This window comes from Streptomyces coelicoflavus (assembly GCF_045041415.1).
Taxonomy (GTDB): Bacteria; Actinomycetota; Actinomycetes; order Streptomycetales; family Streptomycetaceae; genus Streptomyces; species Streptomyces coelicoflavus.
The window spans coordinates 340,696-451,853 of record NZ_CP108218.1 but is presented as its reverse complement, the minus strand read 5'-3'; the positions used below and the strand labels follow the sequence as shown (position 1 = coordinate 451,853).

Genomic DNA, 111,158 nt, shown 5'->3' with positions numbered 1-111,158 from the left:
TCAGCCGGGCCACGTCGGCCGCGAAGTCCTGGATGCGGCCCGCGACACCGTTCAGCCGGGTCAGCGGGGCGGTGAAGCGGACCACCAGCGCCTGGAAGGCGACCAGCAGCCCGACCGAGATGTGCCCCTCGACCGCGCGCATGCCGCCGATCCACAGGATCAGCCCGCTGTTCAGCGTCGCCAGCGTCGGCGCGACCACCCCGAGCCAGGCACTGGGCACCCCGAGCCGCTGCTGCTCCTCCAGCGTGGTGGCGTGCTGGCCGGCCCACTTGCGGAAGTAGCCGTCCTCGCCGCCGGTCGCCTTCATCGTCTCGATCAGCTGGAGGCCGGTGTACGCGGTGTTGGTCAGCCGCGCGGTGTCCGCCCGCAGCTTCGCCGTACGGGTCGCGCGCAGCCGGATGACGACCCGCATCGCGAGGATGTTGAGCAGCGCCACCCCGACGCCGACGAAGGTGAGCTGCGGGTCGTACGTGTACAGCAGCACGGCGTACAGGACGACCACGATCGCGTCCACGCCCGCCGCGGCGAGGTCGCGGGCCAGCGTCTCGGCGACCGCGTCGTTCGACTGGAGGCGCTGCACCAGGTCGGCGGGGCTGCGCTGGGAGAAGAAGGTCACCGGCAGGCGCAGCAGGTGCCGCAGGAAACGGGCGCTGGAGAGGGTGGAGGAGATGATGCGGCCGTGCAGCAGGTTGGCCTGCTGGAGCCAGGTCAGCACCACCGTGAGCAGGACACAGGCCCCCATCGACGCGAACAGCACGCCGAGCAGCGACGTCTGCCCCCCGATGAGAAACATGTCGATGTAGGTGCGGCTGAGCGCGGGCACCGCCGCGCCGACCGCCACCAGAAGCAGGCTCGCCAGCACCGCGGCGGGCAGCGTGCCCGCGGTCCCGCGCAGCCGGGCGGGCATCGCGCCGAGCACACCGGGCTTGCGGCCGCCGCGGGTGAAGCCGTCACCGGGCTCCATGGTCAGCACCACACCGGTGAAGGAGCCGTCGAAGTCCTCCAGGGACACGAAACGGCGGCCCTTGCCCGGGTCGTTGATGAACACCCCGCGCCGCCCGAACCGGCGGCCCATGCCGTCGTAGACGACGTAGTGGTTGAACTCCCAGAAGAGGATGGCCGGTGCCGTCACCTCGGCGAGCGCGGCCAGGTCCATCTGCATGCCCTTGGCGGTGAACCCGTAACTCCGCGCGGCCTTCAGCAGGTTGCTCGCCCGGGAGCCGTCGCGGGAGACGCCGCAGGCGATCCGCAGCTCCTCCAGCGGGACGTGGCGGCCGTAGTGCCCCAGCACCATGGCGAGGGAGGCGGCACCGCACTCCACGGCCTCCATCTGAAGCACCGTGGGCGTGCGGACGGTCTTCGCGCGGCTCTTGGGCACGCTGCGCCTCGGCGGGGCGGCGCGGCGCCTGCCCCGGGTCTCCTGTGCGGTGCTCACGGCAGCAGCCAATCGACGGGACGCTGGTCGGCCAGCCGGATCGAGCCCGAGGCCAGGGTCATGGAGGTCAGTTCGAACGGCGGTCCGTCGGCCGAGGACCACTCGTAGCCGCTCTTCGTGGCCGTGGAGGTCTCCAGCCGCACCGTCACGGCCACCGGCCTGCCGTCCTCGGTGAACTGCTCGCCGAGCGCGCTGTCCCCGAGGAAGGCACCGATCGTCTGTGCCGACTGGGCCGAGCGGTCCACGGACTTCACCTCGCCGTGCAGCACGCCGTACTGCTGCGTCGGCACCGACTGCACGGTCAGGTCGACGGAGGCGTGCGCGGGGATGGCGGCGGCGTTCTCGGCGGGGACGTAGACGGTGGCGTAGAGGGGGTCGTCGGCGTGGGCGACCTTCTCCACCGAGGCGACGTTCGCGCCGGTACCGATGATCTGCCCGACGGTCGCCGCGAGCGCGCTGACCCGGCCGGCGTCGACGGTGCGGACCACGGTCTCGCCCTTGGCGGTACGGACCTTCAGCACGGGGGCGTCGGCGCCCAGCCGCTGCCCCGGGCGGGCGAGGACCGCGGTGACCTGCCCGGAGACGGGGCTCTGGAGCAGGTAACTGCCCTGCCCGTGGGTGAGGACGGCGGGCGCGGAAACGGTGGAGGTCACCGAGCCGCCCACCGCCCACACGGACGCGGCGGCCATCGCGACGACGGTCACGGACAGCACCAGCCAGCCCTGGGGACGGGCGAAACGCACCGGGAGATCGAGCTCTTCCGGTGACTGGAGTTTGGAGAGGGCCTGTTGGCGGAACTGCACGGCTGACGTATCCAGGGCTTGATGAGAGCGGCCGCAGACGGGGAACGGCCGGAGATCGAGAACGGCCGAAAAGTCCCGGAGCCTGGACGGCTCCGGGACTCAGCGACGCAAGGACGCGATCAGAGACCGGCGACCAGGCCCGTGACCGGGGCGGTGTTCAGGCCGGTGGCGCCCTCGACCGTGCCGACGACCGTGTTGACCAGGCCGGAGACCGGGGCGATGCCGTCCACCAGGCCGGTGACGGTGCCGACGGCGTTCACGTTCAGGCCGCCGGAGACGTTGTCGAGGTCGGCGTCGGAGATCTCGACGGTCTCAACCTGGGGGGTGGAGTTCATGTGGGAACTTCCCTTCGTATAGCCATTTTCACAAGGGGGGAGCGGCCCCCTCTGGGGACAGATGACGGCCGCGACCGCGGGCACCGGGCGCCCGTTTCCAGAGCCCTCCGCGGCCCCCGCGGTGCGATGGATCAAAGCACGCGGCCGGTCCGGGCTTCCAATCAATCACCCCTCCCACCAGCGCACTTGCGACGCCCGGGCACCCAAGCGTGCAGGAGCGCGCACTCCTTCGCGGCGACTTCTTCACACGGTGGGCGAGATCGGCCCGCGCGATCCCTTGCCCGCGCGGAGGCGATTGGGACACTCCGGCCCCAAAGACGTAGGGGCCGCCGCGGGCTTGTGCAGATGCGCCGACGGGAGTGACCGGGTTGGGCATTCGGTGTGCAGATTCGCTGAAGCGGTCATTCCGCTCGGCGGCCGGGACACTGCGTCGCCGGGTGAACGCGGAGGGTGTCGAGGGGTGGCGTGAAACGGCCCGCGCCGGGGTGCGGCCGGGCGGCCCGTCTGAACACCCCGCCCGGCCCGTGCGTACCAACAGCCGTCCAGGCGCCCCCAACAGCTGCCGGACCGGCGGACACCCACCCCGGTCCCAGGAGGTCGAGTAGGTTGAGTCACAAGCGAATCCCGAAGCGCAGGGCCGCGATGGCGGCGGGCGGTGTGGTCGCGCTCGGCGCGGCCGCGATCCTGCTGCCGAACGCCAACGCCTCGCAGGACGGCGGCTCCTCGGACGAGGCCGCCGCGGCGCCCAGGACCCTCAAGTCGGCGGACGCGTCGGATCTCGCCACACGGCTCGCCGGCCTGTTCGGCGACACCTTCGCCGGCTCCTACTACGACTCCGGCGCGCAGCGGCTCGTCGTCAACGTCGTCCCCGGCCAGGACGACCAGGTCGTCGCGCGGGCGAAGCAGGCGGGCGCGGAGGTCCGCGAGGTCGACAACAGCATGGGGGAACTGCGCAGCGGCGCCCGGACCCTGAAGTCCGAGGCGAGCATCCCCGGCACCTCGTGGGCGATCGACCCGCGCACCAACAAGATCCTGGTGACCGCCGACAGCACCGTCACCGGCGACCGGTGGGACCGCCTGGAGTCCACCGTGGAGAGCCTCGGTTCCGGCATGGCGACGGTGCGGAAGTCCGCCGGCACCTTCAAGACCTTCGCCTCGGGCGGCGACGCGATCTTCGGCGGCGGAGCGCGCTGCTCGCTCGGCTTCAACGTCACCGCGGGCGACGGCTCGCCCGCCTTCCTGACGGCAGGTCACTGCGGGGTCGCGGCCGACCAGTGGTCCGACGCACAGGGCGGGCAGCCGGTCGCCACCGTCGACCAGGCCGTCTTCCCCGGCGAGGGGGACTTCGCACTCGTGAAGTACGACGACCCGGCGACCGAGGCCCCGAGCGAGGTGAACCTCGGCGACCAGACCCTGCCGATCAGCCGGGCCGCCGAGGCCGCGGTCGGCCAGGAGGTCTTCCGGATGGGCAGCACGACCGGACTGGCCGACGGTCAGGTCCTCGGCCTGGACGCCACCGTCAACTACCCCGAGGGCACCGTCACCGGCCTCATACAGACCGACGTCTGCGCCGAGCCGGGCGACAGCGGCGGGTCCCTGTTCACGCGGGACGGCCTCGCGGTCGGCCTGACCTCCGGCGGCAGCGGCGACTGCACGGTCGGCGGCGAGACCTTCTTCCAGCCGGTCACCACCGCCCTGGAGGCGGTCGGCGCCACCCTCGGGGACGCCGGTGCGGGTGGTGCCGGCGCCGGGGACGCGGGCGCCGGTGGCGGTGACGCGGGCGACGCCGGTGCTGGTGCAGGTGCAGGTGACGCGGGAGTCGGCGGCGACGACGGCTCGGGGCCGACGGGCTGACGGCACGTCCTGCGGACCGCCGCCCCGGCACCCGACGGGAGGGGTCGGCGGTCCGCACCGCGTATCGGCGACGCGCGACGCGTGTCCGCCCCGTGCCACCGGAAGGGATCCGCCCGCACCCGCCCGGCGGCGCGCAGCGTCCGTCCGTGAGCCCCCGATGTGCCCCCGATCGCCGGTAGCCGATCCGTAGGGGCTGCGCACATGTCCCATAAGCGCTGTAATGGCGACGTGGTCGAAGAGGGCACTGCGGAACGCGGACCGAGGGCGCTGCGTGCCGAGGGTGCCCTGAAGGCGATCGCGGCAGCGCCGGGGCCGGAGGAGCGGCTGCGCGGGATCCTCGAGCAGACGCTGGTCTTCGCGGGCGCCTCCCTGGCCGCGCTGTACACGCCCGGCGACGACCGCGACCTGCTCTGCCTGGTCGCGTCGGCCGGTGTGCCGCGCACCCTGTACGGCGTCCGCGACAGCTATCCCGCGGAGGGCGGCTCCCCGGTCGCCGACGCCCACCGCGGGGGCGAGACGGTGTGGATCGGACCGGAGGAGTTCGCCGGATCGGCGGAGTCCCGGCACGTGCCGTCCAGCGGCTTCTCGCTGGCCGTCCTGCCGGTGCGCGGGGACGGCGGCGGCTGCCTGCTCGTCCTGACCGAGCGCCCGGACGGATTCGACGCCGACGACCGAGAGTGCCTCGGACTGATCGCCGGGGCCATGACCTGCCCCGCCCCGGCCGAGGCCGTCGGCACCCCCGAGTCCGGTGCCCTCCAGCCGGACGCCTTCACCCTGGCCATGGACACCGGCCGCGCGGAGGTCGGCGACGACATCCTGCGCCTGTTCGGCCTCGCCCCCGGGGAATTCGACGGCAAGGTCGAGACGCTGCTCGGCCTCACCGTGCCGGAGGACCTGCCGTCGCTGATGTCGGTGACCGAGTCCGACCACATGACGATCGGCGAGCGCGAGCTGGAGTTCCGGGTGCTCCAGCCCACCGGCCCGCCGAAGTGGCTGCGGCTCAGCGGACGCCTGCTGCCCGGCGGCGACGGCCGGCCCGCCCGCCTGGTGGGGACCGTCGCCGACGCCTCCACCCTGCGCCCGGACGTGACCGACGTCGCCCGCGTCCAGCGGCTCGCCGCCGCGCTGGCCACCGCCGGGACCGTCCGCGACGTCAGCCAGGCCGTCGTCGCCGCCCTGCGCAGACCGCTCAGGGCCGACCGGATCGCGCTGGCCGAGCTGGAGAACGACCGGCTCGTCGTCACCGTCCTCGACCCGCCCGACCCCGAGTCCTGGCCCGAGCTGTGGCGCCTGGAATGGCGCACCGAGTGGCCGGACGCACCGGTACGGGCCATGCCCACCCTCGCCGCCGCGCTGCGCGAGGGACGCGCCAGGATCTGGCCCGCCGGCACCGGCGACCTGGAGCCGGCCCTCGCCGACGTCGGCCCCGGCGGCCTCGCCGTACTGCCGCTGCCCGCCGGCGGACGCGTGGCCGGTGCCTGCCTGATCGGCTGGGACGCTCCGCACGACTTCGGCCCCGACGAACGCGCCCTGCTCACCGCCTCCGCGGGCCTGGCCGGGCAGGCCCTGATGCGCGCCCACGCCTTCGACGCCGAGCACGAACTGGTCGGCATGCTCCAGCGCCAGCTGCTGCCGCGCCGGCTGCCCAAACTGCCCGGCGCGGTCGCCGTCGCCCGCTACCTGCCCAGCACGGCCGGACTCGAGCTCGGCGGCGACTGGTACGACGTGATCCCGCTGCCCGACCACCACGTCGCCCTCGTCATCGGCGACGTACAGGGGCACAGCGCCGGCGCGGCCACCCTCATGGGCCAGATGCGCACCGCCCTGCGCGCCTACGCCGTCGAGGGCCATCCGCCGGACGTGGTGGTCTCCCACGCCAACCGGCTGCTGACCGGCATGGAGACCGACCTCTTCGCCACCTGCGTCTACGTCGACCTCGACATGGAGGAGGGCTCCGCCTGGTGCGTGCGGGCGGGACACCTGCCGCCGGTGCTGCGCCACCCCGACGGCAGCACCGAGATCGCCGAGGTGGAGGGCGGCCCGCCGCTCGGCGTGGTGACGCAGGCCGACTTCCCGATGAGCCCGCTGCGGCTGCGCCCCGGCACGCTGATCGCCCTCACCACGGACGGCCTCGTGGAGACGCCGGAGTCCGACATCGACGAGGGGATGGACCGGTTCGCGCACGCGCTGGCCGTCTCCGCCCCGGGCCACCTCGGGCTCGTCGCCGACGCCCTGCTCGGCAACGCCCGCCGCAACGACGACGTGGCCCTGCTGCTGGTGCGCTACGACGGCATGGCCCTGCGCCCGCTGCGGGAGAGCTGGTCGGTGTGGCGGCTGCCCGAGGCCGTGCGGCACGCCCGCCGCTTCACCCGGCGCACCCTGCGCTCCTGGGGCGTGCCGGACGACACCGTCGACGGCGTCCTGCTGATCGTCTCCGAGCTGGTCACCAACGCCCTCGTGCACACCGACGGCAAGGTGCGGCTCGACCTCACCCTGATCAGCGGCAGGCTGCGCGTCGCGGTCGCCGACGCCTCGCCGCGTACGCCCGTCAAACCGACCAGCATCGGCTGGGAGGCCACCGGCGGACGCGGCATCCTCCTGGTCGAGGCGATGTCGGCGACCTGGGGGACGCTGCCGGTCAGCGGGGGCAAGCAGGTGTGGAGCGAGATCCCGGTGGGCGGCGCCTGAACATGTCCCGCGCCGCTCCGGCCGTCACCGCGGCCGCCGAGGTGCGGGCGGCGCGACGCCGGGTACCCGCGCGGTCGCACCACGACTGAGCGATCCGGGAGAACCGAGGAGTGCCCCATGAGCCAGTACGTCCGCGACATCATGACCGGCGACCCGACCGGGACCTCGCCGAGGGCGGTGACCCGGAGCAGACCACCGTGGCGGGGGCGTGCAGCGACGACATGGTGACCGTACGGCCGGACGAGGAGCAGGGCCACGCCGTCGAGCTGATGCGCGCGCACGCGGTGCGCCGGGTCCCGGTCGTCGACGACGGCCACCCGGTCGGCATCGTCTCCCTCGGCGACCTGGCCATGGAGCGCGATCCGGAGTCGGCGCTGGGCGACATCAGCGTGGCCCGGCCGAACCCGTAGGCGCCGCGGGACACGCGCGGGCCCGGGTTTCACGGCGCCCCGTCCGGGGACCCGGCAGGGCGAGCGCGTCAGGCGCGGAGCCAGAAGGACGAGCAGGACCAGAAGGAAGATGATGCCTCGTGACCACGGAGACCAGCGGCAAACCCGCTGTCCGTCGGCTGGAGACCGGGTGGTCGAAGGCCCGCCGGCTGCGGAGCAGGAGCGTGATGCGCACCTGCGTGCCGGCCGTAGAGGACGGCAGCGCCACCCGCGCACCGCAACCGGGCCAGGAGTCGAACATCGTCCGGGGCGAGGACTGAGCGAGCCCCGAGGGTGGTGACACCGCCCAGCGCGCCGGCCTTGGTGCCGGCGCGGTGCGCGTTCCGGGCCGGTGACGGGCGGCGAAGCACCGGCCGGTAGCGTCACAGGCACTCCGCCCCCGCCGCACTCCGCCCTTCGCACCGCTCCGCCCCCACCGCAGCAAGGCACTGAACCGCGCATGAACATCCTGGTCACCGGCGCCGCCGGATTCATCGGCTCCCGGTACGTCCGGACGCTCCTCGCCGCCGACGGGCCGCGGGCACCGCGGATCACCGTCCTGGACTCCCTGACCTACGCCGGGACCACCGCCAACCTCGAGATCGGCCACCCCCGGCTGGAGTTCGTGCACGGTGACATCCGCGACGCGGCGCTCGTCGACCGGCTGACGGCCGAGGCGGACCAGGTGGTGCACTTCGCCGCCGAGTCCCATGTGGACCGCTCGATCCACGCCGCGTCCGACTTCGTCCTGACGAACGTCGTCGGCACCCAGAACCTGCTGGACGCCGCACTGCGCCACGGTGTGGGGCCCTTCGTGCACGTCTCCACCGACGAGGTCTACGGCTCCCTGGAGTCCGGCTCGGCGACCGAGGAGCATCCGCTGCGGCCGAGTTCCCCGTACGCCGCGTCGAAGGCGTCGGGCGACCTGCTGGCCCTCTCCTGCCACCGCACCCACGGCCTCGACGTACGGGTGACCCGGTGCTCCAACAACTACGGCCCGCGCCAGTTCCCCGAGAAGCTCGTGCCGCTGTTCGTCACCCACCTCCTGGACGGCCGCCGGGTCCCGCTGTACGGGGACGGACGCAACGTCCGCGACTGGCTGCACGTCGACGACCACTGCCTGGGCATCGACCTCGTACGCACCCGGGGCCGGGCCGGTCGGGTCTACAACATCGGCGGCGGCACGGAGTTGAGCAACCGCGAGCTCACCGGCCTGCTCCTGGACGCCTGCGGCGCGGGCCCGGACCGCATCACGCACGTGGAGGACCGCAAGGGCCACGACCTGCGCTACGCGGTCGACTGGACCAGGGCCCGCGAGGAGCTGGGCTACCGCCCGCGGCGCGACTTCGCCGCCGGCCTGGCGGAGACCGTCGCCTGGTACCGGGACAACCGGTCCTGGTGGGAGCCGCTCAAGCGGCGCACCGACGTGGGCTGACGCGCGGCGGCCGGCCGGACAGCACCATCCGGGTCGCGCGGCGGCGGCGCAGCCGGACGTCGAGGCCGGTGCCGGACCGACACCGGCCGGCGGGACTGCACGGTTCTGCCTGCCGATTAAACTGGACCGGGTGCGTCTGCTGATCACGTCCGACACCCACCTGCCCAAGCGTGCGAAGGAACTGCCGGCGCCGCTGCTGGCGGAACTCCCGCGCGCCGACGTCGTCCTGCACGCGGGGGACTGGGTCGACACGGCCACCCTCGACCTGCTGGAGAGCCGCAGCCGCCGCCTCGTCGGGGTGTACGGCAACAACGACGGACCCGCACTGTGCGCCCGGCTGCCCGAAGTGGCGTATGCGGACCTGGGCGGCCTGCGCCTCGGCGTCGTGCACGAGACCGGCGCCGCCAGGGGACGCGAGGCGCGCTGCGCCGCCCGCTTCCCCGACCTGGACGTCCTCGTCTTCGGACACAGCCACATCCCCTGGGACACCACGGCCGCCACGGGTCTGCGGCTGCTCAACCCGGGCTCGCCCACGGACCGTCGCCGTCAGCCGTACCGCACCTACATGACCGGCACGGTCGCCGACGGCCGGCTCGGGAACGTCGAGCTGCACCGGCTGCCGCCGCGCTGAGGGCGGGCGGAAGAAGAGGCGGGCGGCGCCCCTGAGGACGCCGCCCGGTGCGGACCGGGCCGCTCCGTGTCGGAGGAAGCGGTCCGGGCGCTTCTTCTGGAGTGCGCTGTCACGGACCTCCTTCCGGGGGTGGTGCTGTCGAGGGCATGCATGCCTCGTCCGTTGCCGGGCGACTACCCCTGCCGGGCCCGTTCACACACGCGGGCGAGGACGACATGCCGGGCGCCGGCCGCACGGCCGCCTCAGCGGGCCGACGGACCCGACCAGTCCGCCGCCACCCGGCCGACGCGGACCCGCTGCGGGTGGTCGCCCACGGGGACGGACACCGACTTCTCCCCGGTGGCGAAGTCGATGGCGGTGATCCGGTCGGCGCCGCTCTCGGAGACCACGCAGTGCCTGCCGTCGCCGCTGACCGTGGCCCAGTACGGCTTGGCGACGGGCACCAGCGGCCCCTCCCGGAGCGTCCCGCGGTCGACGACCGTCGCGTAGTCGTCCATCGTGCCCGCGACGCAGATCTTGGCGCCGTCCGGGCTCATGGACAGGCCGTGGTGCCGTGAGTCGTTGACCCAGGTGGTGCGGTCCTCACTCGTGGCGGGGTTCTTCGGCAGGGTCTTGGTCCGGGTGATCCGGTCGGTGGCGACGTCGTACTCGAAGAAGCCGTTGAAGAACGAGACCTGGAAGTACAGCTTGGACTCGTCGGGCGAGAAGACCGCGGGCCGCACCGCGTCCGAGTGGTCGCCCAGGCCGATCGCGTCGAGCCGCTCGCGCATGTCGACGACCCTGACCCGCTCGTACGTCGTCGCGTCCACGACCGTGATGCGCCGGTCGCCCTTCGTCCAGTCGAGCCAGGGCGCGTCGAGCGCGGTGTTCACCTCGCCGATGGACATGTTCCAGATGTACTTGCCGTCGCCGGTGAAGATGTTCTCGTGCGGCTTGTCGCCGGTGGCGAACGAGCCGACCTGCTCACCGGTCTCGATGTCCAGGACGTGCACGGTGTTCGAGGTCGACGCCGACACCGCCACCCGGGTGCCGTCGGGGGAGACCGCCATGTGGTCGGAGCGGTATCCCGAGACCGGGAAGCGCCAGTTGATGTCGCCGGTGGCGAGGTCGACGGAGACCACGTCGGCGAAGCTCGGCCGGGAGACGACCACCGAGGCGCCGTCCGGAGTCGAGTACATGTCGTCGACGAGCTGGTCGTGGCCCTCGCCGACGCCGTTGCGGATGGCCTGGAAGTAGATCCACCTGATCGGATCGGCGTTGATCTCCGCCATCCGCTCCGCCCGGTCCGGGACGACGTCGATCCGGCCGATCCGTGCGAAGTCGCCGGTGGACCGGATGACGTCCGCGGTGCCGTCCCAGTTGTTGCCGACGAACATCACCTCGCGCAGGTCGGCGCGGGACCCGGGCGCGGCCGAGGCGGTGGCGGCCGGGGCGGCGAGGGTGAGGGCGAGGGCGGCGGCGACGGCGCCGAGGTGCCTGGTCGTGAACGCGGGCATGCTGCTCTCCTCCGGCAGGGGGCGTGGTGTGGGGGTGCTGGAGCGAAAGGGTGCTGGAGCACTGGAGCACTGGAGCGCGCAATCTGAACACAGCCGCTTTCAGAGTGAACTTACTGCAAAGTAAGGAAAGAGCGCCCTTCTCCACAAGGCCGCGGACACGACAAAATCGTCGGAACGGCGGGGAGTTGACGACGCGGAGGGAGGGGGAGCCGATGACGGGCAGGCTCAGGGCGCCGACGGGCCGCTACGGCGGCAAGTCGGCCGCGCAGCGCCAGGCCGAGCGCCGCCGGCGCTTCCTCGACGCGGCCCTCCAGCTGTTCGGCGACACCCCCGGCTACCGGGCCACCACGGTGGCCGCCCTCAGCGAGGCCGCCGGGCTGTCCACCCGGCAGTTCTACGAGGAGTTCCGCACCCTGGAGGACGTGCTCGCCGCGCTCCACCTCCAGGTCAACGACTGGGCCGAGGCAGCCGTCCGCACCGCCGCCGCCCGCACCCAGGACCTGCCGCTCCCCGACCGCGCCGCCGTGATCTTCCGCGCCTACGCCGGCAACGTCACCGCCGATCCGCGCCGCGTCCGCATCACCTTCGTGGAGATCATCGGCGTCAGTCCGCGCCTGGAGGAGCAGCGGCTGGCCCGCCGCGCACGCTGGGTCGACCTCATCCGCGCCGAGGCCCGCACGGCCGTCCTGCGCGGGGAAGCGGCACACCGCGACTACCGGCTCGCCGCCACGGCGTTCATCGGCGGGGTCAACGGCCTGCTGCACGACTACAGCGCCGGCTGGGTGGACGCGACCCTCGACGAGGTCGTCGACGAACTGGTCGCCCAGCTCCTGGCCGTCCTGCGCCCACCCGGCCCGCGCCCGGAGGGCTGACCGGACCCGCCCCGGGTCCGGGAGCCGTGCACCGCCGGACCCGGTCGTCCCCAAGGTCCCGGACTACTCGTCCCAGGCCTGGATCATGGTCTGCTCGACGATCTCACCGTCCCGCAGCGACAGCATCGACTCGGCGAGGACCCGCACCCCGTCCGGGTAGGTGCACTCCTCGGTGAACGCTGCCTGGTCGCCCTGGACGACGCAGCGCGCCATCCGGTGGGTCATGTCACGGCTGTAGACGTCGTCGAGCATCTCGGCGATCTGGTCCCGGCCGTGCAGGACCTTGGGGCGGCTCGGCTGGTCGTACCGGTCGACGACGCGGACCTCCGCGTCCCGCGCGTACAGCGACGACAGCGGTGCCGCCGTCTCTCCTTCGATGCCCCGGCGCAGTGCTTCGATGTCGAAGCCGGGGCCTGCCGTGGTGCTCATGACGACCTCCTTCGGATGCCGAAGGCCGCGGCCCGGAGCCGGAACGGGCCGTCTCGGCCCTCTCCCTTCGAGCTTCCTCCGTCCCGGCGCCCATGGCAACGACGACCGGGACACTGGTCCTCACGGGTGAGCGCGGGCGCCCGCCCGTGTCCGGGCCCGGACCGCCCGCGTTGCTCAGCACATGATCTCAACACGACGTATCGTCGCCGTTGTCGGGCTCGCCGCCGGCGTCACCGGTCTCGCCGCCCCGATGGCGAGCGCGGCAGGCGGGAGCCCGCTGGGCACGGAGAAGCTCAGCGTGACGAACACCCTCGACACACTCGCGGTCGGTGACATGCCCGCCGAGGACCGGGCGCGGATGCCGCTCCCGTCCCAGCAGCTGCACCGGCTGCAGGACCTCCAGCAGCTCCAGCAGGTCACCGGCCTGGTCTCGCCCGTCTTCGGAGTCGTCCCCGCCCTGGGCTGACGCCCCTCAGCCGCCGGTCGCCAGAAACTGGGTGGCCGCCAGCTCCGCGTACAGCGGATCGGCGGTCACCAGTTCCCGGTGTGTGCCGACCGCGCGGACCCGCCCCGCGTCCATCACCACGATCCGGTCGGCCGTCGTCACCGTCGACAGCCGGTGCGCGACGACCAGCACCGTGGTCGTCCGGGCCACCTCCGTCACCGTGTCGCGCAGCGCCGCCTCGTTGACCGCGTCCAGCTGCGAGGTGGCCTCGTCGAGCAGCAGCAGCCGGGGACGGCGCAGCAGCGCCCGGGCGATGGCGACCCGCTGGCGCTCGCCCCCCGACAGCTTGGTGCCGCGGTGGCCGACCAGCGTCTCCAGCCCGTTCGGCAGCCGTTCCACCAGACCGTCGAGACGCGTCGTCTTCAGCACGGTGGTGAGGGCGCCCTCGTCCGCCTCCGGGTGGCCCAGCAGCAGATTGTCCCGCAGCGAACCGGACAGCACCGGGGCATCCTGCTCCACGTAACCGATCGCGGCCCGCAGCGCGGCCAGTTCCCACTCCCCGAGGCTCCGGCCGTCCAGCGTGATCTCCCCGGCGACCGGGTCGTAGAACCGCTCGATCAGGGAGAAGACCGTGGTCTTGCCCGCGCCGGACGGGCCGACGAACGCCGTCATCCCCCGGGCCGGCACCTCGAAGCTCACCCCGTGATGGATGTACGGCGCATCGTCGGAATAGCGGAAGCGGACGTCGCGGAAGGCGACGGACGCCGGCCGCTCGCCGGGCGAGGGCAGCGGGACCGGCCGGGCCGGCGGCTCCGCGGGCAGGCGCAGCGCGTCCTGGATCCGGCCCAGCGCGGCACGGCCCGTCTGGTACTGCGTGATCGCGCCGACGACCTGCTGGATCGGGGACATCAGATAGAAGACGAACAGCAGGAACGCGACCAGCGTGCCCACGTCGATCGCCCCCGTCGCCACCCGGGCACCGCCCACCGCGAGCACCGTGATGAAGGCGCTCTGCATCGCCAGCCCCGCCGTGTTGCCCGCGGCCGCCGACCACTTGGCGGCGCGCACACTCTGCCGCCAGGACTCCTCCGCGGCCTCGTGCAGCGTCCGCTCCTCCCGGGGTTCCGCGCCCGACGCCTTCACCGTGCGCAGCGCCCCGAGGATGCGCTCCAGCGCGGCGCCCATCACACCCACCGCGTCCTGCGCCTGCCGGCTCGCGCGGTTGATCCGGGGCACGATCAGACCCAGCACCGTGCCCGCCCCCACGACCACCGCCAGCGTCACCCCGAGCAGCACCGGATCGACGACGCCCATCATCACCAGCGTCGCCACCAGCGTGAGCCCGCCGGTGCCGAGGCCGATGAGGGAGTCGGTGGTGACCTCGCGAAGCAGCGTCGTGTCGGAGGTGATCCGGGCCATCAGATCACCGGGCTCGGTGCGGTCCACGGCCGTGATGCGCAGCCGCAGCAGATACGACGACAGCGTCCGCCGCGCCCCGAGCACCACCGACTCCGCGGTGCGCCGCAGCACGTACGAACCCAGCGCTCCCAGCGCCGTGTTGGCGACCACCAGCCCCGACATGGCCAGCAGCGCCCCGGTGATGGCCCGGTCGTGCGACAGGTCGTCGATCAGCTCCCGTGCCACCAGCGGCAGCAACAGCCCCGTCGCGCCGGTGACCAGGGAGAGCAGGGCGCCCGCGAACAGGGCCGTGCGATGCGGCCGTACGTAGGACAGCAGCAGCCGCCAGGCTGGTGTACCGGTCTCCGGCTCTGCGGTGGTCACGTCGCTCCTTCGGCACGTGGACGGGGCACTCAGGCTACGTCGGCGCCCGGCCGCCCGGACCGCCGGTGTACGGGTGCCCGTGCCGCCCGGGCGCCCGCGCTCGGTCGCACCCCGGGAACCGCCCTGTCACCTGCCCCTTTCCGATCACTGGCGCGTAGGGTCTGGGGGAACGCTGAACGGCCGACGAAGGGGTCAGGAACATGGCGCAGGAAGTACGCGGTGTGATCGCGCCGGGCAAGGACGAGCCGGTACGGATCGAGACGATCGTCGTGCCGGACCCCGGCCCGGGCGAGGCCGTGGTCAAGATCCAGGCCTGCGGGGTGTGCCACACCGACCTGCACTACAAGCAGGGCGGCATCAACGACGAGTTCCCCTTCCTGCTCGGGCACGAGGCCGCGGGCGTGGTCGAGTCGGTCGGCGCCGGCGTCACCGACGTCGCCCCCGGCGACTTCGTGATCCTCAACTGGCGTGCCGTCTGCGGCAAGTGCCGGGCCTGTCTGCGCGGCCGGCCCTGGTACTGCTTCGACACCCACAACGCCGAGCAGAAGATGACCCTGGCCTCGACCGGCCAGGAGCTCTCCCCGGCCCTCGGCATCGGCGCCTTCGCCGAGAAGACCCTGGTCGCCGCCGGACAGTGCACCAAGGTCGACCCGGGCGTCTCCGCCGAGGTGGCCGGGCTCCTCGGCTGCGGCGTGATGGCCGGCATCGGCGCCGCCATCAACACCGGCAACGTCGGCCGCGGGGACTCCGTCGCCGTCATCGGCTGCGGCGGCGTCGGCGACGCGGCGATCGCCGGGGCCTTCCTGGCGGGCGCGTCGAAGGTCATCGCCGTGGACATCGACGACCGCAAGCTGGAGACCGCCCGCTCCATGGGCGCCACCCACACCGTCAACTCCCGCGAGACCGACCCCGTCGAGGCGATCCGCGAACTGACCGGCGGCTTCGGCGCCGACGTCGTCATCGAGGCCGTCGGCCGCCCGGAGACCTACCGACAGGCGTTCTACGCCCGCGACCTGGCCGGCACCGTCGTTCTCGTCGGCGTCCCGACCCCCGAGATGAAGCTGGAGCTGCCGCTCCTGGACGTGTTCGGCCGCGGCGGCTCGCTCAAGTCCTCCTGGTACGGCGACTGCCTGCCCTCCCGCGACTTCCCGATGCTCATCGACCTCCACCTCCAGGGCCGCCTGGACCTCGGCAAGTTCGTCACCGAGACCATCCGCCTCGATCAGGTGGAGCAGGCCTTCGACCGCATGCACGCCGGCGACGTGCTGCGCTCGGTGGTGGTGCTCTGATGGCCCCTCGCATCGAACACCTCGTCACCTCGGGACAGTTCAGCCTCGACGGCGGCACCTGGGACGTCGACAACAACGTCTGGCTCGTCGGCGACGACCACGAGGTCGTCGTCATCGACGCCGCCCACGACGCCGACGCCATCGCCGAAGCCGTCGGGGACCGGCGGCTCACCGCCATCGTGTGCACCCACGCCCACAACGACCACGTGGGAGCCGCCCCCGCGCTCGCCGAGCGCACCGGCGCCACCATCTGGCTGCACCGCGACGACCTGCCCCTGTGGCGGCAGACCCACCCCGACCGGGACCCGGACGCCTGGCTGACCGACGACCTCGTCATCGAGGCCGCAGGCGCCGACCTGACCGTCCTGCACACCCCGGGACACGCACCCGGCGCGGTCTGCCTCTACGACCCCGGTCTCGGCACCGTCTTCACCGGCGACACCCTCTTCCAGGGCGGACCCGGCGCGACCGGGCGCTCCTACTCCCACTTCCCGACGATCATCGACTCGATCCGGGACAAGCTGCTGGTCCTCCCGCCCGAGACGGAGGTCCGCACCGGCCACGGCGACTCCACGACCATCGGCGCCGAGGCCCCGCACCTGGAGGAGTGGATCAAGCGCGGACACTGACCCGCCCGGGGCGGTCCGCCCTCGCGACCGCCCCGGACACGCGCGGTAAAGGTGACAGAAGATGTCCGGCTTCCGAGGCACCCTCGAACACGACATCGCCCGCGCGGGACATGTACCCGTGCGGGACGTGAGGGAGAGGAACGGAAGCCGGACATGACAGGATCACCGAAGGGTCCGCTGGCGGGCAGGGTCGCACTGGTCGCCGGGGCGACCCGCGGCGCGGGACGGGGCATCGCCGTCGAACTGGGCGCGGCCGGCGCCACCGTCTACGTCACCGGACGCAGCACCCGCGCCCGGCGCTCGGAGTACGACCGCCCCGAGACCGTCGAGGACACCGCCGACCTGGTCACCGAGGCGGGCGGCCACGGCATCGCCGTACCCGTCGACCACCTCGACCCGGCACAGGTCGCCGGCCTCGTCGACCGCATCGCCAGCGAACAGGCCCGCCTCGACGTCCTGGTCAACGACATCTGGGGCGGCGAGCACCTCTTCGAGTGGGACAGCCCCGTCTGGGAGCACAACCTCGACAACGGCCTGAGGCTCCTGCGGCTCGCCGTCGAGACCCACGCCGTCACCAGCCACCACGCCCTGCCGCTGCTGCTGCGCCGCCCCGGCGGACTGGTCGTCGAGGTCACCGACGGCACCGACGCCTACAACCGCGACCACTACCGCAACTCGTTCTTCTACGACCTCGCCAAGACGTCCGTCCTGCGGATGGCCTTCTCCCTCGGGCACGAACTGGGACCCCGCGGCGCCACGGCGGTCGCGGTGACCCCCGGATGGCTGCGCTCGGAGATGATGCTCGACCATTTCGGCGTACGCGAGGAGAACTGGCGCGACGCCCTCGACCGCGTCCCCCACTTCGCCATCTCCGAGACGCCCCGCTACGTCGGCCGCGCGATCACCGCCCTCGCCGCCGACCCGGGCGTGGCACGCTTCAACGGCCAGTCCCTCTCCAGCGGCGGCCTCGCCCGGGAGTACGGCTTCACCGACCTCGACGGCAGCCGCCCGGACGCCTGGCGCTACCTCGTCGAGGTCCAGGACCCGGACAAGCCCGCCGACGTCACGGGGTATCGCTGAGCGCCGGCAGGGGCAGACGGGCGGAATGACCGGTGGGCAGACCCAGGTCGGCCCGTACGGCGGAGTAGTAGTCCGCCCGCGCGACGCGCTGCCGTTCGAGCAGGTCCCGCCACGCCGGACGATCGCGGGACCCGTCGCGTACGAGCCGCTCCATGTCCATGAGGACGACGACCCAGGCCCGGGCCTTGTCCACCACCTCGGGGCTGCCCAGCAGGAGCAGGGCCTCCCAGTAGGGGTCGCGGGCCGCCGTGGCCTCGGCCATCGAGACGTCGGCCTCCCGGGGCCGGAGCGGATGCGGGTGCGGATCCAGACCGAGTGCGGACGCCCCCCGGTAGGCCAGGGTCACGGACGTCTTCACCGCCCGCGCGTAGTCCGCGTACGCCGTGAACCGCCGCTCCTGCCAGTGGGCCTCCCGTTCCCGCCGGTGCCGTGCCCGGTCACCGCGGACCACGGCGAGGTAGGAACCGAGCGCGCCGATGACGACGCCTATCAGTGCGGGGAGTTGCTGGAGGAACGCGGACATGGCCGCACGGTATCTGCCCCCGTGATCGTCGCGGTACTACCGTCTGGCCCATGACGGACACCAGGCGTTTCACCGACCACACGGCACTCGTGACGGGCGCGGCCCGGGGCATCGGCGCGGCCACCGCGCGCCGGCTCGCCACGGAGGGGGCCCGGGTGCTGCTGACCGACGTGGACCTCGACGCGGCGCGGCGCACGGCGGCGCACCTGACGGAACAGGGCCTGACCGTCGAGGCGTTCGCCTGCGACGTGCAGGACCGGGCGTCCGTCGAGGCGTGCGTCGCCCACGCGGTGGACACCTTCGGCGGGCTGGACGTGCTGGTCAACAACGCCTACGCCTGCACGCCCGACGTTCCGCTCTTCGAGGACGAGCCGGACGAGGTCTGGGCCCGCGACCTCGACGTCACCCTCACCGGCGCCTACCGCTGCTGCCGGGCCGCGCTGCCCCACCTCGCCGCCTCCGGACGCGGCGCGATCGTCGGCATCGGCTCCGTCAACGGGGTCCAGGACTTCGGCAACCACGCCTACAGCGCTGCCAAGGCCGGGCTCGCCTCGCTGACCCGCACCCTCGCCGGGCACGCGGCGCCGCGCGGTGTCCGGGTCAACCTCGTGACGCCGGGCACGGTGCGCACCACGGCCTGGGAGGGGCGGGACGAGGAGCTCTCGGCGGTGCGGGGGCTCTACCCGCTGGGCCGGGTCGGCGAGCCCGAGGACATCGCGGCGGCCGTCGCCTTCCTCGCCTCGCACGACGCCTCCTGGATCACCGGCACCACCCTCGTCGTCGACGGCGGCCTGACCGCCGTCAACACGGGCTTCCGACGGGCCGTGCGGGAGCCGGACGGGACGGACTGACCGGACCCGTGGGCAAGGGCGGCCCGGTGGTCTTTGTCACTGTTTCGTCGCGGCGGCGGGCGGTGCGCAACCAAAGCCGCCGGACGGCGGTCTAGCAGGCCGGGATCGCACGAAGGCGACCCTCCACTCGGCGCACCGCCTCGACGCGAAAGGCACGACGGCCATGGGGGACGTACGCAGAAGGGGAGCCGTCGCTCTCGGGCTCACCGCACTGGTGGCACCGCTCACACTCGCGCTCACGGCGGCACCGGCCCAGGCCGCGAGCTGCACCGCGAAGGCGGGCCCGTACCAGAAGAAGGTGGAGAAGTTCCTCGGCCGCAAGGCCGACGGCAAGCAGTCGACCGCCGACTGCAAGGCCATCCGTGCCTTCCAGACGAAGCACGGCATCACGCCCAATGCCGGCTACGCGGGGCCGATCACGTGGGGGGTGATGGACCTCATGACGAAGCAGAAGGCCGTCGGGAAGAATCCGAACAGGTCCGGCAAGTGCCCCACCAACAAGGGCCGTATCGCCTGCGTCGACCTCAGCCTCCAGCTGAGCTGGATCCAGGACGGCAAGAAGCTGGTGTACGGGCCGGTCCCGGTGCGCACCGGGCGCGACGGCTACGAGACCCGCACCGGTCTGAAGAAGGTCTACTGGCGCAACATCGACCACGTCTCGACGATCTACCACGTGCCGATGCCCTACAGCCAGTTCTTCGACGGGGGCCAGGCCTTCCACTCCGTGGGCGTCGGCATGTGGAACCCGCCGGGCTCGCACGGCTGCGTCAACATGAGGAAGGCCGACGCCAAGAAGTACTGGTCGCTGCTGAAGAAGGGCGACGACGTCTACGTCTACGGCCGCAAGCCGGGCACCTGACGGACGGGGGCGCCCGGCTCGCGCCGCGGCGCCCCACCGTCCGGGGCGAGGCGGGCCGTGTGCGGCAGGACACATCCGGCGGGAACTAACTCGCCCGTGGGTCTTGACAGATGGGAAGATCGACGTGATCAGTAACACGGTCCGATATGTCCGCTTGGCTCGTGATTACTCACATCGTCTTCACGCCGGGCGCCGTATGCTTCACATCATGTCCACCACTGTTGAACCCTCCTCCGAGCGATCGGCTGCCGAGGTCAACGAGGAGATCCGGGCCCTGTGGCTCAGGTCGGGCGGGACACTGAGCGTCGAGCAGCGCGCGGAGTACCAGCGGCTCGTCATGGAGTGGGCCAACGCGGCCCCGGAGTCCGCCACCGCCGCCTGAGCCGCGCGCCGCGACCTCCCGCCCCGGCCTGTCGGCAGCATTCACGGGCCGGCCCTCGTACCGGCCCGGATCAGTTCCACGTCGCCGAGTACTGCCGCCGGTAGGCCTTGCGGTCCTGTTCCGTACGGATCCACCGCGTGGCCACCAGCGCCACCAGACTGCCCGCGACCACCAGCAGTCCCGGGCCGACGTTCCGGCGGTCCGTGAGCCGGGCGAGCAGGGGCGTGCCGCCGGCGCCGGTCACCGGGGCCGACGCTCCCGCACCCGACGCTCCCGCAGCCGAAGCTCCCGCCCCCGCGGCGCCCGTCGCCGGGGGCGCCGAGGTGCCCGCCGCGGCACCCTCCCGGCCGGAGACGACGAGCCGGACCCCCAGCGCCGCCATGGCCTCCGGCAGCGGCTGGAAGAACGTCGTCCCGCCCTTGGCGCAGTCACCGCTGCCGCCCGACGTCACGCCGAGCGCGACACCCTCGGAGAACATCGGCCCGCCGCTGTCCCCGGGTTCGGCGCACACATCCGTCTCGATGAGGCCGGTGACCGTCCCCTCCGGGTAGTTGACCGTCGCGTCCAGCGCCGTCACCCGGCCTTCCCGCAGCCCGCTGGTGCTCCCGCTGCGGAACACCCGCTGCCCGACCGCGGGCTCACCCGTCCCCGTGATCCGTACGCCCTTGCCGCCGCCGACCGCCACCACGTCGGCGGCGTCCCCCGCCCTGCCGCCCGCGTACTCGACCAGCGAGAAGTCGTCCCCGGGGAAGCTCCCGGCGACCGTCGTGCCGATCTGGCGGTCCCCCTTGCCGTCACCGAACCAGACGGAACCCGTCGGCCCGCAGTGGCCGGCGGTCAGGATGAAATCGCTCGTGCCGTCGGTCACGTTGAACCCCGCCGAGCAGCGTCCCGCCGTGGACAGGATCGGCTCCGCCCCGTTCAGGCGGGTGGTGAACACGCCCTCGGTGCGCTCCATGCGCACGAACCCGCCGATCCCCTCCGCGACACCCGTCAGCCGCGACCAGTCGGCCCCGGAGACCGTGCGGTCACCACGCACCACCACCTCGTTCGACCGGTAGTCCAGCGCCCACGCCGTACCGGGCACCCGGGGTGCCGAACGCAGCGTCGCGGCCGCCGACCTCAGCTCGGTCATACTGTGCCGCACCACCTTCGCCGTGGCACCGGCCCGCCGCACCGCCTCGGCCGTGGACCCGTCCGTCACCGCGACGACCGGCCGCCCGTCGGCATCGACCCAGTGCCCCGCCGTACGGTCGCCGCCCAGCCGGGCCACGAGACCGGCACCGGCGCCGGACGCGGCCCGCGCGAGGGTGCCCGGCGCGGCGGACGGGCCGGGGGGTTCGCTCGCCACCGCCCGGGTGACCATCGTCCCCCCGAGCAGCAGCCCGCCGACGGCCGCCAGCCGTGCCGCGCGCCGGACGATGCGTCGTCGTGCGTGCCTCATGCGTGTGCTCCCGAACCCGACCGCGCGGCGTCGCCGCCGCGGGGGCCTCCGGACGTCGAGCGCCCTCCTCCCTTACGGCGGCGGGTGCCACGGTGTTCACCGGCCCGGCGCCTTGTTCCCCCGTCCCGCCACGGCGTCCTATCTTGGGCCCATGACCAGCATCCCGCGGGACCCGTCCGGTGAGCCGAACCCCCTGCACGCGCTCGGCCTGGAGCAGCTCCGCCGCCGTACGAGCATGAAGTGGCGCACCTATCCCGAGGACGTACTGCCGCTGTGGGTGGCCGAGATGGACGTGCCGCTCGCCGGGGCCGTCGTGCGTGCCGTCACCGACGCCATGGAACTCGGCGACACCGGCTACCCCGTCGGCACCGCCTACGCCGAGGCCCTCGCCGCCTTCGCCGGGAAGCGGTGGGGCTGGGACGACCTGGCCGTGGAGCGCACGGCGATCGTGCCCGACGTGATGCTGGGCGTCGTCGAGATGCTCAAACTGGTCACGGAGCCGGGCGATCCGGTGATCGTCAACCCGCCGGTGTACCCGCCGTTCTACGAGTTCGTCACCCACCTGGACCGGCGCGTCGTCGAGGCTCCGCTCGGGCCGGACCTGCGGCTCGACCTCGGGGTGCTGGAGGAGACGTTCCGGCGGGCCGTCGCGGGCGGCGGCCGGGCGGCCTTCCTGCTGTGCAGCCCGCACAACCCCACCGGCACCGTGCACACTGCCGACGAACTGGCCGCCGTCGCCGCCCTCGCCGAGCGGTACGGCGTCCGGGTCGTCGCCGACGAGATCCACGCGCCGGTCGTCACCGCCCCCGGTGCGCGGTTCGTGCCCTATCTGAGCGTGCCCGGCGCCGAGCGCGGCCTCGCGCTGATGTCGGCGTCCAAGGGCTGGAACCTGGCCGGCCTCAAGGCGGCCCTGGCCCTCGCGGGACCCGGGGCCGCCGCGGACCTGGCGCGGATGCCCGAGGAGGTCGGACACGGGCCGAGCCACATCGGAGTCCTCGCCCACACCGCCGCCCTGCGGGACGGAACCGCCTGGCTGGACGCCGTGCTCGCCGGGCTCGAGGAGAACCGGCGGCTGCTCACCGGTCTGCTCGCGGAGCGGCTGCCCGGGGTCGTCCACCGCCCCGGGGAGGCGACCTACCTCGCCTGGCTCGACTGCCGCGCCCTGGCCCTGGGCGACGACCCGGCGGAGGTCTTCCTGGACCGGGGCCGGGTGGCCCTCAGCTCCGGCATCCCCTTCGGCAGCGGCGGGACGGGGCACGTACGGCTCAACCTGGCCACCTCGCCCGAGGTGCTCACGGAGGCGGTGCGGCGGATGGCGGCGGCCCTGGGCTGAGGCGCGACGCCGTGGGCCGGTACGCGTCCCGGGTGTGTACGCGTCCTGGGCGCGTACACACCCGGGTCCGCACGCGCCAGGGCCCTTACGCGTACGGGTCTAGACTTCCGGATCATGGACGACGACGCGTCACTGGACCGGCTCGGCTCCGGCAAGTACCTGCTGGTCACGACCTACCGCAAGAACGGCACTCCGGTCGCCACCCCCGTGTGGGTCGTGCGGGACGGCGACGCGCTCGGCGTCTGGACGGTGGCCGACTCCTGGAAGGTCAAGCGCGTCCGCAACCGCGCCGACGTCCTGGTGGGCCCCTGCGACGTGCGCGGCAGGCCGAAGGGCGACCAGGTCCCGGGGACGGCGGAGATCTGCGACCCCGCCACCACGGCCCGCTACCGCAAGCTCCTGGTCCGCAAGTACGGCGTCGTCGGCCTGCTCACCCTCCTCGGCAGCAGACTGCGCCGGGGTCTCGACGGCACCGTGGGGATCCGCGTCACGCTGACGCCAGGGCCGGCCGCCGGGAACTGACCCGCCCTCAGGTCCAGGCCCGGTACGGCTCGTCCACCAGCTGGAAGACCGGCTCGCCCCGCACCGGGTCCTTGGCCGTGGACAGCCGCACCCGGTCACCGCTGTGGATGCCGATGAGCGGCCCCATGACCCGGCCGCGCAGGACGAAACCCTCGGTCATTTCTATGAGCGAAACGTTGCGCGCGGCAGGGGTGTTGCGGTGCACCACGGTGGCGTGGCGCACCGTGCCGGTGCCTTCGCTCCGTTCCGTCCGCAGCTCGCTGCCGCGGCAGACCGGACACAGCACCCGGTGGTACATGGCGGTGCCGCACCAGGTGCAGCGCTGGTAGAAGACGGCCTCGGTGTCCGGGGCCCGGCCCTTGGCCTCCCGGTCGAGCAGGCCCGTCGCGGGGCCGGCCGCCTGCTGAGCGACGTTTCCTGAGTGGTACACGCTGGTCAACTCCCTGCACTCGGGCCGGAATCCCGCGTGCGCGGTCACCGGGCACGCGTGTGCTCGGCTCACCGTGCCACCGTGCACGCACTACAGCGTATGGCACTGAGTGTCACTCGTAAAGGCACTCGGTACCCTGGATTCAGAATGCGGACTCGATCTCCCGCAGCACCTGCCACAGGGGCGTCCCGCGACGCGCGGCCACGACCACCACGTCCTCGGGCGACTCGCCCCGCGGCGGCACCGGTACGTCGCCGAACGCGGACTGCGCGAACGCCAGCGCGTGGTCCACCGCGGCACCCACGTCGTCGCGCCCTTCGGAACGCAGCCAGGACCGCAGGGCGTTGTTGTGCGCCGCGACCACCGCGGCCGCGATCACGTCGGCGCGCAGGATCCCGTCCGGGCGCCCGCCCAGCCGCCCGCGCAGATACTCGGCGAGGGCGCGCTCGTAGCGCCACACCACCGACAACTCGTAGGCGCGCAGCCCGGGGACCTTCTTGGTGAGGTGGTACCGCTGCACGGAGAACGCCGGGTTCTCGGCGTACATGCGCAGCACGAGCCGCGCCGCGTCGCACACCTGCCGCACCGGGTCGGCGTCCTCGGGGGAGCGGGCCAGGAACGCCTTCATGTCGGCCAGGCACCGCTCGTGGTCGGGGAAGACCACGTCCTCCTTCGACGGGAAGTACCGGAAGAAGGACCGCCGTCCGACGCCGGCGAGGGCGACGATGTCGTCCACCGTGGTCTGTTCGTACCCGCGCTCCAGGAACAGCCGGAACGCCGCCGCGACCAGGGCGTCCCGCATCGGCGGCCGGACCTGTGCCGCGTCGGTCCCGTCCCCGCGGCGGGACGCCGCACTGCTGGTGCTCATGGAGGGGAACGTAGCAGCCCGCCGAGGTCCATGGCACTCAGTGCAGCGATCTGAGGGAACTGAGTGCACCCGGGGGTGCGTCGGGCCGGTCGCATACGATCACTTCCGGTCAGCCCCGGAGGAGTCCCGCATGCCGTTCACCCGCCCCCGCATCCTGTACGTCACCGACCTGGGCTACCAGGCGCGCGGGCGGCGCTACTGCGACGAGGACATCTTCCTCACCTCCCGCCTGCGCGAGGAGTTCGACCTGGCCCTGTGCCATCCCCGGGACGCCGCCGCGCTGCTGGACGCCTTCGACGCCGTCGTCGTCCGCAACAGCGGTCCCGTGCAGGAGTACAAGGCCGCCTACGACGCCTTCCGCGAGCGCGCGGCCGAGCGCGGGACGCGGGTCTACAACCAGCTCACCGGCCGGGCGGACATGCTCGGCAAGCAGTACCTGCTCGACCTGACCGCGGCGGGGTTCCCGGTCATCCCCACCGTCGACCGCGCCGAGGACCTGCACCTGCTGCCGGCCGCCGATGAGTACGTCGTCAAGCCCAGGCTCGGCGCGGACTCGGCGGGCCTGCGGATCGTCCCCGCGGGCCGGGTGCCGGAGGCGATGCGCGGCGCCCGGGACCTCCTCGTCCAGCCGCGCGTCGACTTCGCCTACGAGGTCTCCTTCTACTTCGTCGACCACGACTACCAGTACGCCCTCCACGCCCCGCACCCCGACCGCCGCTGGCAGCTGGAGCCGTACGACGCCACCGTGGCCGACCTCGGCTTCGCGCGGCGGTTCGTCGAGTGGAACCGCGTCGACCACGGCATCCAGCGCGTCGACGCCTGCCGGGCGCCCGACGGCGAGCTGCTGCTGGTCGAACTGGAGGACCTCAACCCCTACCTGTCCCTGGACGTCCTCGACGAGCCGGCCCGCGACGCCTTCGTCGCCGCCCTGCGCACGGCCCTGCGCCGACTGCTCGCCACCTGAGCCGCCTCCGGCGGCCTAGCATGGCCGCCATGGACGTGTTCCTGGACCGGCTCGACCCGGACATGTGCGTCGTCACGGCCGCCGCGGGCGGGGAGCGGGCCGGCTGCCTGGTCGGTTTCTCCTCGCAGTGCTCCATCCGGCCCGTGCGGTACGCCGTCTGGATCTCCGACGTCAACCGGACCTTCCGCGTCGCGCGGTCCGCCGACGTGCTGGCCGTGCATCTGCTCGCCCGCGACCAGCGGGAGACGGCGGAGCTGTTCGGCGGGCGCAGCGGCGACGACGTGGACAAGTTCCGGCGGGTCCGCCGGCGGGAGGCGTACGGCGGTGCCGTCGTACTGGAGGACGCCGAGGCGTGGTTCGTCGGCCGGGTCGTGGAGCGGATCCCGGGGGGCGACCACGTCGGTTTCGTCCTCGAGCCGGTCGAGTGGGGCGGGCGGGGGAGGGCCGCCGGCGGCCCGCCGCTGCGGCTCGCCGACGCCCGCACCATCCGGCCGGGGCATCCGGTGGACTGAGCCGCGCCGGCCGGTCAGCGTCCGGCAGCGCCCCGCTCGGCGAGCGCCTCGGTGACCGCCCGCACGCTGCGCGCGATGTGCTGCAACTGGAGGACCTCCGCCGCGTACAGCTTGATGGTGTGCTCGATGGCCGCCTCGTGCAGGCCCAGCCGCGGCAGGTCCGCGCGGGCGGTCTGCAACGCGGTGCGGGCCACCCGGATCTCGTGCTGGACCTGGATCTGCGCATGCCGGGCGAGCAGTACCGGGTGCCGGATCAGGGCCGGGTAGCCGGCGTAGCGCGCCGGCACCAGCTCGCGCAGCCATCTGGTGGCCGAGCGTTCCCAGTCGTAGCTGCCGGGGGCCTTGACCTGGCAGGGCCAGTCCGGGCTGAGGCGCGTGGTCGTCAGGGTCATGATCATCGCTTCCGGGAGTGCGGCGTCGACGGGGTGGGCGACGGGTGGGGGCGGTCCCGGTCCAGGGGACGACCGGGACCGCCGCGGGCGCTCGCGCAGGCGATGCCCGACCGGAACACCCGGTGCGCCCCAGCGGGTAGGAATGCGGCGGGCCGAGGTGTTCGCGGCAGGTGCGGACGCGTTCCGGGGCGGCCGGGTCGCGATCCGTGAGCAGTATTTATATATGCCATCTGCTTTGCAAGACGTATGAAAACATTCATGCCTGCTTTGACGCGGATGGCCCCCGTCTGCGCCGACCAATCGCCGCCCCGGCCGGCCCGGAAGGCGCCCGCTCGCCCGGCCGGCCCGGCCCGCCCGGTCAGTCGCGCAGGAAGAACTGGTGCTGGTCCGCGACCTGCTCGTACTCCTCGAGCCGGGCCTGGGTCCGCTCGGGGTCCGCGTCGGTCATGGCCTGGAGCAGCGCCGCGCACATCACGCCCGGTGCCGCGTAGGAGTCGAAGACGAGCCGGGACCCCGTGCCCGTGGCGAAGGCGACGTCGGCCTCGTCCACGACCGGACCGAGCGCCAGGTCGGTGATCAGCGCCACCTTCAGCCCGGCACCGCGTGCCACCCGCACGGCGCCCAGCGTCTCGTGGGCGTGCCGGGGCATGGAGAAGGCCAGCACCCAGGTGCCGCCCGCCTCCCGGGACTGGAGCAGCGCGTCGTAGGCGACGGTGCCGCCCCGGGTCACCAGCCGCACGTCGGGGTGGACGCGGCGGGCCGCGTAGGCGAAGTACTCGGCGAGCGAGACGGAGATGCGCAGGCCGAGGACGGTCAGCGGCGCGGACGCCGCCAGCTTGCGGCCGACGTCGATCACCCGGTCCGCGTCGGCGAAGTCGCGCCGAAGGTTCTCCAGGTTCTCGATCTCGGCGTCCACGGCCGCCTGGAGTTCGTTGCCCCGGTTCTCCTCGGCCGGGGAGCCGCCCCGGCCGCCCAGCGCGATCGCCTGGAGCTGCTCCCGCAGCGCGGGGTAGCCGCTGAAGCCGACCGCTGAGGCGAACCGCGTCACCGACGGCTGGCTCACGCCCACCCGGTCGGCCAGGTCGGTGATCGACAGGAACGCCGCCTCGGTGAGGTGCTCGATGAGGTACTGCGCGATGCGGCGCTGTCCCGGGGAGAGTCGGGGCCGGTCGAACAGCGTCCTGAGCCGGGACGTGGGGGAGAGCTCCGACTCCGGGGCCGCCCGTCCCGAGGTGATCGCCGACGCCTGGGCACGTGCCTGCTGCGGCGACGGCACGGGTGCGCCTCCTTTGTCTCCCATGTCTCCCACGGAGGTCAACATAGCTCACCCCCCGTGCCCGGCAGGGCGGACCACCGCGCCCGGAGCCCGGCCCGCGCCGCCCCGCCGGACAACCCCGCGCCCCGGACGTGGATAGCACCGCGTCCCCCGGGAACCCGCCGCCACGGAAGGACCCGCAGACACGGACGAGGAGCCGACGTCATGACCGTCCCGGAAGAGAACCGGCCGAAGACCGACACCACCGACGACGTTCTCGAGCAGCCCCCGGGCCGGCGCGAGGACGAGCCCCGCCCGCCCGGCGGCACCGGCCGGACCCTGCGCGAGGCCCTCGAGGAGGCACACGTCCGCCCCGACGACTTCGACGAGAAGTGACCGCCTCAGACCGGCGTTGAGGGCGCCGGTCTGAGGCGGTCACGGCGGCGGACCCGTCACCGCGTCCGCCGGCACCACCAGGTCGGCCCGGTGCCGGGTAGCGGCGACCAGCTCGGCGTTGCGCCGGTCCGGCCCGAGCGCCCACGCGGCCGCGTCGGCCGGGGACTTGCCGAAGCGCTCGTGCCGCGCCACCAGCCGCCGGACGCGCTCCTTCTCCTCCAGCGCGCAGAACCACACCTCGTCGAGCCGGGGCCGCACCCGCGCCCACGCCCCGCTGTCCAGCAACAGGTAGTTGCCCTCCGTCACGACCAGCCGTGCGGCGGGCGGCACCGGCAGGGCCCCGGCGACCGGCTGCTCCAGCACCCGCTCGAAACCGGGCGCGTACACGATGTCGCCGTCCGTCTCCGTACGCTCCTTGCGCAGCCGCTCCAGCAGCGCCGCGTACCCGGCGGCGTCGAAGGTGTCCGGCGCGCCCTTGCGGTCCCGGCGACCCAGCCGGTCCAGTTCGGCGTCGGCGAGGTGGAAGCCGTCCATCGGCACGTGCGCCACCCACGGCTCGCCCGTGCCGTTCAGCTCCCGCACCAGGTGCGCGGCGAGTGTGGACTTGCCCGACCCGGGAGAGCCGGCGATACCGAGGATCGCGCGCCGCCCGTCCCGGGGGAGGCGGCGGGCGCGGGTGAGCAGGTCGTCGAACGTCAGCGGCACATCCCACAGTGTGTCACCCGATCGGACCCGCCCCGGCGGGGAACTGTGGGGGTATGACGACGCAGCTCGGACTCCCCGACGACATCCAGGCCTGCCTCTTCGACCTCGACGGGGTCGTCACCAGGACGGCGGTGGTGCACGCCGCCGCCTGGAAGGCGACCTTCGACGCCTTCCTGAGCGAACGGGACGGCCCGGACTTCCGCCCCTTCACCGACTCGGACTACGACCAGTACGTCGACGGCCGCCCCCGCGCCGACGGCGTCCGCTCCTTCCTCGCCTCCCGCGGCATCGAACTGCCCGAGGGCACCCCCGAGGACCCCCCGGACGCGGGGACCGTCAACGGCGTCGGCAACCGCAAGAACGAACTGCTCCTGGAGAAGATCCGCACCGACGGCGTGGAACCCTACGACGGCACGCTGCGCTACATCGACGCCGTCCGCGCCGCCGGCCTCGCCACCGCGATCGTCTCCTCCAGCGCCAACACCCGGGACGTGCTGCGCTCCATCGACGCCGAGCGGCTGTTCGACGTACGGATCGACGGCGTGGTGGCCAGGGAACGGAAACTGCCCGGCAAACCACACCCCGACACCTTCCTCGCCGCCGCCCGGGACCTCGGCGTCGAGGCCGCCCGCGCCGCCGTCTTCGAGGACGCGCTGGCCGGCATGGACGCGGGCCGCTCGGGGCACTTCGGCTACGTCGTCGGCGTCGACCGCGTCGGCCAGACCGACGCCCTCTACGCCCACGGCGCCGACCGCGTCGTCAAGGACCTCGCCGAGCTGGGAGACCACGCGTGATCACCAACCGGACGTACACCGTGGAGCCCTGGCGGGTGCGCGAGACCGCCCTCAACCTCGACCTCCTCGCGCAGAGCGAGTCCGTCTTCGCCCTGTCCAACGGGCACGTCGGCTGGCGCGGCAACCTCGACGAGGGCGAACCGCACGGCCTGCCCGGCAGCTACCTCAACGGCGTCTACGAACTCCACCCGCTGCCCTACGCCGAGGCGGGCTACGGCTACCCGGAGTCGGGCCAGACCTCCATCAACGTCACCAACGGCAAGCTGCTGCGGCTGCTGGTCGACGACGAGCCCTTCGACCTGCGCTACGGGCGGCTCGGCAAGCACGAACGGACCCTGGACCTCCGGCGCGGCGTCCTCGAGCGGACCTGCGAGTGGACCTCCCCGGCCGGCACGACCGTCCGGGTGCGCTCCACCCGCCTCGTCTCCCTCACCCAGCGCGCCATCGCCGCGGTGGAGTACGAGGTCGAACCCGTCGACAGCCGCACCCGGGTGGTCATCCAGTCGGAGCTGGTCACCAACGAGAGCCTGCCCTCCGCCGACGGCGACCCGAGGACCGCCAAGGCGCTCCAGTCCCCGCTGGAGCCGGAGGAGGACCTGGCCGTGGGGTCGCGGCTGCGGCTGGTCCACCGCACCCGGCGCAGCGGCCTGCGGGTCGCCGTGGCCGCCGACCACGTCGTCGACGCCCCCGGCGAGATCACCACCAGCAGCGAGAGCAACGCCGACGTGTCCCGCCTCACCATCACCTCCGTCCTGGACCCGGGACAGCGGCTGCGGGTGCAGAAGACCGTCGCCCACGGCTGGTCCGGCGCCCGCTCCCGGCCCGCGATGAGCGACCAGGTGGAGGCGGCGCTGGCCGCCGCCGCACACGGCGGCTGGGACGGGCTCGTGGCCGAACAGCGGGACTACCTCGACGACTTCTGGGCCCGCGCGGACGTCGAGGTGCACGGCGACGAGGAGATCCAGCAGGCCGTCCGCTTCGCCCTGTTCCATGTGCTCCAGGCCGGGGCCCGCGCCGAGCAGCGCGCGATTCCGGCCAAGGGACTGACCGGTTCCGGATACGACGGCCACGCGTTCTGGGACACCGAGATGTTCGTGCTGCCCCTGCTCACCTACACCGCGCCGAAGGCCGTCGCCGAGGCGCTGCGCTGGCGGCAGGCCACCCTGCCCGCCGCCCGCGACCGCGCCGCCCAGCTCGGGCTGCGCGGCGCCGCGTTCCCCTGGCGGACCATCGACGGCTCGGAGGGCTCCGCGTACTGGCCGGCCGGCACGGCCGCCTTCCACGTGGCGGCCGACATCGCGCACGCCGCGGTGCGCTACACGGCGGCCACCGGCGACATCGACTTCGAACGCGAGACCGCCCTGGAACTCCTGGTGGAAACCGCCCGGTTGTGGCGCTCCCTGGGCCACCACGACCACCACGGCGTCTTCCACATCGACGGCATCACCGGACCGGACGAGTACAGCGCCGTCGTCGACGACAACACGTACACCAACCTGATGGCGCGCGCCAACCTCCTCGCCGCCGCCGACGTGTGCGAACGCCACCCGGAGGAGGCGACCCGGCTCGGCGTCGACGAGGAGGAGAGCGCCGCCTGGCGGGACGCCGCCGAGGCCGTGCACATCCCGTACAACGAGGAGATCGGCGTCCACGAGCAGCACGCCGGCTTCACCCGCCACCAGCGCTGGGACTTCGCACGCACGGCCGCCGACCAGTACCCGCTGATGCTGCACTTCCCCTACTTCGACATCTACCGCAAACAGGTGATCAAGCAGTCCGACCTGGTGCTGGCCATGTACACCTGCGGCAGTTGGTTCGACGCCCACTGCGACGACGACCAGATGGCCGCGAACTTCGCCTACTACGAGCCGCTGACCGTACGGGACTCCTCCCTGTCCGCCTGCTGCCAGGCCGTCGTCGCCGCCCAGACGGGACATCTGCGGCTGGCCTACGACTACGCCACCGAGGCCGCCCTGATGGACCTGGCGGACCTGGAGCACAACACCCGCGACGGACTCCACATCGCCTCGCTGGCCGGTACGTGGATGGCGCTGGTCGCCGGGTTCGGCGGCACCCGGCGGGACGGCGACAGCCTGCGCTTCACGCCCCGCCTGCCCGAGAAGTTCAGCCGCCTCGCCTTCCGGCTCCAGTTCCGGGGCCGGTGCCTCCAGGTGGAGATCGGCCCCGACCGGGCGTCGTACTCGCTGCTGGGTGGACCGCCCCTGACGATCCATCACCACGGCACCGAGGTGCACGTGAACGGAGACGGACCCGTTACGCTCGGCATCACCGCGCCGAAGTGGCGGCCCACGCCCGAACAGCCCCCGCACCGCCGGCCCGGCGTCGGCGACCGTTCGGTCCCCGGCGACGGATGAGACCCGGCGACTGGCCGAGTTCCGTCCTGTGCTTCGGGGGCACGCGGGTTAGTTTGATCATGTTTTCCGGGAATCCGGGCTCCCGCCACGGGCGGCAGGAGGTGAGGGACGAGCGGCCCCGCGACGCGCGGGGGTGAAAGGTGCACGATGACCGACGGCGCGAACGCCACTCTTGTCGACGGACGGAGGGGCACGGCGGCGAAGGCGTCCGGCACCCCGCGGCGATGGCGCGGCGTCAGACCCGTGGCCGCCGTGGCCGCCGCCTTCACCCTGGTCCAACTGGTCCTCGTGCACCCCTGGATGGGGCTCGGCTGGGACGAGATCGTGTACACCAGCCAGGTCACCACCCACCACCCCGCCGCCTTCTTCAGCGCGCCGCGCTCCCGCGGCGTCTCCCTGCTGGTGGCACCCGTCGCCTCCTGGTCGGCCTCCACCGAACTCCTGCGCGTCTACCTCGCCGTGCTCTCGGGCCTGGGCCTCTACCTCGCCCTGCGCGCATGGCAGGGCCTGTTCCCGGCCCGGGTCCTCGCCACCGGTGGGGCGTTCCTCGCCACGCTGTGGGTGACCCTCTTCTACGGTCCGCAGGCCATGCCCAACTACTGGGTCGGGATCGGCGCCCTCACCACCGTGGGCTGCACCCTGCGGGCGCTGGGTGCCAGGGAGCCCCGGGGGCGCTCCGCCCGGGGCGCGCTGTGGGGAGCGGCCGCCGGAGCCGTGCTGATGGCGCTGATGCGGCCCACCGACGCCGTCTGGGTGGCCGTGCCGCTGCTGGTCGTCGTCCTCGTACGCCGCCACTGGCCGCTGCTGCTCGCCCTCGCGGGCGGCCTGGCGGTCGGGGGAGGGGAGTGGGTGATCGAGGCGTACGCCTGGTACGGCGGGCTCGGGGAGCGGCTGGAGCGTGCCTCCGAGATCCAGGGCGGCCTCGGCTGGAACATCGCCGTCGACGACCAGATGCGCAGCCTCGGCGGACGGGGACTGTGCCGCCCGTGCACCGGATCCATGCCGCACCCGGTCGTCACCCTGTGGTGGCTGCTCCTCCCGGTGGTCGCCGCCGTCGGCGCGGTCGTCGCGCTCCGGGCCCGCCGCGCCACCGCGACACTGGTCCCCCTCGCCTGCGCCGTCACGGCCGCGGCGCCGTACCTGTTCATGATCGGCTACGCGGCGCCCCGCTTCCTCCAGCCCGCCTACGCCCTGCTCGCCCTCCCGGTCGCCGACGCGCTGTGGCACCTGGTCAAGGCCGGGCGGGACCGGTGGCGGCCGGTGGCCACGACGCTGGTCGCGCTCGCGGTGGCCGGGCATCTGACGGTCCAGTTCTCGGTCCTCGTGGGCACCGTGAACCGCAACGTCGACAGCCGCGAGGACTGGGCCCGCGTCGCCGACGAGCTGCACCGGCTCGGGGTCCGCCCGCCCTGTCTGCTCACCGGCCACGAGTCCATCCCGATCGGCTACTACACCGGCTGCTCCTCCGGCTCCACCAGCGGCAACAACGAGAACACCACCGTCGCCGAGATCCTGGACACCGCCCGGCGGATCCCGGTCGCCGCCCTCACCGGACCCGGCGGCACCCCGCCGGCCTACACCCGGGGCTGGGCGCCCCACCACATCACCGACCTGGAGATCCGCGTGGCGCCCCCGGGTTAGAGATCGCGTATCGGGAAACGCGAACCCGGACAGCGGGACCACCGAGCCGACGCGAGCGCGAGAGGGAGGCAGCGATGGGCACCGACCCGATGGCCGACGACACCTACCAGCCCACCGGCAGCAACGAGGAGCAGGAGGACGCCGCGCCCCTCGACCTCCAGGACGCCCTCGACGAGCGGACGTACGACGACACCCTCGACGAGGGCTACTCCCCGCCGGAGAAGCCCCTGGGGGTGACCAAGCACGGCACCACGGCCGCCGAACAGCACGAGGGCGAGACCCTCGACGAACGGCTGGCCGAGGAGGTGCCCGACGTGTCGGCGCCCGACGGGGACGGTGTGGGCGACGAACCCGGGGGCGAGGGCGAACCGGTCGACCCGGAGGCGGGCACCGACCGCTCGGGCCGCCTGGTCGCCCCCGACGAGGGCGTACGCGCGGACACGACCAAGGAGACGGTCGCGCAGGACGTCGGCGTCGACGGCGGGGCCGCGGGCGCCGAGGAGGCAGCGGTGCACGTGGTGGAGGACGAGACGGAGCTGCCCGAGTCCTAGCACCGGAACAGCACACGGGGAGCCCCCGGCCGGAGCGGTGCGTCCGGCCGGGGGCTCCCCGCGGTCAGGGCAGCAGCTTGTCGAGGGCCGAGGGGCCCTCCTCGGCCAGCTTGCGCCTGGCCCACTCCAGGTTCTGCGGGGTGACGTCCCGGCCGGCCGCCAGGACGATGTCCTCCGGGGACACCTCCGTGCCGGTGCGGGCGTGGAGCAGGTCGTCCGGGGTGGCGCGGTCGTCCCCCGGACCGGCCTCGGAGGGTCGGGAGGCGTCGGGCTGTGACGTCGACATGATCAGTGCTCCTCGCATCCGGATCGCTGCTTCGGTGCCGTGCTGTTGTCGGTCCCGAATATCCCGATAACACCATTCAATGCGGAACCGGCCCGCGCATCCGGAAGCGCCGACGGAGGGGCCCGGTCCGACGTGCCGCCCGGGACGCCCCGGCGTGTAATGGGAGCCATCGAGCGTTTCGCCCGGCAGAAGGACCACGGTCATGGCAGGAAGGCGCACCGGCGCCGGGGGACGGGGGACGGCGGGAACGGGGGGCCTGCGGCGGTGGGGAGAGTGGTGCGCCCGGCACGGGGTGATCGTGGTCGTCGCGTGGCTGGCCGCCCTGGTGGCGCTGACCCTGACGAACCGCTCCTTCGGCGGCGACTACTCGGACGACTTCACGCTCCCCTCGTCCCAGTCGCAGCAGGGCCTGGACGTCCTGCAACGGCACGATCCGGCGGCCGGCGGCTACAGCGGCCAGATCGTCGTGCACGACCACGACAAGGCGCTGACCTCGCTGGACTCGCAGATGGCCACCACCGTGGGCGATCTGCAGAAACTCCCGCATGTGCTGTCCGTCCAGAACCCGCTCACCGCCGCCCCGGCCTCCGGCTCCTCCGGAGGACACAACGAGGGCCCCCTGTCGACGGACGGCCGCACCGGCTACATCACCGTCCGCTTCGACATCCAGCCCTCCCAACTGGGCGACGGCTACCTGCACGGAGTCGACGACGCCGTCCAGCCACTGCGCTCGGCCGACGCAGAGGTCGAGTACGGCGGGCCGCTCGGCGAACTGGCCCGTCCCGACGCCGACGACCGGGTGAGCGAACTCATCGGCTTCGGCGTCGCCGTCGTCGTCCTGCTGATCGGCTTCGGCAGCGTCCTCGCCGCCGTCGCACCCCTGGTGACCGCCCTGATCGCGGTGGTCGGCGGACTGGCCGCCCTGGGCCTGCTCGCCGCCGCGTTCACCTTCGCCACCGTCTCTCCGACGCTGGCCACCATGATCGGACTGGGCGTCGGCATCGACTACGCCCTGTTCCTGATCACCCGGCACCGGCAGAACCTCATGAACGGCGCCGATCCGGTGCGGGCGGCCGGCCACGCCACCGGCACCAGCGGCCGGGCCGTCCTCGTCTCCGGCTGCACGGTCATCGTCGCGCTCCTCGGCCTCTACGCCTCCGGGGTCTCCTTCATCGGCAAGCTCGGCATCGCCGCGGCCGTGACGGTCGTCTCCGCCGTCCTGGGCGCGCTGACCCTGGTGCCCGCCCTGCTCGGGCTCGTCGGCCGGCACATCGACCGCCTCCGGGTACGCCGGCCCGTCGCCGAGACCGACGCCGAGCCGGGCGCCGAGCCGCACGGCACCTGGCACCGCTACGCGCGGCGCGTGGAGCGGCGGCCCTGGTACTTCCTGGCCGGCGGCGTGGCGGCCCTCGCCGTACTGGCCGTCCCCGTGTTCTCGATCCAGCTCGGCCACATCGGCGACGGCGCCGATCCCACGTCCTTCACCGACCGGCGGGCATACGACCTGATGTCCGACGCCTTCGGACCCGGCTCCAACGGTCCGCTGACCGTGGTGGTCGACCAGAGCGGCGTGCCCCAGTCGCAGCGCTCGAACCTCGCCTCGCAGGTCGGCAAGGCTCTCGACGGGATGTCCGGCACGGCCGCGGTGACACCGGTGACCGCGACCCAGGACGGCGACGTCCTGCTCGCCACCGTCTACCCGGCCCACTCCCCGCAGAGCGCCGCCACCACCGGGCTCACCAACCGCCTCGTCGACAGCACCCTGCCGCACGCCGTCGCCGGCACCGACGCCAGGGGCTACGTCACCGGTACCAGCGCCGCCCAGGTCGACTTCCGCGACATCGTCGCCGACCGGCTGCCGCTCATCATCGCGGTCGTCGTCGCCCTGGCCTTCCTGATCATCCTCGCCGTCTTCCGCGGTCTCCTGGTCGCCCTCAAGGCCGCCGTCCTCAACGTGCTGTCGATCGCCGCGTCCTACGGCGTCGTCGTGGCCGTCTTCCAGTGGGGCTGGGGAGGACCCGCACTCGGCGTGTCCGGCACCGTGCCCGTCGAGAGCTACGTCCCGATGATGATGTTCGCGATCATCTTCGGGCTGAGCATGGACTACGAGATCTTCCTGCTCTCCCGGGTGCACGAGGCATGGCTGCGCACCGGGGACGCCAAGGGTGCGGTCGCCCACGCCCTGGAGATCACCGCGCGGGTCATCACCTGCGCGGCCCTGATCATGGTCAGCGTCTTCGCCGCCTTCGTCATCAGCGACAACATCGTGGTCAAGATGCTCGGGCTCGGCCTGGCGGTGAGCGTGCTCGTCGACGCCACCGTCGTACGCCTGCTCCTGGTGCCGGCCGTGATGACCCTGCTGGGGCGGCACGCCTGGTGGACTCCGCGGTGGCTCGACCGGATCCTGCCGCACATCGACGCGGAGGGGGAGGGCGAGCGGGCGGTCACCCCCCGGCCGGCGGCGAGGGAGTGAGCACCAGCATCGTCACGTCGTCCTGCACGTCCGGGCAGAAGCGCACCAGATCCGCCCAGACCAGGTCCGGGAGCGCGGCCGGGTCCTCGCCCGCGAGGGCGCCCAGCCGCTCGGCCAGCGGATAGAACGCGCCGCTGTCGTCCCTCGCCTCGACCACCCCGTCGGAGGCGAGGAAGAGCCGGTCGCCCGGGCGCAGCGACACCGTGCACGCCTCGATCGCCCCGGCGTCCGCGAGGCCCAGCCCGAGCGGCGTCCACGGCGACACCTCGAGCTCCGTGGCGTCCGCACCCCGCAGCAGCAGGGGCGGCGGGTTGCCGCACACGACGACCCGCACCTCGAGACCGTCGGGGGAGAACTCCAGCAGCGCGGCCGTGGCGAACAGCTCGGCGTGCCGCGCGTCCGCCGAGTCCACCAGCAGCCTGCGGTCGAGCCGACCCGCCACCGACGCCAGGTCCGGCTGGTCGAGCACCGCCTCCCGGAACGCCCCCAGCAGCGAGGCGACCGTCGACACCGCCGACAGGCCGTGCCCCTGCACATCCCCCGTCACGGCCCGTACGCCGAAGGGACCGTCCCGCACGTCGAAGAAGTCGCCCCCGACCAGCGTCCCGCGCTGCGCCGCCCGGTACAGCCCCGTGCAGCGCACCGCCCCGACCCGCTCGGGCAGCGGGGGAGCGACGGCGCGCTGAGCGGCCTCGGCGACCGTGCGCTCCAGCCCCAGCTGGGCGTCCCGCCGGCTGCGCACGAAGGACACGAAGACGCTGAGCACGGCGACGAAGACGATGGTCAGCAGGTCGGCGTCGCCCGGCCGGTCGAGCTGGAGCGCCGGGATGTGCAGGAGCGCGATCACCACACCGCCCAGCAGGGCGGTCGCCAGCGGACCGTACGACAGGACCGCCAGCGGCGGGATGGCGCCCAGCAGGAAGCCGATCTCCAGCGGCTCGTGACTGAGCAGGGTGGCCGCGCAGATCGCCACGACGAGGGCCGGCGGGAGCACCCGGACCCAGCGGGGCGGCGGCGCCCCGCTCAGCCAGCTCCGCCGGTCCTCGCCCCGACGCGGTGACAGGGCGGGCACCTTTCGCACACCACCACGCTCCTACGCCGGCGCACCGCCCGCACGCGGAGAGCCGGGCGGGGCGGTGCGCCGGCGGGGCTCAGAGGGCGCCGAGCGTCAGCCGGAACCCGGTGGGGGCCGTGTCCTGGATGTACGAGGCGAAGTCGGCCACGTCGTCGAAGGCGAAGCCGTACGCCCTGCCGTCCTCGGTGGCCGCGTGCACCGCCCTGGAGTAGTGGTTGGTCAGCGCGGTCCCGTAGAACGTCGCGGGGTCGGTCGTGGGCTGGTCGGCCGAGGAGACCAGCGTGGAGCGGTTGAACCCGGCGCCGAGGACCGCGGCGACCGGACCGGTCGTGCCGTCGTTGGGGGCGGCGAGGCTGCCGTCGCAGAACAGCACGTCCCGGGTGGACGGCCTGGCGAAGGACACCTGGGCGGGCCCGTCGAAGGTCATCCGGTCCCCGCGCACCCGGCCGGTGAAGGTCCCGGCATTGGTGGTGATCCTCAGGTCCTTGCCGGTGTACGTGCTCCACACCTCGTCGATGTACGGGGCGAGGTAGTCCTTCGGGAACAGACCAGCGTCCAGCCCGTGTCCGGGTGCGATCACGCGGGTGTCGTCCACGACCAGCGGCGCGAACTCCTCCACCTTCCGCACCGCGTCGAAGGCGGCGGCCCGGCCGCCCGCACGTACGGTGCCGGTCGTCTGGTCCTTCGCGCCGGTCAGCCGGATGCCGAGCGGCACACTGAACATGTCGACCATGGTGGTGTTGCAGAACATCCCGGAGGAGTTGTACGTGAACTCCGCGCAGTCGTGCAGCACCCCGTAGTTGGGGTCGGACTCGACCCAGCCCGCCGGGTACTGGAGCGCGGCGTTGCCCGCGCCGTCCGCGACGGCCTTGAACTTCAGCTTCGCGCCGAGGGACACGTAGATCCGGCCGGAGAGGTGGGGCAGGTTCAGCTCGGTCTCGCCGCTGCCGGCGAGGTCGATCGCGTAGTCGGTGTAGCCGTCGGCGCCGTTGTCGGCGAGGGCCACGGGTGCCACGGTGCCGTCCGGGGTGACCCGCACCTGGCGGCCGTCCACGTTGCCGACGATGTACACGTGCACGTCGCCGTTGCCGAAGGAGCCGGTGCCGTTGACGATCGTCAGCGGCAGGCCGCCGGCCGCGCCGGCCTTCGGGGCCGCGTCGTCCGAGCCGACTTCCGCGAGGGCGTGCGGGGCGACGGCGGCGGCGACCGGAGCGGCCACGGCGATGCCGCCGAGGGCGACCAGGAGCTTGCGGCGGGCGAGCGGACGCTGGTGACGAGGGGTCATGTGGGGGGTCTCCAGAGTGATCGGGGCACGACCGTGCGGCGGTGAGGTTCTGAGAGCGCTCTCACGATGTGCGCCGATGGTACGCAGCACGGATGAGCCGGCCAACCGGCTCCGCGCTGCCCCAAAGACGTTGTCCCAGCTGGGACTTGGGGTGGTCGCTTCGTACGCGGGAACGCTTAACCGCCGATTAAGGTCCGTTTAATCCGCACCCGAAAAACAGTCGCCGGACCTGCCCGGCGTCGCATAGCCTGTGCCCGACGCCCTGAGACCGACGGAAGGAGGGCAGAGCCGTGCAGTTCACCTCACCTTCGCGCTCCCTCCCCGTTGTCCCGGCGTACCTCGACTGACCGGGAGCGCACCACACCTGCACTTCCCGGAGGAACCGTGACCGATCTGGTCATCCGCGCGCTCGACGCGAGCGACGCCCATCTCTTCGACACCCTGCCCGACCCGCTGGACGCCCGTGAGGGCCACCGGCGCACCCGACACCGCCCCGACTGGAAGCGGGTCGCCCTGCGCGACGGCACCGTCGTCGCCCGGGCCGCCTGGTGGGGCGGCCCCGACGACACCGAACCCGTCACCGTCAACTGGTTCGACATGGCCGAGGGCGAGGAGGAAGCCGGAGCCGAACTCCTGCGCACCGCGCCCTGGCAGGTCGAACTCGAACTGAACCCGCCCGGCACCTGGCGCGATGACCCCGCCGTGCGCACCGCCACCGAGGCACGCTTCACCGCCGCGCGGGCGGCCGGTTACGACCTCCTGGTCGAACGCTTCCTGTACCGGTGGACACCGGAGTGCGGGCTCCCCGAGCGGCCCGGCCGACTGGACTTCCGCCCGGAGCCCGACGACGCGGTGTTCTTCGACGCACTGCGCCGCATCCACTCCGTCACCCTGGACGCCCACGCGCTGATGGACATCGCGGAGGGCGGACTCGACCAGGCCGCACAGGCGGAGCTGGACTTCTTCCACTGGTGCCCGTCACCGCGGGAGTGGTGGCAGCTCGCGTACACCCCGCGGGGCGAACTCGCGGGCATCCACATCCCCGCGCACAACCCGTCCGGCCCGTGCGTCGGTTTCATCGGCGTGCTGCCGGAGCACCGCGGGCGCGGATACGCCTACGACCTGCTGGCCGAGTGCACCCACTTCCTGGTCGAGCGGGGCGCGGAGTTCGTCTCCGCGGCGACGGACCGGGGGAACCATCCCATGGCCGCGAACTTCGCCAAGGCCGGCTACCCGGTCGTGCGGGAACGGATCAACTTCCGTCCCGCGGCGGCCGTGCGCTGACCGGATCGGACCGGATCCGGATCGTGCCGGACCGGGCCGGAGCGACTCCGGCCCGGTCCGGGCGGCAGGTGGCATGCTGGCCCCGCACGGGTGATCATCAACGCGGGTCCGGCGGAGGCGACATGGGGTTCGAGGGCGAGACCTGGCACGTGCGCGGGGCGCCCGGCACCGGGGAGCGTGCCGGAGCCGGCGCGGAGATCGGGGAGATCCTGATCGAGGGCGCCGACTTCCCCTGGCTGTCGGGGCGGTTCCGGGCCGGCCCGGCCTACGGCGCCGTACGGGACCTGTTCGCCCGCGAACTCGCCCTCGCGGAACGGGACGACGCCGGGCACTGGGCGGAGTGGGAGACGGTCTACGCCGAGATCGAACGACGGGTGCGGCTGGTGTCGCCCGACGGTCCGGTCGCCGAGTTCCTGCTGCACATCGAGGGCGACCGGGCCTGGTTCCGGTGGAGCGACGAACCCTTCGAGCGGGAGCGGACCGACGGCTGAGCGCGGTCACTCCCGTCACCCCAGGTCGGCCAGCAGGGCCTCGGCCTCGGCGAGGATCTCGGTCACCCGCAGCCCGAACGCGGCGTCGCACGGATGCGGGCGCCCGCCGCCGGCGGCGGTGAGCAGCGCGTCCGCGGCCCGCCGCAGGGCGGGCACCGGACCCTCGGTGGTCTCCGGGAGCAGCGTCACGCCGGCCCGGCCGCGCAGCTCCACCGCGGCACCCGCCGCGGCGGGCGGCGCGGTCAGGCTGAGCGTGAGCGTGCTGGACGCCCCGCCCGCGTGGTCGAGCACCAGATGGACGGTGTCCCCGGGGCCCGGCGCGGCCGCCGCCACCCGCCGGGCGTCACCGAGGACCGGCAGCAGTACGGACAGGGCGTGCGGCCCCACGTCCCACAGGGCGCCCTTCTCGCGCCGCCACGGCGAGTCGGCGAACGGGCTGTCGCCGTCGCCGAACACGGCGCCGAGCCACTGCGCCCGCGCGGTGAACCAGCCGTCCCTCGCGCCCTGTTCGGTGATCCACGCCCCGGTCTCGGGCTGGAACCGGGTGGTGAAGAAGACCACCGAGGCCACGCCCGCCGTACGCACCGCCTCCGCGACCGCCCGCCCCTCGGCCACCGTCGGCGCGAGCGGCTTGTCGAGCAGCAGGTGGCGTCCGGCCCGCGCCGCGCGCACCGCCAGGCCGGCCTGCACGGCCGGGGGCAGCGCGACGGCGACGGCCTCCACGTCGGCCAGCAGGGCGTCGACGTCGTCGTAGGCGCGCGTGCCGTGCCGCTCCGCCAGTTCCTTGGCGGCATCCGGGCGGCGGCCCCACACCCCCGTGAACTCCAGCCCGTCGTGGGCCGCCAGCGCGGGGGCGTGTGCCATGTCCGCCCAGGGGCCGGTGCCGAGCAGTCCGATGCGCATGCCGTCGCCTCTCCACGGTGCGGGCCCCCGGTACGGGCCCCGCCGACGTTCCTCCATGAGGCCGGTGAGCCAGAGCCCGGCCGATGCCGAGCGTGCCACACCCGCAGGGGGTCGGGACAGGGCGGAGGGCACCGGGGCACGGCGGGACCTCGTGCACACCGGGCGGGGGAGGGCGTCCCCGCATGCCCCGGCCGAGTGCCCGAGCGCCCGGGCGCCGGGAGCGGGGCGGGCCCGTGCGCGGTCCTCGCCCGGTAGGCCGCCCCGGGCCCGTCGTCTGCGGCCGACCGCGCCCGACCTTCGAGGAGTACCCGGGGCAAAGTGCCCGCACGGTTCCCGACGCCCCTCACCCCCATTCCCCTCCGCCTCCGACACCTCACGGGCACCCTCCGGCGGCGGTCGGAGACTCCTCGTGTGCGCGGCCCGTTCGCTGTGCCGCCGCACCACGCCCGCCGTGGCGGGTTGGGCGCCGGCACAGTGCGCGGGCCGCGCACACGGCACAGCACCGCAGGTGACAGGCCCGAAGCCGTGGCGGAGCGGGGCGGACGGGTGCCTTCCGCCTCCGGTTACGCGTGCGTAGCCTCCCGGGAATGACCGGAGAGACGACCGTACGACCGGCCGTGCGGATCCACGGCCGCAGCGCGCAACGGAAGGCGCTGCGCGCGCTGCTGGACGGGCTGCCCACCCGGTGCGGCCGGCTCCTGCTGACCGGCGAACCCGGGCTGGGCCGGACCACGCTGCTCCAGTGGGCCGCCCGCTCCTTCCGGGCCGGTCCCGTACTCCACCTCGGCCCGGCCCCGGACCCGGACGACGCGACCGTCACGGCCGGGCAGTTGCTGGACACCCTTCGGGCGGCGGCCGGCGAGTCGCCCCTGCTCGTGTGCGTGGACGACGCGCACCTGTGGAACGACCCCGCCCGGACCGCGCTCGTCCTCGCGGCGGAGCACCTGAGCGGCGCCGGGCGGGTCGGTCTGCTCCTCTCCGCCGCCGCGGACCGCGCCGTCGCCCCGGACTTCGACCGCCTGCCCGTGGTCCGCCTGGACCCGCTGGCACCGCAGCGGGCAGCCGCCCTGCTCGACGACATGACCGAGGGCGCCGCCGCCCCGGCCGTTCGCGGGCAGCTCCTGGCCGAGGCGGAGGGCAACCCGGCGCTCCTCGCCGCCCTGGTACGCAGGCTGTCCCCGGCCGAGCTGCGCGGACACCGGCCCCTGCCCGTCCCGCTGGCGGACGCCCCGGCTCTCGCGGAGGCCGCGGGCGGGGTGCCGACCGGCCCGAACGCCCACGCGCGGGACCTGTTGCTGACGGTGGCGGCGGCCGTGCGGGCCTCGGACGGGCCGGACGTCGACGCGGGTCTGGTCCGTGCGGCGCTGCGGCGTCTGCGGCCGGCACCGGGGCCCGGCGCCCGTCCGGAACCGCTGCCCGCGCAGCTCGCCCTGGCCGGCGACCGGCTCCGCTTCCACAGCCCACTCGTCCGCCGCACGGTGTACGCCACCGCCGCGCCGGACCCGCGCCGCGCCGTGCACCGGGCGTTGGCCGACGCGCTGGAGAGCGGCGGCCACCAGCTCCCGGAACTGCTGCACCGGGCCTGGTCGTTGAGCGGCCCGGCGCCGGCCCCCGCGCAGGCGGAGCGGCTCGCGGCGGTGGCGGCCGACGGCACGGTGCCGGCCTCGCACCTGCTGCGCGCGACGGCGTACGCCCGCGCCGCCGAGCTGACGGCCGACGGCGCGGGGCGGGCGGAGCGGTACACCGCCGCGGCCGGGCAGGCACTGCTCGCGGGGCGCCCGGAACAGGCCCGCCCGCTCCTCGTCGCCGCCCGACGGCACAGCGCGCCCGCCGCCGTGCGAGGCCGTGCCGAGCTGGTGCGCGGACTCGTCGAACTGCGGGACGGCCCGGTCGGCGACGCCCACCAGTCCCTGCTGCTGGCCGCCTCCCTGCTCGCCGCGGACGCGCCCGCCGACGCCGCGACCGCCGCCATGGCCGCCGCCGACGCGGCCTGGGCGGCGGGCGACCTGCCCGCGTGTCTGGCCACCCTCGCCCCCGCATCACCGCCCGGCGCCACGGCCCTGGACCACGGGCCGCCGGGGCCGTACGAACGGGAGGAGTCCCATGAACGGCAGGGTCGCACCGCCCCGCACCCGGTGGCCGCCGTGTCCGACCACCGCACCGGTATGCGGGCCCTGCTCGAAGGACGGTTCGACCGGGCCGGCGCACCGCTCGGGCAGGTGGTGGCGCGGGGCAGGACGGAGCACCGGCCCGAGCCGCTGCTGCGCTCGGCGGCGGCCGCGCTGCTGCTCGGCGACGTCGACGCGGCCCGCGGCGCCGGAGCCCGGGCCCTGGCCGCCGCCCGGCAACTCGGGTCGGAGGTGCTGGAGCCGCGGGCACTGGAGTACCTCGCCTACGCCGAACTGCGCGCCGGCCGGCACCCGCAGGCCCGCGCCCACGCGGAGGAGGGGCTGCGAGCGGCACTGCGGTCCGGGCAGCGGAACACGGCGGCGCACCACCGGGCGGTACTGGCCCTCGCCGCTTCGATCGAGGAGGAACCGGACGTCGTCGCCGGGCACGTCGCGGCCGCGCTGGACACGGCCAGACGGCACGGGCTGGCCCAGGCCGTCACCCTCGCCCAGTGGGCGGCGGCCCGCGCCGACCTCGGCCGGGGACGTGCGTTCGACGCCGCGGACCGGCTCGGACTCCTCGTCCTGCCGGGTCCGGGGCGGGGCCACTTCGCGGTGTGGCGGCTGGCCGTGCCCTGCTTCGTGGAGGCCGCGGTCCTCGCCGGACGTGAGGAGGACGCCCGCGAGGCCCTCACGGACCTCGCCGGCTGGGCGGCGTTCGGCGCCGACCCGCAGGCCGCCGCCCAACTGGCCCGCTGCCGCGCGCTCCTCGCCCCGCCGGAGAGCGCCGACGAGCTCTACCGGCGCGCGCTCGCCCGGCACGACGAGGCGGGCGGCGACTTCGAACGGGCCCGCACCGCACTGCTGTACGGCAAGTGGCTGCGCCGGCGCCGCAGACCGCGCGAGGCCCGCGGCCGCCTCGGTACCGCGCTGGCCGGCTTCGAGCGGTGCGGCGCCGGCGTGTGGGCCGCCCAGGCACGCGACGAACTGCGCGCCCTCGGCGCCACCGCGCCCGTCGTCCGCGCCGGAACACCGACCCGCCTCTCCCGTCTGACCCCGCAGCAGCTGCGCATCGCACGGCACGTCGCCGAGGGCGCCACCAACCGCGAGGTCGCGCTGACCCTCGCGGTGAGCACCCGCACCGTCGACTACCACCTCCGCAAGGTGTTCGCCGCGCTCGGCGTCCGGTCCCGCCTCGAGCTGGCCCGCGTGGTCGGGCAGGCGGAACAGGCCGGGGAGGCCCGGCGGCCGGCCGGTCACCAGGAAAAGACCGGTGCACAACCCTAGGGACCGACCGGACGGTATGTCATCCTTCGGGGCAGGACGAGTCAGGGGGCGGACCCGTCGCGGCGGGACGGCCCGTCGCGGGCCGGCGCCCCCGCAAGCCCTGCCCTGGGGAGGACCGCGATGCAGCACGCCGTACGGTCACGAGCAGCGATCCGCACCGGGCTGACGCCCGTTCCACGCCCGCGGACACCCGGCGTCACGTCGTTGATCGACGCCGACGCACTGCGTGTCCTGCACCGGGCCGCCCGCACCCTGCTCGACGACCTGCCCGACCTGACCGACCGCCTGGTGGCCCTGCTGGAGGAGCAGGAGCCCGCCTATCGGGCCGCCGTAGCGAAGGACCCCACCGCCACCTGGCAGGAGGCCCACCGCTCCCTGCGGCACAGCGTGGCCTCGCTGCTCGACCCGCGCGGCGCCCGCGACGCGGCCCGCCGCTGCTCCTGGCGGATCGGCGCCGCCCGCGCCGAACAGGGACTCCCGCTGGACGCCCTGCTGCACGCGTTCCGCCTGGGCGGCTCACTGGTGTGGCAGCGGCTGGTCGAGGAGACGTCCAGGGCGGCCCCCGAGGACGTGCGGCTCCTCGTGCACGTGGCCGCCGACGTGTGGAACTTCGTCGACGAGCACTGCACCCTCGTCGCGGACGCCTACCGGCAGACCGAGTGGCAGATCGGCCGGCGCCGCGAGAACCGGGCCCGGCTGCTGGCCGCCGGCCTCCTCGACGGCACCGGCCGCATCGCCGACCTGCCCGAGGCCGCCCGGGCCCTCGACCTGCCCGAACAGGGCCGCTACGTCGTCGTCGCGCTCACCGGCGGACCCCCGGCCCGCGCCGACGCCGCCCGCGCCGCCGCCGTGCCGCCCGGAGCCCGGGTGCACTGGCACGCCGGGCCCGAGGTCGACTACGGCATCGTCCTGGTCGGTGCCCGCGAAGGGCTCACGGAGCCGGCGCAGCCCGGGACCGCGTCCCGGGCCCCCCTCCCGGGCCTGCGGATCGGCATCGGCAGCCCGGTCGACGGACTCGCCGCCGTCGGAGAGGCCCGCGGGCTCGCGGACACGGCCCTGGGCATCTGCCCCGCGGCAGGCGGCACGGTACGGCTGTCCGACCAGCTCCCCGCCGCACTGGTCGTCTCCAGTCCCGAGCTGGGCCGGGCCCTCGCCGAGAAGGTCCTCGGCCCCCTGCTCCGCCTGGAGCCCGCCGACCGCGAGGTGCTGCTGGACACCCTCACGACGTGGCTGGAGTGCGACGGTTCGGCCCAGCGCGCCGGCGAGCGCCTCTACTGCCACCGCAACACGGTCCTCAACCGCCTCCGCCGCTGCGAACAGCTCACCGGCCGCTCCCTGGCCCGCCCGGCCGACGTCGTCGAGTTCAGCCTGGCCCTCACCGCCCGCCGCGTCCTGCGCGACTGAGGCACCTGCCCCCTCGACGCCGGAAGCCGCCCCCGGGGCCGTAGGAGCCCCCACGGCCCCCGACACCCCACCCTCCCCGGAATTCCCGGGCGCCCCGGAGACTCAGGAGCCGGTCCCCGGGGTGCCCCGCGCCCTGCGTCGGTACGGGCAGGCACCGGACGTCGCCCCGCCTCGGCCGTCCGGGCATCCGCACGGGCTGGTTCGCCCCGCCGTCTGGGCATCCGCACAGACTCACCCGCCCCGGACTGGGACCCCGCAGCGACCCGGCCCGGCACCCCTGTACGGCCACCCGGCGCCGTGCTGTCGTGAGCTCCCCCCATTCACCCGTCACCGTGCCGTTCCGGCCCGGTCCCAAGGAGCCGCGATGCCCGCAGCACCACCGGACGGCGCGCCCGCGCTGCACGTCGAGAGCCTCGACGTGACGTACGGGCGCGCACTGTCCGCCCTCCGCTCCGTGTCCCTGACCGTCCCGCACGGCGCCGTCGTCGCCCTGCTCGGAGCCAACGGCGCCGGCAAGACGACGCTGCTGCGGGCCGTCTCGGGCACCCTGCGCCTGCACCGCGGCGCGATCACGGCCGGCCGCGTCCGCTACGGCGACACGGTCCTGGACGGCCGGGACCCGGTCGCCGCCGTACGCGCCGGAGTCGTCCAGGTGCCCGAGGGCAGGCGGGTCTTCGCCGGACTCACCGTCGACGAGAACCTCCGGGCCGGCGGACTCGGCCTGAACCGTCGGGCCCCGTCCCAGGTCCGCGAGGCCCGGGAGCGGGTCTTCACCCTGTTCCCCAGGCTCGCCGAGCGCACCCGCCAGGCCGCCGGTCTGCTGTCCGGCGGCGAGCAGCAGATGCTGGCCATCGGCCGCGCCCTGATGGCCGCCCCCCGCCTGCTCCTCCTGGACGAGCCCTCGCTCGGGCTCGCCCCGATGATGGTCGACCGCATCGCCGAGGTCGTCCGCGAGATCAACGCCCAGGGCACCGCAGTACTCCTCGTCGAACAGAACGCGGGGATGGCCCTGTCGCTCGCCGAACACGCGTACGTCCTGGAGGTCGGCGAGATCGGACTGTACGGCGACGCCGCCGAACTGGCGCGCACGGACGCCGTACGCCGCCTCTACCTGGGCGAGACCGGCACCGGCACCGAAGGCAAGGGGGCCGCGTGACCACCCCCGCCGCCCCTGTGGCCGCACCGCCCCCGCTCGACGTGCGCGGCGTCACCGTGCGTTTCGCCGGACTCCTCGCCCTCGACGACGTCTCCTTCACCGTCGCCCCCGGCACCGTGCACGCCGTCATCGGCCCCAACGGCGCCGGAAAGTCCACCTGCTTCAACGTCCTGTCCGGCCTGTACCGCCCCAGCGCCGGCACCGTACGGCTCGGCGCCGCCGAACTGACCCGGCTCGCCCCGCACCGCATCGCCGCCCTCGGCGTCGCCCGCACCTTCCAGAACATCGTCACCACCCAGGGCACCGTCGCCGACAACCTGATGCTCGGCCGGCACGCCCTGTCCCACGCCGGCTTCGCGGCCAGCGCCCTGCGCCTGCCGCGCGCCCTGCGCGAACAGCGCGCCCACCTCGCCAAGGCCCGAGAGATCGCCGAACTCACCGGCCTGGGTGCCCACTTCGACGCACCCGTCGCGCTGCTGTCGTACGGCGACCGCAAGCGCGTCGAACTCGCCCGCGCCCTGTGTCTGGAGCCCCGTGTCCTGCTGCTCGACGAACCCGTGGCCGGCATGAACGCCGCCGAACGCACCCGGATGACCGGGGTGATAAAGGAGATCCGCGCCGAACTCGGCCTGTCCGTCGTGCTGGTCGAGCACGACATGGGCCTGGTCATGCGGCTCGCCGACGAGGTCACCGTCCTCGACTTCGGCCGGGCCATCGCCCACGGCACCCCCGACGAGATCCGGCGCGACCCCGAGGTGCTCCGCGCCTACCTCGGCACCGCCGGCGCGGGGGAGGACGCGGCATGACCGGCTTCCTGGACAGCCTGCTGAACGGACTCGCCCTCGGCTCCGTCTACGCCCTGATCGCCCTCGGCTTCGTCACCATCTTCAAGGCCTCCGGCGTCCTGAGCTTCACCCACGGCTCCCTGCTCCTGCTCGGCGGGTACCTCGTCGCCGTCCTGCACGACGACATCGGCTTCGCCGGGGCACTCGCCGTCGCGGTGCTCGTGACGGCGGCCGTGGCCGGGGCACTGGACCGGCTGGTGCTGCAACGCGTCGGCGGGACCGACCCGCACGCCGCCCACGTCCAGACCATCGTCACCATCGGCGTCGACATCGTCCTGGTCACCGACCTCGCCCGGCGCATAGGCGGCGACCTGCTGCCGCTCGGCGACCCCTGGGGCTCCGCCGTGACCGACCTCGGCCCGGTGACCGTGGCCGACAGCCGCGTCGCCGCGATCCTGGTGTCCGCCGTCGCCATCGGCGGGGCCTTCGCCCTCTTCCGGTTCACGCCCTGGGGCCTGTCGCTGCGCGCGGCGGCGGAGGACCGCGAGGCCGCCGCCCTCATGGGCGTACGCCTCACCCGCGTACGCACCGCCGCCTGGTGCCTGGCCGGCGCCCTCGCCGCCCTCGCCGCCGTCTTCCTGGTCGCGTTCCCGGCACCCGGTCTCGAGCGCACCACCGGGCAGATCGCGCTGAAGGCCTTCCCGGCCGCCATCCTCGGCGGCATGACCTCCCCGGTCGGCGCCCTGGTCGGCAGCATGCTGATCGGCCTCACCGAGGCGTTCGTCGCCGGCTACCAGTCCGACCTGCACGTCCTCGGCGAGGGTTTCGGCGACGTCGCCCCGTACGCCGTGATGGTGCTCGTCCTGCTGGTGCGCCCCGCCGGACTCTTCGCGGCGAAGGGAGCGGCCCGTGTCTGACCCGCGCATCCTCCTGCTCAAGCGGGGCCCGCTCCTGCTGGTCGCCCTGCTCCTGTGCGCCCTGCCCTTCTACCTGGACGCCTTCTGGCTGCGCATCGGCCTGTTCTCCATGGCCGCGGCCATCGGCGCCGTCGGACTCGGCCTGCTCAGCGGCACCGCCGGGCAGCTCTCCCTCGGACACGCCTTCTTCCTCGCCGTCGGCGCCTACGGCTACGTCTGGCTGGCGGGCGAGCCGGGTCCCGGGCTGCCGCCCGCCGTGGCCCTCGTCCTCGCCGTACTCCTCGCCGGGGCGGCGGGCGGACTGTTCAGCCCCGTCGCCGGACGCGTGAAGGGCATCTACCTCGGGGTGGCCACCCTCGCCCTGGTCTTCCTCGGCCACCACGTCCTGCTCACCGCGGACTCCGTCACCGGCGGCTTCAACGGCCGCTCGGTGCCGCCGCTGGAGCTGGGCGGCTTCACCTTCGCCGAGACGGACCCCGAACTGACCGTCCTGGGCGTGCCGTTCGGCGCCGAGGAACGGCTCTGGTACCTGGGCCTCGCGCTGTTCGCCGTCACCTGGTTCACCGCGCGGGGACTGCTGCGCGGACGTCCCGGACGGGCCCTGGTGGCACTGCGCGACAGCGAGACCGCGGCGTCCGTGATGGGCGTGCACGTGGCCCGGTACCGCTCGGCCGCGTTCGTCGTCTCGTCCATGTACGCGGGCCTTGCCGGCGTCCTGCTCGCCCTCTCCTTCCGCCGCGTGGTGCCCGACTACTTCTCCCTCGCCCTCTCCGTCGACTACCTCGCCATGATCGTCATCGGCGGCCTCGGCTCGGTGGCCGGAGCCACCGCCGGAGCCGTCTTCGTCACCGCGCTGCCCCTGCTGATGACCCGCTACGCCGACCAGCTGCCCCTGGTGGCGACGCCCGGGTCCGGCGGCGGCTCGATCGGCCCGACCGAGGCGTCCCGCTACCTCTACGGCGCGGCGATCGTCCTGATCCTCCTCTTCGCCCCCGACGGCCTGCACGGACTGGCCCGCCGCACCCGGGCCCGCCTGCGCCGCCGCCCCTCCGTCACCGGCCCGCCCGGCTCCGGGCCCACGCCCGCACCCGAGCGGGACGGCACCGACGCCGCTTCCGACACCACCGCACGAGCCAAGGAGCACACCCCGTGAACGTCACGCACCCCAGGCCCCGCACCGCCCGGACCGCCGCCCTGGCCGCGGCCCTGGCCGCCGTGCTGCTCGCGGGCACCGCATGCAGCTCCAAGGCGGACGGCGGAAGCACCGACGACGCCGCCGACGGCGTCAAGGCCGGACCCGGAGTCAGCGAGAAGACCATCAGACTCGGCGCCCTGACCGACCTCACCGGCCCCTACGCCACCCTCGGCAAGAGCATCGTGCAGGCCCAGCAGATGTGGGCCGACGAGACCAACGCCGCGGGCGGCATCTGCGGACGCCAGGTCGAGATCGTCGTCAAGGACCACGGCTACGACGTGCAGAAGGCGGTCACCGCCTACGCCGACATCGCCCCCGACGTCGTCGCACTGCCCCAGGTCATCGGCTCCCCGGTGGTGGCCGCCCTGCTCGACGACATCGAGCGGGACCACATGCTGACCTTCCCGCAGGCCTGGGCGGCCAGCCTGCTCGGCCGGGACTCCGTCCAGGTCCTCGGCACCACCTACGACCTCGACATGATCGCCGCCGTCGACTTCCTCACCCGCACCAAGAAGCTCGCCAAGGGCGACACCATCGGCCACGTCTACTTCGAGGGCGACTACGGCGCCAACGCGCTGGAGGGCTCCGAGTGGGCCGCCGAACAGGCGGGAATGAAGGTCGCCGGGCAGAAGATCAAGGCCACGGACACCGACCTGACGGCACAGGTGGCCGCGCTGAGCAAGGCCGGGGCCAAGGCGATCCTGATCAGCGCGGGCCCCGCCCAGACCGCCTCCCTCGCCGGCGTGGCCGCCGCCCGCGGTCTGAAGGTGCCGATCGTCAGCAGCGCGCCCGGCTACGCGCCGCAGCTGCTGAAGACGCCCGCGGCGGCGGCGCTGGAGGCGATGGTCCACGTGGTCAGCGCCGCACCGGCGGTCAGCTCCGACCTGCCGGGCGTCAAGAAGATGGTCGCCTCCTACCAGAAGGCCTACCCGGGAGAGCCCGTCGACTCCGGTGTGCTCTCCGGATACAACGCCGCCCAACTGACCGGCGCCGACCTGAAGAAGGCCTGCGAGGGCGGCAGTCTCACCCGACAGGACGTGGTCAAGGCGCACCGCTCGCAGAAGAACGCCGACACCGGCCTCGGCACCCCGCAGAACTTCACCTACGTGACCGCGCCGGCCAGCCGGTCCACGTATGTGCTGAAGCCCGACGCGAAGGCCGTCGGCGGACTGGTCGGTGTGGAGGAGGCCCACAAGGCACCCGGGGTCGACGCCTACCTGGCCGGACGCGGCTGAACCGATCGAGTGGCCGTCAACTGGACTGCATGACAGGGTATTTGACGGCCACTTGATCCGGCCCCTGGTTTGGCTGACCACTAGGTCTTTAAGATGTACTGTCTGTCATGCCAGTCCAGTTGGCGCCCGTACGGAGCTGGGGGAACGATGCAAGCCGACAAGCAGCTGTCCACGGAGATCGACGCCAACGTGCCAACAGCGGCACGTATGTACGACTTCTATCTGGGCGGCAAGGACAACTACGCGGCCGACCGGACCGCCGTCGGCGAACTCGACAAGGTCGTCCCCAGCACGCGCCGGCTGGCGCTGAACAACCGGCGCTTCCTTCAGCGGGTCGTCCGCGTCCTCGTCGAGGACTACGGCATCCGCCAGTTCCTGGACCACGGCTCCGGCCTGCCCACCCAGGACAACGTGCACCAGGTCGCCCAGCGGGTCGCCCCCGAATCCCGCGTCGTCTACGTCGACAACGACCCGATGGTGCTGGTCCACGGCCGGGCGCTGCTCGACCAGAACGACCAGACCGCCGTCATCCACGCCGACATGCGTGCGACGGAGCAGATCTTCTCCCACCCGGACACCCAGCGCCTGATCGACTTCTCGCAGCCGGTCGCCGTCCTGTTCAACTCGGTGTTCCACTGCATCCCGGACAGCGAAACCGACGGCCCCCAGGCGGTCGTCCGCCGGGTGACCGAGCGGCTCGCGCCCGGCAGCTTCGCCGTGATGTGCCAGCTGGTCAGCGAGGACGCCGAGGTGCGGAAGTTCGTCACGGACTTCATGGGCACGGCGACGCAGGGCCACTGGGGCCGGGTGCGCGAACCCAAGGACGTCGAGGCGCTCTTCGACGGCATGGACGTCCTCGAGCCGGGGCTCGTGGAGGTCTCGACCTGGCGCCCGGACACCGAGGTGGCGCCGCGTCAGCTCACCGACGAGTGGATCGAGTTCGGCGGGCTGGGACGCCTGCGCTGAGTTCGGGCCGCGACGACGGACAGCACGAGGGGCCACGCGCGACGCGCGTGGCCCCTCGTCTTCGTCGTGCCTGCCCCGGTGCCGTGGCCGCTTCCCTACCGGTCGGCGGCGTAGCGCGTCGCCATCGTCTCGCGCAGCCGGTCCAGTGACTCGCGCGGCGTCAGCGCCTCGTCGGCCAGCCGGTCCAGCGCGACCCGGTACTGCTCGGTCTCGTCCCGGTCCTCGAGGAAGTTGGCGCTTCCGATGTGCTCCAGGTAGACCACGTCGGGCAGGTCGGCGCCGCCGAAACGCAGATAGGTGACGGGGATCGCGGGCGCCGACGCGTTCGTCACGTCCAGCGGCACGATCTGGAGCGTCACATGGGGCTCCTTCGCCATCCTGACGAGATGGTCCAGCTGCTCGCGCATGACCTCGCGACTGCCCAGCACGCGCAGCAGCACGGACTCGTCGATGACGGCCCACAGCTGAGGCGCGTCGTCGCGGCCGAGCAACTCCGCCCGGCGCTTGCGCAGTTCGACGCGGCGCCGGACCTCGCCCGCGGGCGCGTTCGGCAGCCCGCGCTCGACCACGGCCGCGGTGTAGGCCTCGGTCTGGAGCAGACCGGGGACATACTGGATCTCGAAGGTGCGGATGGTCGCCGCGGCCTCCTGAAGGCCGACCAGACGGTCGAACCACTCGGGCATCAGGCGCTTGTCGTACCGCTGCCACCACCCCGGTTCACCGGCCCGGCGCAACAGCTTGAGCAGCACCGAGGCCTCGTAGGCATCGGTGCCGTACCGCTCGAGGAGTGCACGGACGTCGTGCTCCGTCGGGGGCTTGCGGCCCTTGCCCGACTCGATGCGCGAGAGCTTCGCGCCGCTGAAGCCCACGGCGCGGGCGGCCTGGTCCTGGGAGAGGCCGGCGTCCTCGCGGAAGCCCGCCAGCTGCACGCCGACGAGCATCTTCAGCAGGGTAGGAGCCGGCTCGGCCCGGTCCAGATAGGGCTCGAGACGGGAGATGCGATGCGACGCGGCGGACATCCTGACTCCCAGCAGACCGGCAGACTTGAAGGAAAGACTATCTCATCCCCTCGGCGCCTGCCGCATCCGCCTGTAGAAATCGGGTAGTTGGGCTCCGCTTCCGGGCCGTCGCCGCGCCGCCGCGTCGTGGCCTCCGCGGTGGCCGTCGCGCCGCGCCACCCCAGGCCGCCCCGCCGCAAGCCGTCCTACAGCAAGTGGTCGAACTCGCCGTCCTTCGCTCCGGCCAGGAAGGCGGCCACCTCGGCGGGGGTGTAGACGAGCGCGGGGCCGTCCGGATAGCGGGAGTTGCGCATCGCGATGCCCCCGTCCACGAGGGCCACCTCCACGCAGTTGCCCTCGGCGTTGCTGTGCCGGCTCTTCTTCCAGGAGGCGTCCAACAAGCTGGCCTGCACTCCGTTGCACACTGGTGGCACCGCGGTCTCCTTGCTGTTCGGGGGGAGCGGACCGAGCCGTGCCGGTCCCCGAGCGCCCCCGTCCGACTTTTTTCGCGCAATTTCTCGTGCAATTGCACGCGAGCGCTCTAAGCGTGGATAATAGCTGTGGCGTCAACCCCCCGGTTGAGGTCTCGATCTGACGTCGCATCAGGGAGATGCTGTGCCGTCACCTGCGCATCCAACGCTCCGGTCGCCCGGCGAACTCGTGTCGGAGGAAGGCGCGGAGAGCCGCCCGGGAGACCTCCCGCGCCCAGCGCGAGAGGCCATGGGCCGGGCCGGTCTGCCGCTGTCGGCTCCGTACCCGGGACGTTCCGGCCTCGGCGGTGGACCGGCCTCCGCCGTGCTGCGCGTCTCCTGTAGCGGGGAGGGCTTCGCCCGGGCCCGGGTCTTCACGCGGGACACCCTGCGCGGGTGGTCGCTCGAGCACCGTGGTGACGACGCGGTCCTCGTGGTCACCGAACTCGTCTCCAACGCCGTGACGCACGCGGTGCCGTCGGCCGCGGCCGGCGCGCCGGAGGTCAGGCTCGGGCTCGCCCTGAGCCCGGCCCGGCTGACGCTGAGCGTCTCCGACCCGGGGGACGACGGACCCGTGTTCAACCCGTCCGACGGCTCCGCACTCCGGGAGCACGGACGCGGCCTGTGCATCGTCGACGCCCTCGCCGAGGAGTGGGGCTGGTCCCCGCGCCCCCCGGCGGGCAAGACGGTATGGGCCGCGTTGCCGACCCGCCCCCTCACCTGACCCGACTGCCGCGGAAGGGCCCCACACCATGCGCAGCGCTTCGACACCCGAGCCGAGCATCCAGCGGACCGACCGTCACGTGCCGCCGCCCGGCTCGCCCCGCACCACCGCCCTGCTGGCGGGCCTCGACGGTGTGCCCTGGAGCGACATCCAGGACTCCACCGGCTCCGCGGCGGCCATTCCCCGGCTGCTGCGCAAGGTCGCCCGGGGGGACGCCGAAACAGCCCGAGCCGCCCTCGGGGACCTGCGCAAGCGCATCTGCCAGTACGGCTTCGTCGTCGAGCAGGCGACCGCCGCGACCGTCCCCTTCCTGTGGGAGCTGGCGCAGCGGCCCCAGGTGAGCTGCCGGGCGCAGATCATCCAGCTGCTCAAGAGCATCGCCGACGCCCGGCAGTGGGAGACCACCGCCACCGCCTACCCCAAGCTGCTCAACCACCGGGAGAACCCGGTGGCCTGGGAGCGCGCGGCGAGGCAGGCCGTCCGCGCCCGGCGGGACGGCCTCGAGCGGCTGCTGGCCGAGGACGACACCGAGATCACGCGGGCCACCACCGAACTCGCCCGCACCCTCCGGGACTGAGACCCGCCCACCCGCCGGACCGGGACCCGCGCCCTCCACGGGGGAGAAGGCGCGGGTCCCTTCCAAGGCGCGGAACGATGTGGCGCACTCCCGGCCGACGGGGTAGGAAAGCGCGGGAAGCAAGCGCTTGCCCCACTCGGTCACCAGGAGGACCACGCCGATGGCGTCGCCGCCCGAAAAGCCGCTCGATCACCGCTACCGGGGCGAACACCCGATACGCACGCTCGTCTACCTGTTCCGCGCCGACCGCCGCCGACTGGCCGGCGCGGTCGCCGTCTTCACCGTCAAGCACAGCCCGGTCTGGCTGCTGCCCCTCGTCACCGCCGCCATCATCGACACCGTGGTCCAGCACGGTCCGATCACCGACCTGTGGACCAGCACCGGGCTCATCATGTTCATCCTGGTGGTCAACTACCCGCTGCACCTGCTCTACGTCCGCCTCCTGTACGGCAGCGTCCGCCGCATGGGCACCGCCCTGCGCTCCGCGCTGTGCACGCGCATGCAGCAACTCTCCATCGGCTACCACTCGCGGGTCAGCGCGGGCGTCCTCCAGGCCAAGGTCGTCCGGGACGTGGAGACGGTGGAACAGATGGTGCAGCAGACCGCCGAGACCGGGCTCGGCGCGTTCACCGTGCTCACCGGCGGCCTCGTCATCATCGCCGTGCGCACCCCGGAGTTCCTGCCCGTCTTCCTCGTCGTCGTCCCCGCCGCCTCCCTCCTCGTGGCCAGGCTCCGCGCCCGGCTGCGCACCCACAACGAGCACTTCCGCCACGAGGTCGAGACCCTGTCCTCCCGGGTCACCGAGATGACCCGCCTCATCCCGGTCACCCGCGCCCACGGCCTGGAGGGCAAGGCGCTGCGCCGCATGGACGGCACCCTGGACCGGCTGCTGACCTCCGGAATGCGCCTCGACCTGGTCAACGGCCGCTTCGGTTCGCTGTCCTGGGTGGTGCTCAACGTGGTCGGCGTCCTGGTGCTCGCGGGCGCCGCGCTCATCTCGTACCACGACGTCTGGGGACTCACCGCGGGCGACGTCGTCATGCTCAGCGCCTTCCTGACCACCCTCACCAACTCCACGACGACGCTGGCGGGCCTCGCCCCCGTCATCACCAAGGGGCTGGAGTCGGTCCGCTCGGTCGGCGAGGTGCTCCAGGCCCCCGAACTGGAGGACAACGAGGGCAAGAAGGAGCTGACCTCCCTTCGCGGCGCCGTCACCTTCGAGGGCGTCGGGCACCTCTACGAGAGCGACGGCCGGCCGGCGGTCGAGGATTTCACCCTCGCCGTCGAACCCGGCGAGACCATCGCCCTGGTCGGCGCGTCCGGTGCCGGCAAGTCCACCGTCCTCAACCTGGTGATCGGCTTCCTGCGCCCGACCTCGGGGCGGCTGTTGCTCGACGGCACCGACATGAACACCATCGACCTGCGCACGTACCGGCGTTTCGTCTCGGTGGTGCCGCAGGAGTCCATCCTGTTCGACGGCACCGTCCGGGAGAACGTCGCCTACGGCATGGACGAGGCCGACGAGGAGACGGTGCGCGGCGCCCTGCGCGACGCCAACGCCCTGGAGTTCGTCGACCGGCTGCCGCGGGGGCTGGACACCCTGGTCGGGGAACACGGGGCACGGCTGTCCGGCGGGCAGCGCCAGCGGCTGGCCATCGCCCGGGCGCTGATCCGGGATCCCCGGGTGCTCGTCCTCGACGAGGCCACCTCGGCGCTGGACACCCGCTCCGAGGCGCTGGTCCAGCAGGCGCTGGCCCGGCTGCTGCGCGGGCGCACCACGTTCGTCGTGGCGCACCGGCTGTCCACCGTGCGAGGTGCGGACCGGATCGTGGTGATGGGCGAGGGCCGGATCCTGGAGACCGGCACCCACGAGGAACTCCTCGCCGGGGGAGGGGCCTACACCGCGCTGCACAGCGGCCAGGCCGCCTGACGGTGTCGTCCTCCTCTCGTGGTGTCGGTCGGACAGGAAGAGACGGGATCTGGTCAATTGCGAGCATGAGTGCGCGTGATACGACTGTTTCGGCTGGGTTCGGGCATACGCAGCGAAAACCGAGAGAGGGGCGCTTCGTGCTCGAACCGGACCCGAAGGTCGTCAGGGAGTTGCTGACGCGGTACGCGTCACTGCGGATCGCTCAGGCGGAGAGGGAGCGGCCGGAGGCGGCGCGGGAACTGGCGGACGTCAGTTACACACTGTGCGTGATGATGGCGACGACCGCCGTCCACGACGCGGTGGCGAAGGCGGACGCGCTGCTGCTCGCCAAGGGGCGCGCACCGGAAGTCGGGTCGCTGACCACGGACGGGGACAGCGGCCTGTCGCTGGCCGTGTGAACACCGCCGCACCGCACGGCCCGTGCCGTGGGGGGAACCGGCCCGCCGGTCCCCACCACGGCACGGGCACCCGGGAGCCTTGAGGGAGGCACTGGCGAGAATCCGTTGGAAGCTGTCGTTTCCGCCACTGGGCGGCCGCTCGACGGCTTCCTACCGTGGGATTCGATCACCGCTTCGCCCGAACTGCCTCCCGGAGCCCGACCGATGACCAAGTTCCTGCTGTCCCTTCACGTCCTGGCGGCCATCCTCGCCGTCGGCCCCGTCACCGTGGCGGCCAGCATGTTCCCGGCGGCCGTCCGCCGGGTGCCGGTGGCCGTGACCGTCGGGGGAGGGGACGGCGCGGGTGCGTGGGACGTGGGCACCGTCCGGCTGCTGCACCGCATCTGCCGGGTCTACGCCGGTCTCGGCATCGCGGTGCCGGTCCTCGGATTCGCCACCGCCGCCTCGATGGGCGTTCTGGGCGACGCCTGGCTCGTCGCGTCCATCACCCTCACCGCGGTCGCCGCGGGACTCCTGGCCGCCTTCGTCCTGCCGCGACAGGAGGAACTCCTGGAACAGCTGACCGACCGGCAGCCCGTCGAACGGGCCCTGACGGCCCGGCTGGCCATGTTCACCGGGGTGTTCAACCTGCTGTGGGCCACGGTGACCGTCCTCATGATCGTGCGGCCCGGCTCCACCACCGGCGCCTGAAGGACCGTTCACATCCTGGCGGAATGCGCACCCCCGCGTGAACGGGCGCCTAGACTGCTCAGTCGCGCCTCCGTGCGGGGGCGGACGACACGAAAGGCACGTTGACGGGTGTTCCAGGATTCCCCCATCTACGACCGACTCGTCGCCGAACGCGGTGACGTCCCCGAACAGGTGCGGCGGGACGCCGAGCGTGTGAACAGGGAACTGGAGGTGGTGATGCGTCCGCTGCGCGCCCCCGGACACCTGCCCGGCGCCGAACGCCAGCCGTCCCCCGGCGCCGGCTGGCAGCGCACCGCCCTGCTGCCCGGTCCGCGCCCGCGCTGACGGACGGCCGCCTCGAGGGACGGCCCGCGACGGGCGGGCCCGGCCTCACCCGACCGCGGCCGTGTCCGGACCGCCGGCCGCCTCCGCCGGGTCCGCGGCGCCGGGCCGGGCCAGCCACTCGGCGATGGTGCGGGCGATCGGCTGGCCCGTGTCCACCTCGACGAAGCCGAACTGCCCCGACTGGTTGCACTCGAGGAACCACCAGGTGCCGTCGCCGTCCTCGGCGAAGTCCAGAGCGCCGTAGGCCAGTCCGGCCGCCCGCAGATAGGCCCGGACCCCCTCGGCGACGCGCGGCGGCACCTCGGCCGGCCGCCACGGCTCGCCCGACGCCGTGAAGCGGACGTCCACCTCGTCGGGGTCCAGTCGAGCGAGGACCGTCTTGCGGGCGGCCAGCAACTCCTCGCCGACGACCGTCAGCCGGATGTCGGCCCGCTTGGCGACCCGGCGTTGCAGCAGTGTCGGACCGTGCGCGACGGCGGAGAAGTCCGCCTCGGGCGGCACCCGGCTGGTCGGCACCGCCAGGGGCGGATCCTGTGGATGGGCGCCCGAGACGGGCTTGACCACCAGGTCCGGGTAGCGCTCCGCGAACTCGCGGGCCGCCCGGGGAAACGTCGTGATCAGCGTCGCCGGCACGGGCAGCCCGCACTGCTGGGCCAGACGCAGCTGCCAGGGCTTGTACCTGGCCCGGTGCGCGGCATCGGGCTGGTTCATCCAGCGCGCCCCCGAGCCGCGGAGCATGCCGTACAGCGCCTGTCCGGACTCCTCGGTCAGCCACGCGGACGGTTCGGCGGCCCGGGTGGCCGCGCCGCCCGGCCTGCGCACCCAGACGGACCGCAGCCCGCCGATGCTCACCAGGCGTCCCCCCGAGGACAGATGGCCCCGGAAGGAGCCGTGCACGAACTCGCCGGACAGCGCGACGGAATCGGTGAGGTCGGCGGGGTCCAGCCGGACCACCGGTACGCCCGACGCGTTCAGGTGCACCACCACCATGTCCGCGGTGACGTCCTCTTCACTGGTCAGGATCAACACGGTCATTCTCGGCGGCCCGTGTTCAGTCGTCGAAGTGAGTCTTCGACCCCGCAGTGGAGGTCGTGGTCCCCAACTCTCTCAGCAGCGCGTGGTCGCAGGCGGCCACCCGCCCGTCGAGGAGCACGTTCAACTGCAGCCCGGAGTCGTAGACGTACGGAGTGGTGGCTTCCAACTCCACTGCCGGCCGTGCGTAGTTGAGCGCGAACGGTTGCATCGTCTCTCCCTAGTCGGTGCTGCGCCGATCAGACGACGGCCCTTTGCGCCGCCGTCTGGTCCGCCGACTTCCTTCGGCTTCCAGAGACTTATACGAATCGAACGGGTGATTGGTTTCCTTACGCTGCGTAGTCACCGGGCGGGCCGGTGGTCCGCCGCCGGTCCGGGACCCCGCGCCGGCCGCCGGTCCGGCCGCGCGTGGAGCGCAGAGCGAGCAGCAGCACGCCGACGTCGTCGAGGTAGACGGGGTCGGGCAACAGGTCCGCCGGAAGCACCAGGTAGAGGACCGCGCCCCAGAAGACCCAGCGCGGCCCCGTGGGAAGGCCGGCCCGCCTGAGGTCCCGCCGGGTGCGGACCAGGCGCACCAGCACGGCGACCGCCGCCGCGAGGACGACCGCCGCGAGCAGCACCGCCGCGACGATCACTGTGGTCGTATCCACGTACCCCTCCTACGGCGCGCGGTACGCGCCTCCCTGTCCGGATGCCCGCTCGCGGTGGGGGCAAGACCGCGGGGCGGGGTCTCTCATCCCTGTGGCCCACCGGAGTGGCACGGCGCGGTGGACGTGCCTAGTAATGGCAGCACGCATCGCGAGTCGCATGTCGGGGACGCAGGGCGGCCGCACCCCCACCACACGGAGAGATCATGACCACCGGCTCTTCATCACCCCGCTCGCCCGAGTACGCCATATCCGCCTTGGACCTTCCCACCGGCGAGACGACCACGACCACCGGCACGGCGCGGCCGCCCGGCACGGATCCCGGTGCCGGGCCCCTGGCCGGGCGGCCCTCCGCCGAGCGGGACGACGACCTGTGGGACGTCGACTTCGACGACGCCGACCTCCCCGAACTCGAACCCGACCCCGACCTCCCCGCTTCCGGCCCCGAAGACCCCGAGGGACCCGGCTCCGGTCCCCGCGACTTCGACGCCGACGCACACTCCTACGCGGACGCCGACGCCCAGGACGGAGTGGTGCGGACGTACGGTGACCCCGTGGGCGACCTGGTGCGCGCCGCCGTGGCCGACCGGCCGCTGGAGGAGGTCGTCGACCTGATCACGACGATGGAGCAGTCGCCCCAGTACGCGCAGGCCACGATCGACGCCCTCCGCGCGGTCGGCGTGAACCGGTCCGTCGAGGACGTCACCCGGCTGGTCGGACTGCTGACCCGGCCGCCGCGCCACTCCGGCAGCGCGGACGAGGCCATCCGGGCCGCGGCGGAGTGCCGCTCCGTGGAGGACGTGACCCGTCTGATGGCGCTGCTGCACCGCACACCGCTGGAACCGCACTGCGGGCAGGAGGCCGTGCGGGCCGCCGCCACCGGCCGGCCCGTCGAGGAACTCGTCGAACTGATCGGCCGGCTCGCCGAGGACGGACACGTACGCCCGGAACGGCCGGACGCCCGGCGGTTGCGGGCCGCGCAGGAGACGGCCGGCGAGGACGACGGACGGGAGCCCGCCGGCGCGTTCACCGCGGCGGACCGCCGCGGCCGAGAACGCCGCAGGCCACGCCCGTTCCGCCGGGGACGCGACCGCGACGAGTCCCGCGCGGCGCGTGACCACGACGGAGCCCGCGCGGCGCGCCGGCGCGACCGGGCCCGCACGACGCGCGACCGCGACGAGGTCCGCGGCGCGCACGACCGGGACAGGGCTCGTAGCCCGCGCGACCCCGACAGGGCCCGTACCGCGCGCGACCGCGAAGAGGCCCGTGCGGCCCGGCGGGCGGCACGGGGCCCGGCCTGGCCCGCCTGGCTCACCGTCGCGGTCCTGGCCGGGTGCGGCGTGGCCTACTTCCCGCTGCACCGCGGTGACGCCTCCGCCCAGGCCTACGGGACGGCCCTCGGCCTGTCGGCGCTCTGCCTGGTGCTGGCCCTGCTGCTGACCGTGCGGCCGGCCGTACCACTGCTGGCCGCCGCGGTCGTGGCCCCGGCGGCACTGGCCGCGGCCAAGCTCTACGGCAGTGCCACCCCCTCGGCGCGGGTCTCGCCGGTCACGGATCTCACACTGGCCCCCTCGTGGGCCGCGGTCGCGGTGGCCGTGGTCGCGTCGCTCGTCGCGCTGACGGCGCTGTGCGTACGGGTGGCCGCGCCGGCCGCCGCACGGCGCAGGCCCGCTCGCCGGGTCGCCGTGGTGAGCCGCACCGTCGCGGACTGAGAGCCGGCCGGCCCCGTACGCGAACACGACGTGGTCCGCGCCGGAATGCCGTCCGGCGCGGACCACGCGCCCGTGCTCAGACCCCCAGCATGCCCGCGGGATGCTCGTGTTCGAGCAGCGCGGTGAGCACCCGGTCCGGGGTGAGGGGCAGTTCGCGCAATCGGATGCCGGTCGCGTGGTGGACGGCGTTGCCGACGGCCGCCGCCGAGCCCACGATCCCGATCTCGCCGATCCCCTTGCTGCCCATCGGGTTGAGGTGCGCGTCCTCCTCGTCGACCCAGTGGGCCTCCACGTTCGCCACGTCTGCGTGCGCGGGCACGTGGTACGACGCCAGGTCGCGCTCGACGAAGTCCCCGAACACCGGGTCCATCGTGCTGTCCTCGGTCAACGCCATGCCCAGGCCCATCGTCAGGCCCCCGATGAACTGCGAGCGTGCCGTACGGGCGTTGAGGATGCGCCCGGCGGCGAAGACGCCGAGGAGCCGCCTCACCCGCACCTCACCGGAGACGGTGTCCACGCTCACCTCGGCGAAGTGCGCGCCGAACGCGTGCCGGGCGTAGGGGCTCTCGGCATCCGCCGTACCGGAGGTGTCCGCCTCGGCGGTGATCCCGTCGTCGGGGAGGGGCCCCGCGTGTTCCGCCAGCCGGCCGGCCAGCCGGGCGCACGCCTCGTGCACGGCCGACCCCCAGGACGCGGTGCCCGAGGAGCCGCCGGCCATCGGGGCGAACCCGATGCCGCTGTCGGCGACCTCGATCCGCACCCGGTCCAGCGGGGCGCCCAGCGCGTCGGCCGCGACCTGCGCGAGCACCGTGCGGGCGCCCGTACCGATGTCGGTGGCGTTGACCCGCACCAGGAAGCCGCCGTCCGGCAGGGCCCGCGCCGAGGCGACGCACGGGGAGACCAGCACCGGGTAGGTGGCCGAGGCCACGCCGCTGCCGATCAGCAGGGGCCCGTCCGTCCGGGACCGGGGGCGCGGGTCGCGGTCCTCCCAGCCGAAGCGCCGGGCGCCCTCGCGCAGACACTCCACCAGGTGCCTGCTGCTGAACGGCTTTCCGCTGTCCGGCTCCGTCTCCGGTTCGTTGCGGATCCGCAGCTCCACCGGGTCGACGCCGAGCTCGGCGGCCAGTTCGTCCATCGCGGACTCGAGGGCGTACATGCCGGGACACTCGCCGGGGGCACGCATCCAGGAGGGCGTGGGCACGTCCAGCGCCGCCACGCGGTGGGCCGTGCGCAGCGCGGGGGTGCCGTACATGACGCGGGCCGGGACCGCCGCCTGCTCCACGAACTCCTTCACCCGCGAGGTGTGCGTCGTCACCTCGTGCACGAGGGAGGTGAGCCGGCCGTCGGCGTCCGCGCCCAGTCGCAGCCGGTGCAGGGTCGGCGCGCGGTGGCCGACGACGGCGGGGAGGTAGCGGCGCGGCAGCGCGACGGTCACCCGGCGTCCGGTCTCGCGCGCCGCCATGGCGGCCAGCACCACCTCGGGCCGCGGTGTGCCCTTCGAGCCGAAGCCGCCGCCCACGTGCTCGGCGCACACCGTGATCCGGTCCTCGGCCAGCCCGAACAGGCGCGCCAGTTCCTTCTGCACGGCCGTGGTGCCCTGGCTGGAGGAGTGCACGGTCAGCCGGTCGCCGTCCCAGTGCGCCGTGCTGGTGTGCGGCTCCATGGGGTGGTTGTGCAGCGGCGGCACCGAGTACGCGACGTCCACCCGGGTCGCCGAGGAGGCGAGCGCCCCGTCCGGGTCGCCGTGCTCCGTGACGGCCGCGAAGCCTCCGTTGGCGGACTCGGGGACGTACGCACCGGGGTGCGCGGCGGTGAGCGTCACGTCGTGGGGCTCGGTCTCGTAGGTGACCCGGACGGCCGCGGCGCCGGCGCGGGCCGCCTCCAGCGTCTCGGCCACCACCAGGCCCACGAACCAGCCCCGGTGCGGGACGTGCGGCCCCTGGAGCACCGCCAGGGTCGGGTCGTCGGGTTCGCCGAGGCGGGGCGCGTTCTCGTGCGTGAGCACCGCGAGTACGCCGGGCAGCGCGAGCGCCGCCGCGGTGTCGACGCCGGTCACCCGGCCCCGCGCGACCGTCGCGGGCACCGGCCACGCCTGGGCGCGGCCCGGCGCGTCGAACTCGGCGGCGTACCGGGCGGTGCCGGTGACCTTCTCCCGCCCCTCCCGGCGCTCGACCGGAGCGCCCAGGACGGCATCGGTGGCGGTCATGGAGTCCTCCTCGTGGACACCGGGGTCCGTCAGGTCGTGGCCGGCGGGGCGAGCCGGCCCAGTACGTCCAGGGCCAGCCGGCGGGCCAGCGGCACCTTGTAGGCGTTGTCCCGCAGCGGTTCGGCCGCGGCCAGCTCCAGGTCGACGGCGTGTTCGAACGCCGCCGTGGTGGGCGCCGCGCCCATCAGCGCGTCCTCGGCCCGCCGCGCTCGCCAGGGCCGGTGCGCCAGCGCCCCGAAGGCGATCCCGGCCCGCTCCACCACCCCGTCCGACAGGTGCAGCACGACGGCGACGGAGGCCAGCGCGAAGGCGTACGACGCCCGGTCGCGGGCCTTGCGGTACGCCGAGGGAAGCCCGGCGGTGGCCGCGGGCAGGAGCACCCCGGTGATCAGCTCGCCGGGGTGGATCTCCGTGTCCCGCTCCGGGTGCATGCCGGGCAGCCGGTGGAAGTCGGCGGCGGGCACGCTCCGGCTGCCCTCGGGGCCGTGCAGCTCCACCCGCGCGTCGAGCGCGGCGAGCGCGACCGCCATGTCCGAGGGGTGGGTGGCGATGCACTGGTCGGAGTGGCCCAGTACGGCATGGTCGCGGTGCACGCCGTCCAGCGCGCCGCAGCCGGTGCCGGGCTCCCGCTTGTTGCAGGGCTTGGACACGTCCTGGAAATAGGGGCAACGGGTGCGTTGCAGCAGGTTGCCGCCGGTGGTGGCGGCGTTGCGCAACTGCCCGGAGGCGCCGGCCAGCAGCGCCTGGGACAGCGCGGGGTAGCGGTCGCGGACGGCGGGGTGGGCCGCGAGGTCGCTGTTGCGGACCATGGCCCCGGCCCGCAGCGCGCCGTCGGGCAGCTCCTCCACGGTGTCCAGCGGCAGCCGGGACACGTCGACGAGCGCGGCCGGCGTCTCCACGCCCAGCTTCATCAGGTCGACGAGGTTGGTGCCGCCGCCGAGGTAGCGGGCGCCGGGGTGGGAGGCGTACGCGTCGGTGGCCTCCTCGACGCTGCCCGCGCGTACATAGGCGAAGGACCTCACGGGATCACGTCCTCGACCGCGTCGGCGATGTGCGGATAGGCACCGCACCGGCACAGGTTGCCGCTCAGCCGCTCCCGGATCTCCTCGCGGCTCAGCGCGACCGGTTCCCCGGAGGGCGTCGCCGGATCGGTGACGTGGGAGGGGTGCCCGGCCGCGGCCTCGGCGAGCGCCCCGACCGCGGAGCAGATCTGGCCCGGCGTGCAGTACCCGCACTGGAAGGCGTCACGGTCCAGGAAGGCCCGCTGCACCGGGTGCAGTTCCTCGCCGTCCCCGGCCAGGCCCTCGACGGTGGTGACCTCGCAGCCGTCCAGGGCGACCGCGAACAGCAGGCAGCTGTTGACCCGCCGCCCGTCGACCAGGACCGTGCAGGCGCCGCACTGCCCGTGGTCGCAGCCCTTCTTGGCTCCCGCGAGCCCGAGATCCTCCCGCAGGAGGTCCAGCAGGACGCGGCGGTGGTCGACGGTGAGGGTGTGCGGCTTGCCGTTGACGCGGAGCGTGGTCTCCGAGCGGGAGGACTCCGGTGGGCGGGAAGCGGGGGCGCTCTCGTGCTGGCTGTCCATGGCGTCGCTGACCTTCCGGGACGGGCCGTGCCTGTGCCGTCCGCGTATCCACCCCGCGCCGGATGACACGTGAGGGTGCCCTCAGCGGTCCCTCGGCGCGACCCTGGGGTTGACCCCATGACCACGCGACCCGGAGACCGCACGGGACCCGCGCGCGTCGTAGGCGACGCCTACGACGCGCTGGCGGCCGTCGTCCGCCCGCTCGGGGACGAGGAGTCGTGGCTGCCGACCGGCTGTACCGGGTGGGCGGTGCGCGACCTGATGTTCCACCTCCTCGCCGACGCCCGGCGGGCCCTGGTGGCCCTGCACACCCCCGCCGCCGGCCCGCCCGACCGGGACGCCGTCACCTACTGGACGGACTGGGCGCCGGACCCCGTCGGCGCCGCCCACGGGCGGCGCTACCACCGGGTCGCCGCGAGCATGTTCCTCGACTTCGGGCAGCTCAAGGAGGTGTGCCTGGAGACCCTTGCCGCCGCCGCACGGGCCGCGGCCGCGGCCGCGCCGGACCGCCCGGTGCGTACCCAGGGCCACGTCCTGACCGCCGGAGACCTGATGACCACACTGGCCGTCGAGGCGACCGTCCACCATCTCGACCTGACGGTCGGCCTGCCGGACGCGCCCGGCCCGTCAGCGACCGGGCTGGCCGCGGTCCGCGCCACCCTGGACGGCCTCCTGGGCCGCCCGGTGCCGTACGACTGGGGCGACGAGCACTACGCGCGCGCGGCCACCGGCCGCACCGCCCTGACCTCCGCGGAACGGCGGGCCCTGGGAGCGGACGCGGCCCGCTTCCCCCTGTTCAGCTGAGGCCGTGCCCGTCGGCCGAACGGCGGCCTCACCCCCGCCCCCGGTCCGTCCCGGTCCGACCCGGTCCGACCCGGCCCGGTGGGGTCAGTCGCCCGTACGGGGCGGTTCGGAGTCCGTCCGGCCGTCGGACCCGGCGGCCCGCGGTGCGCGTCCGGCGCCACGGAACCGTTCCAGGGTGCGGGTCAGTCCCCGCAGCGGGGACGCGGGTGGCTCGGCCGGTGCCGGCCGGGCCGGGGCGGCACCGGCGGACTCCCGGTACACGGCGAGGGCCTCGGCCGCCCGTTCCGCCGCCTCCCGGTACAGATCGCGGGACTGGGTCATCGCCTCGAGCGCCTCGGCGTACATCGCCACCAGCTTGCGCTCGCGTTCCAGTTCCTCCTGGAGCGTCAGCAGCCGCCAGTCCTCCCGCAGCGAGCCGAGCGCGGCCACCGCGTCGTCGGGCAGCGGCCTGTCGAGCGCGTCGAAGGACGTCACCGCGGCCATCAGCGCGGTGGGCTCGGAGCCGTCCAGGAAGACGGTGCGGACCGAGAAGTCACCGGCGGCGTACCCGGCCGGCGCGGGCGTCCCGGGCAGCACCGCGGCACCGCCGCGCGGCACCTGGACGCCGAAGGCCTCCAGCGCCCAGTTCACCACCCGCAGCTGCTGCGGCGCGGCGCGGTGCTCGACCACCCGGTGCCGCAGACCGGGCGGCAGCCACTGGACGAGGGGAACCCGGCCGCGGTGGTCCGGAGTCATCGCCTCGTGCACCACGACGTGGATGTTCCAGGGGCTGCGCCCGGCCTCCTTGAGCAGCCTGCGTACGGCCTTGTCGTCGTCCGGGAGGGTGTTGATGCCCCGCAGCCGCAGCCCCGTGGCGGCGTCCCGGTCCCACGTGACGTCCGGGTCGTCCGGCCAGAACACGGTGGCGGGCGAGGGCCAGGAAGGGTCCCAGGCCGCCTCGGCCTCCGCGAGCAGGGTCCATTCCTGTCCGCCCGCCGAGGCCGGCTCCAGGATCAGCCTGGCCCGCACGGTCACGGCCCCGGGCGTCTTCCAGCGCGCCTCGAAGATCCGCGGGCCGGGCGCCCCGGCGGCCCCGGACCCGGCCGCCGGCTCGTCGGGCGGCTCCAGGAAGTCGTCGACGACGTGGTCGTCCTTGAGTCGCTGAAGCGTCTGCCGGACGGTGTCCTCGGCCGCGGAGCCGACATGGCGGCCGCGAGCGGCCCACAGCGTGGGCGGAAACGTGGGGCGGGCGGTGGAAGAGGTCGGCATGGGTCCATCGGGCAGCAGGGGCACGGACGTAGGCAAGTATTGTCGCCGCAGGTCAGCCGAGAGCACCGGGGGTCCGCCGACCGGGCGTGCCGCGACGCGGCGCACGGTGCGGCCGGCCGGGGCACGGGTGCGTCGTGGGCGAGGGTGGGCAGGAGCAACCCGACCGTACGGCATGAGAAGGAGCGACCTGATGAACCTCGACCTCGGCGGACGCACCGCACTGGTGACGGGATCCTCGCAGGGCATCGGGGCGGCGATCGCCGCGGGGCTGGCCGGGGCCGGCGCCACCGTGGGGGTCAACGGACGCGACGCCGGCCGCCTGGAGGAGAGCGTCGGGAAACTGCGGGACGAGGTGCCGGACGGCGTGTTCGTGCCGGTCGCGGCCGACCTCGGCACCGAGGAGGGCGCCGGGCGGGCCCTGGAGGCACTGCCCGACGTGGACATCCTCGTGAACAACCTCGGCGTCTTCGGCGCCGCGCCCGCGCTGGAGATCAGCGACGACGAGTGGCGCCGCTACTTCGAGATCAACGTCCTCGCGGGCGTCAGGCTGACGCGCGCCCATCTCCCCCGGATGAGGGACCGCGGCTGGGGCCGGGTGCTGTACATCGCGAGTGACTCGGCGGTCGTGATCCCGGCCGAGATGATCCACTACGGCGTCTCCAAGACGGCCCTGCTCGGCGTCGGCCGCGGCTTCGCGAAGGAGGCCGCGGGCAGCGGGGTCACGGTGAACTGCGTCATCGCGGGCCCCACCCACACCGAGGGCGTCGAGGACTTCGTGTACCAGCTGGTCGACCGCGACCTGCCCTGGGACGAGGCACAGCGGGTCTTCATGCGCGAACACCGGCCGCAGTCGCTGCTCCAGCGGCTGATCGAACCGGAGGAGATCGCCAACCTGGTCGTGTACCTCAGCTCCCCCCTCGCGTCCGCCACCACCGGCGCGGCCGTCCGGGTGGACGGCGGATACGTCGACTCGATCCTGCCGTAGCGTTCCCGGCCTCACTCGTCCCCCACCGCGCGCCGCCGGTCCGCCTCGTTCCAGGCCCGCGTGTCGCGCGGTTCCACGTACGGCTCCTCCTCGGGCGGGTGGCCGCCGTCGATGACCCGCTGCCGGGCCAGCTCCGCGTCGAACTCCAGGCCGAGCAGGATCGCCAGGTTCGTGACCCACAGCCAGACGAGGAAGACGATCACACCGGCCAGGGTGCCGTACGTCTTGTTGTACGAGCCGAAGTTGGCCACGTAGAAGGCGAATCCGGCGGAGGCGAGCAGCCAGATCAGCAGCGCGACCAGGCTGCCGGGGGAGATCCACTTGAAGCCCTTCACCCGGGCGTTCGGCGCGGCCCAGTAGAGGATCGCGATCATGAAGGTGACCAGCAGGACCAGCACCGGCCACTTGGCGATCGACCACACCGTCAGCGCGGTGTCGCCGACGCCGAGCGCGGTGCCCGCCTGCCGGGCCAGGCTCCCCGTGAAGACCACGATGAGCGCGCTGACCACCGCGAGCACGAGCAGCACCACGGTCAGGGCCACCCGCAGCGGCAGCACCTTCCAGACCGGGCGCCCCTCGGGCATGTCGTACACCGCGTTGGCGGCCCGGATGAACGCGGCGACGTAGCCGGACGCCGACCAGACGGCACCCACCAGACCGACCACCGCCAGCGCGGAGCCCAGGCCCGCCTTGGCCTGCAACTGCTCCACCGCGTTCGTGATCACGTCCCGCGCGGAACCCGGCGCGAGCTTCTGGATGTTGTCCAGGACCTCCTGGGTCGCGGACGCCCCGGCGATGCCGAGCAGCGACACCAGCACCAGCAGGGCCGGGAACAGCGCCAGGATCCCGTAGTAGGTCAGGGCGGCGGCACGGTCGGTCAGCTCGTCGTCCTTGAACTCGGCGAGCACCCGCCGCAGCAGCGCGGACCACGAACGTCTGGGCAGCTCGGTGGGGGAGTCCGGAGCGGCGTTCTCGGTGGCGGCGTCCGGACCGTAGTCCTCGTCCGCCCGCGCGTCAGCCGGTTGTTCCGCCGGTGCGTCCTTCGTGTGCTTCCCGCGTCGGGGGAGATGCAGTCGGGCCATGCACCCCGGGTTGCCCGTCCGGGCCAGGGCACGCGCCGGTTCCCCGGACCGGCCCAAACGTCGCAGTATGCCGCAGCGCGGGCACGTTCCTCTGGAAAATGCCAAAGCGCTCACCGGATGCGTGCACATTCCGTAGTGTCGTCGTCACGTTCGCGGTACAGCCGTGCAGGGGGAGGGGATCCGGCGTGCCCGGAATCGACGAGAGTCTGCTGGAAGCCATGCGGCTGCCCGGTGCGCGCGGGGCGTCGCTGGTCGACTGGATCAGCGGGCTCGCTCTCGGCGCCGTCGGCGACGCTCCGGGCGGCGACTGGGAGGCGACGGCCGCGGAGACGGCGGAGCTCGGCCGGCACGTCGCGGAGAGCGGCTCCCTGGCGGCGGGCGGCACGGGGGCCGGCGGGGCGGAGCCCGGCAAGGAACCCCCGGTGGAGGACCTGATCGCCACCACCGGCGACGCCTACCACCTGCTCCGGTTCGTCAGCACCCCGTTCGACAGCACCGTCTTCCTGCACCTGTGGCTCGACCGCAACGACGGAAACCTCGCCCTGGCCCGCATCCGGCTGGCCGAGATGGCCGACCGGCTGGTACTCGGATGACCCGGGTGACGACCACCTGGACCGCGCACGAGAGGACGGCGGACGCCCTCGGCGCCCTCGCGCGCGAAGGAGCCACCGGCGCCCTGTCGGGGGAGCGGGGCATCGTCTACCTCAAGGCGGGCCGCGTCGTGCACGTGGAGTCGGCCTTCACGCCCGACCTCGGCGCGCTGCTCACCCGCAGCGGCGCGGTCCCGCCGGACGGCTGGTGGGAGGCGGTCGACCGGGGCGGCACACAGCACCGGGTCGGCCGCCGGCTCGTGGACGGCGGCAGCCTCGCCGCCGGCGCGCTGGAGGTCTGCCACCTGGGCGCGCTGTTCGACGCCGCGTACTTCGTCCTGGCCCACGACACCCGGGCCCAGCGCTTCCGGCCGGGCGCGGTGCACTGGCTCGGCGCGGTCCGTTCCGTGCCGGTGGACGTCGTCGTACGCGAGTCCGGGCGCCGGCGCGCCCTGCTGGACCGCATCTGGCCCGACCCCGCCATCGACACCCTCCCGCTGACCCGGGTGCCGGGCGCCGGGGCCGACGTCCTGCCCGTGCGGCGCGGCCGCACCCTGACGCAGGTCGACGGCGTCCGCACCGCCGCGGAGATCGCCTCGGCGCTCGCCTGCCGCACGTATCACACCCTGGTCGAACTGCGCCGCCTGGCCGCCGACGGCCTCGTCCGCGCGGCACCGGCCGCCGCCCCGCCCCCGCGGTCCGGAGCGGAACCGCCGGCGGTCGTGTGGGACGACCCCGACACGGCCCTGCTGCGACGGCTTCGAGACGCCTTGGAGGCCCTGTGATCCGCGCGCGCCGCAGGCGCGACGAAAGGAGACTGCTCATGGCCGTCGAGAGCGACGTCCTGGACGAACTGCACCGGCTGCGCAACCGCGTCCCCCAGCTGACGGGGTCGCTCGCGGCCACCGTGGACGGGCTCGTCCTGGCCCACGACGCGCCGGGCACCGAGCCCGAGGGGCTCGCCGCGCTCACCGCGGCCGCCCTCGGCGTCGCGCACCGCACGGCCGAGGCCACCGCGCGCGGCGGATTCCGCGAGCTGCTGCTGCGCGGGGCCGACGGCTACGTCGCCACCTACGCCGCCGGTCCGGCCGCCGTGCTCACCCTGCTCGCCGACGGCCGGGTCAATGTGGGCCGCCTCCATCTGGAGGGCCGGCGCAGCGGCGCGCGGATCGGGGAGCTGGTCGCCGCCGGTCTCGGACCGGAACGAGGCCGCGCCCAGAGCGCCGAACCCGTCACGGCGCCGCCCGCACAGACGGCCCGTCCCATCGGGACCCTCCCGGTGCGCACCCCGCAGCGCCCCGCCCACGAGCCCACCCGCCAGGCCGGCGGACACCACCGGCCGACCTGAACCACCCCTCGCGTACCGATCGCACACCGATCACGTCCGGAAAGGAACCACCATGGCCAACCTGGAGACCTCGCTCAAGGAATGCCTCAGCTCCATAGACGGAGCGACCGCCGTCGCGCTGGTCGACTACACCAGCGGCATGGCGCTCGGCACCCTGGGCGGCGGCAAGGACTTCAACCTGGAGGTCGCCGCCGCAGGCAACACCGACGTCGTGCGGTCCAAACTGCGCACGATGGAGCACCTCGGTCTCAAGGACGAGATCGAGGACATCCTGATCACGCTGAACACCCAGTACCACATGATCCGCCTGCTCAAGGGCCGCGGCGGCAACGGGCTGTTCCTCTACCTGGTGCTGGACGCGAACCGCGCCAACCTGGCGATGGCCCGCCACCAGCTGCGCCGGATCGAGGGCGACCTGGAGGTCTGAACCCGGCGGCGACACGTCCGGCACCGGCCGCCCCGCGAGGAGGCGGCCGGTGCCGGACACCGCGGCTCAGGCGCCGCTCTCCCGGAGCATGTCCTCGCGCTCGACGTACTTCACGCGCTCGCGCCCCTGCGGCTCGCCCTGCGCCTTCTCCGCGGCGTCGAGCCGGTACCAGCCGTCCCAGGTGGTGTAGCGGACGTTCCGCTCGGCGAGGAAGGCGTCCACCGCCTCCGGAGCGGGCGAGGCGGGCGTCTGGAGACGGCCGTTCGCGTAGTCGTCCAGCAGGTTCGACACCGTCTCGTTGGCGTCGCCCTTGGTGTGGCCGATCAGACCGACCGGGCCGCGCCGGATCCAGCCGGTGACGTACGTCGACCGAAGGGGCTCGCCGGACTCCTGGACGACCCGGCCGCCCACGTCCGGGACCGTGCCCGAGTCGATGTCCCAGGGCAGCTTGGGGAGCTGGTCGGAGAGGTAGCCGACGGCCCGGTAGACCGCCTGGACGTCCCAGTCCTTGAACTCGCCGGTGCCCTTGACGTTGCCCGTGCCGTCCAGTTCGGTGCGCTCGGTGCGCAGGCCGACCACCCTGCCGTCCTCGCCGAGGATCTCCGAGGGCGACTCGAAGAAGTGCAGGAACAGCTTGTGCGGCCGGTCCCCGACGTCGCGGATCGCCCAGTTCTCCAGGGTCTTGGCGACCATGTCGGCCTGCTTGTTGCCGCGCCGGGTCGCGATCGAGCCCTCGTCGTAGTCGATGTCCTCGGGGTCGACGATCACCTCGATGTTGGGGGAGTGGTCCAGCTCCCGCAGCTCCATCGGGCTGAACTTCGCCTGTGCCGGGCCGCGACGGCCGAAGACGTGGACCTCCAGCGCCTTGTTGGCCTTCAGGCCCTCGTACACGTTCGGCGGGATCTCGGTGGGCAGCAGCTCGTCGGCGGTCTTGGCGAGGACGCGCGCGATGTCCAGGGCGACGTTGCCGACTCCGAGGACGGCGACCTTCTCGGCCTCCAGCGGCCAGGTGCGCGGGAAGTCGGGGTGCCCGTCGTACCAGGCGACGAAGTCGGCCGCGCCGTACGAGCCGTCGAGGTCGATGCCGGGGACGGACATGTCCCGGTCCGCCGTGGCGCCGGTGGCGAAGATCACACCGTCGTAGAAGGCGCGCAGGTCGTCCAGGCTGACGTCGCTCGGGTAGTTCACGTTGCCGAAGAGGCGGATCTGCGGCTTGTCGAGCACCTGGTGCAGGGCCGTGATGATGCCCTTGATGCGCGGGTGGTCGGGCGCGACGCCGTACCGGATGAGTCCGAACGGGGCGGGCATGCGCTCGAAGATGTCGATGGAAACACCGGGGTCGGCGGCCACTTGGGACTTGAGCAGGGCGTCAGCGGCGTAGATCCCGGCCGGGCCGGATCCGACGATGGCCACCCGCAGTGGGCGTGGCATGTTCAGGTTCCCTTCGAGCGGTAACAGATCGACTCTCGGGGAAGCCTAAGCTAAGGCAAGCCTAAGTCGGTACGCGGGTCCGGTCTATGAGGTCATAAGTACACCTTATGGGATCTCATGGTTCTGGTTTGGGTCTCGGTTTGGGTCTCGCTCGGCGGCCCGGCCGGAGTCCGGACCCCGCCCGGTGTTTGAAGCCCCGGTCACGGGTGACGCAGGCGTGGGGCGGAGTGGCGCGTCCCGTGCAGCCTCACGAGGGGAGCCCGTGTGCGGCGTCCGGACGACGAACCCGATCCCAACCGGTGGCGGGCCCTGTGGGTCACCCTGGTCGCCGGTTTCATGACCCTGCTGGACGTGACGATCGTCGCCGTGGCCCTGCCCTCCATGCAGGAAGGGCTGCACACCTCGCCGGCGGCCGTGCAGTGGGTCGTTTCCGGTTACGCGCTGGCGTTCGCCCTGAGCCTGGTGACCGCGGGACGGATCGGCGACGCGTTCGGCAGACGCCGCGTCTTCCTCGTCGCCCTGGCCGCCTTCGTCCTGTTCAGCGCCGCCGCCGGGGCCGCGCCCGGCATCGGACTGCTGGTCGCCGCGCGGCTCGCCCAGGGCGTGGCCGCGGGCAGCCTGGCGCCGCAGAACTCGGCCCTCATCCAGCAGCTGTTCCGGGGCGCGGAACGCGGGCGCGCCTTCGGACTCTTCGGCGCCACCGTGGGAGTCTCCAGCGCCGTGGGACCGGTCGTCGGCGGTCTGATCCTCGCGCTGGCGGGGCCCGCGGGCTGGCGGTGGATCTTCTACGTGAACGTGCCGGTCGGCCTCGTCGCGCTGCTGCTCGGCTTCCGTCTGCTGCCCCGGGTGGCGCCCGGCGGCCGGGGACGGCTCGACCCCGTGGGCGTGGCGCTCCTCGGCACGGGGATCCTGGCGCTGATGCTGCCGCTGGTCCTCGCGGAGGGCGGCGGCCTGACCAAGGTGTGGTGGCTGTTCCCGGCGGGGGCACTGGTCCTGGCCGCCTTCGCACGGTGGGAGCGCCGCGTCGCCCGCCGGGGCGGCCAACCGCTGCTGGAACCTGGGCTGCTCACCGAGACCCGCGGCTACGCCACCGGCGCCGGGCTGGGAGCCCTGTACTTCGTCGGCTTCAGCGGGGTGTGGATCGTCTTCGCGCTCTTCTTCCAGAACGGCCTGGGCTACTCACCCCTCATGTCCGGCCTCGCGGTGACCCCGTTCGCCGTGGGCTCGGCCGTCGCGGCCGCCGTGGCGGGCCGGCTGGTGGAACGGCTGGGGCGGCTGCTGACTGTCTGGGGCCTGGTCGCCGTCATGGTGGGGCTCGGCACGACCGCGCTGCTGCTGTGGCTCGCGCCCTCCGGTCCGGCGGCCTGGCTCGCCGCGCCGGCCCTGCTGCTCGGCGGACTGGGCAGCGGCTGCGTGATCTCCCCGAACATCACCATGACGCTGCGCGACGTGCCGGTGCGGATGGCGGGCGCGGCCGGGGGCGCCCTGCAAACGGGCCAGCGGCTGGGCGGCGCCGTGGGCACGGCCGCACTGCCGGGGCTGTTCTACCTGACGCTGAACGCCACCCACGACGACTACCACGAGGCCGTGGCCCTCTCGGTGGGCACCGGTGTCGCCGCCATGCTCTGCGCGCTGACCGTCGCCGTCCGCGACTGGCACCGGGACCGCCCCGGGAAGGACCGGGGCTGCCCGCCGGAGACGTCCCACAGCCACACGCACGCCGGTCAGAACTGACCGCCCCGCCGCCCCCGGGCGCTCAGCGCCGCTTGCCGAACCTGCGCAGCATCTGCTGGGCCTGCGCGCGGCGGCGCGGGTCCGCGGCGGCCCGGCGCACCTGCTCGGTCGCCGGCGACCCTGCGGGCTGCGCGCGAACTGCTTGATCCGGTCCAGTACTCCGGCCATGACGTTCCTCCGAGTCGACGACGTACTGCCTTGCCGGTGCTCGTACCCGTTGCCCCGCCGGACACCCCTGCCGGGCGTTCGCACGTTTGGACCCGCCGTACCGGGCGACCCGCCGGGCAGGACATCGCAAGCCAACGCCGAGAGGTGAACCACTGTGGCCGGCAACCAGAAGTCCAGGGCCAGGATGGAACAGGCCAAGGGGAAGGCCAAGGAAGCGGCAGGCCGGGCCGTCGGCAACGAGAGGATGACGGCAGAAGGGCGCGCCGCGCAGTCCAAGGGCGACGCCCGCCAGGCCAAGGAGAAGGGCAAGGACGCCTTCCGGCACTGACACCGGAACGGACCGTGCGGCACACGGGCCGCGGAACCCGGCACACGGCCGGTTCCGCGGCCCGCGTCGTGCCCGGCGGCCCGAGGAAGGGACGACGGCCTCACCGGGGCCGCGGGGTCAGCCGATGTGGTAGGCGTCCCCGTACACGTGCCAGTCCAGCGGCGGCTCGAGGTCGAGGTTGCCCTCGTTCAGGAAGACGCGCTGGGCCGTGTCGACCCGGCTGGTGTCGCTGTGCGCCTCCTCCTGCCGCATGGCCCACACCCGCTCGTCGAGGAAGGCGTGCAGGTAGGCGACCTCGTCCCCGCCCTGGGCCGGCGGCCGGGCCCGGCCGAGGGCGCGCTCGCGGATGCTGCCGAAGCCGAGGCCGCCGCCCTCGCCGTGCATCACCATCGCGTCGTAGTACGCGAACTGCCCCAGCGTCCGCAGGCCGTCGTCCCTGCCGCGGCGAACGGCCGGGTCGAAGTAGACGCGGTCGCGCTCGTCGTCCTGCGCCCGGCGGAACTCCGGGTCCCCGTCGGCGGCCCGGCGCCAGTCGTCCGGGAAGCCGGGGTCGAGGCCGTCGTGCGAGTCGGAGCCGTCCACCCGGCGCAGTGCCGGCAGATAGGGCGCGAGGAGGTTGCCGGGGCTGCGCTCGGCGTACAGCTCCACCAGGTCGAGCATGTCGCCGGTGCCGGAGCAGAAGCCGATGATGCCCGCGGTGTAGCCGCGGCCGTCACCGATGTCCTCGATGTACCGGTACTGCGCCTTCCAGTCGAGCGAGGAGTTCTCCGCGCTCGACACCAGCTGCATGGCGATCTCCTTCTTCGCCGGGTCGTCGAGCCCCGTCGCGCGCGCGGACGCCGCCGCGGCCCGCGAGGGGGTGAGGAGGGGGACTGTCGCCAGGGACGCGCATGCCATGGCGATCACGGTACGGCGCGAGGGGCCTGCGGGGCGCGCCGGGTCGGGGAAGGGGTGCCTCACGGAATCTCCAGACGAGGTGGGGGTTGGGAGTGCCGGGCACTGATAGGAAAGTTTCCTACCAGATATTCCACGCGCTGGACACCCGTCCCGCACGACATTGGTACGGACCGAGGGTGACGGCGCCCCCGCGCCCCTTCCGGAAGGCGGCCGCTCCGGCGCCCGTCAGGGCACCGGCTGCTCCGCCCAGATGACCTTGCCGGCCGGCGTGTAGCGGGTGCCCCAGCGCTCGGCGAGCTGCGCGACCAGGAACAGGCCACGTCCGCCCTCGTCCGTCATGGCCGCGTAGCGCAGATGGGGCGAGGTGCTGCTGCTGTCGAACACCTCGCAGATCAGGCTGCGGTCGCGCAGCATCCGGACGTGGACGGTCTCGCCGCCGTACCGGATCGCGTTGGTGACCAGCTCGCTGAGGATCAGCTCGGTGGTGAACGCCAGCTCGTCCAGGCCCCACTCGCCCAGCCGCCGGGTGACCTGGGAGCGCACCTCGCCGACCGCCGCCGGATCGCTCGGGACCTCCCACTCCGCGACCTGGTCCGGGCCCAGCGTCCGGGTGCGGGCGACCAGCAGCGCGATGTCGTCGCCCGGCCGGTCCGGGAGCCGGGCGTCCAGGACGGTGCGGCAGGTCTCCTCGGGCGTCTCGCCGGCCGTCTCCAGGGCCCGGCGCAGCTGCTCCAGACCGACGTCGATGTCGTGCACCCGGTCCTCGACCAGCCCGTCGGTGTACAGCACGAGCCGGCTGCCCTCGGCCAGCCGCAGTTCCGTCGTCTCGAACGGGAGGCCGCCCAGGCCCAGCGGCGGTCCCGCGGGCACCTCCGGGAACTCCACGGTGCCGTCGGGCCCGATCAGGGCCGGCGGCGGGTGGCCCGCCCGGGCGATCACACAGGAGCCGGCCACCGGGTCGTAGATCGCGTAGAGACAGGTCGCGCCGGTCACCGGGGCGGTGCTGTCGTCGGTCGCCTCGTCCTGGTCGATCCGGCCGACCAGCTCGTCCAGGAGGCCGAGCAGCTCGTCGGGCGGCAGGTCGAGGGCGGTGAAGTTGTGCACCGCCGTCCGCAGCCGGCCCATGGTGGCCGCGGCGTGCAGCCCGTGCCCGACGACGTCGCCGACGACGAGCGCGACCCGGGCCCCGGACAGCGGCAGCACGTCGAACCAGTCCCCGCCGACCCCCGCCTGCGCGGGCAGGTAGCGGTAGGCGACGTCCAGGGCGTTCTGGTCGGGCAGCCTGCGGGGCAGCAGACTGCGCTGGAGGGTCACCGCCATGCTGTGCTCGCGGGTGTAGCGGCGCGCGTTGTCGATGGAGACCGCGGCCCGCGCGACCAGCTCCTCGCCGAGGGCCAGCTCGTCCTCGTCGAACGGCTCGGGCTTGGCCGCCCGCCAGAAACTCACCACCCCGAGCACCAGCGTGCCCGCGCGCAACGGAACGGTGATCAGCGAGTGGACGCCGTACTCCACCACCTGGGCGGAACGCTCGTAGTCCTGCGCCTGCCAACCCGGGGCCTCGCCGAGGCGCGGCTCCAGGACGGCCCGGCCGCTGACCAGCGTGCGGCCCTGCGGAGAGGAGTCCACGTAGCGGATCGGCCGGCCCACGGGATAGAGCGGGACCTTCTCGCTGACACCGCTGCGCGCGGTACGGCGCAGCGGCGTCGCGCTGTCCGGCTGACCGCCGGCCAGCACGGTGTCGAACAGGTCCACGGTGACGTAGTCCGCGAACCGGGGCACGGCCAGCTCGCCCAGTTCCTCCGCGGTGCGGGTGACGTCCAGGCTGGTGCCGATGCCCACCCCGGCCGCGTACAGGATGTCCAGGCGCTCCCGGGCGGTCTCCGCCCGGCCGGACAGGGCCCGCAGCTCGGTGGAGTCGCGCAGGGTCGCGACGCAGCCGGCCGGGCCGCCCCGTACGTCCGTGGGCCGCTGGTTGATGGCCAGCAGCCGGTTCTTGACCAGGTGCACCTCGTCGGTGGCGGCCTGGCCGGAGGCCAGCAGCTGGGCCAGGTCGGACGGCAGACCGAGGGCGCCGACGTGCCGGCCCTCCGCGTCGGGCGGCAGGGCCAGCAGCCGCCGTGCCTCGTCGTTGGCCAGGAGCAGCCGGCCCTCCCCGCCGACGATGAGCACGCCCTCGCGCACGCTGTGCAGGACCGCGTCGTGGTGTTCGTACATCCGGGTCATCTCGTGCGGTCCCAGGCCGTGCGTCTGCCGCAGCAGCCGTCGGCTCACCAGGGCCGTGCCCCCCGTCGCCAGGGCCAGTCCGGCGGCCGCGGCGACCAGTACGAGGGGCAGCTGGCGGTCGGCGACCCCGCCCACGTTCTCCGTGGTGATGCCGGCCGAGACCAGGCCCACCACCTTCCCGTCGGGGGCCTTCACGGGCACGACGGCCTGGACCAGCGGGCCGAGGGTGCCCTCGATCTCCTCGGTCACCGTCTTCCCGGCCAGCGCGGGGGCGATGTTCCCGACGAACTTCTTGCCGATGCGGTCCGGCTTGGGATGCGTGTAGCGGATGCCCTCGGGATTGGTGACGACCACGAAGTCCACGTCCGTGGCCTTGCGCACCGTCTCGGCGCGGGGCTGGAGCACCGCCGTGGGGTCGGGACTGCGCAGCGCCTCGAGGATGCCGGGGGAGTTGGCGAACGTCGCGGCCACGGCGACGGACCGGTTGCGGGCCTCCACCGTGCTGTCGTGCCGCACCTGGAGCACCAGCGCGACCGCCGCGGCCACCACGAGCAGCAGCACGATGACCACGTTCATCACGAAGACCTGGCCGGCCACGCTGCGTCCGGACAGCGCCGAGCGCAGCGCCGAGGCGGGCCGCCCCGCGTCCGCTCCCCGCCGTGACCGGTCCGCGTCCTGCCGGTGTCGGGCGTGCGGGCCGCCGGGACGACGGGGTGACCGTTCTCCCGATCGACCCATCAGTCGGACCATGTGCTCATGTCTACACTGCCGGGCCGCCGGAGGCGAGGGGCACCCCCCGTGACGCGGCGGACCGCCGGACGGGGTGCCCGGCCGTGGGCACGGGGGGTCTCCGGGCCGTCCGCCGCCGCTCTCACCCGGGGCTCGCGGGGTGAGGGCGCCGGGTGGCGAGCAGGAGCGCGATGTCGTCGGGACGGTCCGTGGTGTGGCGGGCGGTCACCACGATCCGGTCGGCGACGCCCGCGAGCGAACGGCTCCCCGGCCGCGGGGCGGGCGCTCCGGCCCGGGCCAGCGCGAGGCGCAGCGCGGTGATCCCGTCGTCGATGTCGGTGCCGGGCCGCTCCACGAGACCGTCCGTGTAGAGGGCGAGGACGGCACCGGGCTCGATACGGAACTCGCTCAGCGGATAGGGCGCGCACGGGTCCACGCCGAGCACCACCCCGCCGGGCAGGTCGAGGGTCTCGGTGCGTCCGTCCGGGTGGCGCAGCAGCGGGGGAGGGTGCCCCGCGCGTGCCGCGCAGGCCTCCCCGGTGGCCGGGTCGAGCCGGATGTAGCAGCAGCTCGCGAACAGGCCCGGGTCCAGATCGGCCAGCAGGTGGTTGACGCCGCTCATCACCTCGTCCGGCGGTCGGTCGCCGAGGGCGAAGGCGCGCACGGCACTGCGCAGTTGCCCCATGGTGGCCGCGGCCTGCACGCCGTGCCCCTGGACGTCCCCGATCACCAGGGCCATCCCGTCCCCGGAGGCCACCACGTCGTACCAGTCGCCGCCCACCTCCATGCCCTGGGTGCCGGGCAGATAGCGGCCCGCCGTCTCGAGGAGCGGGTGCGAGGGCAGCCGCCGGGGCAGCAGCACCTCCTGAAGCCCGCGGGCGAGCGCGGTCTCGGACTCGTAGCGCCTGGCCTTCTCCATGGCGTGGGCGATGAGCCCGGCGAGGGCGGTGAGCACCGTGCGTTCCTCGGCGCTGAAGCTCCGGGACCGGTCGAAGCCGAGGATGCAGGAGCCGACCGGGCGCCCGGAGGCGATCAGCGGCAGGAAGGCGCGGGCGCCCTCCGTGGCGTCCAGCGGGATGCCCGGGTATGCCGAGGCCAGTGCCTGCATCGTGTCGAAGAAGAGCGGCCGGCCGCTGGTCAGCGTCTCCACCCCGGGCAGCCGGGCGTCCAGCGGTACCCCTTCGAAGGGAGCGAGGAAGCCGAGCGGGAAGCCCGTCTCCCACGCCAGGTGCAGGTGGCGGTCCTGGAGCAGGTAGATGGCGAGCCGGCGGCCGCCGAACGCCGACAGCAGCTCCCGTACGACCACGGCGGACACCTGGCGGGCGGTGACCGCCTCGGTGAGGGCCACGGCCAGGACGATCGGGCGGTACTCCGGTGCCGTCGCGGCGACCGGAGGCGCCGGGTCGCCCGCCTCTGGCCCGGAGGACGCGTCCGCCTTCGGGGCCTCCCCGGGCTCTGGGGTTGTCCCCGCTACCTCGGCTTCCGGCCCGCCGTGCTCGGGGGTGAAGCCGGCGGAGGCGTCGGCCACCCGGTTGGCCGGGCGGAGCGTGGCCGTCAGGAAGTCCGGCCCGGGGTACACGCAGACGGCGAGCCAGTCACCCTCGTAGGGCTGCGGCGTGGCACGGCGTCCGGGGCCGGCCGGCCGCTGGACGTGGAAGCGGACCGGTTCGGGGGAGAGCAGGGCGCCGCGCAGATGGTCCTCGTAGGCGGCCTGGTCCAGCCAGGGCACGGCCTCCCACAGCGAGCGGCCGAGCAGCGTGGCCCGCGGCCCGCCCAGCAACCGGGCGGCGCGGGGGTTGGCGTAGACGACGGTGCCGAGGCGGTCCACGCACAGGACGCCCTCCGGCAGCAGGTCGGCCGCGGCGTCGGCCACGGTGCCGTCGAAGGGGTCGCGGACGGCGCCGCGCACCGGCCCGCCGACGGGTGGTGCGGACCGCGGCCGCCACAGCTCCACCATGCGCAGCGCACCGTCCGCGGTGCGCACGTACAGGGGAAGCCGGGGCGCACTGCCCGCGGCGGTCTCCCGCAGCGCCGCGGCGATCCGGTGCCCGTCGTCGGGGGTCAGGACGCCGGTGAGCGTCCCGAGTGCCGTCGGGGTTCCGGCGGCCTCGGCCGGGACGCCGAGCAGGGCGCACAGCGGCTTGTCCAGGGTGACGGTGCCGGTGTCCGGCTCCCAGCCGAAACTTCCGGCGTGCCCCGGACACCGCCCCGAAGCGGGCGGCCGCACACACAGCGGCTCCCCCTCCCAGGCGACCGGCGGCGCGTCCCGGCCGGCGTCCAGCCGCTCCAGGGCCGCGCCCAGATCGTGCGCCAGGCCGGCCACCCGGTCCACGCCCTCCAGCAGGTCGGCGGCGTGCGGGGCGGAGGGACGCAGGACGGTCAGCACACCGTACGTCCGGCTCGCGCCGGCGACGGGGACGTACAGCGACCCGAACGGGAAGGGCAGACCGGCCGCGAACTGCGGGTACCGGCGCATGGTCTCGGCCGCGTTGGGCAGTACCACGCGGACGCCCAGCCGGTAGGCGTCGGCGGCCGGGAACGGGCTGTCGGCGTGCAGGCGCCACCAGGGGCGGAACAGGGGGCCGGGCAGTCCGGCGAGGACGGCGAGCCGGAGCAGTCCGGGGGTGGGGGAGCGCAGGTACACGCCGCCCACACGGCCGTCGGCCGCGCCGAGCGCCCGCGTGGACGCGTCGATCAGCAGTGCCGTCAGCCGTCCGGGCGTCCGGTCGGTCTGCCCGGCGTCCTCGGCGCCTGTGTTCATCGGCCCCACCTCGTCCGTGCGCCGCCACGCGGGTGACACAGCAAGGATGCGCCCCCACCGACGGGGCGCGCACGCGGTCGGGGCGCACGGGTGAGCGTGACGTGGTGGTGACGGAGCGTTGACCTCGCGGGCGGGAGTCCGTAATCTCCTCCGCGACATTCGGAAATCAAGCCGAAACTTTCGACGCTCCAGGGCGAGATTCGGCGGCTTCCGCCCTTCCGAACGGCCTCCGCACACCGATTCAGAGGACGGGACGACATGAGCACGACTCTGAGACGCCTGTTGAGAGCGACCATCGCCGGTCTCGTGGCCGCCGCCGCGCTGACGGCCGCGGCCCACTCCGCCGAAGCCGCCGACGCGCTGGGGTCCGCGGCGGCGGGCCATCTCGGCGAGGCCGACTACGCCGCCACGCCGGACGAACGTCCAATCGGCTCCTCGACCGCGACGGTCACCCTGGCGGCCGGCGCGTCCACCAGCTTCGGGTTCACCGTGGCGAAGAACGGCAGCGACGCCGCGCCCGCGGTCGGCACCTGCACCGCCTCCTGACCCGTCGCTCCGGTCCACCGCTGCCCACACCGCCCCGACCCGCCCGCACGGGCCGGGGGCGGGACATGTCCGAAAAGCGGCGCGTCCAGTGGAAGTTGGGGCAAACGGATCGTCGGGAGCGCCCCGGTGCGTATCGTGAGAGCCGGGGACCTTCGCTCCCTCCACTCGGCCCCGGACCGGACGGTGAGGCTCGGCATGAATCCGGCGCACGGACCCGGCACCGCGGACGGCTCCGTCGTGTCCGCGGTGGTGGAGTTCAGGGGCGGATCCGCGATGATCCCCGCCTCTCGGGACGTCGTGAACGGCTTCGCCGCGCGCCTCGCCGAGCGTGGCGTGACCCTGGGGGACACCTTTGTGGACACCGCCCGTCTGGTCGCGAGCGAACTGGTGACGAACGCGCTGCGGCACGCACCCGGCCCCTGCCGGCTGGAGCTGACCCTGGTGGACGACCGCGTGGAGATCGCGGTGTCGGACACGGGGGACGCGTTTCCCACCTTCCTGCCCCGCGACCCCGTGCGGGTGGGCAGGCACGGGCTGGAGATCGTGACGCGGCTGTGCGACGAGGTCATCACCAAGCCGCACCCGACGGGGAAGACCGTGTACGCGAGCCTGCCGCTGACCTGAGCCGGTCAGGCGGCCAGAGCCTGCTCCACACTCGGGTAGCAGGGGATGAGCGCGTCCACGCCCACCAGTCGCAGCACGCGTTCGACGGCGTCGCGCGGTGCGGCGAGCCGGAACCAGACGCCGCGGGACTCGGCGGCCCGGTGCGCGCAGATCAGTACGTTGATGCCGCTGGAGTCCAGGAACCCCACCTCGCCGAAGTCCACCACCGTGCCCGGCGCCGACTCCACCGAGGCCAGCAGCACCTCGCGCAGCTGACCGCTGCCGTCCAGATCGACCTCTCCGGCGAGGATCACGAGGCTGACGCCGTCGCCCGTGGTGGTACGGGTGATCAGCAGCCGCTCCGGCAGCGCCGTTCCCTCGGTCTCCGCCACGCCGCCCCACCTCTCGTGTGTGCCGCATGCGCCCGGCAGCCGTCGGTGGCTTGATGGTAAGGCCCTTCGCCGCCCGCGTGGACCACTCGGGCGGAGCGGAACGCGTCGGCCGCAGCGGGCCGTGCCGGGTTCGACGCGCGCGACGGCGCCGCTCTGACTACGGTCGAAGTGTGGTGGCACACACATTCGAGGAGCTCGTGCACAAGCGCCGCGCGGCGGACCTGGCACAGCACCGGGTCGAGGAGCTGCGCGACTCGTACGGGCCACCCATGGAGCATCGGTGGACCCCGCGGCAGTCGCACACCTACGAGACGGCCGTACGGGCCTGGCGCGACCTGGACCGGGACGCGCGGACCGCGATGACGGAGTACGTCAAGGAGGGAGGCCAGTCCCGGCACAAGATCGAGGCGAAACTCCGCAGGGCCGTCCAGCAGGACGACCGCGACACCTGACCGGGCAGGCGCCCGCTTCCTGGGCCGCCTGCCGTGCCGGCCGGCACCGCTCGGCCGCCCCGCCCGGCTCGACGCCCCAGCCCGCGAGCCGGGCGGCTGCCGTGCGGGCGGGGACGCGCGGCCGGGTTCAGCGCCGGTCCGCCGTGACCTCGCCGATCCCGCCGACGCCCCCGGTCTCCGCGACCAGGTCGCGCACCGCGCTCAGGGCCGCCGCACGGTCCTCCGGGACCAGGCCGATGCGGGTGCGCCGGTCGAGCAGGTCGGCCTCGTCGAGGGCGCCCTCGTGCCGCAGGGCCCACACCAGTTCCGCGCCGGTGACGGGGTGGCCCGGCAGCACCCGCTCGGCGAGGCGGGGATCGCGGTCGGCGAGGGCCTGGACCGCCGGGGCCTCGGTGCCGTAGTGCCGTACCAGCCGACGCGGTGCCCGCACCCGGCCCAGGGCCTGCGGGGCGGCCGCTCCGACCAGGGGCAGCGCGGCCGTGGGGGACGCTCCGGCGGCGAGGCCCCTGGCGGCGACGGCGGCGTCCACGGCGTCCTCGGCCATGCGCCGGTACGTGGTGAGCTTGCCGCCGACCACGGTGATCACGCCTTCGGACGAGGTCAGTACGGCGTGCCGGCGCGAGACGTCCGCCGTGCGGGGCCCGGCGCCGGACCGGTCCGGGGCGGTGGTGTCGAGCAGGGGGCGCAGGCCCGCGAAGGCGCCGACCACGTCGTCGCGGTGGACCGGCACGTCCAGCACCGAGCCGAGCACGTCGAGCAGGAAGCCGATGTCGGTCTCGGGCACCTCCGGCACGTCCGGGACGTCCCCGTCCACGGGCTCGTCGGTGAGACCGACGTAGACCCGGCCGTCGCCCTGGGGCAGGACGAGGACGAAGCGGTTGGTCTCGCCGGGGATCGGCACGTGCAGGCCGGCCGGAAGCGGGCCGAGGTGCTCGGAGCGCAGGACGAGGTGGGTGCCGCGGGAGGGGCGGATCCGGATGCCGTCCACGAGGTCGCCGGCCCACACCCCGGAGGCGTTGACCACCGCGCGGGCCCGTATCACCCCCTCCTCGCCGGTCAGCTCGTCGCGCACGCGGGCGCCCGACCCGGTCAGCTCCAGGGCCCTGACCCGGGTCAGGATCCGCGCTCCGCGGGCCGCCGCGGTCCGGGCCAGCGCGGTCACCAGCCGGGCGTCGTCGGTGAGCCGGCCGTCCCAGGACAGCAGGCCGCCGCGCAGCCGGTCCGGGCGCAGCGCGGGCGCGAGGTGACGGGTCTCCACGGCGGACAGGCGCCGCGGCGCGGGCAGCGTGGCCCGCGCGGTGCGCGCCGCGAGCCGCAGGGTGTCGCCGGCCCGGAACCCGGCCCACGCCAGCGCCCCCTGGCCGCGGGAGACCAGGGGGGTGAGCGGCAGGACGAAGGGCTGGGCACGCACCAGGTGGGGCGCCGTGCGCTCCATCAGCACCCCGCGCTCCACCGCGCTCTCGTGGGCGACGTCCAGCTGGGCGGAGGCGAGGTAGCGCAGGCCGCCGTGGATGAGCTTGGAACTCCAGCGGGAGGTGCCGAAGGCCAGGTCGTGGGCGTCCACGGCGGCGACGCTCAGGCCCCGGGCGGCGGCGTCCAGCGCGGCACCGGCGCCGGTCGCGCCGAGGCCGACGACCAGGACGTCCACGACGGGGCCGCCGACGGTGCCGGCCAGCTCGCGGGAGCGCCGTGCGGCGGACAGGGAGGCCCCGGCGGTGGGGCGGTCGACGGGGCTCATGGCGTGAGGGTCCTCTCCAGGATGGTGCGCAGCTCCCCGAGGAGGGCCGCGGAGGTCAGCTCGGCGTCGTCCTCGTCGGCCATGGTCCGCAGCGACAGGGCGAAGGACTGGATGACCAGCAGCACCGACCGGGCCTGCCGCCCGGTGTGCGCCTCGCGCACCGAACCGTCGGCGTGGCCCTGTCCGAGCGCGTCGGCCAGCAACTCGAGAAGCGCCTCCTGGCTCGCCCCGCGCCGGTCGAGGACGTAGGGCAGGAGCAGCTCGGGGTCGACGTCGACGATCTTGCCGAAGAGCGGATGGGCGCGGAACGTCTCCACCCCGGCCACCAGGCCCTCGACCATCCGCGAGCGGACGTCGGTGTCCTCGCCCGGCTCGGGGATGGCGCCGGTGGCGACCGCGAGCCATTCGCGGGTCATCAGGTCGCCGACCAGGGACCGCACGTCGGGCCAGCGCCGGTACAGCGTCATCCGGGAGACGCCGGCGCGGCGGGCGACGTCGGTCATCGTCGTACGGCGCACCCCGACGGCCATCACGCAGTCGCGCACGGCGTCCAGCACCGTGTCGTTGTCCGAGGGGGTCTGCCTGCTCGAGTGGTTGTGACGGTTGGGCGTCATGTGTCACAGTGTAACGCCTAGCGGGGTGATGCGGACGGCGTCCCCCGAAGCGACCGTGAGGACGACAGGCGATGGACATGCTGTGGAACGGCTGGGGCGACCCGGCCAGGGCGACGGCACTGCCCGACACGGTGACCGGGCTGCTGCGCGAGCTGCTCGGCGTTGAACCGCGCGAAAGCGCCGCGCTCCCGCTGGCGGAGGTCGACGTACCGGAGTCACCGCTGGGCGAGGCCGCCCGTAGCGCCCTGGCTCTCGCCGTCGGGGGCCGCGGGGAGGACGTGCGCACGGACGCGGAGAGCCGCATCCGGCACACCCGCGGCAAGTCCACCCCCGACCTGCTGCGGATGCGGACCGGTGACACCGCCGACACCCCGGCCGCCGTCGTCCTCCCCGACAGCCACGACGAGGTCCTCGCCGTGCTGGCCGCCTGCGCGGAGCACCGCCTGGCCCTCGTCCCCTTCGGCGGCGGCACCTCCGTCGTCGGCGGCCTCGCCCCCGGCCGCGAGGGCGCGTTCGTCGCCCTCGACCTGCGCCGCATGAACCGCCTGCTCGACCTCGACGAGGTCTCCCGCACCGCCACCCTCCAGCCCGGCCTGCGCGCCCCCGAGGCCGAGGCGCTGCTCGCCGAGCACGGCTACACCCTCGGCCACTTCCCCCAGTCCTACGAGTGGGCCACCATCGGCGGCTTCGCCGCGACCCGCTCCAGCGGACAGGCCTCCGCCGGGTACGGCCGCTTCGACGAGATGGTCCTCGGCCTCACCCTCGCCACCCCCGAGGGCACCCTCGACACGGGCCGCGCCCCGCGCTCGGCCGCCGGACCCGACCTGCGCCAGCTCGTCCTCGGCTCGGAAGGCGCCTTCGGTGTCATCACCTCCGTCACCGTGCGCGTGCGGCCCGTGCCGGAGGTCCGCCGCTACGAGGGCTGGCGCTTCGCGTCCTTCGACGAGGGCGCCGCGGCCCTGCGCCGGCTCGCCCAGGACGGCCCCCGGCCCACGGTGCTGCGCCTGTCCGACGAGACCGAGACCCTGATCGGCCTCGCTCAGCCCGACGCCATCGGCGCCTCCCTGGAGCACCAGGACGCCGGCTGCCTCGCTGTCGTCGGCTTCGAGGGCACCGAGGAGGACACCGGCCACCGCCGCGAGGGCGCCGCCGCCGTCCTGCGCGAGTGCGGCGGCGCCTTCGCCGGAGACGAACCGGGGGAGCGCTGGGCCCACGGCCGCTACTCGGCGCCGTACCTGCGCGACTCGCTGCTCGACGCCGGCGCGCTCGCCGAGACCCTGGAGACCGCGGCCTACTGGTCCCGCCTGCCCGCCCTCTACTCGGCCGTCCGCGACGCGCTGACCGCCACGCTCACCGGGGCCGGCACCCCGCCCCTGGTCATGTGCCACATCTCGCACGTCTACGAGAACGGCGCCTCCCTCTACTTCACGGTCGTCTCCGCCCAGGGCGAGGACGCCGTGGCGCACTGGACCCCGGCCAAGCACGCCGCCAACGAGGCGATCCTCGCCGCCGGCGGCACCATCACCCACCACCACGCGGTCGGCACCGACCACCGCGACTGGTACGTCCGGGAGGCGGGCCCCCTCGGCGTGGGGGCACTGCGCGCCGTCAAGCGGAGCCTGGACCCCGCCGGACTGCTCAGCCCGGGCGTCCTGCTGCCCGCGGACTGACCCCGCCCGGCCGAGCACCCCCAGCCCGTGAGACAACAGTCCGGCACCACCCGTCAGCCCGGAGGCACATCGATGCGACAGTTCACCGCCGTCGTCAACCCCACCGCGGGCGGCGCCACCTCGGCCGCCGCCCTCCTCGGGGTGGCCCGGCTGCTGCGGGAGGCCGGGGCGGAGCTGGAGACCGAGTACAGCCACAGCCTCGCCCACGCCCGGGAGCTTGCCCGGCGGTCCGGAGCGTCGGGGCGGGTGGTGCTCGCCGTCGGCGGTGACGGCATGGCGGGCGGCATCGGCGGCGCCCTCAGCGGAACCGGCGCCGTGCTCGGCCTGGTCCCGGCCGGGCGCGGCAACGACTTCGCCCGCGCCCTGAGGCTGCCCACCGAGCCGGCCGCCCTGGCCGAGGTGCTGCTGCACGGCGACCCCCGACCCGTCGACACCATCGAGGTCACCTCGGCCGTCCACGAGCGCACCGTCGTCCTCGGCAGCGTGTACGCGGGTGTCGACGCGCTCGCCAACCGGCACGCCAACCACGCGCGGCTGCTGCGCGGCGCCGCCTCCTACTACGCGGGGGCGGTGCGGGCCGTGGCGGGCTGGCGTGCGGCGGGCTACCGGGTCACGGTCGACGGCGAGGAGCACGCCTTCAGCGGCTACACGGTGGTGGCGGCCAACTCCGGCTACTACGGCTTCAACCGCCTCGTCGCCCCCTCGGCCCGGGTGGACGACGGCCTGCTGGACGTGGTGATGATCCACGACGCCCCGCGGCGGTTGTTCTTCGCCCTGATGAACGAACTCTCCACGGGCGCCCACGTCCACCGGCCCCAGGTACGCGTCCTGCGCGGCCGGGAGGTCCGCATCGAGGCGGACCGGGCGATACCCTACGGCGCCGACGGCGAGGTCGAGGCCGTCGTACCCGTCACCGCGAAGGTGCTGCCCGGAGCGCTGCGCGTCCTGTGCTGAACGGGCCGTGGGGCCGGGCGCCGACCTGGACGCCCGGCCCCACGGCCCGGTGGATCAGCCCCGGGGCGTGGTGAAGCGTTCCCACACCCGGTGCGAGCCCATCAGCTCCGTGACCCGTTCCAGGGCCGCGGTGCCCGAGTCGGCGACGATCACCCCCGGCGCGTCCGCGGGCACCCCCGACGCCTCGAGCGCCGGAGTGCCGCCGGCCCAGACGCCGATCGCCTTGCCGTGCCGGAACGCCTCCGACAGCAGCAGGCTCACCCGCGGGTCGATCGTCCCCGGTCCCGCGGGCGCCGGGCCCGCCTTGTAGTCCCGCGGGGTGTAGGCGTCGCCGCCCATGTCCGGCGTCCCCGCGATCAGCACCGCGTCGAACTCCACCGACCGCGCGGTGACGTAGCTGCGCTGCACGGTCAGCGCGGCGTCGCCGGAGCCGAGGGTGCCGCCGGTCGGCGCCACCACCAGCGGCACCATCCCGGCGTCGAGCACCGCCTCCCGCACCGCGCCCACGCCCTCCAGGTCGGCCCCGCCGGTCACGATGCCGACGACCCGGCCGTCCAGCGGCCAGACGCCGCCCACCTGGGACAGCGCCGGGCTCGGCTCGACGTCGGCCAGTGGCACGGTCGGCTCCGGGGCGGGCAGACCGAGGCCCTCGGCGACCCCCGCGCACAGCTCGGGGTCGATGTTGGCCAGCACCTGGAGCGTCCGCTCCCGGATCGCCTGCTCGTAGCACTTGCCCAGCTCGAAGGTGTAGGCGCCGACGATGTGCTCGCGCTCCACCGGGCTCATGCTCAGCCAGAAGCGGCGCGGCTGGCTGAAGTGGTCCGCGAACGACTCCGGAGCCTCCCGCACCTTCTTCGACTCCGGCACCCGCACCGGCGCCTCGACGAACGCGCTCATGTCCGCCCCCGCGGTGAACGGGCAGCCGCCGTCGAGGGAGTTGGGCCGGTAAGGGGCCACGCCCCGGTGCACGGCGCTCTGGTGCATGCCGTCGCGCAGCATGTCGTTGACCGGCGCCTGCGGCCGGTTGATCGGCAGCTGCGGGAAGTTGGGGCCGCCCAGGCGGGTGATCTGCGTGTCCAGGTACGAGAACAGCCGCCCCGCGAGCAGCGGGTCGTCGGTGACGTCGATGCCCGGCACCAGGTGCCCGACGTGGAACGCGACCTGCTCGGTCTCGGCGAAGTAGTTGGACGGGTTGCGGTTCAGGGTCAGCAGCCCGACCGGCTGCACCGGCGCCAGCTCCTCGGGCACGAAGTTGGTCGGGTCCAGCAGGTCGATGCCCTCGAAGGTCTGCTCCGGGTTGTCCGGGAAGGTCTGGATGCCCAGCTCCCACTGCGGGTACGCGCCCGCCTCGATGGCGTCCGCGAGGTCCCGGCGGTGGAAGTCCGGGTCGACGCCGTTGATCAGTTGCGCCTCGTCCCACACCAGGGAGTGCACGCCCAGCTTGGGCTTCCAGTGGAACTTCACCAGCGTCGTGGCGCCCTCCGCGTTCACCAGCCGGAAGGTGTGGACGCCGAAGCCCTCCATCATCCGGAAGGAGCGCGGGATGCCCCGGTCGCCCATGAAGAAGATGGTGTGGTTCGTCGCCTCGGTGTGCAGCGAGACGAAGTCCCAGAAGGTGTCGTGGGCGCTCTGCGCCTGCGGGATCTCCCGGTCCGGGTGCGGCTTCGCCGCGTGCACCACGTCCGGGAACTTGATGGCGTCCTGGATGAAGAAGACCGGGATGTTGTTGCCGACCAGGTCGAAGACGCCCTCGCTGGTGTAGAACTTCGTCGCGAACCCGCGGGTGTCCCGCACGGTGTCCGACGACCCGCGCGAGCCGACCACCGTGGAGAACCGCGTGAACACCGGCGTCTCCACGTCGGCGGCCAGGAACCCGGCCTTGGTCACCGAGGCCGCCGTGCCGTAGCTCTGGAACACCCCGTGCGCACCCGCGCCCCGGGCGTGCACCACGCGCTCCGGGATGCGCTCGTGGTCGAAGTGCATGACCTTCTCGCGCAGGTGATGGTCCTGCAGCAGAACGGGACCGCGCGGACCGGCCTTCAGCGAGTGGTCGGTGTCGTACAGCCGGGTCCCCTGGGCGTCCGTCAGATAGCTGCCGGACTGCGCCACCCTGGCCTGGTCCGCTCCCGTGGGCTGTCCGGTCGGTGACACCGTGTCCGGGCCGGTCTGGTCCGGCTTCGGCGGCAGCGGCTCGCGCGGCTCGGTGGGTTCGGCGACGGGGGGCGACTCGGGACCCGGCCTGCCGGGGATCCCGTCCGGCGGCCCGCCGGCCTCGCCGTGCAGGCCCTCGGTCACCTTGCGGACTGCTCGCTTGAGGGGATTGGCCTCGCTCATCGGCCGTTCTCCGTTTCTGTGCGGGCCGCTGCACGCGCCCGGTCGTGTTCGGGTACCGACTGCCGTGGTGGGCCGTGACCGCGTACCCAGCGTCCGGGACTCAAGGCATGGGCGCGAGGAACGGAGGCGGTGGGCTCAGGTGACGGTCTGTCCGTCGTGGATGCCGCCCCGGCAGAGCGTCGTGAAGGAGCCGGTCCCGTCCCCGTCCGCCGAAATGATGATCACTCCGCCGCCCTGGATGCACTCGGTCGCCGTCACCTCGCCCGGCAGGTCCGGGACGCGGAGCACCGCGGCCTCCGCTCCGGCGGCGCTCAGGGCCCACACGGCCAGGGCCGCGATCACGGTGCACGACGACTTGCGCATGGAGACGGCTCCTTGTCACGGCTGCCGTTCCAGCCTCACCGGCCCGGGCACGCCACGCCACCGGGGGCGCGCGTGCGGGGGAGCACGCACGGCGGAGGGCCCCGACCGCGGCCACGGATCGGAGCCCTCGAACTGCCGCCGTACCGGACTAACCGTCCGTGTGCGTCACCTCCACCGGCCCGAACGAGACACGGGTGCGGGCGCCGTCGGCCGCCCAGACGACCTCCACGGCGTCCTCGCCGGGCACCACGCCGGTCACCGCCTCGGCCACCGGCACGCTCACCGGTTCCCCGGTCAGCACGGCCAGGCCGGCGTGCACGGAGGTGCCGCCCGCCGCGCCGGACAGCCGGGGCAGCTCGGCCCACGGCACGTACGCGGTGCCCTGCGGGGCGCGCACGGTCTCCGCCCCGGGCTCCCAGCCGCACAGGCCGTGCAGCACGGAAGTGAGGGGCTCCTCGGGGCCGGTGGCCCACCCGGTGTGCGTGACCCGTGCCCCGGGCGGCGCCCCGACGACCCGGTGCACCCGCAGCTCGTACGGACCCCGGGCCACCGTCACGCTCTCCACCCGCAGTCCCGGCACCATCGGCGGCCCGGCCACGAAGACGGGCCGGTGCCAGGAGGCCGCCCAGCCCCAGCCCTCACCCCCTCCCGCGCCCAGCGGACGGACCCGGCGCCGCACGCTGGACCGGCCGTTCACCTCGACCGACAGGTGGTTGTCCGCGATGTTCTCCCGCGCGGTGGGACCCGTCCGGGTCGAGTAGGCCTGCCGGCCGTAGTGCGGGTCGTCCTCGGCCGCCGACTCGCCCTCGTGCGGGCGGACATGGTCACTGCCGTGGTTGTGCAGCCGTACGATCCCGTCGGCGCGGGTCGCCTGCACCAGCAGCCCCGGCGCGGGCAGCGCCAGGACCCGGTCGGCCTCCTCCACCGGCGCGGGCTCCTCCGGTGCCGTCCACAGCGGGTGGTCGGCCGGGGCGAGCAGCGACACGAACGCCTTCGACGCCCAGTACGGGGAGGCCGGGCCCGAGTACGGTTGCAGGGTCGCCTCGTGCGGGCCGTACCAGCCGAGGCTCAGCACCCCCTCGTCGGTCAGCGCCCCCCGGTCCACGAAGTACCGCAGGCTGCCGCTGGCCAGCCGCCGCGAGGCACCCGGCGACAGCGGGGTGTGCCCGGTCAGCGCGCCCAGGCCGACGGCCGCCGACGCGGCGAAGCGGTAGGTGAGGGAGCGGCCGAAGTGCAGCGGTGCTCCGTCGGCACCGAACATCAGGGCGAAGCCGTCGAGGTGGGCGCGGAGCCGGTCCCCGTAGTGGGAGAGGGCGTCGGTGTCGCCGCCGAGGTGGGCGTCGAGCACCGGGTAGAGGTGCAGCGCCCAGCCGTTGTAGTGGTCGAAGGCGCGCCCGTCGCCGTCGGCGTACCAGCCCCCGCCCCGGTACCAGCCCTCCATCAGCTCCAGCGCCCGCTCCCGGGCCGCGGCCGTCTCGGCGTCGCCGCGGCCGACCGACTCCAGGAACCCGGCGACCGTGTACGGGAACAGGTACCAGTTGTTCGGCGCCGGCACGTGCCGCAGCGCCCCGCGCAGCCACTCCTCCACCCGGTCCTGCACCCCGGCGTCGAGGTTCTTCCACAGCCACGGCGCGGTCAGCCGCAGCCCCAGCGCCACCGACGCCGACTCCACCATGGGCTGGCCCTGCACGTCGTGGTCGAGGATCAGCGGCCAGGACTCGGCGTCGTCGCGGCCGGGGGAGCGGGTGCCCGAGGCGAGGCCCTCCGCGTAGCGGTCCAGCCAGCCGTGCGGGTCCGCGCCGTCGGCGCCCGCGACGCGGAAGCCCGCCGCGAGGAAGGTCCGCGCGAAGCCCTCCAGGCCGTCGGAGCGCACCCCCGAGCGCGAGGGCCGTCCCGGCAGGTCGAGCAGGGCGCGGCCCGGGGTGCTCCAGCGCCACGCGGCCCACAGCAGCCCGTCCGCGACGGCCTCCCAGTGGGCGCGGGTGTAACCGGTGTACGGGCTCGACGCACGGTCCTCGGTGGGCAGTTCGAACGGGATGCTCATGCCAGGAACGCCAGCCTTTCGCGTCGTACGGGGTGGAGGAAGCCGGTGCCGGACGCCCAGCGGGACGTCTCGGCGAGGGCGAGGTCGGCCAGCCGGCGCCACTCGTTGCCCTCGGAGCCGGCCAGGTGCGGGGTGATCAGGGCGTGCTCGCAGTCCCACAGCGGATGGTCCGGCGGCAGCGCCTCGGGGTCGGTGACGTCCAGGACGGCCCGGATGCGGCCCGCGAGGACGGCGTCGGTGAGCGCCTCCTGGTCGATCACCGCCCCGCGGGAGGTGTTGATCAGCACCGCGTCGGCGGGCATCGCGTCGATCAGCGGACGGCTCACCAGACCACGGGTCGTCGGCAGCAGCGGGGTGTGCACGCTGACCGTGTCGCAGCGCGCGAACAGTTCGGGCAGCGTCACGCTCTCCACACCGAGTTCGGCGGCCTCCGCGTCGCCGACGTACGGGTCGTGCAGCAGGACCCGTACATCGTGCGGCCGCAGCAGTTCGACGACCCGGCGGCCGATCAGCGAGGCCGACAGGATGCCGACCGTGCGGTGGTAGTTGCCGACGCCGCGCGGGGTGCGCAGCCAGTCGCCGCGCGTCCGGGCGGCCCGGAAGTCGCGGGCCCGCTCCAGCACCCGCTTGCCGCTGAGCAGGATCATGCCGAGGGTGTACTCGGCCACCGGCAGCGCGTTGGCGGCGGCGGCCGAGGAGACCTCGACGCCCCGCTCCCAGCACGCGTCGGTGACGTGCCCGCGGACACTGCCCGCCGTGTGCACCACGGCCCGCAGCCGGGGCGCCGCCCGCAGTACCTCCGCGTCCAGCGGCGGACAGCCCCACCCGGTGATCAGCAGCTCCACGTCCGCCAGTACGGATCTCGCCCGCGCCGTCGTCAGGTCGTCCAGCACCGGGAACGGCGCGAGGTCGCAGACCCGGCGGTAGGCGGCGAGGGACTGGGGGTCGAGGACGGCCGAGGCGGCGTCCGGGGACATGGCCACGGCGGCACGGGGCCGGTGGCCGGGTCCGGGGGCGTGCACGGTCACTTGACGGCTCCGGCGGTCAGGCCGCTGCGCCAGAATCGCTGGAGCAGCACGAAGGCGAGGATGAGCGGCAGTACGGCGAGCAGCGAGCCCATGATCACCACGGGGTAGTACTCGGGCGACACGGACGCCGAACTGTTCCACTGGTACAGGCCGAGACTGACGGGATACAGGTCCTGGTCGGACAGCATCACCATGGGCAGGAAGAAGTTGTTCCAGATGGCGGTGAGCTGGAAGAGGAAGACGGTGATCAGACCGGGTCCGAGCATCCTGAGCGCCACCCGCGCGTACGTGGTCAGCTCCCCGGCCCCGTCCACACGCGCCGCCTCCAGCACCTCGTCGGGCACGTAGCCCCGCGCGAAGATCCGCCCGAGGTAGACGCCGAACGGATTGAACAGCACCGGGATGAACACCGCCCAGAAGGTGTTGACCAGGCCGGCCTCCGAGGCCATCAGGTACAGCGGCAGCGCGAGCACCGTCTGCGGCACCATGACCGCCGCGAGCACCAGGCCGAACAGCTTCTCCTTGTGCCGGAAGCGGTACTTGTCGAAGGCGTAGCCGCAGGCCACGCTCACCAGCGCGCCCACCGCCGCCCCGATGACGGCGTACAGCAGGCTGTTGACGTACCAGCGGCCGTACAGCCCGCCGTCCATGGCGAACAGGTCCTGGATGTTCCGCAGGAACGAGAAGTCGCTCAGGGACAGCAGGTCGCTGCTGAACAGCGCGTCGCGGTTCTTGGCCGAGGCCAGCACCAGCCACAGCACGGGCAGCAGCGTGTAGAGGACGGAGACGGCGACGACCACGTTGACCGTCGCGCGGCCCAGCAGCTTCGGACGGAGCAGGGAACTGCCGGCGGCGCTCATCGAGCCTCCTCGGAGTCGGCGCGGCTGGTGAAGCGGGTGACGCCGTACGACAGGGCGATGGTGCACACCAGCAGGACCACCGAGGCGGCCGCCGCGAGGCTGTAGTTGTTGCGGGTGAAGGCCGCGTCGTAGATGTACATGCTGGGCGAGAACCGCGAGTTGATCATCGGGGAGGACTGGCTGAGCAGCATCGGCTCGGTGAACAGCTGGAGCGCCCAGATCAGGGTGAAGATCGCCACCATCACGATGGAGGCCCGCACCAGCGGAGTCTTGACCTGGAGCGCCGTGCGCACCGGCCCGGCGCCGTCGACGACGGACGCCTCGATCACCTCGCGCGGCACGGCCTGGAGGGCGGCGTAGAAGACCACCATGTTGTAGCCGAGGTTGCTCCACAGGGCGATGTTCACGATGGACGGGACCACCGTGTGCACGCCCAGGAAGTCGATCGTGATGTCGCCCTTCGCGAACAGCTCGATGACCGGGCTGATGCCGGGCGTGTACAGGTACAGCCAGATCAGCGCGGCGATGATGCCGGGCACCGCGTGCGGCAGGAACAGCCCGAGCTGGGCGAAGGCGCGCAGCCGCACCACACCGGAGTCGAGGAGCAGGGCGAGGGCGAGCGCGCCGACGACCATCAGCGGGATGTAGATGAGGCAGTACAGGGCGACGGTGCCGAGCCCGCCGAGGAAGGTGGGGTCGGTGAGGACGGCCGCGTAGGAGCGCAGTCCGACGAAGACGGTGCGTTCGGGGCCGAAGCCGAGACCGGGCTGGTCGTCGCTGAAGAAGCTGAGGTAGACGGCGGTGCCGACGGGGATCAGGAAGACGGTGACCAGCAGGGCGAAGAACGGCGTCATGAGGACGCCTGCGGCGGTCAGTTGACGGCGCTTGGCCGCTCTGCGGGCGCGCTGGCCCGAGTCGGAGGGTGCCGGGGAGGCGGCGCGGGCGGCGCCGGCCGGCACCCGTGCGGGGGTGGTCGTGGTCATGGGTGTGTCACCTGCCTTTCGTCGGCTCAGGTGCTGTGCTGGGTGGTGGACAGGCCCAGGGCCTTGAGGTCGGGCATGGTGCCCTCCTGCGCGCTGCGCAGCGACTCGACGAGACTGCCCTGGCCGCCGCCGACCCGGGCGAAGGAGTCCTGCATGACCTTCTGGGTGGCGCTCATACGCGGGCCCCAGAGCCACTGGTCGCCGATCTTCTCGGCCTCTTGCTCGAACAGGGTGTAGATGTCCTGGCCGCCGTAGTACGAGCGGTCGAAGGCCTCGCGGCCCACGGGGACCAGTCCCGGCGCGGCCGGGTACTGGCTGCTGGTGCCGCTGGAGAGCCGGGCGCGCAGGGAGTCGGGGTGGGAGACCTGCCACTCGATGAACTCCATCGCGGCCTCCGGGTGCCTGCTGTCCTCGGTGATCGCGAAGGTCGACCCGCCGTGCGTGCCGGTCGAGGGGCTGCCGGTGTCCCACTGCGGCATCGGCGCGATCCGCCACTGGCCCTTCTGCCCGGGCCGCGCGTTCATCTGCGCGCCGGCGTCCCAGGCGCCGCTGAGCCGGGTGAGGACCAGGCCGTTGCCGATCTGCGCGTCGGACTGCCTGCTTTCGACGGCGTTCATGAAGACGTCGTCCCGGTCGATCAGCCCCTGCCAGTACTCGGCCACCCGTCGTGAGGGAGCGTCGGCGAGCGAGACGTTCCAGGCGCCCTTCGAGGTGTCGAACCACTGGGCGCCCGCCTGCCAGGCGTAGCAGGCGAACTGCGTCATCCCGTCGGTGGGGAAGAGCGCCAGCCGGCGGTCGGGTGCCTCGCGGCGCACCGTCGCGGCCTGCTCGGCGAACTCGTCCCAGGTGCGGGCGGCTTCGAGCCCGTGGCGGTCGAACAGGTCGGCGCGGTAGTGCATCACCATGGGCTCGACGTCCAGCGGCACGGCGAACACCCGGCGTTCGAAGGTGGTCAGTCCGAGCGCCTGCGGCAGCAGCTTGCGGCGCAGGCCGTCGCTCATCAGATCGGTGATGTCGCGGGCGACGCCGTCGATGGCGAACCCCGGCACCTGCGGGTATTCGAGAGTGGCGACGTCGGGCGCGTTCCCGGCCCGCGCGGCGTTGCTGAGCTTGGCGTAGCCGCCCTGCCCGCCGGAGGGGATCTGCTGGAACTCCACCTGGACCGTGCGGTGGGTGCGGTTGAACGCGTCGACCACTTCCTGGCTCCCGCGCAGGGCGGACCAGAAGGTGATGCGGGTGGTGGTGCCCGTGCGGGCCGACGATGCGCCGTTCCCCCCGCTGCAGGCGCTCGCGGCTCCTGCAAGGGGTAGGGCGGTCATCGCGGCGAGCACGGAGCGACGGCTGGGTCGTCCGGGCATGGCGCCTCCGCGGCTCCTGCGGGTCCGCGCGGGTGCGGACACGACTCTTCGAGACACCCGGAATCCTGAACGCCCTGTCTCAAACGGTCAATAGATCGATCAGAAGAAAATGAAACGCTCAAACGCTCATTCGTCGAGCGGTTCGGTCAACGGGTCCGTCGAACCCCGCACCATCAGCCGCGGCAGCAGCTCGATCCGCCGGCCCGGCCGCCGGCTCCCGGGTGCCTCGGCCAGCCGCTGGAGCAGCAGCTCCGCCGCCGCGTGCCCGACCTCCGCCTTCGGCGGCGACACGGCCGTCAACGCGGGCGAGGCGAGACCGGCCACCACATCGTCGTACGCGACCACCGAGCAGTCCTCCGGCACCCGCACCCCCTCCTCCGCGAGCCGCTGCACCACCATCAGCGCGTCCACGTCGCCGTGCAGCACCATCGCGGTGGCACCCACCTTGCGCATCAGCGCCGACGGCTCGGCCGTCTCGTCCGCCGAGTAGGGCCCGTCGGCCCCGGCCTCCGGTGCGACCAGCGTCCACGCCCACCGCTCCACCAGGGGATGCGCCCCGGCGATCTCCGTGAAGGCGGCACGCAGCGAACGGGCGGTGGGGCTGTCGTGCCGGGTGGCGACCACGATCCGCCGGTGCCCGAGCCCCACCAGGTGCTCCACCGCGAGGTGCGCGCCGTACCAGTGGTCCGAGCAGACCGAGTCCAGGGCGTGCAGCGCGCTGCCGCGCCACGGACGGCGCTCCATCAGCACCGTCGGCACACCGACCCCGGCCAGCCACTCGTGATCGGCCTCCTCGTCGGCCCGGCCACGCCAGCGCGGGGCGATCAGCAGCCCGTCCGCGCCGTCCGACAGGGCCCGCTCCACCAGTGGCCGCTCGGCACCGGAGGCCTGCGGCGCGAGGTGCAGGGCCATGCGCACCCCGGCCCGCTCCAGGACCGTGCGCGCCCCGTGCAGCGTCTCGGTCAGGTAGGAGTGCCGTACCGGGACCACCACGGCCACCCGGTCCCCGCCTGCCGGGACCGGATCGTGGGCCGTCTCCTGGGCCGGCAGCGTCGACCGCACGACCCCGTGGCCGCGGCTCAGCCTGCCCTCGCGCGTCAGCTCCTCGACGTCGCGGCGCACGGTGACCACCGAGACCTGCAACTCGTCGGCGAGGTCGCGCACCCGCGCGGTGCCGCGCGCCTGGACCGCCGCCAGTATCCGCTGGCGCCTGAGATCGACCGGCTCCCGCATCAGGGCTCCCCACCCGAGAATGTTCGTTTGAGCGATTCCGCGTCATCATAACGATCGCTCGCGTCGGGTGCCGGGTGCCGGGTGCCGGGTGCCGGATTCCTGTGTCCTACGGTTCCGGGTCCGAGAGGAGGGGGCCCAGCGGGCCCAGGTCGAGATTGAGGTCGGAACGGCTCAGTCCGTGCTGGGCGCACAGGTCGTCCATGCGCTCGTCGAGCAGCATGAGCGCCGTGCCGAGCCGGTCCTCCTGCTCCGCGCTCAGCGTCCCCTCGTCGAAGCGGCGCACGGCCTGGCGCTCCATGAGCTGGCGCAGCAGCTCCACCACGGTCAGGACCAGCGCGGCCAGGTCGTTGGTGACCCGCTCGGGATCCAGGTCGAGGGCGTGGGCGGTCCGGGCGGCGCGGGCCCGGGGCGCCGTCACAGCGGCCCGCTGTCCGGCCAGGGGGCGGGCACCCGCTCGTTCACCGACGACAGCAGGGCGTGCAGGGAGATCCGCACCAACGGCACGTCCGCGACGGCCAGCACCAGGTCGCCGCTGACCACGACACCGGTCGCCAGCACCCGGTCCAGCAGGTCCACCAGGGGCACCCCGACCGGTGCGTACGGCTCCGGGCCGCCCCAGGGCACGGGCGCCGGGCCCGGCGTACGGGCGTCCGGGACGGTCATGCGGGGACCTCCTGATCCGGGGCGGCCTGCGGGTCCTCGTCCCAGCGGGCGAAGGAGTACGGGATCCACGGACCCGAGGCGTCCACCCGTACCGCCGGACGCCGGCCGTCGGCGGTGAGCCGCGCCAGGGCCTCGGCGAAGGCGGTACGCCGCGCGTCCTCCACCAGGTAGGCGACGTTGAGCAGTTGCGGCGCGCGTCGTCCGGTCAGCCGCTCGCTCTGCGGACGGTGCCGTGTCGCGGCCACCGCGTACCGCCGCAGCTCCGCGTCGACGGCCTCCGCCTCGGCCAGCGCCCTGTCGTGGGCGCCCTGGCGGTCACGCCGTCGTGCGCTGATCCGGGTGAGGTAGGCGCGGCCCCCGGCGCCGGAGCCGGTGCCGGTGCCGGCGCCCGCTCCGGTGTCCGTGGCGGGCTCGGGCGGGGACTCGGCGGCGTGCACCTTCACCGCCCACTCCGTACGGTCCCGGAGGCGGTCGAGCAGTGTGACCAGCACCGGCTGCCGGGCGGCCACCGCCCGCGCCGCGGTCAGGTCGCCGCGGTACAGGGTCGCCATCGGCAGCGGCACGACGGGTCCCCGCCCGGCCGCGGCCTCCACGCCCCGGTGATGGGCACGCGCGCAGCGTTCCAGGTCGTCGGGCCGGTTGAGGCGCTCCGTCAGCGCCTCCGCGTCGAACAGGGCCGCGGGGACGTCCTGAACGACCAGGCACAGGTCGCCCGCGCTCAGGACGCGCAGCGGACCGCCCTCCTCGTGCCCCCTCGCCGCGGCCAGGGCGGCCGGGTCCGGCGGGGTGCGGGTGACGGCGAAGGCACAGACGACGCCGGGGGCCGCCGGTCCGGCGGCGGTCGTGCTCATCGCACGGCTCCCGTCGTCTCCCCGGTGGCCCCCTCCAGGGCGTCGAGGCGCTCCCGCAGCCGCGCGTTCTCCTCGGCGAGCGCGTCCCGCGCCGCCCGGGACGACAGCGCGGGATCCGTCTCCCACCAGTCGATGCCGGCCTTCTTCGCGGTGTCCACCGAGGCGATGAACAACCGCAGACGGATCGTCAGCAGCTCGATGTCGAGCAGGTCGATCTTGATGTCGCCGGCGATGACGATGCCCTTGTCGAGGACGCGTTCCAGGAGGTCGGCCAGGCTGCCGGAGGGGGGCCCGTAGGGCTCGGTACCCGGACCCGCGCCCGGGTACGGGTGGTCGAGGTCGGTCACCGCGTACTCCTCGCGGCGGCGTCGTCAGCGACGCGGGCGGGCACGCCGGTCGTCCTCGTCGTCGTCCTCGTCCGCATACGGCTCCTCCTCGTCGTCGTCCTCGTACTCGTCCTCTGCGTCCTCGGGGTCCTCTTCGTCTTCGTCTTCGTCTTCGTCGTCTTCGTCGTTCTCGTACTCGGACTCGTCCGGTTCCTCGGCGTTCTCCTCCTCTTCCAGCGCCTCCTCGTGGCTCTTGACGACCTCGCCGTCGCGGATCTCGCCGCGCCAGCCCTCGACCTCCTCCTCGTCGGCCAGTGTCACGTGCCGCGCGAAGTGCTTGAGGTCCAGCCGCAGCCGGCGTCCCTGGGCGCGCCAGAGGTTGCCGGTCTTCTCGAAGAAGCCCGCCGGGTAGTACTCGACGACCACGACGACCCGGGTCAGCCGGGGCGCCAGCTCGTGGAAGCTGACCACTCCGTTGGTGCTGCCCTTGGCGCCCTCGGAGGTCCAGGTGATCCGCTGGTCGGGGACCTGCTCCTGGACGGTCGCCTTCCAGCTGCGCGTCGAGAAGGCGATCTTGGCCGTCCAGTCCGAGGTCACCTCGTCGTGGGGGCTGACGCTCTGGACACCCTTGGTGAAGCCGCTGAAGTCCTGGAGCTGCGTCCACTGGTCGTAGACGGTGCGCAGGGGGACGCCGATGTCGACGGTCTCCATGATGTGCGTCGCCTTGACGCTGCCGCCGCCGCTGCCCTTGGAACCGCCGCCGCCGCCCCCGGAACCGCCGCCGCCCTTCGAGCCGCCGCCGTTCTTGGAGTCACCCCCGCCGGCCGACTCGGTCAGGCGGTCGGTCAGGGAACCGACGCGTTCCCCCGCCCTGCCGACGAGTCCGTGACCCGCGGCGGAGAGGTAGCCGCCGAGCGCGTCCTTGAGATCACCGAGGGGAGAGGGCCCGTCGTCGCCCTGCCGGCCGGGGGTCATGCGCGCCCACCCCCGCGCCCGGCGTCCCGGACCACCGTCCGCTGCGCGGGTCCGGCCGTCTTCCTGGCGGCGGCCTTCTTGGCCGCCTTCTTCGCGGGCGGCGCGCCCTTGCGCGGCGGAGCCTTCTTGGCCGCCTTCTTCGCTGTCTTCCGGGGCGGCGCGGGCCGCCGGTCCTCCTCGCGGTCCTCCTCCTCGAAGTACGCGTCCTCGTCCCAGGTGTCGTCGCGGCCGTCGTCCGGCCGGCCCTCGTCGGTGAGCGCGTCCGTACGGTCGCGGAGGGTGTCCGCGAGGCTGGTGAGGCGGCGGTTCGCCGCGGCGGTGACGGCCGCGCGTCCGGCGGTCAGCAGCTCGCCCCTGAACTGGTCGGTCAGCTCCTGGAACTGCGGCGTCCGCTGGAGACCGCCGAGCCCCTGGCCGAGGACCTGGCCGGGGGAGAGGCCGACGCGTCTGCCCACGAGGTAGGAGCCGACCGCGAAGGCCAGCTTGGCCTTCCTGGTGCGCCCCAGGAGGTATCCGCCCGCCACGGCAGCCGCCATGGCCGTCCTGCTGTCGTTCATACGTGTCGTCTCCGCGCTGGATTCGTGGTGGTGGTACGGCCGGTGGGCCGGGTCGGGCGTTCGAGAAGGGTGAGCAGGCGCTCCTCCTCCCGTTCGAAGGCCGCCTCGTCGATGGCGCCCTCGTCCAGGGCCCGGTTGAGCGCGGCCAGCCGCGCTTGTACGGCGCGCGGGTCGTGCGCCTGGCGCCGGGCCTCCTGGAGCAGGTGGTCGGCGATCCACGCCGTGCCGCGCACCGGAGCGAGGGGCAGCAGGAGGAGACCGCTCACGATGCCCATGCGGTCACCGGCCGGCCGGCGGTGCGGGGCGCGGGTCGACGAAGCTGTAGCAGGGCAGCGGTCCGGTCACGCTGAGGGCCAGCCGGTCGCCGCAGGCCCGGGACCGTTCCGCCACCGCTTCCCTGAACCGCGTCTCGTCGGCCAAGCGCAGCAGGAACGACGCGCTGAGGACCTGCTCGTCGTCGGTCGCGCCCTGCACCGTCCGCACGGCGAGCGGCGCCAGTCGGTCGACGACCTCCCGGGCGGCGCGCCGTGCCTCGCGGCGCACACCGAGGGCGATCGCCTCGCCGAGCCGGACGTTGGCCTCGTAGTCCGGGCGTAGCCGGGTCCGCAGGGCCAGGGTCCGCAGTCTGTCGTCGCGGCGCACCAGGTCGGCGAAGTGGCCGGGGACCACCGTCCCCTTGACGTTGAGTTCCACGCATCCGCGTACGCCGTCGAGCTGCCGCGTCAAGTGCGCCGCGTCGGAGCGCAGTTGGGCGAGGAGGGCGTCGGTCCGGGGGCTGAGGACCGCGAATCGCATGGGCAGCACCGGCCCCTGCGCCGCCAGTTCGTCCAGGACGGCCTGGTGGGCCAGCAGGTCGCGGCGCCGGGGCCGGAGCCGCGGGGGCGCGTCCGACACCGCGGCGCACAGCCCGGACTCGGTCAGCAGCCCGACCGGCGAGCCGTCGACACCGGGGGAGCGGGGGACACGGACGCCGGCCGGGGTGATGCCGTAGACATACAGGGCCTTGAGGGCGGCCGCGGGCCCGGGGGCTGCGGCGGACTCGGGGGCGGTGGTGGCGGGCGCGGTCATCGGTCCTCCTCCTCGGTGCGCCGGCGGGGGCGGGGGCGGACTCGGGGGCGGTCGTCCTCGTCGCGGGGGCGCGCTGCGGACCTGCCGCGGGGCCGCTGCGCGCTCCGGGCGCGCTCCGTGCGTTCGCGGGGCCGGGCCTCCGTCTCCTCGGGCTCCTCCGCCTCCTCGTCGTGCGCGGGCTCGTGTTCCGGTGCGAGGACGTCGCGCACCTTGTCGGTCAGCGAGCGCGCCGTCCGCCGGGCGCCCGCCCTGCCCACGGTCTTGGCGACCGGACTGCCGAACATCTCGGGCACGGTCTTGGAGCGCACGTCGTGCTCCAGGTCCAGCCGGTTGCAGGCCTCGGCGAACCGCAGATAGGTGTCGACGCTCGCGACCACGATGCGCGCGTCCACCTTGAGGATCTCGATGCCGACCAGGGAGACGCGCACGAAGACGTCGATGACCATGCCGCGGTCGAGGATGAGTTCGAGGACGTCGTAGAGGGTTCCGGCGCGGGGCGCGCAGACGACCTCGTCGTCGTAGGTGATCATGCGGTGGTCCTTCCGGGTGCGGGCCTCACGGTCCGCTCACTGGTCCTGGGCACCGCGCCGGTAGCGCGCGACCCTGCGGTACTGGATCAGGTCGCCCGCCGGGTTCAGCTCGACCTCGTAGGTGGCGAGCAGGCTGGTGGTGTCGGGGATGCGCGCGACCTCGAGCACGTCCACGTTGACGATCCAGCCGCCGTCCTCGCTCCGGCACACCGCGGAGACCCCTTCGAGGTGGTGCCGGATCAGCTCGGACAGGGCGTCGGCGGCGTGCCGTGCGGCGTCGCGGGCGTCCCGCACACCCCGCTCGCGCGTGGCCGTGGAAGTGGTGCGGCGCCGTCGCTCGCCAGGTTCTGTCATGCTGCCCACTCTGACCGTGGGACCCCGGTTCGCGCGTGCGCAGTTACCCCATCCGGGGCTGCCCCGTGCGCCGGCAGTGCAGGAAGAGGTGCGGCTCCGGCCGGGCGTCCGGGTGGGCCGGGGTGAACATCGACGCCTCCTGCGCCAGCACCTCCAGGCCCGCGTCCTCGGCCAGGGCGATCAGCTCCTGCGCGGGGAAGCTGGTCACGCGCACCGGCTGGCCCATGAAGGTGGCGTCGACCCCGTCCACGTCCAGCGGCACGGTGGCCAGGACCAGGTAGCCCTCCGGCCTCAGCAACCGCGTCAGGCGCCGTACGAGATCCCGCTGCTCCCGGCGGTCCAGCTGGAGCAGTGAGAAGTACACGCAGACGGCGTCGAACGAGCCGTCCGCGAGCGGTACGTCACGGACGTCGGCGCACTGGAAGGTGGCGGCCGGCACCTGCTGCGCGGCGAGCTGCACCATGACGGGGGAGACGTCGATGCCCAGCACCGCGTGCCCGGCGTTCGCGAGGGTCTCCGCGGTGGGCCGGCCCGTGCCGCTGCCCACGTCCAGCACCCGGCTGCCCGGCGCCAGCCGCGCCAGCAGCCACTCCAGCGAGCGGCGGTGCGTCCTCGACCCGGCGAACGCCTTCTCGTACTCGGCGCCCAGCGCGTCGAACGCGGCGGCGGCCCGCGGGCGTTCCCGGTCGTCGGTCACGGCGTTCCCTTCGGTGCGGTGAGCCGGTGCCCGGGCATCGTTCCACCGGGAACGGGCCGCCGACAAGGGGCCCTTCGGGCGACGGTGCCACGGGATGCGCTAGCGGTCCGCATCCCGCGCGTCCTGGGTGTCCCGCGCGTCCCGCGCCGTCCCCGGTTCGGCCATCCGGCGGTGCACCGCGGCCTTGACACGGTCCGGCAGCACCTTGTCCGCCACTCCCTGGGCCTTGGTCTTCGCCGAGCCGGTGACCAGCTTCCCGCGGCCCTTCATGACCGCGTCGAACGCCTGCCGGGCGACCTGCGCCGGGTCGTCCTTCGGCATGGTGCCGACCTTGGTGTCCGTCATGCCGGCCCGCCGGAAGAAGTCCGTGTCGGTCGGCCCCGGCATGAAGGAGGTGACGGTGACACCGGTGTCCCCGACCTCTTCCTGCAACGCCTGCGCGAAGGACTGGACGAACGACTTCGACGCGTTGTAGACCGACTGGAAGGAGCCCGGCATCGTCGCCGCGACCGAGGACGTGAACATGAGCCGCCCCACCCCGCGGGCCACCATGTCCCGCAGGAGGGGTTTGGCGAGCCGCACGGTCGAGGTCACGTTGAGGTCGATGACGGACTGGTCGTCGGCGAGGTCGGTGTCGACGAAGGCGCCGCCCTGCCCCACCCCGGCGTTGAGGGCCGCCACGTCCACCGCGAGCCCGGTCAGGGCGGCGACCAGGTGGTCCACGCCGTCGGGGCTCCTGAGGTCCGCGCGCACGGCCCGTACCTCCACGCCGGTCTCCCGCAGCCGCTGGGCGGCGTGCTCCAGCCGTTCGTCCTCGGCGCTGACCACGAGGTCGTATCCGTGTTCCGCGAACAGCGCGGCGAGTTCGTACCCGATGCCGCTGGACGCCCCGGTGACCAGGGCGAGCGGCCTGCTGCCGTCCATGGTTCCTCCGTCCTCGGCGCACCCGCGCCCCTGACGACCGCCGGGTGCCCCGATCCGGGCCCTCCCATCATCACGGTCCGGCACCGGCCGGGCCGCTCACCCCGGACGGGCCCCGTCCGGGGCCGGGTCCACCCGCTCGTGGGCGGGCCCCGTCCAGGGCCAGGTCCACCAGCCCCCGTACGAGCACGTCGTCCAGCGGCGCCCCGCTGAGCAGCACCCGCACGAACAGCGGACCGCTGACCGCTTCGATCAGCAGTCCGGGATCGGTGTCCGCGGCCAGTTCGCCCCGCTCGGCGCCGCGCCGGACCATCACCACGGCGCGGTCGAGACGCTCGCTCCAGTAGGGTCCGCGGCGGTCCTCCAGGGAGTCGTCCTGCTCGACGCTCAGCCGCAGCAGCGCCCGGCCCTGCGGGGTGGCGAGGAGCCGGGCCAGGGCGGAGAAGAACGCCAGCAGGTCGTCCCGCACCCGCCCGGTGTCCGGGACCGGCAGCGCGGCGTCCAGCTCCGTGGTCAGCGCGTCCAGGATCAGGTTCTCGCGGGTGCCCCACCGCCGGTACACGGAGGTCTCGTGCACTCCGGCCGCCCGGGCCACGGCGCCGACCGTCGCGCCCGCCAGACCCTCGCTCGACAGCAGGTCCACGGCGGCGGCCAGCACCGCCCGCCGCATCCGCTCCCCGCGGCGGCGCAGGGGCGGGGCGACGGGTTCCGGTGAGCTCATCGGACCAGCGTAAAGCAAGTCGTCCTGCGTTGGGTGTACGGTTAACGCAAGTCGACCTGCGATGGACCCGCTGGAGGCCGTCCGGGTCGCCACCGCACCGAGGAGGTCCCGTCATGGCGCAGATGCTCGCCGCCCGCCTGCACGTCCCGAGCCGCACTTTGCGGCTCGAGGAGGTGCCCCGCCCGCAGCCCGGCCCGGGGGAGGTGCTGGTCAAGGTCGAGGCGGCCGGCGTCTGCCTCTCCGACGTGCACCTCATCGACGGCACCCTCACCCCGCTGCTCCTCCGGGGCGACACGGTCACCCTCGGCCACGAGGTCTCCGGCACCGTCGCCGAGACCGGCGCGGGCGTCACCGCCTGGTCGCCCGGGCAACGGGTCGTGCTGCACGCCGGCGAGGCGCGGGACGGCGTCACCTACACCCGCGGTGTCGACTACGACGGCGGCTGGGCCGAGTACGCCCTGTCCGCCGCCGACGCCATGACCCCGCTGCCCGACACCATCCCCTTCGAGCAGGGCGCGATCATCCCGGACGCCGTGTCCACCCCGTGGGGCGCGATCACCGAGACCGGCGCGGTCCGGCCCGCCGAGGCGGTCGGCGTGTGGGGCGTCGGCGGCCTCGGCGTCCACGCCGTGCAGCTGCTCCGGGCGATCGGCGCCTGCCCCGTCGTGGCCGTCGACCCGAACCCGGTCGCCCGCGAACGCGCCCTGGCCGCCGGAGCCGACCTCGCCCTGGACTCCGCCGACCCCGAGCTGCGGCAGACGGTCCGCGCGGCCACCGGTGGCGCGGGGCTGGCCGCCGCCTTCGACTTCGCGGGCGTGCCGCCCGTGCGCGAGCAGGCGGTCTCCGTCCTCGCGCCCAAGGGACGGCTGGTCCTGGTGGGCCTGACCGACAAGCCGCTCACCGTCACGGACGGCACCCGCTTCAGCTACCTCCAGCAGCGGGTCCTCGGCCACTACGGCTCCGACATGCCGGTGGCGCTGCCCCAGCTCCTGCGGCTGATCCAGGGCGGCCGCCTCGACTTCTCCGGGTCCGTCAGCGGGGTGCTGCCGCTCGCCGAGGCCGCCGAAGCGGTCGCCCGGCTCGAGAAGAAGCAGGGCGACCCGATCCGGCTGGTGCTGCGCCCGTGAGGTGAGGGAAACCTGAGAATCCCCGCGGTGGTTGAACACTCCGGCCCCCGGTTCCGTATGGAGCCGGGGGCATTTCATGTCCGAGTCCGTCACGACACAGGAGCACGCCTTGGGACACAACAGGCGCAGACGCCCGACCGGGGCGCGGCGCGCGACCTTCGGAGCGGTGGCGCTGATACTGGGAGGCAGCGGTCTGGTGGCCGTCAACGTCTTCGCCTCCGCGACCGAGTCCGGCAACGCCGCCGTTCCCCTGGGCAGTTCCGGTGTCGCGGCCACCGTCGACTGCCCCGACCCGGCCGAGCGGCTCACGGCCGTCCCGGAGCAGGCCAGGCCGGAGGTCGACAAGGAACTCGCCCACCTCGACGGGGAGATCGCCGCCGCGTACGCCGGGCTCCAGGAGGCCGCCCGCACCGCGGACGACGGCACCCTCGACGAGGCCGCGATCCTGGACCCGCTGAAGAAGGAGCGCGCGGCGACGCTCGAACGCATCGCCGCCGCCATCGACAAGGCCGGCGACCGCCCCGAGGGCCTGGACACCCTGGCCGAGTGCACCCTGCGCCGCACCGAGATCGCGTCGACGGACGCGGGGAGCGGCGGCCCGGACCAGCAGGGGGAGGGGAAGGAACAGGAACCGGGCCAGGACCAGGGCCAGGAGCAGGAGGACGGCAAGGGCGAGGCGCCCGGCGACGGGCAGCAGCAGTCCGGCAACGGCGGGCAGGCGGGCAACGGCCCCGTGGCGGCGGACTACGTGGACATCGAGTCCGTCCGGCCCAACGTCGTGCGGGCGCCCCGGCAGAAGAAGGCATCGACCGGTTCCTTCGCCACCAGCTGCGGCGTCAACGCCGAGGGCCTGTTCAACTCGGACAACCTGATCGCCGCCCCCGGCGTCGGCAACGGCGCCCACCACTTCCACGACTACGTCGGCAACCAGGCCAACGACGCCTTCGCCAGCGACGAGGACCTGGCCGCCGGCGACACGAGCTGCGCCGACCAGGGCGACAAGTCCTCGTACTACTGGCCCGTGCTGCGGCTCCAGAACGGCACCGCCGAACAGGACGCCCAGTCACCGGGCGGCGGCGTCGAGGGCAACGCCGGCGAGATCGTCACGCCGGCCGAGGTGACCCTGACGTTCGAGGGCAACGAGCGCGGCAAGGTCACCGGGATGCCGCGGCTGCTGCGCATCATCACCGGCGACGCCAAGGCGTTCGTCAACGGCGACACCAACGCGAACGCCTCCTGGAGCTGCACCGGCTTCGAGGACCGGCAGCTGAAGGACAAGTACCCGCTCTGCCCCTCGGGCAGCGACGTGGTGCGCACCTTCACCTTCCAGAGCTGCTGGGACGGCCGCAACATCGACAGCGCCAACCACCGCACCCACATGGCCTTCGCCGCCGCCGACGGCGGCTGCCCCGAAGGGTTCCGGGCCGTTCCGCGGCTGGTGCAACGGGTCGTCTACGACGTGGCCGCGCCCAGCCTGGAGGACGGGGGCAAGACCGTCCCGCTGTTCGCCGTTGACTCCTTCCCCGAGCAGCTGCACAAGCCGGTCACCGACCACAGCGACTTCATCAACGTCTTCGACGAGGACCTGATGCGCGAGATGGTGGAGTGCATCAACTCCGGCCGGGAGTGCGGTCCGGACACGCCCCCGGGCGCAGAGCCGGACGAGGGCGGGGAACAGCCGGGCGGCAACGACGACGGGCAGACCGCCGAGCCCCCGGCCGAGCAGACCGCCACGGCCTCGGCACCCGCGGACACCGGCCAGGACGGCCAGGACGGTCAGCGGGGTGGAGAGGACAACGGGAAGAACCCCGGTCAGAACGACGGCCAGAACGACGGCCGGCCCGGCGCCGACGAGAGCGCACCCCCGGCCGCC

At 73.8% G+C, this 111,158-nt stretch carries 110 protein-coding genes and 1 pseudogene (2 of these 111 only partly in view); 56 read left to right on the top strand and 55 right to left on the bottom strand.

Annotated features, from left to right (window positions below; all coding sequences use genetic code 11):
- The 3 genes from OHA99_RS02085 to OHA99_RS02075 all read right to left on the bottom strand — a co-directional run.
- On the bottom strand, positions 1-1,435 hold the 5' portion of the coding sequence (locus OHA99_RS02085) for an NHLP family bacteriocin export ABC transporter peptidase/permease/ATPase subunit (protein ID WP_164381122.1). 785 nt of this gene lie to the left of the window's left edge; only the first 1,435 of its 2,220 coding nucleotides appear in the window; its start codon is at positions 1,433-1,435; its stop codon lies beyond the left edge, outside the window.
- Entirely contained in the window at positions 1,432-2,238 is an 807-nt protein-coding gene (locus OHA99_RS02080; RefSeq protein ID WP_405693657.1) for an HlyD family efflux transporter periplasmic adaptor subunit, read from the bottom strand. Before OHA99_RS02080 ends, OHA99_RS02085 begins: the two co-directional genes overlap by 4 nt.
- Positions 2,239-2,357: 119 nt before the next feature.
- Positions 2,358-2,573 carry a hypothetical protein gene (locus OHA99_RS02075; protein ID WP_007389398.1) on the bottom strand — a complete coding sequence of 72 codons (216 nt, stop codon included), beginning with the start codon at positions 2,571-2,573 and terminating at the stop codon, positions 2,358-2,360.
- A gap of 606 nt (positions 2,574-3,179) precedes the next feature.
- Here OHA99_RS02075 and OHA99_RS02070 point away from each other — a divergent pair.
- From OHA99_RS02070 to OHA99_RS02045, 6 genes and pseudogenes are all read left to right on the top strand, one after another.
- Positions 3,180-4,427 carry a S1 family peptidase gene (locus tag OHA99_RS02070; RefSeq protein WP_405693655.1) on the top strand — a complete coding sequence of 416 codons (1,248 nt, stop codon included), beginning with the start codon at positions 3,180-3,182 and terminating at the stop codon, positions 4,425-4,427.
- Between the two features lie 201 nt (positions 4,428-4,628).
- The gene (locus OHA99_RS02065; RefSeq protein WP_153176445.1) at positions 4,629-7,115 is read left to right on the top strand and encodes a SpoIIE family protein phosphatase; all 2,487 of its coding nucleotides are present in this window, start codon (positions 4,629-4,631) and stop codon (positions 7,113-7,115) included.
- A gap of 158 nt (positions 7,116-7,273) precedes the next feature.
- Positions 7,274-7,525: pseudogene (locus OHA99_RS02060) on the top strand (CBS domain-containing protein); the annotation flags it as partial.
- Positions 7,526-7,644: 119 nt separating this feature from the next.
- Positions 7,645-7,824 (top strand): hypothetical protein, encoded by a 180-nt coding sequence (locus OHA99_RS02055; protein ID WP_153176444.1) that lies wholly within the window; start codon positions 7,645-7,647, stop codon positions 7,822-7,824.
- A gap of 179 nt (positions 7,825-8,003) precedes the next feature.
- Positions 8,004-8,978, top strand: coding sequence for a dTDP-glucose 4,6-dehydratase (gene rfbB / locus OHA99_RS02050; protein WP_153176443.1), 975 nt, complete (start codon positions 8,004-8,006; stop codon positions 8,976-8,978).
- Between the two features lie 130 nt (positions 8,979-9,108).
- A complete protein-coding gene (locus OHA99_RS02045; protein WP_405693652.1) occupies positions 9,109-9,609 on the top strand; it encodes a metallophosphoesterase family protein in 501 nt (166 codons plus the stop codon).
- 242 nt (positions 9,610-9,851) lie between these two features.
- Here OHA99_RS02045 and OHA99_RS02040 read toward each other — a convergent pair whose 3' ends face one another.
- Positions 9,852-11,105 (bottom strand): YncE family protein, encoded by a 1,254-nt coding sequence (locus tag OHA99_RS02040; RefSeq protein WP_405693650.1) that lies wholly within the window; start codon positions 11,103-11,105, stop codon positions 9,852-9,854.
- 212 nt (positions 11,106-11,317) lie between these two features.
- Here OHA99_RS02040 and OHA99_RS02035 point away from each other — a divergent pair, with 212 nt between their 5' ends.
- Positions 11,318-11,977, top strand: coding sequence for a TetR/AcrR family transcriptional regulator (locus tag OHA99_RS02035; RefSeq protein WP_153176440.1), 660 nt, complete (start codon positions 11,318-11,320; stop codon positions 11,975-11,977).
- A 63-nt stretch (positions 11,978-12,040) separates the two neighbouring features.
- Here the strand turns inward: OHA99_RS02035 and OHA99_RS02030 are convergent, their stop codons facing one another.
- A complete protein-coding gene (locus tag OHA99_RS02030; protein ID WP_405693648.1) occupies positions 12,041-12,406 on the bottom strand; it encodes a nuclear transport factor 2 family protein in 366 nt (121 codons plus the stop codon).
- A 181-nt stretch (positions 12,407-12,587) separates the two neighbouring features.
- Between OHA99_RS02030 and OHA99_RS02025 the strand changes: the two genes are divergently transcribed.
- A complete protein-coding gene (locus OHA99_RS02025; protein ID WP_153176438.1) occupies positions 12,588-12,872 on the top strand; it encodes a hypothetical protein in 285 nt (94 codons plus the stop codon).
- A 6-nt stretch (positions 12,873-12,878) separates the two neighbouring features.
- Here OHA99_RS02025 and OHA99_RS02020 read toward each other — a convergent pair whose 3' ends face one another.
- Positions 12,879-14,633 carry an ABC transporter ATP-binding protein gene (locus OHA99_RS02020; protein WP_405693647.1) on the bottom strand — a complete coding sequence of 585 codons (1,755 nt, stop codon included), beginning with the start codon at positions 14,631-14,633 and terminating at the stop codon, positions 12,879-12,881.
- Between the two features lie 200 nt (positions 14,634-14,833).
- On the opposite strand from OHA99_RS02020, the gene OHA99_RS02015 reads away from it, so the two are divergent.
- The 3 genes from OHA99_RS02015 (at position 14,834) to OHA99_RS02005 (ending at position 17,631) form a co-directional block, all read left to right on the top strand.
- Positions 14,834-15,922: an S-(hydroxymethyl)mycothiol dehydrogenase gene (locus OHA99_RS02015; RefSeq protein ID WP_153176436.1), complete on the top strand. Its 1,089-nt coding sequence runs from the start codon at positions 14,834-14,836 to the stop codon at positions 15,920-15,922.
- Entirely contained in the window at positions 15,922-16,551 is a 630-nt protein-coding gene (locus tag OHA99_RS02010; RefSeq protein WP_153176435.1) for an MBL fold metallo-hydrolase, read from the top strand. The genes OHA99_RS02015 and OHA99_RS02010 overlap by 1 nt, the downstream gene beginning before the upstream one ends.
- A 153-nt stretch (positions 16,552-16,704) precedes the next feature.
- Positions 16,705-17,631 (top strand): SDR family oxidoreductase, encoded by a 927-nt coding sequence (locus OHA99_RS02005; RefSeq protein WP_153176434.1) that lies wholly within the window; start codon positions 16,705-16,707, stop codon positions 17,629-17,631.
- On the opposite strand, the gene OHA99_RS02000 is transcribed toward OHA99_RS02005, so the two are convergent.
- A complete protein-coding gene (locus OHA99_RS02000) occupies positions 17,615-18,154 on the bottom strand; it encodes a hypothetical protein (protein WP_405693644.1) in 540 nt (179 codons plus the stop codon). The two genes, OHA99_RS02005 and OHA99_RS02000, sit on opposite strands and share 17 nt — an antisense overlap.
- 50 nt (positions 18,155-18,204) lie before the next feature.
- Here OHA99_RS02000 and OHA99_RS01995 point away from each other — a divergent pair, with 50 nt between their 5' ends.
- The 3 genes from OHA99_RS01995 (at position 18,205) to OHA99_RS01985 (ending at position 20,246) form a co-directional block, all read left to right on the top strand.
- A complete protein-coding gene (locus OHA99_RS01995) occupies positions 18,205-19,005 on the top strand; it encodes an SDR family NAD(P)-dependent oxidoreductase (protein ID WP_153176432.1) in 801 nt (266 codons plus the stop codon).
- 163 nt (positions 19,006-19,168) lie between these two features.
- A complete protein-coding gene (locus tag OHA99_RS01990; RefSeq protein ID WP_153176431.1) occupies positions 19,169-19,864 on the top strand; it encodes a L,D-transpeptidase family protein in 696 nt (231 codons plus the stop codon).
- 196 nt (positions 19,865-20,060) lie between these two features.
- Positions 20,061-20,246, top strand: a complete 186-nt coding sequence (locus OHA99_RS01985; protein ID WP_153176430.1) for a hypothetical protein — start codon at positions 20,061-20,063, stop codon at positions 20,244-20,246.
- A gap of 70 nt (positions 20,247-20,316) precedes the next feature.
- Here the strand turns inward: OHA99_RS01985 and OHA99_RS01980 are convergent, their stop codons facing one another.
- Entirely contained in the window at positions 20,317-21,690 is a 1,374-nt protein-coding gene (locus OHA99_RS01980; RefSeq protein WP_153176429.1) for a S1 family peptidase, read from the bottom strand.
- A 151-nt stretch (positions 21,691-21,841) separates the two neighbouring features.
- Between OHA99_RS01980 and OHA99_RS01975 the strand changes: the two genes are divergently transcribed.
- Positions 21,842-23,023: a MalY/PatB family protein gene (locus tag OHA99_RS01975; RefSeq protein ID WP_153176428.1), complete on the top strand. Its 1,182-nt coding sequence runs from the start codon at positions 21,842-21,844 to the stop codon at positions 23,021-23,023.
- A gap of 114 nt (positions 23,024-23,137) precedes the next feature.
- On the top strand, positions 23,138-23,545 hold the full coding sequence (locus OHA99_RS01970; protein WP_054101188.1) for a PPOX class F420-dependent oxidoreductase: 408 nt from the start codon (positions 23,138-23,140) through the stop codon (positions 23,543-23,545).
- Positions 23,546-23,552: 7 nt separating this feature from the next.
- Here the strand turns inward: OHA99_RS01970 and OHA99_RS01965 are convergent, their stop codons facing one another.
- Both OHA99_RS01965 and OHA99_RS01960 read right to left on the bottom strand, forming a co-directional pair.
- A complete protein-coding gene (locus OHA99_RS01965; protein ID WP_366471561.1) occupies positions 23,553-23,975 on the bottom strand; it encodes a zinc ribbon domain-containing protein in 423 nt (140 codons plus the stop codon).
- Positions 23,976-24,117: 142 nt separating this feature from the next.
- Positions 24,118-24,843, bottom strand: a complete 726-nt coding sequence (locus tag OHA99_RS01960) for a TetR family transcriptional regulator (RefSeq protein ID WP_405693640.1) — start codon at positions 24,841-24,843, stop codon at positions 24,118-24,120.
- 130 nt (positions 24,844-24,973) lie between these two features.
- On the opposite strand from OHA99_RS01960, the gene OHA99_RS01955 reads away from it, so the two are divergent.
- Both OHA99_RS01955 and OHA99_RS01950 read left to right on the top strand, forming a co-directional pair.
- Positions 24,974-25,807, top strand: a complete 834-nt coding sequence (locus OHA99_RS01955; protein ID WP_405693638.1) for a hypothetical protein — start codon at positions 24,974-24,976, stop codon at positions 25,805-25,807.
- Between the two features lie 20 nt (positions 25,808-25,827).
- Positions 25,828-26,319 (top strand): flavin reductase family protein, encoded by a 492-nt coding sequence (locus OHA99_RS01950; protein WP_153176424.1) that lies wholly within the window; start codon positions 25,828-25,830, stop codon positions 26,317-26,319.
- Between the two features lie 14 nt (positions 26,320-26,333).
- Here the strand turns inward: OHA99_RS01950 and OHA99_RS01945 are convergent, their stop codons facing one another.
- Both OHA99_RS01945 and OHA99_RS01940 read right to left on the bottom strand, forming a co-directional pair.
- Positions 26,334-26,717: a hypothetical protein gene (locus tag OHA99_RS01945; RefSeq protein ID WP_194279817.1), complete on the bottom strand. Its 384-nt coding sequence runs from the start codon at positions 26,715-26,717 to the stop codon at positions 26,334-26,336.
- A gap of 352 nt (positions 26,718-27,069) precedes the next feature.
- Positions 27,070-27,987 (bottom strand): MurR/RpiR family transcriptional regulator, encoded by a 918-nt coding sequence (locus tag OHA99_RS01940; protein ID WP_164386192.1) that lies wholly within the window; start codon positions 27,985-27,987, stop codon positions 27,070-27,072.
- 204 nt (positions 27,988-28,191) lie between these two features.
- Here OHA99_RS01940 and OHA99_RS01935 point away from each other — a divergent pair, with 204 nt between their 5' ends.
- Positions 28,192-28,362, top strand: a complete 171-nt coding sequence (locus OHA99_RS01935; RefSeq protein ID WP_164381081.1) for a hypothetical protein — start codon at positions 28,192-28,194, stop codon at positions 28,360-28,362.
- Positions 28,363-28,401: 39 nt separating this feature from the next.
- Here OHA99_RS01935 and OHA99_RS01930 read toward each other — a convergent pair whose 3' ends face one another.
- On the bottom strand, positions 28,402-29,067 hold the full coding sequence (locus OHA99_RS01930; protein WP_366471563.1) for a nucleoside/nucleotide kinase family protein: 666 nt from the start codon (positions 29,065-29,067) through the stop codon (positions 28,402-28,404).
- 53 nt (positions 29,068-29,120) lie between these two features.
- Between OHA99_RS01930 and OHA99_RS01925 the strand changes: the two genes are divergently transcribed.
- From OHA99_RS01925 to OHA99_RS01910, 4 genes are all read left to right on the top strand, one after another.
- The gene (locus OHA99_RS01925) at positions 29,121-29,861 is read left to right on the top strand and encodes a beta-phosphoglucomutase family hydrolase (protein ID WP_366471564.1); all 741 of its coding nucleotides are present in this window, start codon (positions 29,121-29,123) and stop codon (positions 29,859-29,861) included.
- Entirely contained in the window at positions 29,858-32,236 is a 2,379-nt protein-coding gene (locus OHA99_RS01920; protein WP_153176419.1) for a glycoside hydrolase family 65 protein, read from the top strand. Before OHA99_RS01925 ends, OHA99_RS01920 begins: the two co-directional genes overlap by 4 nt.
- 147 nt (positions 32,237-32,383) lie before the next feature.
- On the top strand, positions 32,384-33,877 hold the full coding sequence (locus OHA99_RS01915; protein WP_405693634.1) for a hypothetical protein: 1,494 nt from the start codon (positions 32,384-32,386) through the stop codon (positions 33,875-33,877).
- 74 nt (positions 33,878-33,951) lie between these two features.
- Entirely contained in the window at positions 33,952-34,428 is a 477-nt protein-coding gene (locus tag OHA99_RS01910; RefSeq protein WP_405693632.1) for a DUF5709 domain-containing protein, read from the top strand.
- Between the two features lie 64 nt (positions 34,429-34,492).
- Here OHA99_RS01910 and OHA99_RS01905 read toward each other — a convergent pair whose 3' ends face one another.
- A complete protein-coding gene (locus OHA99_RS01905; RefSeq protein WP_153176417.1) occupies positions 34,493-34,714 on the bottom strand; it encodes a hypothetical protein in 222 nt (73 codons plus the stop codon).
- Between the two features lie 202 nt (positions 34,715-34,916).
- Between OHA99_RS01905 and OHA99_RS01900 the strand changes: the two genes are divergently transcribed.
- Positions 34,917-37,187 carry an MMPL family transporter gene (locus OHA99_RS01900; protein ID WP_405693630.1) on the top strand — a complete coding sequence of 757 codons (2,271 nt, stop codon included), beginning with the start codon at positions 34,917-34,919 and terminating at the stop codon, positions 37,185-37,187.
- Here the strand turns inward: OHA99_RS01900 and OHA99_RS01895 are convergent.
- Together OHA99_RS01895 and OHA99_RS01890 are read right to left on the bottom strand one after the other, a co-directional pair.
- A complete protein-coding gene (locus OHA99_RS01895; RefSeq protein WP_153176415.1) occupies positions 37,159-38,268 on the bottom strand; it encodes a PP2C family protein-serine/threonine phosphatase in 1,110 nt (369 codons plus the stop codon). The two genes, OHA99_RS01900 and OHA99_RS01895, sit on opposite strands and share 29 nt — an antisense overlap.
- Positions 38,269-38,338: 70 nt before the next feature.
- Positions 38,339-39,547, bottom strand: coding sequence for a beta-1,3-glucanase family protein (locus tag OHA99_RS01890; RefSeq protein WP_366471567.1), 1,209 nt, complete (start codon positions 39,545-39,547; stop codon positions 38,339-38,341).
- 384 nt (positions 39,548-39,931) lie between these two features.
- Between OHA99_RS01890 and OHA99_RS01885 the strand changes: the two genes are divergently transcribed.
- Entirely contained in the window at positions 39,932-40,831 is a 900-nt protein-coding gene (locus OHA99_RS01885; RefSeq protein WP_381502870.1) for a GNAT family N-acetyltransferase, read from the top strand.
- Between the two features lie 122 nt (positions 40,832-40,953).
- Positions 40,954-41,322 carry a hypothetical protein gene (locus OHA99_RS01880; RefSeq protein WP_153176412.1) on the top strand — a complete coding sequence of 123 codons (369 nt, stop codon included), beginning with the start codon at positions 40,954-40,956 and terminating at the stop codon, positions 41,320-41,322.
- A 15-nt stretch (positions 41,323-41,337) separates the two neighbouring features.
- Here OHA99_RS01880 and OHA99_RS01875 read toward each other — a convergent pair whose 3' ends face one another.
- Complete coding sequence (locus OHA99_RS01875) at positions 41,338-42,225, bottom strand: Gfo/Idh/MocA family protein (RefSeq protein WP_381502867.1); 888 nt, start codon at positions 42,223-42,225, stop codon at positions 41,338-41,340.
- Positions 42,226-42,812: 587 nt separating this feature from the next.
- On the opposite strand from OHA99_RS01875, the gene OHA99_RS01870 reads away from it, so the two are divergent.
- From OHA99_RS01870 to OHA99_RS01835, 8 genes are all read left to right on the top strand, one after another.
- Positions 42,813-45,620, top strand: coding sequence for a LuxR C-terminal-related transcriptional regulator (locus OHA99_RS01870; RefSeq protein WP_405693626.1), 2,808 nt, complete (start codon positions 42,813-42,815; stop codon positions 45,618-45,620).
- 120 nt (positions 45,621-45,740) lie between these two features.
- Entirely contained in the window at positions 45,741-47,024 is a 1,284-nt protein-coding gene (locus OHA99_RS01865; RefSeq protein WP_153176409.1) for a CdaR family transcriptional regulator, read from the top strand.
- 364 nt (positions 47,025-47,388) lie between these two features.
- Entirely contained in the window at positions 47,389-48,180 is a 792-nt protein-coding gene (locus OHA99_RS01860; RefSeq protein WP_381502863.1) for an ABC transporter ATP-binding protein, read from the top strand.
- Positions 48,177-48,986: an ABC transporter ATP-binding protein gene (locus tag OHA99_RS01855; RefSeq protein WP_381502860.1), complete on the top strand. Its 810-nt coding sequence runs from the start codon at positions 48,177-48,179 to the stop codon at positions 48,984-48,986. Before OHA99_RS01860 ends, OHA99_RS01855 begins: the two co-directional genes overlap by 4 nt.
- Positions 48,983-49,882, top strand: coding sequence for a branched-chain amino acid ABC transporter permease (locus OHA99_RS01850; RefSeq protein WP_007389447.1), 900 nt, complete (start codon positions 48,983-48,985; stop codon positions 49,880-49,882). The genes OHA99_RS01855 and OHA99_RS01850 overlap by 4 nt, the downstream gene beginning before the upstream one ends.
- The gene (locus OHA99_RS01845) at positions 49,875-51,035 is read left to right on the top strand and encodes a branched-chain amino acid ABC transporter permease (protein ID WP_153176406.1); all 1,161 of its coding nucleotides are present in this window, start codon (positions 49,875-49,877) and stop codon (positions 51,033-51,035) included. Before OHA99_RS01850 ends, OHA99_RS01845 begins: the two co-directional genes overlap by 8 nt.
- A complete protein-coding gene (locus OHA99_RS01840) occupies positions 51,032-52,312 on the top strand; it encodes an ABC transporter substrate-binding protein (protein ID WP_153176405.1) in 1,281 nt (426 codons plus the stop codon). The genes OHA99_RS01845 and OHA99_RS01840 overlap by 4 nt, the downstream gene beginning before the upstream one ends.
- 147 nt (positions 52,313-52,459) lie before the next feature.
- Positions 52,460-53,278, top strand: coding sequence for an SAM-dependent methyltransferase (locus OHA99_RS01835; protein WP_153176404.1), 819 nt, complete (start codon positions 52,460-52,462; stop codon positions 53,276-53,278).
- A 95-nt stretch (positions 53,279-53,373) separates the two neighbouring features.
- On the opposite strand, the gene OHA99_RS01830 is transcribed toward OHA99_RS01835, so the two are convergent.
- Together OHA99_RS01830 and OHA99_RS01825 are read right to left on the bottom strand one after the other, a co-directional pair.
- Positions 53,374-54,297 carry a helix-turn-helix transcriptional regulator gene (locus tag OHA99_RS01830; RefSeq protein WP_153176403.1) on the bottom strand — a complete coding sequence of 308 codons (924 nt, stop codon included), beginning with the start codon at positions 54,295-54,297 and terminating at the stop codon, positions 53,374-53,376.
- A 185-nt stretch (positions 54,298-54,482) separates the two neighbouring features.
- Positions 54,483-54,710 (bottom strand): DUF397 domain-containing protein, encoded by a 228-nt coding sequence (locus tag OHA99_RS01825; RefSeq protein WP_007389444.1) that lies wholly within the window; start codon positions 54,708-54,710, stop codon positions 54,483-54,485.
- Positions 54,711-54,996: 286 nt separating this feature from the next.
- Here OHA99_RS01825 and OHA99_RS01820 point away from each other — a divergent pair, with 286 nt between their 5' ends.
- The 6 genes from OHA99_RS01820 (at position 54,997) to OHA99_RS01795 (ending at position 59,389) form a co-directional block, all read left to right on the top strand.
- Complete coding sequence (locus OHA99_RS01820) at positions 54,997-55,470, top strand: ATP-binding protein (protein ID WP_405693622.1); 474 nt, start codon at positions 54,997-54,999, stop codon at positions 55,468-55,470.
- 28 nt (positions 55,471-55,498) lie between these two features.
- Positions 55,499-56,047 (top strand): hypothetical protein, encoded by a 549-nt coding sequence (locus tag OHA99_RS01815; RefSeq protein WP_405693620.1) that lies wholly within the window; start codon positions 55,499-55,501, stop codon positions 56,045-56,047.
- Between the two features lie 160 nt (positions 56,048-56,207).
- Positions 56,208-57,977 (top strand): ABC transporter ATP-binding protein, encoded by a 1,770-nt coding sequence (locus OHA99_RS01810; protein WP_405693618.1) that lies wholly within the window; start codon positions 56,208-56,210, stop codon positions 57,975-57,977.
- A 137-nt stretch (positions 57,978-58,114) separates the two neighbouring features.
- Positions 58,115-58,375: a DUF5133 domain-containing protein gene (locus tag OHA99_RS01805; protein WP_164381044.1), complete on the top strand. Its 261-nt coding sequence runs from the start codon at positions 58,115-58,117 to the stop codon at positions 58,373-58,375.
- A gap of 204 nt (positions 58,376-58,579) precedes the next feature.
- The gene (locus OHA99_RS01800) at positions 58,580-59,065 is read left to right on the top strand and encodes a hypothetical protein (protein ID WP_381383648.1); all 486 of its coding nucleotides are present in this window, start codon (positions 58,580-58,582) and stop codon (positions 59,063-59,065) included.
- A 108-nt stretch (positions 59,066-59,173) separates the two neighbouring features.
- Positions 59,174-59,389: a hypothetical protein gene (locus OHA99_RS01795; protein ID WP_153176398.1), complete on the top strand. Its 216-nt coding sequence runs from the start codon at positions 59,174-59,176 to the stop codon at positions 59,387-59,389.
- Positions 59,390-59,434: 45 nt separating this feature from the next.
- Here the strand turns inward: OHA99_RS01795 and tgmB are convergent, their stop codons facing one another.
- The 3 genes from tgmB to OHA99_RS01780 form a co-directional block, all read right to left on the bottom strand.
- Positions 59,435-60,424, bottom strand: coding sequence for an ATP-grasp ribosomal peptide maturase (gene tgmB, locus OHA99_RS01790; protein ID WP_153176397.1), 990 nt, complete (start codon positions 60,422-60,424; stop codon positions 59,435-59,437).
- Positions 60,425-60,440: 16 nt separating this feature from the next.
- Entirely contained in the window at positions 60,441-60,632 is a 192-nt protein-coding gene (gene tgmA, locus OHA99_RS01785; protein ID WP_003978169.1) for a putative ATP-grasp-modified RiPP, read from the bottom strand.
- A gap of 118 nt (positions 60,633-60,750) precedes the next feature.
- Positions 60,751-61,071, bottom strand: a complete 321-nt coding sequence (locus OHA99_RS01780; RefSeq protein WP_153176396.1) for a DUF1232 domain-containing protein — start codon at positions 61,069-61,071, stop codon at positions 60,751-60,753.
- A gap of 203 nt (positions 61,072-61,274) precedes the next feature.
- Here OHA99_RS01780 and OHA99_RS01775 point away from each other — a divergent pair, with 203 nt between their 5' ends.
- Complete coding sequence (locus OHA99_RS01775; protein ID WP_405693614.1) at positions 61,275-62,780, top strand: hypothetical protein; 1,506 nt, start codon at positions 61,275-61,277, stop codon at positions 62,778-62,780.
- A gap of 76 nt (positions 62,781-62,856) precedes the next feature.
- On the opposite strand, the gene OHA99_RS01770 is transcribed toward OHA99_RS01775, so the two are convergent.
- Genes OHA99_RS01770 through OHA99_RS01760 form a run of 3 tightly spaced genes read right to left on the bottom strand, consistent with a single transcriptional unit; the run spans position 62,857 to position 66,568 of the window.
- Positions 62,857-64,986 (bottom strand): xanthine dehydrogenase family protein molybdopterin-binding subunit, encoded by a 2,130-nt coding sequence (locus tag OHA99_RS01770; protein ID WP_366471574.1) that lies wholly within the window; start codon positions 64,984-64,986, stop codon positions 62,857-62,859.
- A 29-nt stretch (positions 64,987-65,015) separates the two neighbouring features.
- On the bottom strand, positions 65,016-66,008 hold the full coding sequence (locus OHA99_RS01765) for a xanthine dehydrogenase family protein subunit M (RefSeq protein ID WP_153176393.1): 993 nt from the start codon (positions 66,006-66,008) through the stop codon (positions 65,016-65,018).
- Entirely contained in the window at positions 66,005-66,568 is a 564-nt protein-coding gene (locus OHA99_RS01760) for a (2Fe-2S)-binding protein (protein ID WP_194279816.1), read from the bottom strand. The genes OHA99_RS01765 and OHA99_RS01760 overlap by 4 nt, the downstream gene beginning before the upstream one ends.
- Positions 66,569-66,685: 117 nt before the next feature.
- On the opposite strand from OHA99_RS01760, the gene OHA99_RS01755 reads away from it, so the two are divergent.
- Positions 66,686-67,372: a maleylpyruvate isomerase N-terminal domain-containing protein gene (locus OHA99_RS01755; RefSeq protein WP_153176391.1), complete on the top strand. Its 687-nt coding sequence runs from the start codon at positions 66,686-66,688 to the stop codon at positions 67,370-67,372.
- An 84-nt stretch (positions 67,373-67,456) separates the two neighbouring features.
- On the opposite strand, the gene OHA99_RS01750 is transcribed toward OHA99_RS01755, so the two are convergent.
- Positions 67,457-68,620 carry a hypothetical protein gene (locus tag OHA99_RS01750; RefSeq protein WP_366471576.1) on the bottom strand — a complete coding sequence of 388 codons (1,164 nt, stop codon included), beginning with the start codon at positions 68,618-68,620 and terminating at the stop codon, positions 67,457-67,459.
- A 190-nt stretch (positions 68,621-68,810) separates the two neighbouring features.
- Between OHA99_RS01750 and OHA99_RS01745 the strand changes: the two genes are divergently transcribed.
- Positions 68,811-69,605, top strand: coding sequence for an SDR family NAD(P)-dependent oxidoreductase (locus tag OHA99_RS01745; protein WP_007389482.1), 795 nt, complete (start codon positions 68,811-68,813; stop codon positions 69,603-69,605).
- 11 nt (positions 69,606-69,616) lie between these two features.
- On the opposite strand, the gene OHA99_RS01740 is transcribed toward OHA99_RS01745, so the two are convergent.
- A complete protein-coding gene (locus tag OHA99_RS01740; RefSeq protein WP_194279815.1) occupies positions 69,617-70,687 on the bottom strand; it encodes a YihY/virulence factor BrkB family protein in 1,071 nt (356 codons plus the stop codon).
- A gap of 185 nt (positions 70,688-70,872) precedes the next feature.
- On the opposite strand from OHA99_RS01740, the gene OHA99_RS01735 reads away from it, so the two are divergent.
- From OHA99_RS01735 to OHA99_RS01720, 4 genes are read left to right on the top strand one after another with little or no spacing between them, the layout of a single operon-like run.
- Complete coding sequence (locus tag OHA99_RS01735) at positions 70,873-71,280, top strand: hypothetical protein (RefSeq protein ID WP_153176387.1); 408 nt, start codon at positions 70,873-70,875, stop codon at positions 71,278-71,280.
- Positions 71,277-72,062 carry a hypothetical protein gene (locus tag OHA99_RS01730; RefSeq protein WP_405693612.1) on the top strand — a complete coding sequence of 262 codons (786 nt, stop codon included), beginning with the start codon at positions 71,277-71,279 and terminating at the stop codon, positions 72,060-72,062. Before OHA99_RS01735 ends, OHA99_RS01730 begins: the two co-directional genes overlap by 4 nt.
- Positions 72,063-72,100: 38 nt before the next feature.
- Positions 72,101-72,625: a roadblock/LC7 domain-containing protein gene (locus tag OHA99_RS01725; RefSeq protein ID WP_345961467.1), complete on the top strand. Its 525-nt coding sequence runs from the start codon at positions 72,101-72,103 to the stop codon at positions 72,623-72,625.
- Positions 72,626-72,677: 52 nt separating this feature from the next.
- The gene (locus OHA99_RS01720; protein WP_153176384.1) at positions 72,678-73,052 is read left to right on the top strand and encodes a hypothetical protein; all 375 of its coding nucleotides are present in this window, start codon (positions 72,678-72,680) and stop codon (positions 73,050-73,052) included.
- A gap of 66 nt (positions 73,053-73,118) precedes the next feature.
- Here the strand turns inward: OHA99_RS01720 and OHA99_RS01715 are convergent, their stop codons facing one another.
- Positions 73,119-74,483: an FAD-dependent oxidoreductase gene (locus OHA99_RS01715; protein WP_153176383.1), complete on the bottom strand. Its 1,365-nt coding sequence runs from the start codon at positions 74,481-74,483 to the stop codon at positions 73,119-73,121.
- Between the two features lie 264 nt (positions 74,484-74,747).
- Between OHA99_RS01715 and OHA99_RS01710 the strand changes: the two genes are divergently transcribed.
- Together OHA99_RS01710 and OHA99_RS01705 are read left to right on the top strand one after the other, a co-directional pair.
- Positions 74,748-76,217 (top strand): MFS transporter, encoded by a 1,470-nt coding sequence (locus tag OHA99_RS01710; RefSeq protein WP_164381022.1) that lies wholly within the window; start codon positions 74,748-74,750, stop codon positions 76,215-76,217.
- A gap of 322 nt (positions 76,218-76,539) precedes the next feature.
- Entirely contained in the window at positions 76,540-76,713 is a 174-nt protein-coding gene (locus OHA99_RS01705; RefSeq protein ID WP_007389488.1) for a CsbD family protein, read from the top strand.
- A 117-nt stretch (positions 76,714-76,830) separates the two neighbouring features.
- On the opposite strand, the gene csnA is transcribed toward OHA99_RS01705, so the two are convergent.
- The 3 genes from csnA to OHA99_RS01690 form a co-directional block, all read right to left on the bottom strand.
- Positions 76,831-77,673 (bottom strand): chitosanase CsnA, encoded by an 843-nt coding sequence (gene csnA, locus OHA99_RS01700; protein WP_405693609.1) that lies wholly within the window; start codon positions 77,671-77,673, stop codon positions 76,831-76,833.
- 162 nt (positions 77,674-77,835) lie between these two features.
- Complete coding sequence (locus OHA99_RS01695) at positions 77,836-80,583, bottom strand: SpoIIE family protein phosphatase (protein WP_405693607.1); 2,748 nt, start codon at positions 80,581-80,583, stop codon at positions 77,836-77,838.
- 121 nt (positions 80,584-80,704) lie between these two features.
- The gene (locus OHA99_RS01690) at positions 80,705-83,323 is read right to left on the bottom strand and encodes a SpoIIE family protein phosphatase (RefSeq protein WP_405693605.1); all 2,619 of its coding nucleotides are present in this window, start codon (positions 83,321-83,323) and stop codon (positions 80,705-80,707) included.
- A 258-nt stretch (positions 83,324-83,581) separates the two neighbouring features.
- On the opposite strand from OHA99_RS01690, the gene OHA99_RS01685 reads away from it, so the two are divergent.
- A complete protein-coding gene (locus tag OHA99_RS01685) occupies positions 83,582-83,869 on the top strand; it encodes a hypothetical protein (RefSeq protein WP_405699054.1) in 288 nt (95 codons plus the stop codon).
- A gap of 195 nt (positions 83,870-84,064) precedes the next feature.
- Complete coding sequence (locus OHA99_RS01680) at positions 84,065-84,493, top strand: ATP-binding protein (protein WP_405693604.1); 429 nt, start codon at positions 84,065-84,067, stop codon at positions 84,491-84,493.
- Positions 84,494-84,498: 5 nt separating this feature from the next.
- Here the strand turns inward: OHA99_RS01680 and OHA99_RS01675 are convergent, their stop codons facing one another.
- Positions 84,499-84,864: an STAS domain-containing protein gene (locus tag OHA99_RS01675; protein ID WP_153176377.1), complete on the bottom strand. Its 366-nt coding sequence runs from the start codon at positions 84,862-84,864 to the stop codon at positions 84,499-84,501.
- A 173-nt stretch (positions 84,865-85,037) separates the two neighbouring features.
- Between OHA99_RS01675 and OHA99_RS01670 the strand changes: the two genes are divergently transcribed.
- Positions 85,038-85,316: a hypothetical protein gene (locus tag OHA99_RS01670; protein WP_228126286.1), complete on the top strand. Its 279-nt coding sequence runs from the start codon at positions 85,038-85,040 to the stop codon at positions 85,314-85,316.
- 127 nt (positions 85,317-85,443) lie between these two features.
- Here the strand turns inward: OHA99_RS01670 and OHA99_RS01665 are convergent, their stop codons facing one another.
- Positions 85,444-87,054 carry a glycerol-3-phosphate dehydrogenase/oxidase gene (locus OHA99_RS01665; RefSeq protein ID WP_405693601.1) on the bottom strand — a complete coding sequence of 537 codons (1,611 nt, stop codon included), beginning with the start codon at positions 87,052-87,054 and terminating at the stop codon, positions 85,444-85,446.
- Positions 87,051-87,668, bottom strand: coding sequence for a TetR/AcrR family transcriptional regulator (locus tag OHA99_RS01660; protein WP_153176375.1), 618 nt, complete (start codon positions 87,666-87,668; stop codon positions 87,051-87,053). Before OHA99_RS01660 ends, OHA99_RS01665 begins: the two co-directional genes overlap by 4 nt.
- Before the next feature lie 71 nt (positions 87,669-87,739).
- On the opposite strand from OHA99_RS01660, the gene OHA99_RS01655 reads away from it, so the two are divergent.
- Together OHA99_RS01655 and OHA99_RS01650 are read left to right on the top strand one after the other, a co-directional pair.
- Entirely contained in the window at positions 87,740-89,338 is a 1,599-nt protein-coding gene (locus OHA99_RS01655; RefSeq protein WP_366471580.1) for an FAD-binding oxidoreductase, read from the top strand.
- A 72-nt stretch (positions 89,339-89,410) separates the two neighbouring features.
- Positions 89,411-90,292 (top strand): diacylglycerol kinase family protein, encoded by an 882-nt coding sequence (locus OHA99_RS01650; protein ID WP_405693599.1) that lies wholly within the window; start codon positions 89,411-89,413, stop codon positions 90,290-90,292.
- 54 nt (positions 90,293-90,346) lie between these two features.
- Here OHA99_RS01650 and catB read toward each other — a convergent pair whose 3' ends face one another.
- The 21 genes from catB to OHA99_RS01545 all read right to left on the bottom strand — a co-directional run bounded on the left by catB (position 90,347) and on the right by OHA99_RS01545 (position 108,158).
- On the bottom strand, positions 90,347-92,626 hold the full coding sequence (catB, locus tag OHA99_RS01645; protein ID WP_153176373.1) for a catalase CatB: 2,280 nt from the start codon (positions 92,624-92,626) through the stop codon (positions 90,347-90,349).
- A gap of 135 nt (positions 92,627-92,761) precedes the next feature.
- A complete protein-coding gene (locus OHA99_RS01640) occupies positions 92,762-92,989 on the bottom strand; it encodes a hypothetical protein (RefSeq protein WP_153176372.1) in 228 nt (75 codons plus the stop codon).
- Between the two features lie 148 nt (positions 92,990-93,137).
- Complete coding sequence (locus OHA99_RS01635; RefSeq protein ID WP_366471583.1) at positions 93,138-95,033, bottom strand: DUF2264 domain-containing protein; 1,896 nt, start codon at positions 95,031-95,033, stop codon at positions 93,138-93,140.
- Positions 95,030-96,061 carry a hydroxyacid dehydrogenase gene (locus OHA99_RS01630; RefSeq protein ID WP_381500937.1) on the bottom strand — a complete coding sequence of 344 codons (1,032 nt, stop codon included), beginning with the start codon at positions 96,059-96,061 and terminating at the stop codon, positions 95,030-95,032. Before OHA99_RS01630 ends, OHA99_RS01635 begins: the two co-directional genes overlap by 4 nt.
- Positions 96,058-96,921 carry a carbohydrate ABC transporter permease gene (locus tag OHA99_RS01625; RefSeq protein WP_153176369.1) on the bottom strand — a complete coding sequence of 288 codons (864 nt, stop codon included), beginning with the start codon at positions 96,919-96,921 and terminating at the stop codon, positions 96,058-96,060. The genes OHA99_RS01630 and OHA99_RS01625 overlap by 4 nt, the downstream gene beginning before the upstream one ends.
- On the bottom strand, positions 96,918-97,904 hold the full coding sequence (locus tag OHA99_RS01620) for a carbohydrate ABC transporter permease (RefSeq protein ID WP_153176368.1): 987 nt from the start codon (positions 97,902-97,904) through the stop codon (positions 96,918-96,920). The genes OHA99_RS01625 and OHA99_RS01620 overlap by 4 nt, the downstream gene beginning before the upstream one ends.
- 26 nt (positions 97,905-97,930) lie before the next feature.
- Entirely contained in the window at positions 97,931-99,262 is a 1,332-nt protein-coding gene (locus OHA99_RS01615) for an ABC transporter substrate-binding protein (RefSeq protein WP_153176367.1), read from the bottom strand.
- Between the two features lie 126 nt (positions 99,263-99,388).
- Positions 99,389-100,495, bottom strand: a complete 1,107-nt coding sequence (locus tag OHA99_RS01610; protein WP_153176366.1) for a substrate-binding domain-containing protein — start codon at positions 100,493-100,495, stop codon at positions 99,389-99,391.
- Positions 100,496-100,601: 106 nt separating this feature from the next.
- Positions 100,602-100,913 carry a gas vesicle protein K gene (locus OHA99_RS01605; RefSeq protein ID WP_007389469.1) on the bottom strand — a complete coding sequence of 104 codons (312 nt, stop codon included), beginning with the start codon at positions 100,911-100,913 and terminating at the stop codon, positions 100,602-100,604.
- Positions 100,910-101,158 (bottom strand): gas vesicle protein, encoded by a 249-nt coding sequence (locus OHA99_RS01600; protein ID WP_016325204.1) that lies wholly within the window; start codon positions 101,156-101,158, stop codon positions 100,910-100,912. Before OHA99_RS01600 ends, OHA99_RS01605 begins: the two co-directional genes overlap by 4 nt.
- The gene (locus OHA99_RS01595; protein ID WP_381500934.1) at positions 101,155-102,009 is read right to left on the bottom strand and encodes a GvpL/GvpF family gas vesicle protein; all 855 of its coding nucleotides are present in this window, start codon (positions 102,007-102,009) and stop codon (positions 101,155-101,157) included. Before OHA99_RS01595 ends, OHA99_RS01600 begins: the two co-directional genes overlap by 4 nt.
- Positions 102,006-102,356 carry a gas vesicle protein gene (locus OHA99_RS01590; protein WP_153176363.1) on the bottom strand — a complete coding sequence of 117 codons (351 nt, stop codon included), beginning with the start codon at positions 102,354-102,356 and terminating at the stop codon, positions 102,006-102,008. The genes OHA99_RS01595 and OHA99_RS01590 overlap by 4 nt, the downstream gene beginning before the upstream one ends.
- A 24-nt stretch (positions 102,357-102,380) precedes the next feature.
- Positions 102,381-103,310 (bottom strand): SRPBCC family protein, encoded by a 930-nt coding sequence (locus OHA99_RS01585; RefSeq protein WP_405693594.1) that lies wholly within the window; start codon positions 103,308-103,310, stop codon positions 102,381-102,383.
- A complete protein-coding gene (locus tag OHA99_RS01580; RefSeq protein WP_153176361.1) occupies positions 103,307-103,867 on the bottom strand; it encodes a hypothetical protein in 561 nt (186 codons plus the stop codon). Before OHA99_RS01580 ends, OHA99_RS01585 begins: the two co-directional genes overlap by 4 nt.
- Positions 103,864-104,142 carry a gas vesicle protein GvpG gene (locus tag OHA99_RS01575; RefSeq protein WP_153176360.1) on the bottom strand — a complete coding sequence of 93 codons (279 nt, stop codon included), beginning with the start codon at positions 104,140-104,142 and terminating at the stop codon, positions 103,864-103,866. The genes OHA99_RS01580 and OHA99_RS01575 overlap by 4 nt, the downstream gene beginning before the upstream one ends.
- A 4-nt stretch (positions 104,143-104,146) precedes the next feature.
- Positions 104,147-104,935: a GvpL/GvpF family gas vesicle protein gene (locus tag OHA99_RS01570; protein ID WP_405693592.1), complete on the bottom strand. Its 789-nt coding sequence runs from the start codon at positions 104,933-104,935 to the stop codon at positions 104,147-104,149.
- Positions 104,932-105,465, bottom strand: coding sequence for a gas vesicle structural protein GvpA (locus OHA99_RS01565; protein WP_153176358.1), 534 nt, complete (start codon positions 105,463-105,465; stop codon positions 104,932-104,934). Before OHA99_RS01565 ends, OHA99_RS01570 begins: the two co-directional genes overlap by 4 nt.
- A 36-nt stretch (positions 105,466-105,501) precedes the next feature.
- A complete protein-coding gene (locus OHA99_RS01560; RefSeq protein WP_405693589.1) occupies positions 105,502-105,819 on the bottom strand; it encodes a gas vesicle protein in 318 nt (105 codons plus the stop codon).
- A 43-nt stretch (positions 105,820-105,862) separates the two neighbouring features.
- Positions 105,863-106,516: a class I SAM-dependent methyltransferase gene (locus OHA99_RS01555; RefSeq protein WP_153176356.1), complete on the bottom strand. Its 654-nt coding sequence runs from the start codon at positions 106,514-106,516 to the stop codon at positions 105,863-105,865.
- Between the two features lie 99 nt (positions 106,517-106,615).
- On the bottom strand, positions 106,616-107,440 hold the full coding sequence (locus OHA99_RS01550) for an SDR family NAD(P)-dependent oxidoreductase (protein WP_405693587.1): 825 nt from the start codon (positions 107,438-107,440) through the stop codon (positions 106,616-106,618).
- A gap of 70 nt (positions 107,441-107,510) precedes the next feature.
- Complete coding sequence (locus tag OHA99_RS01545; protein ID WP_381500923.1) at positions 107,511-108,158, bottom strand: TetR/AcrR family transcriptional regulator; 648 nt, start codon at positions 108,156-108,158, stop codon at positions 107,511-107,513.
- Positions 108,159-108,271: 113 nt separating this feature from the next.
- On the opposite strand from OHA99_RS01545, the gene OHA99_RS01540 reads away from it, so the two are divergent.
- Both OHA99_RS01540 and OHA99_RS01535 read left to right on the top strand, forming a co-directional pair.
- A complete protein-coding gene (locus OHA99_RS01540) occupies positions 108,272-109,285 on the top strand; it encodes a zinc-binding dehydrogenase (RefSeq protein WP_108988490.1) in 1,014 nt (337 codons plus the stop codon).
- A 196-nt stretch (positions 109,286-109,481) separates the two neighbouring features.
- On the top strand, positions 109,482-111,158 hold the 5' portion of the coding sequence (locus OHA99_RS01535; RefSeq protein ID WP_405698875.1) for a DUF1996 domain-containing protein. The gene runs 294 nt beyond the window's last position; the window shows 1,677 of its 1,971 coding nt (coding positions 1-1,677); its start codon is at positions 109,482-109,484; its stop codon lies beyond the right edge, outside the window.

Bases quoted from the DNA above. Each gene is read 5' to 3' on its own strand.
- OHA99_RS02075 (WP_007389398.1), bottom strand. From the start codon at position 2,573: ATGAACTCCACCCCCCAGGTTGAGACCGTCGAGATCTCCGACGCCGAC.
- OHA99_RS02065 (WP_153176445.1), top strand. From the start codon at position 4,629: ATGTCCCATAAGCGCTGTAATGGCGACGTGGTCGAAGAGGGCACTGCG.
- rfbB (WP_153176443.1), top strand. From the start codon at position 8,004: ATGAACATCCTGGTCACCGGCGCCGCCGGATTCATCGGCTCCCGGTAC.
- OHA99_RS02040 (WP_405693650.1), bottom strand. From the start codon at position 11,105: ATGCCCGCGTTCACGACCAGGCACCTCGGCGCCGTCGCCGCCGCCCTC.
- OHA99_RS02035 (WP_153176440.1), top strand. From the start codon at position 11,318: ATGACGGGCAGGCTCAGGGCGCCGACGGGCCGCTACGGCGGCAAGTCG.
- OHA99_RS02030 (WP_405693648.1), bottom strand. From the start codon at position 12,406: ATGAGCACCACGGCAGGCCCCGGCTTCGACATCGAAGCACTGCGCCGG.
- OHA99_RS02025 (WP_153176438.1), top strand. From the start codon at position 12,588: ATGATCTCAACACGACGTATCGTCGCCGTTGTCGGGCTCGCCGCCGGC.
- OHA99_RS02015 (WP_153176436.1), top strand. From the start codon at position 14,834: ATGGCGCAGGAAGTACGCGGTGTGATCGCGCCGGGCAAGGACGAGCCG.
- OHA99_RS02010 (WP_153176435.1), top strand. From the start codon at position 15,922: ATGGCCCCTCGCATCGAACACCTCGTCACCTCGGGACAGTTCAGCCTC.
- OHA99_RS02005 (WP_153176434.1), top strand. From the start codon at position 16,705: ATGACAGGATCACCGAAGGGTCCGCTGGCGGGCAGGGTCGCACTGGTC.
- OHA99_RS02000 (WP_405693644.1), bottom strand. From the start codon at position 18,154: ATGTCCGCGTTCCTCCAGCAACTCCCCGCACTGATAGGCGTCGTCATC.
- OHA99_RS01995 (WP_153176432.1), top strand. From the start codon at position 18,205: ATGACGGACACCAGGCGTTTCACCGACCACACGGCACTCGTGACGGGC.
- OHA99_RS01990 (WP_153176431.1), top strand. From the start codon at position 19,169: ATGGGGGACGTACGCAGAAGGGGAGCCGTCGCTCTCGGGCTCACCGCA.
- OHA99_RS01985 (WP_153176430.1), top strand. From the start codon at position 20,061: ATGCTTCACATCATGTCCACCACTGTTGAACCCTCCTCCGAGCGATCG.
- OHA99_RS01980 (WP_153176429.1), bottom strand. From the start codon at position 21,690: ATGAGGCACGCACGACGACGCATCGTCCGGCGCGCGGCACGGCTGGCG.
- OHA99_RS01975 (WP_153176428.1), top strand. From the start codon at position 21,842: ATGACCAGCATCCCGCGGGACCCGTCCGGTGAGCCGAACCCCCTGCAC.
- OHA99_RS01970 (WP_054101188.1), top strand. From the start codon at position 23,138: ATGGACGACGACGCGTCACTGGACCGGCTCGGCTCCGGCAAGTACCTG.
- OHA99_RS01960 (WP_405693640.1), bottom strand. From the start codon at position 24,843: ATGAGCACCAGCAGTGCGGCGTCCCGCCGCGGGGACGGGACCGACGCG.
- OHA99_RS01955 (WP_405693638.1), top strand. From the start codon at position 24,974: ATGCCGTTCACCCGCCCCCGCATCCTGTACGTCACCGACCTGGGCTAC.
- OHA99_RS01950 (WP_153176424.1), top strand. From the start codon at position 25,828: ATGGCCGCCATGGACGTGTTCCTGGACCGGCTCGACCCGGACATGTGC.
- OHA99_RS01945 (WP_194279817.1), bottom strand. From the start codon at position 26,717: ATGATCATGACCCTGACGACCACGCGCCTCAGCCCGGACTGGCCCTGC.
- OHA99_RS01935 (WP_164381081.1), top strand. From the start codon at position 28,192: ATGACCGTCCCGGAAGAGAACCGGCCGAAGACCGACACCACCGACGAC.
- OHA99_RS01925 (WP_366471564.1), top strand. From the start codon at position 29,121: ATGACGACGCAGCTCGGACTCCCCGACGACATCCAGGCCTGCCTCTTC.
- OHA99_RS01915 (WP_405693634.1), top strand. From the start codon at position 32,384: ATGACCGACGGCGCGAACGCCACTCTTGTCGACGGACGGAGGGGCACG.
- OHA99_RS01910 (WP_405693632.1), top strand. From the start codon at position 33,952: ATGGGCACCGACCCGATGGCCGACGACACCTACCAGCCCACCGGCAGC.
- OHA99_RS01905 (WP_153176417.1), bottom strand. From the start codon at position 34,714: ATGTCGACGTCACAGCCCGACGCCTCCCGACCCTCCGAGGCCGGTCCG.
- OHA99_RS01900 (WP_405693630.1), top strand. From the start codon at position 34,917: ATGGCAGGAAGGCGCACCGGCGCCGGGGGACGGGGGACGGCGGGAACG.
- OHA99_RS01890 (WP_366471567.1), bottom strand. From the start codon at position 39,547: ATGACCCCTCGTCACCAGCGTCCGCTCGCCCGCCGCAAGCTCCTGGTC.
- OHA99_RS01880 (WP_153176412.1), top strand. From the start codon at position 40,954: ATGGGGTTCGAGGGCGAGACCTGGCACGTGCGCGGGGCGCCCGGCACC.
- OHA99_RS01875 (WP_381502867.1), bottom strand. From the start codon at position 42,225: ATGCGCATCGGACTGCTCGGCACCGGCCCCTGGGCGGACATGGCACAC.
- OHA99_RS01870 (WP_405693626.1), top strand. From the start codon at position 42,813: ATGACCGGAGAGACGACCGTACGACCGGCCGTGCGGATCCACGGCCGC.
- OHA99_RS01865 (WP_153176409.1), top strand. From the start codon at position 45,741: ATGCAGCACGCCGTACGGTCACGAGCAGCGATCCGCACCGGGCTGACG.
- OHA99_RS01860 (WP_381502863.1), top strand. From the start codon at position 47,389: ATGCCCGCAGCACCACCGGACGGCGCGCCCGCGCTGCACGTCGAGAGC.
- OHA99_RS01850 (WP_007389447.1), top strand. From the start codon at position 48,983: ATGACCGGCTTCCTGGACAGCCTGCTGAACGGACTCGCCCTCGGCTCC.
- OHA99_RS01835 (WP_153176404.1), top strand. From the start codon at position 52,460: ATGCAAGCCGACAAGCAGCTGTCCACGGAGATCGACGCCAACGTGCCA.
- OHA99_RS01830 (WP_153176403.1), bottom strand. From the start codon at position 54,297: ATGTCCGCCGCGTCGCATCGCATCTCCCGTCTCGAGCCCTATCTGGAC.
- OHA99_RS01820 (WP_405693622.1), top strand. From the start codon at position 54,997: ATGGGCCGGGCCGGTCTGCCGCTGTCGGCTCCGTACCCGGGACGTTCC.
- OHA99_RS01815 (WP_405693620.1), top strand. From the start codon at position 55,499: ATGCGCAGCGCTTCGACACCCGAGCCGAGCATCCAGCGGACCGACCGT.
- OHA99_RS01810 (WP_405693618.1), top strand. From the start codon at position 56,208: ATGGCGTCGCCGCCCGAAAAGCCGCTCGATCACCGCTACCGGGGCGAA.
- OHA99_RS01800 (WP_381383648.1), top strand. From the start codon at position 58,580: ATGACCAAGTTCCTGCTGTCCCTTCACGTCCTGGCGGCCATCCTCGCC.
- tgmB (WP_153176397.1), bottom strand. From the start codon at position 60,424: ATGACCGTGTTGATCCTGACCAGTGAAGAGGACGTCACCGCGGACATG.
- tgmA (WP_003978169.1), bottom strand. From the start codon at position 60,632: ATGCAACCGTTCGCGCTCAACTACGCACGGCCGGCAGTGGAGTTGGAA.
- OHA99_RS01775 (WP_405693614.1), top strand. From the start codon at position 61,275: ATGACCACCGGCTCTTCATCACCCCGCTCGCCCGAGTACGCCATATCC.
- OHA99_RS01770 (WP_366471574.1), bottom strand. From the start codon at position 64,986: ATGACCGCCACCGATGCCGTCCTGGGCGCTCCGGTCGAGCGCCGGGAG.
- OHA99_RS01760 (WP_194279816.1), bottom strand. From the start codon at position 66,568: ATGGACAGCCAGCACGAGAGCGCCCCCGCTTCCCGCCCACCGGAGTCC.
- OHA99_RS01755 (WP_153176391.1), top strand. From the start codon at position 66,686: ATGACCACGCGACCCGGAGACCGCACGGGACCCGCGCGCGTCGTAGGC.
- OHA99_RS01750 (WP_366471576.1), bottom strand. From the start codon at position 68,620: ATGCCGACCTCTTCCACCGCCCGCCCCACGTTTCCGCCCACGCTGTGG.
- OHA99_RS01745 (WP_007389482.1), top strand. From the start codon at position 68,811: ATGAACCTCGACCTCGGCGGACGCACCGCACTGGTGACGGGATCCTCG.
- OHA99_RS01740 (WP_194279815.1), bottom strand. From the start codon at position 70,687: ATGGCCCGACTGCATCTCCCCCGACGCGGGAAGCACACGAAGGACGCA.
- OHA99_RS01730 (WP_405693612.1), top strand. From the start codon at position 71,277: ATGACCCGGGTGACGACCACCTGGACCGCGCACGAGAGGACGGCGGAC.
- OHA99_RS01725 (WP_345961467.1), top strand. From the start codon at position 72,101: ATGGCCGTCGAGAGCGACGTCCTGGACGAACTGCACCGGCTGCGCAAC.
- OHA99_RS01720 (WP_153176384.1), top strand. From the start codon at position 72,678: ATGGCCAACCTGGAGACCTCGCTCAAGGAATGCCTCAGCTCCATAGAC.
- OHA99_RS01715 (WP_153176383.1), bottom strand. From the start codon at position 74,483: ATGCCACGCCCACTGCGGGTGGCCATCGTCGGATCCGGCCCGGCCGGG.
- OHA99_RS01695 (WP_405693607.1), bottom strand. From the start codon at position 80,583: ATGGTCCGACTGATGGGTCGATCGGGAGAACGGTCACCCCGTCGTCCC.
- OHA99_RS01690 (WP_405693605.1), bottom strand. From the start codon at position 83,323: ATGAACACAGGCGCCGAGGACGCCGGGCAGACCGACCGGACGCCCGGA.
- OHA99_RS01685 (WP_405699054.1), top strand. From the start codon at position 83,582: ATGAGCACGACTCTGAGACGCCTGTTGAGAGCGACCATCGCCGGTCTC.
- OHA99_RS01680 (WP_405693604.1), top strand. From the start codon at position 84,065: ATGAATCCGGCGCACGGACCCGGCACCGCGGACGGCTCCGTCGTGTCC.
- OHA99_RS01665 (WP_405693601.1), bottom strand. From the start codon at position 87,054: ATGAGCCCCGTCGACCGCCCCACCGCCGGGGCCTCCCTGTCCGCCGCA.
- OHA99_RS01660 (WP_153176375.1), bottom strand. From the start codon at position 87,668: ATGACGCCCAACCGTCACAACCACTCGAGCAGGCAGACCCCCTCGGAC.
- OHA99_RS01655 (WP_366471580.1), top strand. From the start codon at position 87,740: ATGGACATGCTGTGGAACGGCTGGGGCGACCCGGCCAGGGCGACGGCA.
- OHA99_RS01650 (WP_405693599.1), top strand. From the start codon at position 89,411: ATGCGACAGTTCACCGCCGTCGTCAACCCCACCGCGGGCGGCGCCACC.
- catB (WP_153176373.1), bottom strand. From the start codon at position 92,626: ATGAGCGAGGCCAATCCCCTCAAGCGAGCAGTCCGCAAGGTGACCGAG.
- OHA99_RS01640 (WP_153176372.1), bottom strand. From the start codon at position 92,989: ATGCGCAAGTCGTCGTGCACCGTGATCGCGGCCCTGGCCGTGTGGGCC.
- OHA99_RS01635 (WP_366471583.1), bottom strand. From the start codon at position 95,033: ATGAGCATCCCGTTCGAACTGCCCACCGAGGACCGTGCGTCGAGCCCG.
- OHA99_RS01625 (WP_153176369.1), bottom strand. From the start codon at position 96,921: ATGAGCGCCGCCGGCAGTTCCCTGCTCCGTCCGAAGCTGCTGGGCCGC.
- OHA99_RS01620 (WP_153176368.1), bottom strand. From the start codon at position 97,904: ATGACCACGACCACCCCCGCACGGGTGCCGGCCGGCGCCGCCCGCGCC.
- OHA99_RS01615 (WP_153176367.1), bottom strand. From the start codon at position 99,262: ATGCCCGGACGACCCAGCCGTCGCTCCGTGCTCGCCGCGATGACCGCC.
- OHA99_RS01610 (WP_153176366.1), bottom strand. From the start codon at position 100,495: ATGCGGGAGCCGGTCGATCTCAGGCGCCAGCGGATACTGGCGGCGGTC.
- OHA99_RS01600 (WP_016325204.1), bottom strand. From the start codon at position 101,158: ATGACCGTCCCGGACGCCCGTACGCCGGGCCCGGCGCCCGTGCCCTGG.
- OHA99_RS01595 (WP_381500934.1), bottom strand. From the start codon at position 102,009: ATGAGCACGACCGCCGCCGGACCGGCGGCCCCCGGCGTCGTCTGTGCC.
- OHA99_RS01585 (WP_405693594.1), bottom strand. From the start codon at position 103,310: ATGACCCCCGGCCGGCAGGGCGACGACGGGCCCTCTCCCCTCGGTGAT.
- OHA99_RS01580 (WP_153176361.1), bottom strand. From the start codon at position 103,867: ATGAACGACAGCAGGACGGCCATGGCGGCTGCCGTGGCGGGCGGATAC.
- OHA99_RS01575 (WP_153176360.1), bottom strand. From the start codon at position 104,142: ATGGGCATCGTGAGCGGTCTCCTCCTGCTGCCCCTCGCTCCGGTGCGC.
- OHA99_RS01570 (WP_405693592.1), bottom strand. From the start codon at position 104,935: ATGACCGCGCCCGCCACCACCGCCCCCGAGTCCGCCGCAGCCCCCGGG.
- OHA99_RS01565 (WP_153176358.1), bottom strand. From the start codon at position 105,465: ATGATCACCTACGACGACGAGGTCGTCTGCGCGCCCCGCGCCGGAACC.
- OHA99_RS01560 (WP_405693589.1), bottom strand. From the start codon at position 105,819: ATGACAGAACCTGGCGAGCGACGGCGCCGCACCACTTCCACGGCCACG.
- OHA99_RS01550 (WP_405693587.1), bottom strand. From the start codon at position 107,440: ATGGACGGCAGCAGGCCGCTCGCCCTGGTCACCGGGGCGTCCAGCGGC.
- OHA99_RS01545 (WP_381500923.1), bottom strand. From the start codon at position 108,158: ATGAGCTCACCGGAACCCGTCGCCCCGCCCCTGCGCCGCCGCGGGGAG.
- OHA99_RS01540 (WP_108988490.1), top strand. From the start codon at position 108,272: ATGGCGCAGATGCTCGCCGCCCGCCTGCACGTCCCGAGCCGCACTTTG.